Raw genomic sequence first — 115,343 nt, 5'->3', positions numbered from 1 at the left:
GAAGGCCTGGTCGGCGATCGTGGTCATCTTCGGCAACAGGAGTACCGTCGAGGCTTCGACGTCCCGGCCGACGGTGGCCCCGAGCATCCGGAGCCAGACGGGCGTGAAGAGGCTCGCGTAGAACGGGAACAGCACGGTACGAGCGGCATCCAGCAGGCGTTCGGTCGCCCAGACCTGCCATCCGATTCGGCTCCGCACGGGGTAGCTGCCGGGGCGGAGGCCGATGCCGAGCAGGCGCGCCGCTATCACGGTGAGGCCCGCGTAGACGATGCCGGCCGCGATCGTGGCGAGCGGGATGGCCGCCAGCAGGCGGAGGGCGGCGTCGCCGAGGCTCGGCAGGGGCGTGAAACCGGATCCGGTCGCCGTGCCCGCGGTGCTCGCGACCGACGTCGTGACCGACTCGAACAGGGGCGTCTGGGCCGAACCGCCGCTGGTGCTCCCGAGGCCGCCGAGGGCGCCGGGGTCAAGGCTCAGCCCGAGGAACCAGCCCGCGACGGCCGCCCCGGCGAGCACAGCCAGCACGGGCAGCAGCGAGAGCGCGACGGAACCCGCAGCGAACGCGACCAACCAGCGGGCGTTCCGGGGCGGCCTGCCGCTCGGCCAGTCGGGGTGGGCCTTGCCGCGTCGTTCGGCGGGGGATCCGGCCCAGAGCTGGCCCGCGGGCACCCGTCCCGACACGGCGGAACCCGGGGCGATCTCCGCTCGCCGGCCGATCCGCGTACCCGGCAGGAGGGTGCTCCGCGCACCGATGGCCGCATCCGCTCCGATCTGGATGCTGCCGAGCCGCAGGATGTCGCCATCGATCCAGTAGCCCGAGAGGTCCACCTCGGGTTCGACGGATGCCCGGGCGCCGATCTTCAGCATGCCGGTGATGGGCGGGAGGGTGTGCAGGTCGACGCCGGGGGCGATCTTCGCCCCGAGGGCCCGGGCGTAGGTGATGATCCAGGGTGCGCCCGCGAGGTTGGTCGCACCGACCAGCTGGGCGATCTGCTCGGCGAGCCAGAGGCGCACATGCACGGTCCCACCCCGCGGGTGATCGCCCGGTTCGACGCCGGCCAGCAACGTGCGGGCCGCGAGCACCGAGATCGCCATGCGCCCGAAGGGCGTGATCAGAACGATAAACCCCACGAGGATGTACCACCACGAGATGGTGGGCGCCCAGGTGAAGACGCCGAACAGCTGCAGCACGTTGTTCACGGCGAGCACGTAGGTGAGCCAGCGCAGACCGACGAGCACATAGAGCGGGATGCCGAGCAGGGTCTGGGCGAGCTGGGTGCCCGGCGGGGTCGGTCGCACGGGTGCGCGCTTCGCCGCGGTCACGGGGGAGCGGGCATCCAGTTCCGCGGCCAGGGCGCCGATCCGCGGGTGGTCGTAGATGTCGGCGACGGTGGTCTCCGGGAACCGGGTGCGGATGACCGACACGAGTTGCGCGGCAGACAGACTCCCGCCGCCGAACGCGAAGAAGTCGTCGTCGGGGCCGGTGACCGGGGCCCCGAGGATGGCGGTGAAGTGTTCGGCGATCCAGAGGGCCGTCTCGCTGAGGGTGGGGTCGGGGCCTGCACCCTTCTTGAGGCGCGTGGCGGTGCCGCTTCCCCCGCCGCTGCCGTTGCCGCCGCCGGCTCTGGATGCGGCGTCGCCACCGGCCCCGGCCCCGGCCCCGTTTCGGGCCCCTGAGCCCCGCGCACTGGGCAGCGGCCACGGGAGCGCCGCCTTGTCGACCTTGCCCGAGGTGCGGGTCGGCAGGCCGTCGACGACCGCGAGCAGGGGGATGAGGGCGGCCGGGAGCGATTCGCGAAGCGCCGCCGTCGCGGCGACCGTGTCGAACGGGGTGCTCGTGTCGCCGGCGACCAGGTATCCCACGAGCACCTGGTTGCCCGCGGCGGTGCGCCGTACCACGGCAGCCGCACCCGCGACCCCGGGCAGGGCCTGGATCGCCGCCTCGACCTCGCCCAGCTCGATCCGCCGACCGCCGAGCTTCACCTGGTCGTCGGCGCGGCCCTGGAACAGCAGCCCGGCACGGTCGAACACCACGAGGTCGCCGCTGCGGTAGGCGCGATCCCAGCGGAGGGTCGGCATCGGGGCGTACTTCTCGGCGTCCTTGGCCGGGTCGAGGTAGCGCGCCAGCCCGACCCCGCCGATGATGAGTTCGCCCGTCTCGCCCTCGGCGACCGGATGCCCGTCGCCGTCGACCACGGCCAGTAGCCAGCCGTCGAGCGCCAGTCCGATGCGCACGGGTCCGACTCCGTCGAGCAGGGATCCGCAGGCGACCACCGTGGCCTCGGTGGGTCCGTAGGTGTTCCAGACCTCGCGGCCGTCGACGGCGAGACGCGCGACGAGCTCGGGTGGGCAGGCCTCGCCGCCGAAGATGAGCAGCCGCACCAGCTCCAGCGACTCGAGGGGCCAGAGCGCCGCGAGCGTCGGCACGGTCGAGACGATGGTGATGCTGTGCGAGATCAGCCACGGGCCGAGGTCCACTCCCGAACGCACCAGCGAACGCGGGGCCGGAACGAGGCAGGCGCCGTGTCGCCACGCGAGCCACATCTCCTCGCAGGAGGCGTCGAAGGCGACGGAGAGGCCGGCTAGCACGCGGTCGCCGGGGCCGATCGGCTCGTCCTGAAGGAACATCCGCGCCTCGGCGTCGACGAACGCCGCAGCCGAACGGTGGCTCACGGCGACACCCTTGGGCGTGCCGGTCGAGCCGGAGGTGAAGATGATCCACGCGTCCAGGTCGGGTGTCGGGCCGCCGACCACGGGGAGGGTGCCGGTGGGGGAGCCTGCGGTCGGGATGCTCGCGGTGGACGGATGCCCGGGGCGGTCGGTCTCGTCGCCGGGCGCTCCTACGCCATCCGGATGCCCGCTCCGCACCAGCTCGCCGTCGGCACCGATCACGCCGACCACTCCGGCCTCGCCGAAGACGAGCGTCGCGCGCTCCTCGGGGTCGTCGGCGTCGACCGGAACGTAGGCCGCGCCGGCGACGAGCACCCCGAGGATCGAGATGTAGAGCGTGCGGGTGCCCGACGGGATGCGGATCCCCACCCGGTCGCCGCGGCGCACACCGGCCTCCGCGAGCCGGGCCGCGGTGCGGTTCACCTCACGCAGCAGCTCGCGGTAGCTCAGGGTGCCCGCCGCGTCAGCGAGGGCGGAGGCCTGCGGGTTCGCGGCGGCACTCTCCCGCAGGATGTCGACCAGCGTGCGCGGCTCGGGAGTCGGCCCGGCGCTGAGGATGCCGGCGCTCGCGCTGTTCGCGCTGCCTGTGTCTGCGCCAGCGATGCCCGCGCTGTTCGCGCTCGCCGTGACTGCACCGCTCACGCTCACGCTCGCCGTGCCGGTGCTCGCGTCGCCTGCGCCCGGCGTGCCCGCGCCCGGCGTGCCCGCGACCCCGCTCGCGATGTCTGACGGGGCAGGGGTGTTCGAAGCGGAGGTCATGCCGGGCATCCTCTGCTCTGTCGCTGTCTGGTCTGACGCACTCTGGCGATTCCCCGTGGGGGTCGGGTGGGGAGCCCAGTTTAGGGGCCGCGGGTTAACTGGAGGTGAACCGCCGCGGCACCCACCGGCCTGTCAGGTGCGGCGGGCCCGATCATGTAAAACTGTGGGATGCGCACTCCTGCCGTTCTGACCGCCGCCACCGCGGCCGCCCTCGCGCTGGTGCTTGCGCTCGCCGGATGCACGGGCACGGCCGGTCCGACCCCGAGTGCGAGCCCGGACTGTATGTTCACGGCCCCGGGAACCGCGTCCGACTCCGTCTCGGTGAGCGGCGACTTCGACAAGGCCCCGACGACGACGTTCATTCCCCCTGTCACCAGTGACATCACCGAGCGATCGGTCGTCATCAGCGGAACAGGCACGGTCGCGACATCCGGCTCCCAGGCGAGCGTCGACTTCACCCTCTACAACGCGAACACGGGTGCCCAACTGTTCAGCACCCTCGACGCGGGCGGCCAGCCGCTGCCGATCATCGTAGACGAGTCGCAGTTCCTCCCCGGCCTGGTGAAGGCCGTCGCCTGCGCGGCGGTCGGCTCGCGCGTTGTCGCGGTCGTGCCCCCGGGCGACGCCTACGGCTCCGAGGGCAATCCCGCGCTCGGCGTGGCCCCAGCCGACGTCCTCGTGTTCGTCGTCGACGTCACCGAGGTGGGGCCGGCGCCCGACCCGTCCGCGACGCCGACGCCGGCCGAGTAGCGCTCCGCAGGCACGGCCGACCCGCGCCCGCCCTCGGCGACCGGGCGATCCCCCTGCGCATCCGCAGCGCACCTGCGATGATGGCAGGCATGCGACGCGTCATCCTTCTCGGCTCCACCGGTTCTATCGGCATCCAGGCCCTCGACGTCATCCGGGCCAATCCGGAGCGGTTCGAGGTGGTCGGTCTCGCCGCCGGCACGAACACGGCGGCGATGGATGCCCAGGCCACCGAATTCGGCGTCAGTGACACCGCCCTCGGGGCCGACGAGGCCGAGCAGCTCGTTCGGAGCGTCGACGCAGACGTGGTGCTGAACGGAATCACTGGGTCTGTCGGGCTCGGTCCGACCCTCGCCGCGCTGGAGGAGGGCCGCACCCTGGCCCTGGCGAACAAGGAGAGCCTGATCGTCGGCGGCGAACTCGTGAAGGGTATCGCCCGGCCCGGCCAGCTGGTGCCCGTCGACTCCGAGCACTCGGCCATCGCTCAGGCGCTCCGCTCGGGCACGGCCGACGAGGTCGACCGGCTGGTGCTCACCGCGTCGGGTGGCCCGTTCCGCGGGCGGTCGCGGGCGTCGCTGGAGAATGTGACCCCGCGCGAGGCCCTCGCGCATCCGACCTGGGACATGGGCCTCGTCGTCACGACCAACTCGGCGACCCTCGTGAACAAGGGCCTCGAGGTGATCGAGGCGCACCTGCTGTTCGACGTTCCGTACTCGAAGATCGACGTGACCGTCCATCCGCAGTCCGTCATCCACTCGATGGTCGAGTTCATCGACGGGTCGACCCTCGCGCAGGCCTCACCGCCCGACATGCGCCTGCCCATCTCGCTCGGGCTCGACTGGCCGCACCGTGTCGCGGGGGTCGGCGCGCCGCTGGACTGGTCGACCGCCCACTCGTGGACGTTCGAGCCGCTCGACACCGACGCCTTCCCGGCGGTCGAGCTCGCGAAGCAGGTCGGGCGCGCGGGTGGCACGGCTCCTGCGGTGTTCAACGCGGCGAACGAGCAGGCCGTGGCCGCGTTCCACGCCGGACGGATCGGGTTCCTCCGGATCGTCGAGACGATCGAGCAGGTGCTGCAGCGGCACGAGCCCGCCGAGGGTGCCCTCACCCGAGAGGCACTCTTCGACGCAGAGCTCTGGGCCAGGCGCGAGGCGGACCGGCTGATCGCCAAGGGCTGAGCCCCGGGCATCCGGAGCTTGCGGGTCGTCTGACCCCCGGCATCCGGAGCCCGCGGGTCTATTCACAAGCGGCATTCAGCCCTCGCCCAGCGCCGCACCCACCCGGGCGGCTATCGTGTGCTGGTGGATACAGTGCTCCTCTATGTCGTCGGTGTGGTCATCGTCGCGCTCGGCCTCGCGATCTCGATCGCCCTGCACGAAGTCGGGCACCTCGTTCCCGCGAAGCTGTTCGGCGTCAAGGTCACCCAATACATGGTCGGTTTCGGCCTCACCGTATTCTCCCGCCTGCGCGGTGAGACGGAGTACGGCGTCAAGCTGATCCCGTTCGGCGGCTACATCTCGATGATCGGCATGTTTCCCCCGCAGAAGGAGGGCGGTAAGGCCCGTCGCGCGACGACCGGGTTCTTCCAGACGCTGATTCAGGATGCGCGGAAGGCCAGTGCCGAGACCGTCGGCGATGACGACGAACGCTCGTTCTACCGGCTGCCGGTCTACAAGCGGGTCATCATCATGATCTCCGGCCCCGCCATGAACCTCGTACTCGGAATCCTGTTCTTCGGCATCGTGCTCTGCGGTTTCGGCATCGCCGCGCCCTCCACCACCATCGGCAGCGTCAGCTCCTGCGTGCAGCCGGCCGGCAGCACGAGCACGACCTGTGCAGCAGATGACCCCGTCTCGCCCGGCAGCGCCGCGGGCATCCTGCCGGGTGACCGAATCGTGTCGGTCGACGGCACCACGATCGACACCTGGGACCAGGCCACCGCGATCATCCGCCAGTCGCCCGGAACCGCGCTCTCGATCGTGGTGTCGCGGAACGGATCCGACCAGACGCTCATCATGACGCCGCTGCTGACCGAACGCGCGGTGACCGAGGTCGTGAACGGACAGACGGTCGTCAAGACCGATGCGAGCGGGGCCACCGTCACCGAGGATGTCGGTTTCGTCGGCATCGGCTATGCCACTCAACTCCAGCCGCAGCCCGTCACCGCGGTTCTCCCGTTCGTCGGTGAGAACGTGGCCGGAGTCGCGAACACGATCATCAACCTGCCCGCCCGCATCGTCGGGGTAGCGAATGCCGCGTTCGGCGGCGGCACCCGTGACGTGAACGGGCCCATCAGCGTGGTCGGCGTCGGGCGCGTGGCCGGTGAGATCGCCACCATCGACATCCCGCTCGCGAGCAAGGTCGCGACACTCGTCGGGCTGCTCGGTTCGGTGAACATCGGCCTCTTCGTGATCAACCTCGTGCCTCTTCTGCCGCTGGATGGCGGGCACATCATCGGTGCGCTCTGGGAAGGTCTCCGCCGGCAGCTCGCGAAGCTGTTCAAGCGGCCCAATCCCGGGCCGGTCGACACGGCGAAACTGATGCCGCTGACCTTCGTGGTCGTGATCTTCTTCGGCGCGCTGTCGGCGCTGCTGGTGTACGCCGACATCGTGAACCCGGTCAACCTCTTTGGTTGAGGCGCGGCGGGTGGCGCTCGGGGTGCGGGCGGCCGACGGGGTGCGGGCGGCCGACGGGGTGCGCGTGGCGCGGCGGATGGCCAGCGGCGCCGCTCCACGTACTCCCACGGGAGTAGGCGGAACCCGCCTGCTGCAGGATGCCCGGGGCCCGCGCTCTCGCTACGATCAGTGTCATGCCTTACGCTGACCGCCCGCAACGCCGGCGGTTCACGGCGGCGGAGTGGAGAAGGCGACGCGATGTCCGCCGCAGCCGGAGCGAGCACCGCTGGCCGTTCTCTCCTCCACCCGAGCCCGACCGCCACGTCGGGGCCGGCCCCGCCTGGCAGCCCGGCTCGGCGCCGTGGGTGCGCAGCATCCGTCCCTCCGAGGCAGAGGTGCCGAGGCGCTGGGGCCCACCCCGGGCTGTGACGCTGTGGGTGCCGGTCGTGGTCTCCTTGCTGGTGCAGGGTGTGCCGGCTCTGATGGCGTTCGCCCGCGACGGACGCACCGGCCCCGGCCTCCTCGTCGTGCTGCTCGCCCTCGTCGGCCCGCTTGCCCTCATCGCTGCGCGGAGGTTCCCCGGCCCCGTTGTGGTGATCGCCACGGCAGCCGCGGCGGCCGACCTGCTGTTCACCCCGGGTTCCGGGGCGCCGTACCTCGCGTTGGCCTTCGCGATCGTGTCCGCGATGGTGCGGAGCGCCCGCACGTGGGCCCTCGCCTCCGTCGCCGCGGGCTGGCTCCTGACGCTCGCCGGGGCGATCCTGCTCGGCATCGACTGGCATCCGTTCCGCATCATCGCGACCTCGCTCGGCATCCTCATCGTGGTGCTGATCGGTGAGGCGATCCGCACCCGCACGCACCGGGTCGCCCAGTTCCAGGCGGCTGTGCGGCGTCGGCGTGAAGAGGCGGCCCAGGCCGAGCGGGAGCGCATCGCCCGGGAACTCCACGACGTGCTGGCCCATTCGCTCTCGCAGATCAATGTGCAGGCCGCGATGGGCCTCCACCTCATCGACGCGCATCCCGAAAAGGCCCGCGAGGCGCTCGGCAACATCAAGACGACCAGCAAGACGGCGCTCGACGAGGTGCGCGGGGTGCTCGGTTTCCTTCGCTCGGAGGGTGCTGCGGCCGGCGCGACGGTTCTGGATGACGCTCCCACCCTCTTCGACTACTCGACGATCCCGGGCGAGGCGGGGTACGCCGGGGGCGGGGCCGGGGCCGGGGAAGCGCCGCCGGTGCGGGAATCCCGCGCGCTGTTCCCCGGCGCGAGATCCGGAGCGCCGCTCGCCCCCCAGGCCGACCTGTCCCGTCTGCCCGCCCTTGTCTCGTCCATCTCCACCACCGACTTCCACGTGGAGCTCGACAACCGGCTGAGCGATACCCCGCCGCCGGGCGTGCAGCTCGCGCTGTTCCGCATCGCGCAGGAGAGCCTCACGAACGTGACCCGGCACGCCGGAGCGAGTGAGGCCCGCGTCGTGCTCGAACAGCAGGGCGACGACTACCTGCTCCGTGTCAGCGACAACGGGCGTTCAGCTGTGGCGGGCCGCCAGCCCTCTTCGCGGAAGGCCGGCGGCCGGGGCCTGCTCGGCATGAAAGAACGGGCCGAACTCCTGGGCGGCAATCTCGAGGCCGGCCCCCTGAGTTCAGGCGGGTTCGCTGTGGTGGCCCGGGTTCCCCGGGTGCCGCGCCGGTCAGGGTCGTGAGCGAGGCGGGCCGACCGGTCCCGCTGCGGCACGATGCGGCCGCCCCTGCTGCGCCCGGCGCAGGCCGGCCGGTCCCGCAGGGGAGCGACACGCCTGCCCCGGATCCGACCGGAGCGGGCCTCGGCCGGGCACACATCACGGTGGTAGTCGCCGATGACCAGAACCTGATCCGTGCGGGCTTCAGCGCCCTGCTCGCCAACGAGCCCGACATCGACGTGGTGGGCGAGGCGGGCACGGGTGCGGAGGCGGTGGAGGTCGTGCGCCGTCTCCGTCCCGATGTGGTGCTGATGGACATCCGGATGCCCGACGGCGACGGCCTCTGGGCTACAGAGCAGATCGTGGCCGACCCCTCTCTCGCTGGGGTGCACATCGTCATCGTCACGACCTTCGAGCTCGACGAGTATGTGGGACGGGCGATCCGGGCCGGGGCGAGCGGATTCCTCGTGAAGGACACCGAGCCCGTCGAACTCATCCGCGCGGTGCGCGTCGTCGCGGCCGGGGAGGCTCTGCTGTCGCCACGAGTGACGAAGCGACTGCTCGAACGGGTCGCGGCGGGGTTGGCCGACGGGTCGCGCGCGCCGGAGCTCGATGCCCTGACCGATCGGGAGCGGGAAGTACTGGCTCTCGTCGGCGCCGGGCTCACGAACGGCGAGATTGCGCTGCAGCTATTCCTCAGCCCGCTCACCGTCAAGACGCACGTGTCGCGCACCATGACGAAGCTCGCGGCCCGCGACCGGGCGCAGCTCGTGGTGGTCGCGTACGAGGCAGGCCTCGTGCGGCCCGGCTGGCGCTGAGCCGCCTACACTCGTGCCGGGCGCCTCGCCGCCCCCTCCACCGGCGCCCCGCCGCGCCCGCCCCGCACCGTAATTCAGGCATATGGCGGCGCCGAGGCGGTATCCGCGCCGGCAGCCCCTCCTGCCTGAATTGTGGTGGCTGGCTGGGTGGCTGGGTGGCTGGCTGGGCAGTGGCGGCGGTCGACGGGGGCAGGCGCGCGGCGGCGCACCTGTACCGGGGTACCACCCGCGGATGCCCCAGGTGCCAGGGATGCGACCGGGGGAGTACCACGATCACTCCCGGCGGCCGATGTGTAAAGGCGCGGCCGCGACGAGGGTGGACACAGGGCCCCACACGGGGCCGCCATCGAAAGGACACACCGTGCTCACCTCCGTTCTTCTCTCGTCGCCGATCGTCTCAGCCGCCCTCGCCGGCCCGGCCGGCACCTCACTCACACATTGGGGGCCGTGGGGCGGCCCCGGCCCCGGCGGCGGATTCGGCTGGCTTTTCCTGCTCATCCCGCTGTTCTGGATCGGGCTCTTCGTGCTGATCTTCACTCTCGCGGCCCGGCGCCGGCGGCGCTTCTGGGCGGCGAACGGCGGCGCGCCGGGCTGGGGCGCCGGTGGCGGCGGCCGGGGTGGACACGGCTGGGGACCGGGCTGGGCGGGTGCGGGAGCCGCGGGCACCACATCCGACGCCGAGAAGACGCTCGCCGAACGCTTCGCCCGCGGCGACATCGACGAGGTCGAGTACCGCGCCCGGCTCGAGGTGCTGCAGTCTGGCCGCCCGGCACCGTCGGCGGGCCCCGTCCCCCCGACGAAGTCCTGATCCGCCCGCCCCGCCCCTGCTGCCAACCGAAGGGACCCATTTCGCGCCAACCGCACGCACTAGCCGCGATTCGGGCCCCTCACCCGCCCCGCCCCGTCCCTGCTGGCAACCGAAGGGACCCGAATCGCGCCAACGGCACGCACTAGCCGCGATTCGGGTCCCTCACCCTCCCGGCGAGATCCTCACCCTCCCGGCGAGCTCGCCACCCACCCCCGAGACCGCACCCCCACCCGGCGATCTCGGCGGCAACAGCCGTTCTCGCGGCAGGGACGGGGCCGCCCGGCTGAACGCCAGCCGACCGTTCGGGGCGTGAGGAGCCTCCACCGGTGGCCGGGGGTAAGCTGAATGCGTGGCAGCAATCAACTTGGGAATGCCCAAAGTCGTCGAGACTCTGGCCCCCCGTCGCAAGTCCCGTCAAATCAAGGTCGGCAAGGTCCTCGTCGGAGGCGACGCCCCGGTGAGTGTGCAGTCGATGTGCACGACGCCGACGACGAACATCAACGCGACCCTCCAGCAGATCGCCGAACTCACGGCCAGCGGGTGCGACATCGTGCGCGTCGCCGTGCCGAGCCGTGACGACGCCGAGGCTCTTCCGATCATCGCGAAGAAGAGCCAGATCCCGGTGATCGCCGACATCCACTTCCAGCCGAACTACGTGTTCCAGGCGATCGATGCGGGGTGTGCGGCGGTTCGGGTGAACCCGGGCAACATCCGCAAGTTCGACGACCAGGTCGGCAAGATCGCGGCCGCTGCGAAGGCGGCCGGGGTGAGCATCCGCATCGGCGTCAACGCCGGATCGCTCGAGCCGAGCATCATGCAGAAGTACGGCAAGGCCACGCCGGAGGCCCTCGTCGAGAGCGCCGTCTGGGAGGCGAGCCTCTTCGAGGAGCACGACTTCCACGACTTCAAGATCTCGGTCAAGCACAACGATCCCGTCATCATGGTCAAGGCCTACCGGCTGCTTGCCGAGCGCGGAGACTGGCCTTTGCACCTCGGCGTGACCGAGGCAGGCCCCGAGTTCCAGGGCACGATCAAGTCGGCCACGGCATTCGGAATCCTTCTCGGGGAGGGCATCGGCGACACCATCCGCGTCTCCCTCTCTGCCCCGCCCGCGCAGGAGGTCAAAGTGGGCCTGCAGATCCTGCAGTCGCTGAACCTCCGCGAACGCAAGCTCGAGATCGTGTCCTGCCCCTCGTGCGGCCGCGCCCAGGTCGACGTGTACAAGCTCGCGAACGATGTCACCGACGGGCTCGAGGGGATGACCGTTCCGCTCCGCGTCGCTGTCATGGGCTGTGTCGTGAACGGTCCCGGCGAGGCTCGCGAGGCCGACCTCGGCGTCGCTTCGGGCAATGGCAAGGGACAGATCTTCGTGCGCGGAGAGGTCATCAAGACCGTTCCCGAGTCCGAGATCGTGGCTACGCTCATCCAGGAGGCCAACCGCCTCGCTGCCGAGATGCCGGCCGGCGAGACCGGTCCGCCGTTGGTCGTAACAGTCTGAGCGGCTCAGGCGCACCACCCGCTTCGGTGACACCGAACGGCCTCGGGGACGCTCCGAGCTACGAGCTGCGGATCCCGTCTCCGGCCGATGCCGAGGCGTGGTTCGAACTCTTCGACGATCCCGACATCATGCGATACATCGGGGACGGCCGGGTTCAGCCGCGCGAGTGGTACCAGGCCTTCGCGGCGCGTCAGCGGGTGCTCGAGGCGGAGACGGGCCTCTGCCTGTTCGCGCTGGTGCGGCGCGGGCCGAACCACGACATGGTGGCCGGTTTCGTGGGCCTTCAACCGTGGACTCAGCAGTGGGGTCCGACGGGACGGATCGAGATGGGCTGGCGTCTCGGCCTCGCGCACCAGGGAGCGGGGCTGGCAACTGCCGCCGCCCGGGAGTGCCTGGCGCGGGCGGCTGCCTCGGGCATCCACGACCCGATTGCGATGATCGATGTTCAGAACCGCGCCTCCGTCGCCGTCGCCCAGAAGCTCGGCATGGTGGTTCTCGACGAGGTGGATGCTCCCTCGGGTGCGCGCGTTGCCGTGTTCGGCTTCCGCTCGAGGGCCGAGGTGTGAGCACTACAGCCCCACGAACACGGTGATGACTGCCGACGACGGGTCGTTTAGTCTCGCTAATGACCTATGCTAATGAGGTGCCATCGACAAACTCCGCCTCCGTCGATCCTGTTTCGGCAGCCGACGATCTCGCCGCGCAGCTGCGCCCTGCCCTTCTGCGGGTCTCGCGGCGGCTCCGGGCCGAGAAGGCTGACAACGAGCTGAGCGATTCCCAGTCCGCGATCCTCGGCTACCTGTGGAAGAACGGGCCGAGCACGCCCGGCGCCCTCGCCGCCTTCGAGCGGGTCACGCCGCCATCCATGAACCGCACCATCAATGCCGTCGTCGGCGCCGGTTATGCCGAGCGGACTCCATCGGCCCACGACGGCCGCAAAGTCATGGTCTCCCTCACCGACCAGGGGGAGGCGCTGGTGAGGGAGACCCGTCGACGTCGCGATGCCTGGCTGACCCTGCGGCTTGCCGAGTTGTCTCCGGATGATCGTTCCGCTCTCGCGCGGGCGGCGACGGTGCTCAGAGAGCTCGCCGACAGTTGAGCGCGATGTTCCGGTCGCTCAGCGATTACAACTATCGCGTCTGGTTCGGCGGGGCCATTGTCTCGAACGTCGGAACCTGGATGCAGCGCACGGCACAGGACTGGATCGTGCTCACCCAGCTGACTCACAACGACGCCGTGGCGGTCGGAGTCGTGATGGCGCTGCAGCTGGGCCCGCAGCTGCTGCTCGTTCCGTGGACGGGGCTCGTCGCCGACCGGGTCGACCGCCGAAAGCTCCTGATGGCGACACAGGGGGTTATGGGCATCCTCGGTCTCGCGCTCGGGTTGATCGTGCTCTCGGGAGGCGCCCAACTCTGGCAGGTGTACGTGTTCGCCCTGCTGCTCGGCATCACCAGCGCGTTCGATGCGCCGGCCCGGCAGTCGTTCGTGTCGAATCTCGTCTCCGACAGCAACCTCTCGAACGCGGTCGCCCTCAACTCGGCGTCGTTCAACGCGGCCCGGATGATCGGCCCGGCCGTCGCCGGGGTGCTGATCGCGGTCGTCGGATCCGGCTGGGTGTTCCTGATCAACGCCGTCAGTTTCGCGGCTGTCCTCGTCTCGCTCACTCGCATGCGCAAGGAGAATCTCCGGGTTCCCAGACGTTCGAAGGCCGGGCCGGGCCAGCTGCTCGACGGATTCCGGTACGTGTCGAAACGGCCGGACATCGTCATCGTGTTGGTCGTTATCGCGATCATCGGGACCTTCGGGCTCAACTTCCAGATCTTCACCTCAACAATGACGACCGGCACCTTCCATCTGGATTCGACGGCCTTCGGGCTGCTGTCGTCTGTTCTGGCGGTGGGTTCGGTGGCCGGCGCGCTCCTCTCGGCGCGCCGGGAGAGACCGCGCCTTCGGCTCGTCTTCGCGTCATCCGCCCTGTTCGGGTCGAGCTGCCTGCTGGCGGCGGTATCGCCCACCTACCTCACCTTCGCGCTCTGCCTGGTGCTTCTCGGGTTCGCGGCCCAGACTCTGATGACGACGGCGAACGGCGCCGTGCAGATGACGACCGCGCCCGAATTCCGGGGGCGCGTGATGGCGCTCTACATGGCTATCTTCATGGGCGGCACGCCGATCGGAGCACCGATTGTCGGACTGGTCGCGAACACCCTCGGGCCGCGGTGGGCGATCGGCGTGGCGGCGGTCGCCGGGTTCGCCGCTGCGATCATCGGTCTGCTCTGGATGATCAGGCACCAGCATCTGCGACTCACGGTGCACGTGCACGGCTCACCCCACTTCATCGTGTCGCACGATGGGGACACCCGCTCCCTCGACGTGCTCGAGACGCCCGTCTCTCCCGACGATTACTCATTAGTGAGCAAAACTTGATAATGTCTCTTTCGGAGCAAGTACCGAACGAGAGGCCGATGCAGCGTGAATGCCGTCAACCAAACCCCCCACGAACGCCTGAAACAGGGCGCGCTCGGCGCCGTACTGGTGTGTGGCGCCCTCGTGGCCGGCCTGGTGCTGGTGGGTGCAGCCCTGCCAGCCCGCGCCTCCGTCGCGATGGCCGAGCCTGTGAACGACCTCTCGCAGGAGCACCTGGCCGCGATCGGCGAGGCTGGAACGGTCTACCTCAGCGGCACCTGGTCGGGTTTTGTGAACTTTCCGCTTCCCGACGGCACGACAGCCTGGTCCGATCAGATCGATGCGTCGTTCAGCTGCAGTGGCTTCGTCGCGAGCTCCGACGGCTACGTGGTGACGGCCGGCCACTGCGCCGACGTGGCCGAGGGCAAGACCGCGCTGGTCGACCAGTTCCTCTCGAATGAGGTAACGAACGGCGACATCACCGAGGCTGAAGCGCAGGCCTATATCGCAGCCGGGGCCGAGGGTGCCTGGCCGGTGGAGGGGCAGAAGACGGGGGAGGCGCCGGTGCTGGCCATGAAGGTCTACCCGGCCATCTCGATCTCCGCAGACAGCGCGTCGGGCTTCACGGCTGTGCTGCAGGACGACCGGCCGATCAGCCAGGGCGACGTCGCCCTCTTCAAGATCGACGCGCCTTCGCCGCTTCCCGTGCTCGTCGTCTCCGGCGAGCAACCCGCCACGGGCCAGAAGGTCGACGCGATCGGCTATCCCGGCAATGTGACCGATCTCGTGAGCGGCAATCCGCAGCCCACCTTCGCCCAGGGCCAGGTGAGCGGCCGGCAGCAGACCGATGGCGGGCCGTTCACCCAGATCGGCGTCACGATGAGCCCCGGCATGAGCGGCGGTCCCGTCATCAACGGATCGGGCGACGTCGTCGGAACGATCAGCTTCGGCCCCTCCGGTGACACCCAGCAGCTGAACTTCGCGGCGGCACCCGAGACGATCTCGGCACTCCTCGCCCGGAACGGCGTCAAGAACGAACTCGGCGATGCCGACTCGCACTTCCGCGCCGGCCTCACCGAGTACTTCGACGGCAAGTACCACGCCGCAGCCGACGACCTCGGCAAGGCGGTTGCCGCCAACCCGCAGAATGCCATCGCCCAGCAGTACCAGGCCAAGGCGACAGAGGCCTTCCCCCGCGAGAACACCACCGGCTGGATCCTCTGGGTCGTTATCGGGGGAGCAGTATTCCTGCTGCTCGTGATCGGCCTCGTGCTCCTCCTCGTCCTTCGCGGCCGGCGAAAGCGCCGTGCGGCGGCGCCCCGCCCCGAGGCTCCCTTCTCGACGTTGCCTGACGGCGGGACAGTGCCGGTGCCGCAAGCTGCTGCCCCTGCTCCTGCTCCTGCTCCTGCTCCTGCCCCCGCCGCACCCGCTGCTCCCGCCGCCCCCGCCTTGGTGGCGCCTGCCGCTGCCGCTCCGGTCGTCGGGGTAGCGGTCACCCCGCCGGCTCTGGAGCCGACACCGGTGGGCCCGGCGCCCGAACCCACGGCGCCCGAACCCACGGCGCCCGAACCCGCGGCGGTCGCCGCCGCGCCGGAACCGGCACCGGTCTCTTCGGCGCCCCACGACGCCGTCTTCGTGGCGCCGGTGGCCGCTGCGTCCATCACGGCCACATCGCCGTCACCCGCCGCACCGCCCGCACCCGACGTACCTCCGGCACCAGCAACCGCTGCCCGGGCTGCCCACTGCGGGTCGTGCGGCGCGGAGACCGCGGCCGGCCAGCGGTTCTGCACCGCCTGCGGGTAGCCCGTCCAGGCGCCGTAGCGCGCCGCAATAGACTGTTCCGGTGCCTACTCGCCTCACCAATTACTTTCTGAAGACCCTCCGTGAAGACCCCTCCGACGCGGAGGTGACCAGCCACCGGCTCCTCGTGCGGGCGGGGTACATCCGACGGCAGGCACCGGGTATCTTCGCCTGGCTCCCGCTCGGGCTCCGCGTCAAGGCGAAGATCGAGAAGGTGGTCCGCGAGGAGATGTCGAACGCCGGCGCGCACGAGGTGCACTTCCCGGCACTGCTGCCGAAGGAGCCCTACGAGGCGACCGGCCGCTATGTCGACTACGGCGACGGCATGTTCCGCCTCGAAGACCGCCGCGGAGTGGGCTACGTGCTCGCGCCGACCCACGAAGAAGTGTTCACCCTGCTGGTGAAAGACCTGTTCAGCAGTTACAAGGACCTTCCGCTGTCGATCTACCAGATCCAGGACAAGTACCGCGACGAGGCACGCCCGCGTGCGGGCCTGCTGCGGGGCCGCGAGTTCACCATGAAGGATGCCTACTCCTTCGACTACACCGATGCCGGGCTCGACGTGTCGTACCAGGCGCAGCGCGATGCCTACGAGCGCATCTTCACGCGACTGGGCCTCGAATACGTGATCGTCAAGGCTGATGCCGGCGCGATGGGCGGCTCGAAGAGCGAGGAGTTCCTGCACCCGACCCCCGTGGGCGAAGACACCTTCGTTCGCTCCGCGGGCGGCTACGCCGCCAACGTCGAAGCCTTCACCACCCTCGTGCCCGAGGCGCGGCCGGTCGAGGGCCTGGCCGCACCGACGGTGTTCGACTCACCGGACACCCCGACCATCCAGAGCCTCGTCGCCCTGGCGAATGCCGAGCAGCCCCGCACCGACGGTCGGGAGTGGACCGCGGCCGACACCCTGAAGAACGTCGTGCTCGCCATCACCCAGCTCGACGGCAGCCGCGAGATCGTCGTCGTGGGTATCCCCGGAGACCGCGATGCGGATCTGAAGCGCGCCGAGGTCGCCTTCCAACCTGCTGAGGTCGAGGCCGCGAACGAAGACGACTTCAGAAAGCACCCGGGTCTGGTGAAGGGCTACATCGGCCCGTGGGCTGCCGCCCGGCCCGGTGAGGACACCACGGGCACCGCGGTTCTCGGCGAGAAGTCGAGCACCGGCATCCGCTACCTGCTCGACCCCCGCATGGTCACCGGCACGCAGTGGATCACTGGCGCGAACGAGCACGATAGGCACGTCTTCGGCCTTGTCGCCGGGCGTGACTTCGTCGGCGACGGCTTCGTCGAGGTCGCAGACGTACGGGACGGTGACCCGGCTCCCGACGGCTCAGGCCCGATCGAGACGGCCCGCGGGATGGAGATCGGCCACGTCTTCCAGCTCGGCCGCAAGTACGCCGAGGCCCTCGGCCTCAAGGTGCTCGACGAGAACGGCAAGCTCGTCACGGTCACCATGGGCTCGTACGGGATCGGCGTGACGCGCATCCTCGCGATCATCGCCGAACTGAACAACGACGAGAAGGGCCTGATCTGGCCTCCGGCGGTGGCGCCCTTCGACGTCTACGTGGTCGCCACCGGTCGCGACGCGGCCGTCTATGAGGCCGCCGAGCGCATCGTCGCCGACATCGAGGCGTCCGGTCGAGAGGTTCTCTTCGACGACCGGCCCAAGGTCTCGCCCGGCGTGAAGTTCGGCGACGCCGAGTTGATCGGTGTGCCGACGATCGTCATCGTGGGCCGCGGCGTGGCCGACGGAACGGTCGAACTCTGGAACCGCGCCACCGGCGAACGCACCGAGGTCGGGCTCGACGGGGTCGTTCCGGCACTCTGATTTCAGGAGGCTTCCAGCGCACGGTCCAGCCGGGCGCTGGGAGGCCTCCCATAGCACTGCCGCCCGTCCGAAACGAGGCGGTAGCGCCGATGGGCGAACTCACACCAAGCTCAACCTAGACTTGACAGATGCGCAGTCATGGATTGGCTGCATCACCGTGTCATCGCACAGGCGCAACCGCATCAGGCGCAGAAGGACTCCATTGACTAATTTGAATGCCACTTTCCGGCATCAGAACTCAGCGCTGCTTGCGGTGAAGGCGCGTCTGGCGCCGCTCGTGGTGACATCGGAGGAGATCGACGTGCGGCTCGCCGAGGCTCTCACCCGCCTTCGTCTGCCCACGGGTCTGCTCGAGCGGGTCGCCGGCGTGATCTCCCGCCGCAACTGGGACGACAACGGCACCTTCGACGAGGCCGCAGCGGGAGCCGCCGCCGAAGCGCTCGAAGAGGCGAAGGTCGACCCGAAAGACGTCGGCCTGCTGATCAACACCTCTGTCACGCGCAAGCACCTCGAACCGAGCGTCGCGGTGGGCATCCACCACGCCCTGGGTCTGCCCTCCTCGGCGATGAACTTCGACATCACGAACGCGTGCCTCGGCTTCGTGAACGGTATGACGCTCGCCTCGCAGATGATCGACTCGGGCCAGATCAAGTACGCGGTGATCGTCGACGGCGAGGATTCGAACGAGATTCAGGCGAACACGATCAACCGCCTCTCGCAGCCGGGCATCTCCCGCAAGGACTTCGTGAACGAGTTCGCCTCCCTCACCCTCGGATCCGGTGCCGCCGCCGCAGTGCTGGGCCCGGCCGACGCCCACCCGGAGGGCCACCGCATCATGGGCGGCATCTCACGGGCCGGCACCGAGCACCACCTGCTCTGCGTCGGCGACAAAGACGGCATGTTCACCCATACCAAGGAGCTGCTCGCGGGCGGCATGGCGCTGGTCGTCGAGGCGTGGAAAGAGGCCAAGGGCTCCTGGGACTGGCAGAAGATGGACCGCTACATCCTGCACCAGGTGAGTGACGTGCACACCGATTCCATCGTGAAGGCGGCGAAGCTCGACCGCAGGAGGATCCCGCTCACCTACCCGGAACTCGGCAATGTCGGCCCCGCGTCGCTGCCGATGACGCTTGCTCTCGAATCGTCGAAGTTGGTCAAGGGCAACCGGGTTCTCTGCATGGGAGTCGGTTCGGGCATCAACACCGCCATGACCGAGATCGTCTGGTAGTGGGCCGCCAGCGCTGGCGTGAGCCGGCGTCGCTGCCCGGGGTGCACCCGACGGCCCGGTCGACCGGCTCGCGTGCCGACGACTTCCCGGGTCTGGATGCCCGCTGGTCCAGACTCCTCACGGCCCCTGACCACAGCGGAACTCCGCACACCTGGCATCTGCTCGACAACCTGTCACTCCTCACGGAGGGGGGCCTCGAGCCCACCGGCACCATCCTCTGCGTGCACGGCAACCCGACCTGGTCGTACCTCTGGCGGAGCGTCGTCGCTGCGGCGACGGACGCTGCGCTGGCCGGTGCCGCAGAGCCTTCGTCGGCAGCGATCTGGCGGGTCATCGCCGTCGACCAGCTCGAGATGGGATTCTCCGAGCGTTCCGGGCACGACCGCGGCCTGCCGGAGCGCATCGCCGATCTGGGCGCCCTCACTGACGCGCTCGGCCTCGCCGGCCCGGTCGTCACGCTCGGCCACGACTGGGGCGGCGTCGTCTCGCTCGGCTGGGCAGTCGATCATCCGGAGCTCCTCGCCGGGGTCATGATGCTCAACACGGCGGTGCACCAGCCCGAGCACGAACCGCTCCCGGCTGCGCTCCGGCTCGTACTCAAACGCTCGCTCCTCGTTGCCAGCACCGTTCGCACGACCGCCTTTCTCGACACGACCCTTGCCATCGCGCACCCGGCTCTCGCGCCTCAGGTGCGTCGTGCCTTCCGGGCGCCGTACCGCTCGGCCCGGCGGCGCGAGGGGATCGGCGCGTTCGTGGCGGACATTCCCGTCGACGCCTCACATCCGAGCTTCGCCGAACTCACGCGCGTCTCATCTGCGGTCGCCCGGCTCGACGTTCCCGCCCTGATGCTCTGGGGGCCCCGCGACCCCGTCTTCAGCGACCGTTACCTCGGCGACCTGATCGGGCGCCTGCCCCACGCCGACGTCACCCGGTTCGAGAACGCGGGGCACCTGGTTGGTGAGGATGTCGCGGTTGCCCCGATGATCCTCGCTTGGCTGGCCGCCCGATTCGAAAGCGCGGGTGGCGCCGGAACCGGGAGACAGGTGGGAGCAGACCGCCCTTCGGAGGTGACGCCCGCAGCAACCGCGGGCGTGCAGTCCGAGGCGGTTGCGGATTCCGTGATGGCGGATGCCGTGGTGGTCGAAGCTGCGGCCGAGTCGGAGTCCGCCCCGGCCCCGGAGTTCCGGCTGCTCTGGGCCACCCTCGACGAGCGCGCCGCTGACCCCGCGGCCGCCGTCGTCGAGATGGCCCCGCGTGGCGCACGGCGGGGGAGCGGCATCCGCACCGTCAGCTGGAGCCTGCTGAAACGGCGGGTGGATGAACTGGCCGCCGGGCTCTCAGCCGTCGGAGTGGAGCGTGGTGATCGGGTGTCGCTGCTCGTGCCTCCCGGCGCCGACCTCACAGCGGTGCTCTACGCGTGCCTCCGGATCGGCGCGATCGTCGTCGTCGCCGACGCAGGACTCGGCATCGCGGGCCTGAGCCGCGCAGTGCGCGGAGCCCGCCCCGACCACGTCATCGGCATCGAGACGGCCCTGGCCGCGGCCCGCGTGCTCGGCTGGCCCGGACAGCGCATCTCGGCCCGCACGCTCGCCGCACCGCTCGCCGCTGCCCTCGGGGTGAGCCACTCGCTCACGGGGGTCGCCCGGCTCGGTCGCGCCGCGATCGCGGACGGGGAAAGGCACCGAGCTGCCGGGCCCACCGCCCCCGACCCCGATGCCACCGCCGCCATCCTCTTCACCTCCGGCTCCACGGGACCGGCCAAGGGGGTCGTCTACACCCACAGACAGCTCGCAGCCCTCGTCACCCTGCTGCGCGATCGGTTCGGAATCGCCGCCGGAACAGGCCTCGTTGCAGGATTCGCGCCGTTCGCCCTGCTCGGCCCGGCGCTCGGCGCCACCTCGGTCACCCCCGACATGGACGTCACCGCACCCAAGACCCTCACCGCCCGCGCCATCGCGCAGGCCGCGGCGGCCGTCGACGCCACTGTCGTGTTCGCCTCGCCCGCGGCCCTGGTGAACGTGTGCGCAACAGCGACTGCAGCAGCGAAAGCGGATGCCCTGACCGTCGTCGAACGGAACGCCCTCGCCCGCGTCCAGACCCTGCTCTCCGCGGGCGCACCGCTGCCCATTCCGCTGCTCGAGGAGGTCGCGCTGCTGATGCCTGCCGCGAGCATCCACACTCCGTACGGCATGACCGAGGGCCTGCTGCTGACGGACATCACCCTCGACGAGATCGTCCGCGCAGCGGAGCAGGCGAAGTCGCAGCCCGGTCAGGCAGGCACCCGTCAGCCGGGCGGTGTCTGCGTCGGCATGCCCGTCGCCGGCGTGCATGTGCTGCTGAGCGCTCTGGATGAGCGGGGCGCTGCCACCGGCCCCCTCAGCGCCGAACCCGGGGTGACCGGCGAGATCGTCGTCTCGGCCCCCCACCTGAAGGACCACTACGACCAGCTCTGGCTCACCGATCGTGCGGCCACCTCGGGAACGCCGTCGGAAGCCGCCTGGCTGGCGGGCCCCGCATCCGACGCCGTGGCACCCACCGACCGCTGGCACCGCACCGGCGACGTGGGTCATTTCGACACGGAGGGAAGGCTCTGGATCGAGGGTCGCCTGCCGCACGTCATCACGACGCCGACGGGCATCCTGACACCGGTCGGCCCCGAGCAGGCGGTCGAGGCGCTGCCCGTGGTGCGCCGCGCTGCCTTCGTCGGCATCGGCCCGCGGGGCACCCAGCAGGTTGTCGCTGTGATCGAGACCACGACATCGAGCACCCGACGAGGCCGGGTCACGCTCGCTGAACCGTCCGTGGCGGAGGCGGTCAGGCGCGCATCCGGAGTCGACATCGCGGCCGTGCTGGTGGTCGGCGAACTGCCGACGGACATCCGCCACAACTCCAAGATCGACCGCCTCGGCCTCGGTTCCTGGGCCGCCGGAGTGCTGGGCGGCGGGCGGCGGTCGAAACCGTGAAGGTGCTGGTCACCGGAGCGAGCGGGATGCTCGGCAGGGCTGTGGCGCGCGGTGTACTCGCGGCGGGGCACGATGTGCGCACGTTCCAGCGCGGAGCATCGGGGGTCACCGGTGCGATGGATGCCCGGGGCAGCATCACCGACACCGGAGCCGTCGCTGCGGCCACCGATGGCGTCGATGCGGTCGTCCATCTCGCGGCGAAGGTCTCGTTCGCGGGGGCGCCGGAGGACTTTCGCGCGGTCAACGTCGAAGGCACCCGCTCGCTCCTCTCGGCAGCCCGGGACGCGGGGGCGACCCGGTTCGTGATGGTGTCCTCGCCGTCTGTGGCGCACGCCGGGCTCTCGATCGTCGGCGACGACGCACTGCCGGCCGATCCGCTTCGCGCGCGGGGGGAGTATGCGCGCACCAAGGCTGCAGCCGAGCTGCTGGCGCTGGATGCGGACCAGCCGGGTTTCGCCGTCGTCGCTGTTCGCCCGCACATCGTGTGGGGCCCGGGCGACACCCAGCTCATCGAACGGGTGGTCGACCGGGCCAGACGGCGGCGGCTGCCCCTGCTCGGCGGCGGACTGGCCCTGATCGACACGACCTACGTCGACAACGCAGCCTCCGCCCTCGTGGCCGCGCTCGAGCGCGCAGACCGGGTGCATGGCAGGGCGTTCGTAGTGTCGAACGGCGAGCCTCGCACGGTCGCCGAACTGCTCGCGGGAATCTGCGGGGCGGCCGGAGTCCCGGCGCCGGCCTGGAGCGTGCCGGCCGCAGTGGCCAGGGAGGTAGGGGGCCTGATCGAGCGTTTCTGGGCCGTGCGACCCGGACAGGATGAGCCGCCGATGACCCGGTTCCTCGCCGAGCAGCTGTCGACCTCGCACTGGTACGACCAGCGCCGCACACGCCAGGCGCTCGATTGGCTGCCCACGGTATCGCTCGACAAGGGGCTGCAACGGTTGGCCGAGTGGTACGCCACGGCGCCGGGGGATCGGCTATCCTAGAGAGCTGGACCGGGCCACCGCCCGTCTGAGACAGACGAAACTGAATACGTAAGAAAAGGAGGCCGGCCGTGGATATCGACCTCAGCGTGCTCAAGCTCATGGAACGCGAACGCGAAATTCCCTTCGACGAGCTTGTGCAGATCATCGAGCAGGCGATTCTGACCGCCTACCTGAAGCACACCGACCAGGCCGACCATGCGCCGGCCGGCGAAGCGCCGAAGGCCCGCGTGCACCTCGACAGGAAGACCGGCCACGTCAGCATCTTCGTGCCGGAGCTCGACGACGAGGGAATCGTCGTCGGCGAGAGCATCGACGAGCCGAGTGACTTCGGCCGCATTGCCGCCTTCGCGGCGAAGCAGGTCATCAACCAGCGCCTCCGCGACATCGCCGACGACGCCGTGCTCGGCGAGTTCAAGGGCCGGGAGGGCGACATCGTCGCCGGGGTCATCCAGCAGGGTCCGAACCCGCGGATGATCCACGTCGACCTCGGCACGGTCGAGGCGATCATGCCTCCCGAGGAGCAGGTCGCCGGCGAGACGTATACGCACGGCAACCGGATCCGCGTCTATGTCACCGCCGTCGGGCGGGGGCTGAAGGGCCCGCAGATCACCGTCTCGCGCACGCACCCCTCGCTTGTGCGCAAGCTCTTCGCACTCGAGGTCCCCGAGATCGCAAGTGGCGTCGTCGAGATCGTGTCGCTGGCCCGCGAGGCCGGCCACCGCACCAAGATCGCCGTTCGCGCGACGGAGCCCGGCATCAACGCCAAGGGTGCCTGCATCGGTGAGCTCGGCCAGCGTGTGCGCGCCGTGACGAACGAGCTCGGCAACGAGAAGATCGACATCGTCGACTATTCGGATGACCTGCCCACCTTCGTCGCCAACGCGCTGTCGCCAGCGAAGGTGACGAGCTCGTTCGTCATCGACGCGTCGCTCAAGGCCGTTCGTGCGCTCGTTCCCGACTACCAGCTGAGCCTGGCGATCGGCAAGGAGGGGCAGAACGCTCGCCTCGCGGCGAAGCTCACGGGTGCAAAAATTGACATCCAGCCCGATTCGATCCTCGAAGACGACTAGCCCGGGCATCCATTCGACAGCCCGAGCGGTGTCGATACCGTCCGGGCGAATCAGGGCGGTGCTAGAATGAAACCTGTAAGAACGTGCGTCGGTTGCCGAGCGCGTGCCGAGAAATCCTCCCTTCTCAGGGTCGTGGCCCAGAATTCCCAGCTTGTCGTCGATGACGGCGCTGTGTTGCCCGGGCGAGGCGCGTATCTCCACGCAACCATCCACTGTCTTCAGAATGCCGTGAAACGACGGGCCTTCGGCCGGGCGTTGCGTTCTGAGGGGCAGCTCGACATTTCCGAACTAGAGACAAGGCTGAACGCCACTGTGAACAACCCTGAGCGAGCTAATGATTAGCAACGCCAACTAATGAGCGGCTCGAAATGAGTTCCGCACGTAACTGAGGCCGTCCCTGTTCGGGGTCACGGCCCGAACAAGGAGAATTGTGGCAAAACCACGCGTACACGAGATCGCAAGCGAACTCGGCGTCGACAGCAAGGTCGCCATGGCGAAGCTCAAGGAAATGGGCCAATTCGTCAAGGGACCGTCATCCAGCATCGAACCACCGGTCGCCCGGCGCCTGAAAGAGGCGCTGCAGGCCGAGAGTGCCAAGGCGTCCGCCGGTGGCACCACCACCGCGACCAGCGGAGGACCGTCGACCACGTCGACGGCCACTGCTGTGCGCCCGGGCGGAGGCCGTCCCGGTCCCGCCGCGCCCAAGGCGCCGGCTCCTCCGGCTCCCGCTGCGCCGACGGCCGGCCCGTCGGCACCGTCCGCTCCCGTATCGACCGCACCCGCCTCGAGTGCCACGGCGCCGCGCACCCCGGCCAGCCCGGGTCGTTCCGGTGCAATGGTTCCGCCGACCAGCCAGTCGTCCCGCACGGCCATCCCGTCGCCCGCCCCTGCTCCGTCAGCGGAGGCTCCCGCCGCCACTCCGAGCGTCTCTGCGACCGAAGCCCCGTCGACCAGCGCGGCATCCGCTGACGCTCCCGCAGCGGGCAGCGCTTCCGGCGACGGCTCGGCTCCGCGCCCCGGCAGCAGCGCACGCCCCGGCGGACCGCGACCGGGCAACAACCCGTTCGCGTCGTCGCAGGGAATGCAGCGCCCCGGCGCCCCCCGGCCCGGCAACAACCCGTTCGCGAGCTCCCAGGGCATGGGTTCCGCCCCGGCCGCGGGTGCTCGTCCCGGCGCTCCCGGCGGTGGCAGCGCCACGCCCAACAACATCCCCCGTCCCGTCGCCCCGCGCCCCGGCGCGCCCCGCCCCGGCGCCCCGCGCCCCGGTGGAGCAGGCCAGGGCAACCGCCCCGGTGGCTTCGGTGCTCGCCCGGCCGGCGCCGGCGGCTTCCGTCCCGGCGGTGCCGGTGGTGCTCGTCCGGCCGGTGCCGGTGGGTTCCGTCCCGGTGGCGCTCCCGGTGGAGCGCCCGGCAACACCTTCGGCCCTCCCCGCCCCGCAGCGGGTGCCGGCGGCCGCGGCCGTGGCCCCGGTGGTGGCACCGCTGGTGCCTTCGGTCGTGGCGGCGGTCGTGCCAAGGCACGTAAGTCGAAGCGCACGAAGAGAGCAGAGTTCGAGCTCAGGGAAGCACCCTCGCTTGGCGGCGTGAGTGTTCCCCGTGGCGACGGATCGACCGTGGTGCGCCTGCGCCGTGGAGCATCCATCACCGACTTCGCCGACAAGATCGACGCGAGCCCGGGCAACCTGGTCACCGTGCTGTTCCACCTCGGTGAGATGGCGACGGCGACGGAGTCCCTCGACGAGGCCACCTTCGGTGTGCTCGGCGAAGAGCTCGGTTACAAGATCCAGATGGTCTCGCCCGAAGACGAGGACCGCGAGCTCCTGCTCGGCTTCGACATCGACCTCGACGAGGAACTCGCCGAAGAGACCGACGAAGAACTCGAGATTCGCCCGCCGGTCGTCACCGTCATGGGTCACGTCGACCACGGTAAGACGCGCCTGCTCGACGCGATCCGGAACGCCAACGTGGTGGCCGGTGAGGCGGGTGGCATCACCCAGCACATCGGTGCCTACCAGGTCGTCGCCGAGCACGAGGGCATCGAACGCGCCATCACCTTCATCGACACACCCGGTCACGAGGCGTTCACCGCCATGCGTGCCCGTGGTGCGCAGGTCACCGACATCGCGGTTCTCGTGGTGGCGGCAGACGACGGCATCATGCCCCAGACGATCGAGGCTCTGAACCACGCCCAGGCGGCCAACGTGCCGATCGTGGTCGCGGTGAACAAGATCGACGTTCCCGGAGCCAACCCGGCCAAGGTGCGCCAGCAGCTCACCGAGTTCGGCCTGGTCGCCGAGGAGTACGGCGGAGACGTCATGTTCGTGGATGTCTCGGCGCGCAACAACGTCAACATCGACAAGCTGCTCGACGCCGTTCTGCTCACCGCAGACGCTGGTCTCGACCTGCGGGCCAACCCGAACAAGGATGCCCGAGGGGTTGCCATCGAGGCCAAGCTCGACAAGGGTCGCGGCGCGGTTGCAACCGTGCTCATCCAGTCGGGAACGCTCGAGGTCGGAGACGCGATCGTCGCCGGTACCGCCTACGGCCGCGTGCGTGCCATGCACGACGAGAACGGTGTCGCGGTCCTCGCGGCAACGCCCTCCCGTCCCGTGCAGGTGCAGGGTCTGTCGTCGGTGCCCCGCGCCGGTGACACCTTCCTCGTCATCGAGGAGGACCGCACCGCCCGCCAGATCGCTGAAAAGCGCGAAGCCGTGGAGCGCAACGCCCTGCTGGCCCGTGCCCGCAAGCGCATCTCGCTCGAGGACTTCACCAAGGCTCTCGAAGAGGGCAAGGTCGAGTCGCTCAACCTCATCATCAAGGGTGACGTCTCCGGTGCTGTCGAAGCACTCGAGGAGTCGCTGCTCAAGATCGAGGTCGACGACAGCGTCCAGCTGCGGATCATCCACCGCGGTGTCGGTGCTGTCACGGCATCAGATGTCGACCTGGCGACGATCGACAACGCGATCATCATCGGGTTCAACGTGCGCCCCGACCCGAAGGCCCGCGAACGTGCGGCCCGCGAGGGTGTGGACGTGCGGTTCTACTCGGTCATCTACAACGCGCTCGAGGACATCGAGAACTCGCTCAAGGGCATGCTCAAGCCCGAGTTCGAAGAGGTGCAGTCGGGTGTGGCCGAGATCCGCGAGATCTTCCGTTCCTCCAAGTTCGGAAACATCGCGGGTGTCATCGTGCGCTCAGGCACCATCACGAGAAACGCCAAGGCGCGGGTCATCCGCGATGGCGTCGTGGTGGGCGACAGCCTCGCCATCGAATCGCTCCGCCGGTTCAAGGATGACGTCACCGAGGTGCGTACGGACTTCGAGGCCGGTATCGGTCTCGGCAAGTTCAACGACATCCAGATCGGCGACGAGATCGAGACGATCGAGATGAAAGAGAAGCCGCGCACCTAGCGGAGCGCAGTACCCCCGGCGGGGCATCCGGTTCCTTCAGGTTCCGGATGCCCCGCCCTCACTCTTTGACGAAAGGACGCGTCATGGTTGACGAAGCCAGAGCACGCAAATTGGCCGACCGCATCAAGGTCATCGTGGCCAAGAAGCTCGAACGCGGAATCAAAGACCCGCGGATGGGTTTCGTGACCATCACCGACGTCCGCGTCACGGGCGACCTGCAGCATGCCTCGATCTTCTATACGGTGTACGGCACCGATGAGGAGCGCGCCGACAGCGCGGCCGCGTTGAAGTCGGCGACCGGGATGCTCCGCACGGAGGTCGGCAAGAACATCACGTCGCGGCTCACGCCGTCGCTCGAGTTCATCGCCGACGGCATCCCCGAGAACGCCAAGCTCATCGACAGCCTGCTCACTGAGGCCCGCACCCGCGATGCCGAGGTGGAGACCCTGGCTCGCCAGGGCCAGTACGCCGGCGACGCCGACCCCTACGTCAAGCCCCGCGTCATCGCGGACGACGACGACTTCGACGACGCCCCGCCCGAGTAGCCGATCGGCTGGGGAGTTTCAGTCGGTATTCGCGCCCGGAAGCGACCAGAACTCCCCAGTCGATCGGCAGCTGGTGGGCGTCGGCCGTCGGCCGGTCAGGGGACGGGGACGGCGCGGGTGACGGCGGCGGGCGTCAGGAAGTGGCCGGTGCGCTCGACCTCGTGCACGAGGTCGACGAGGGCCGCGTTGACGGGTGCCGTGCGTCCGGCTGAGGTCGCCTCAGCCACGACGGCACCGTTCAGGTAGTCGATCTCCGTCGGCTGGCCGCGGCGGACGCTCTGCAGCGTCGAACCGGGGTTCGGCGTCGAACCCATGCGCGCCCTCATCCGGAGCGGCAGCCGTTCGGCGAGCCGCACCGGGGCGAGTGCGAAGGCCCGGAGCAACACCTGGCTGAGCCCCTGCACCCTGCCGTAGTGGGTGCCGCGCGCAAATCCGGTGCGCACCGCCTCCTGCATGCTGCGCGTGATGATGCGGCGGAGCTCCGGATGCTCGATGGTCTCCTGCACGCTGAGCCCCGTGATTGCGGGCATCGCGTTCACCTGGTTCACGATCAGCTTCGACCACTGGGCGCCGGTGAAGTTCGCGGTCGCCTCGGCCGGCATCACGGCCAAGAGAGTGGCCGTGGCCGCGAGCGCGGCGGGGGAGGGCTCGCCGTCACCCGAGCCGAGGTAGGTGACGCCCGTCGTCGTCACGGAGATCTCGCCAGCCGCGAGGTAGCTCGCCGCGTAGAGAGCGAGAGCGCCGGTCCACTCCGCATCCGGCAGCGCTGACCGGGCGGTGTCGAGCGCCTCGAGACCGTTCTGCACGATGACCACAGACCGGCCGCGCAGAAGGTCGGCGTTCGCGAGGATGGCCGACCGGGCATCCTGCGCCTTCGTGCAGACGAACGCCAGCTCGGGGGCCACCATGAGGCGTTCGTTCGCCTGCACCGGTGCGACGTGTGCGCCCCAGCCGCCGGTGAGCCGGATGCCCGACTCCCGGATGGCCGCGAGGTGCTCGCCGCGCGCTGTCAGTTCGACGCTGTGCCCGGCCCGGTCGAGGAGGGCGGCGATGGTGCCGCCGATGGCGCCACCTCCGACGACGGCGATCTGCATCCGGTGCGACCTTTCACATGAACGGGACGGCGGGCCTGGGGCTGGCGAGGGTTCCGCCGCGACAGGCACGGGGCTCAGGGCAGGGTGTACCCCGCTGGTGTCTCGACGAGCAGGCCGTCTTTCACCAAGCCTGCCACAGCGCGCTCGCGCTGCGTGTCGTCGGCCCAGAGCGCCGTTATCGTGGCCGGGGGTACTGCTCCGTCATGCGCGCGGAGGGTGCCGAGCACGAGCCCGCGCACCTGCCGGTCCGATCCCTCGTACTTCTTCTGCACGGCCTTGCGCTTGCCGTCATAGCCCGGATAGCCCGCGGTGCGCCAGAGGCAGGAGTGCGCGATCGGGCAGGCATCGCAGCGCGGTGACCGGGCAGTGCAGACGACGGCGCCCAGCTCCATGATCGCTCCGTTGAACGCCCGTGCGGCGACAGGGTCGTGGGGGAGGAGCGCCTCCATGGCGACCAGGTCGAGCCGCGCGTTCGGCGGTCCCGGCTCCGCGTGCCCGTCCACAGCGCGGGCGATGACCCGGCGGATGTTCGTGTCGACCACGGGATGCCTGTCCCCGAACGCGAAAGCGGCGACAGCCCGCGCGGTGTAGTCGCCGACTCCGGGCAGGGCGAGCAGGTCATCCACCGCCCGGGGAACGACGCCGCCGTGCCGCTCGACGATCGCGACGGCCGACGCGTGCAGCCAGAGCGCTCTTCTGGGGTAGCCGAGCGACTGCCAGGCCCGAACGGCTTCGCCCGCGGGTTCCGCCGCCAGCGCCGCAGGGGTGGGCCAGCGCGCCAGCCACTCCTCGAGCCTCGGGACGACGCGCACCACGGGTGTCTGCTGCAGCATGAATTCGCTCACCAACGTGCCCCAGGCACTGAAGCCGGGCCGCCGCCAGGGCAGATCGCGCGCATTCTCAGCGAACCACGCGTTGAGGGTCTCTGTGATCACGGTGGCCTGGGACATCCGCTTCAATCTACCGAACGTAGACTGCATCCATGTCCTTTCCTCCCTCCCCTCGCGAAGTGCTCTCGGACGCCCTGGCGGCGGAGATCGTGCACAATTACGCTCGCGGGCGACGCCTGGTCGCGGTCGACGGGGCCGGGGGAACGAAGCTGTTCGCCGACGCGCTCGGCGTGGCGCTCAGGGAGGCCGGTCACGCGGTCGCGCGGGCTTCCCTCGACGACTTCCTGCAGCCGCGGGCGGCCCGTGAGCAGCAGGGCGCGGATTCCGCCGCGGGCTACTACGGCGACCGGTACGACTACTCGACGTTCCTCCGCGTGCTGGTGCAGCCGTTCAAGCTCGGCGGCAGCGCCGGGTTCGTCGCGGCGAGCTTCGACGCCTCGCGGGATGTGCCGCTCGCACCGCGGTGGCTGACCGCCCCGGCCGACGCGATCCTGCTGGTCGACGGGCCCTTCCTGCAGCGCCCTGAGCTCCGCGGCATCTGGAACTTCGTGGTCTACCTGGAGCCCGACGCCTCGAAGCTCGACCCGCGGATCGACGGGGCAGACGAGCTCTACGTCGGAGCCGTGCAGCCCCGAACCGCCAGCGACGCCATCGTTTCGGCGTTCGACGAGAACGACCCGCGCAGAGTGTTCGCCGACCGCTGCTGACGGTGCTCCCGCGCGGCGCAGAGCTTGTACCCTTGGCAGAGTGAATCCCGGAAGCAACCGCAGCGGCATCCTCCTCGTCGACAAACCGCCGGGGAACACCAGCCACGACGTCGTGGCCCGCACCCGCCGACTCGCGGGAACCCGCAAGGTGGGGCACGCCGGCACCCTCGACCCGCTGGCGACCGGGCTGTTGGTGCTGGGCGTCAACAGCTCCACGCGGCTCCTGACCTACGTGGTCGGGCTCGACAAGGAGTATGAAGCGGTCATCCGGCTCGGTGCCTCGACGACGACCGACGATTCCGAAGGGGACGTTCTCGAGGTCGCACCTGCCGGATCCATCGGCGCTCTCACCGACCAGCGCATCGTCGACGGCCTCGCCGCGCTCACCGGCGAGGTGCTGCAGCGCCCGAGTTCGGTGAGCGCGATCAAGGTCGACGGCAAGCGGGCGTACGCCCGGGTGCGGGGCGGCGAAACGGTGGTTCTGGATGCCCGTGCCGTGACGATCTCGTCGATCGACGTGCTGGGCGGCGGGCCGGTGGCCGCGGCGGATGCGTCCGGCAGCGTCGCCGTCTTCTGGGATGTCAGTGTGCGGGTCGTCTGCTCGTCCGGAACCTACATCCGCGCCATTGCGCGAGACCTGGGCGACGCGCTGGGGGTCGGCGGGCACCTCACAGAGCTCCGGCGAACCCGGATCGGGCCGTTCGGGGTCGCGGAGGCTTACACCCTCGAGACGATCGACGCCGACCGCGATCTCCTGGCCCCCGCAGCGGTCGCTGCCCGGCTCTTTCCGACAGTCGCGTTCGACGAAGCGCAGGCGGCCGACCTCCGGAACGGCAAGCGGGTCGACCTCGATGATGCCGCGCGGAGTGAACCGGCTCCGCTTGCAGCGATCGACCCCGCCGGGCTGCTGATCGGTCTCTTCGAGATCCGCGGTGGCACCGCCCGGGTGCTCGTGAACTTCCCGACAGACGGGCCCGCAGCATGATCGAGTGGTTCTCCTACGCGCAGATCGCGGTCGCGGTGCTGGCCGGTGTGTTCTGCCTCGTGGTCGGATTCAGCGGCCGGATCCCGAACGACTACACGCTCGGGGCGACGGCCCTTATCGAAGTGCTGCTGGTCATCCAGTTCGTCGTTGCGCTCCTCGCACCGGCCTTTGGCAACGACGCCCGCGGGGATGTGCTGGAGTTCTACGTCTACGCCGTCTCTGCCCTGCTGCTGCCCGCGGCTGCGGTGTTCTGGGCGCTGATCGACCGAACGAAGTGGAGCACCGTCATCCTCGGCGTGGCCTGTCTCGCGATTGCGGTGATGGTGTTCCGCATGAACGAAATCTGGCTCGTTCAGAACGTCTAAACTTGATACCGACATGCCAACAGAATCCCTGCCTGTGCCCGTGACTTCACCGGCCCGACGCCCTCGAATCGCCGGTGTCGGCCGGGTGCTCGTCGTGATCTACGCCATCCTCGCGCTCGGTGCCTTCGGTCGATCGCTCGTGCAGATCATCCAGCAGTTCGACCAGGCACCGCTGGCCTACACGCTCTCTGCCGTGTCGGCCTTCGTGTACATCGTCGCCACCGTCGCCCTGGTCGCGCGGGGCGCCGTGTGGTACCGCGTCGCCTGGATTACGATCTCGTTCGAGATGGTGGGCGTACTGGTGGTGGGCACGCTGAGTGTTGTCGCACCCGAGCTGTTCGCCCATGCCTCGGTCTGGTCGTACTACGGGGTCGGCTACCTGTTCATCCCGTTGGTGCTCCCGGTGCTCGGCATGATCTGGCTGTCGAAGAACAGGCCGGTCAGGGGCGAGATCGTCGCGGACACAGATGGCTCACCAGCTGGCACGGCCTCTGGAACACCCCCCACCACGACCCCGGACAACGCCCAGTGAAGGTCTTCCGGTCGGTCGCCGAGATCCCGGCGGACTTCGGTCCCTCAGCCATCACGGTCGGCAAGTTCGACGGCGTACACGAGGGCCATCGCGCGGTCATCCGCGAGCTGCTCGGCGTCGCCGCTAACGAGAACCTCGTCGCCACGGCAGTGACGTTCGACCGTCACCCCTCGGCGTTCCTCGCACCCGAGCGGGCGCCGGTGTCCCTCGTCGGCAACGATCAGAAGCTCGACCTCCTCGCCGGAGCGGGGCTCGATGCCACCCTGATCCTGACCTTCGACGCCGCCCTCGCCTTCCTCACTCCGGTCGACTTCGTGGAGAGCATCCTCGTGAACGGCCTGCACGCGAAGGTCGTGCTCGTGGGGCGCGACTTCCGGTTCGGCGTCCGTGGCGAGGGTGACGTGGCGATGCTCACCGAACTGGGTCACCAGCACGATTTCACGGTGCGCATCATCGACGACGTCATGCCCTCCGGCGGGCGCCGGGTCTCCTCGACCTGGATCAGGGAACTGCTGGCCGTCGGAGACGTGAAGACGGCCGCCGCTCTGCTCGGCCATGCACCCGCGGTGCAGGGCGAGGTCGTGCACGGAGCGAAGCGCGGGCGTGAACTCGGCTTCCCGACTGCGAACCTGTCGCCGAGCTCCGAGGGACTCATCCCGGCCGACGGCGTGTACGCCGGCTGGCTCACCGACGGCGATGCGCGCTACCCGGCTGCGATCTCGGTCGGCAGCAATCCGACGTTCGACGGGGTGCCGCCGAAGCAGGTCGAGGCGTTCGTGCTCGATGAGACCATCGACCTCTACGGGCATGTCGTGCTGATCGCCTTCGCCGACCGCATCCGCGGAATGGTGAAGTTCACCGGCATCGGCCCGCTGATCGAGCAGATGAACGACGACGTCGAACAGGTCAGAGAGCGCCTGGCGTGACCGCTGCCGGGCCGACGCTCCCGCGGGCCGGGGGTGTGCTGGCGCTCGTCGGCATCGTGCTGGTCGCGGCGAACCTCCGCACCGCGGTGGCGGCGCTGTCGCCGATCTACGGGGACATCAGTGCGGACATCCCGCTCTCGAGCCTCGATGTCGGCATCATCGGTACCCTCCCGCCGCTCTGCTTTGCGCTGTTCGGGCTCCTGGCGCCCATCTTCCAGCGACGGTTGCGTGTCGAGTCGCTGATGGTGATCGCCCTCGCCGCCATGGTAGTCGGGGATGCGCTCCGGGCGCTCTCTGCTTCGTACCCGATGCTTGTGCTGGCCAGCGCGCTGACCTTCGCCGGTATGGGGATCGGCAATGTGCTGCTGCCGCCGCTGGTGAAGAAGTACTTCCCCGGGCGCATCGGTCCGTTGACGGCTGTCTACGCCACCGTGATGGCGCTGTTCGCTCTTCTCCCGCCCCTGGTCGCCGTCCAGGTGAGCGAGAATTCGGGCTGGCGGTTCTCGGTCGGAATGTGGGGCGTGCTCGCCGTGCTGGCGATTGTGCCATGGATCCGGTTGGTCGCTGCCGACCGCCGCAGCACGCCCGACCCGGTCACGGTTGAAGGTGTTCTGCCAGAGGCCGACAGCGCGCTGCTCGGGCGCGCCCGGCATGCTCCCCTCGCATGGTCGCTCGGCCTCATGTTCGGCGTCACAGCATTCAACACCTACGCGTGTTTTGCCTGGCTGCCGCAGATCCTCGGCGACATCGCGGGGCTCGACCAAGGCGATGCCGGCGCCCTGCTGTCGCTCTACACGGGTATGGGTATCCCGGCATCGCTTCTGATCCCGGTGATCGCCGTTCGCGTCAGGAACGTCGGCGGCATCATCGTCTTCGGCGTCTCAGCGTTCATCGTCGGGTACCTCGGCCTGCTGCTGCTGCCCACGACGGCGCTCTGGCTGTGGGTCGCCCTCATCGGAGTCGGCCCGCTCCTCTTCCCACTCGCACTGCTGCTGATCAACAAGCGAAGCCGCACCCAGCGCGGCGCCGTGGCTCTCAGCGGGTTCGTGCAGGGCCTCGGATACCTGATCGGCGCCCTTGGTCCGTTGCTGGTCGGTGTGCTCCACCAGATGACAGGCGAATGGACGGCACCGCTCATCCTGCTGCTGGCCAGCACGGCGTCCGTGCTGCTCGTCGTCCGGGTCGTCTCCCGCCCCCGGTTCATCGAAGACGACTGGCACAGATCGCCCCGCAGCGTCTGACGTCTACACTTGATGGTGCTTCCTCCGATCCCTTCTTCTCGTTCGACGAGGGGGTGTTCCTTTCGACGACAGGTGTGCTTGTGACGATTGACAGACTGGTGAGTCCGGCCTCCCGGGCTACCGAGGTGCTCGGGGGAGAGCTCACCGAGTCGAGCCTGAAGAGCTACCTGAACGGCATCTCCGGCGTCGACGCCGTCGGTCTCGAGTCGCGCGCGGCCGATCTCGGCAGCCGGTCGATCAAGACGACCTCCAAAGCGTGGGCGCTCGATCGCATCATCTCCCTGATCGACCTCACGACGCTCGAAGGCGCAGACACTCCCGGCAAGGTGCGCTCGCTCGTGGCCAAGGGTCTGACTCCGGATGCCGCAGATCCCGCCTGCCCGCGAGTGGCCGCCGTCTGCGTGTACGGCGACATGGTGCCGGCCGCCGTGGAGGCGCTCGGTGCCTCGCACGGGCTCGACGAGGCTCCGGGCGGAATCAACGTGGCCGCCGTCGCGACGGCTTTCCCGAGCGGGCGCGCCTCGCTGGCCGTCAAGCTCGCCGACACGGCAGACGCTGTCGCTGCCGGCGCAGACGAGATCGACATGGTCATCGATCGCGGTGCCTTCCTCTCCGGCCGCTACGGCCAGGTGTTCGACGAGATCGTCGCCGTGAAGGAGGCCTGCCGTCGGTCGGACGGAAGCTTCGCGCACCTCAAGGTGATCCTCGAGACCGGCGAACTGAACACCTACGACAACGTGCGCCGCGCATCCTGGCTCTCGATCCTCGCGGGCGGCGACTTCATCAAGACGTCCACCGGCAAGGTGGCTCCGGCCGCCACGCTTCCCGTCACCCTCCTCATGCTCGAAGTCGTGAGGGACTGGCACCGCCTCACCGGCGAGAAGATCGGTGTGAAGCCGGCCGGCGGCATCCGCACGTCCAAAGACGCGATCAAGTACCTGGTGGCCGTGGCCGAGACGGCGGGCGAGGAGTGGCTTCAGCCGCACCTGTTCCGCTTCGGGGCGTCGAGCCTTCTGAACGACGTGCTGATGCAGCGCCAGAAGCTCGCCTCGGGTCACTATTCCGGCGCCGACTACGTCACCATCGACTGAGGATCCACTACATGTCATTTCTGGAATATGCCCCCGCACCCGAGTCGACTGCCCTGCTGAGCCTGCAGTCCGAGTACGGCCTGTTCATCGACGGTTCGTTCCGGGCCGGTTCGAACCCGACGTTCTCGACCATCTCCCCGGCGACAGAGAAGCACATCGCCACCATCGCGTCGGCCTCCTCCGCCGATGTGGATGCCGCGGTTGCTGCCGCGCGCCGCGCCTACGACTCGACATGGTCGCGCCTCTCCGGCCGTGATCGCGGAAAGTACCTGTTCCGCATCGCACGGCTCGTGCAGGAACGCGCCCGAGAACTGGCCGTGGCCGAGAGCCTCGACAACGGCAAGCCCATCAAGGAGAGCCGCGACGTCGACGTTCCCCTCGTCGCCGCCTGGTTCTTCTACTACGCGGGATGGGCCGACAAGCTCGACCACGCCGGCCTCGGCGCCGACCCGCGAGCGCTGGGTGTCGCCGCCCAGGTGATCCCGTGGAACTTCCCGCTGCTGATGCTCGCGTGGAAGATCGCGCCGGCCCTCGCCGCAGGCAACACCGTCGTATTGAAGCCCGCCGAGACGACCCCGCTCACCGCACTGCTGTTCGCCGAGATCGTGCAGCAGGCCGGGCTTCCCGACGGCGTGGTGAACATCATCACGGGGGCCGGATCCACCGGTCGTGACCTGGTGAACCATCCAGACGTCAACAAGGTCGCCTTCACCGGCTCGACGTCCGTGGGTCGCGAGATCGCCCGATCGCTCGCCGGAACCTCGAAGAAGCTCACCCTCGAACTCGGCGGCAAGGGCGCGAACATCGTCTTCGACGACGCGCCCATCGACGAGGCTGTCGAAGGCATCGTGCGCGGCATCTTCTTCAACCAGGGACACGTCTGCTGTGCCGGATCGCGCCTGCTCGTGCAGGAGAACATCCACGACGAGGTCGTCGATCGTCTGAAGGCCCGCCTGTCGACGCTTCGTGTCGGCGACCCGCTCGACAAGAACACCGATGTGGGGGCGATCAACTCGGCCGAGCAGCTGGCGCGCATCCGCGAGCTGTCCGACATCGGCGAGGCGGAGGGTGCTTCGCGGTGGAGCCCGGCGTGCGACCTGCCCGCCGACGGTTTCTGGTTCGCGCCGACGATCTTCACCAACGTGTCGACCGCGTCGCGGATCGCGCGTGACGAGATCTTCGGGCCGGTGCTGTCGATCTTGTCGTTCCGCACGCCCGCCGAGGCGATCGCGAAGGCGAACAACACGCCCTACGGACTTTCGGCTGGCATCTGGAGCAGCAACGGTTCGCGAGTGCTGGCGGTTGCCGACAAGCTGCGTGCCGGTGTCGTCTGGGCGAACACCTTCAACCAGTTCGATCCGTCGTCGCCGTTCGGCGGTTACAAGGAGTCGGGCTACGGCCGCGAGGGCGGCAAGCAGGGCCTGGCGGCGTACCTCGCGCCTGCCGCTTCGTCGCGTGGGGCGGTTGAGCGGGCATCCGGTGCCGCTGAGATCGACAGCGGAAACGTCGAGTCGCTAGCTCTTCCCATCACGAACGAAGGATCAAGCAAATGAGCCACCTCGCCGTGCCGAAGACCTACAAGCTCTACATCGGCGGCAAGTTCCCGCGGAGCGAATCCGGGCGCGTGTACGAGATCGTGGACGCCTCGGGGGAGTTCCTCGCGAATGCCGCGCACGCATCCCGCAAGGATGCCCGTGATGCGGTGGTCGCCGCGCGCGCTGCCGTCTCCGGCTGGTCAAAGGCCACCGGCTACAACCGCGGACAGGTGCTCTACCGGATCGCCGAACTGCTCGAAGGCCGCCGGGCCCAGTTCGTCGATGAGATCGTGCGCTCCGAAGGCGTGTCGGCTGCGGCTGCGACGGCCCAGGTCGACGAAGCCATCGACCGCTGGATCTGGTACGCCGGATGGGCCGACAAGTACGTTCAGGTCGCGGGCAACGCTAATGCGGTCTCGGGCCCCTACTTCAACATCTCGGTGCCGGAACCGACCGGTGTCGTGGCGATCGTCGCCCCCCAGGATTCGTCACTGGTTGGGTTCATCAGCGCCGTAGCACCGGCCCTCGTCGCCGGAAACACCGTCGTCGTCATCGCGGCCGAACGGCTGCCGCTCTCCGCGATCAGCCTGGCTGAGGTGCTGGCAACGAGCGATGTTCCCGGCGGTGTAGTGAACATCCTGACCGGCTCACCCGCCGAGATTGCGCCGTGGCTCGCCTCGCACGCCGACGTGAACGCGCTGGACCTCGTCGGCGCTGGTGCGCTGGACTGGGTGCAACTGCAGATCGACGCAGCCGAGACCCTCAAGCGCGTGTTCCCGCCCGAGCAGGGTTCGGATGCGGCTGCGCCGTCGCTTGCCCGCATCGTCGGATTCACCGAGACGAAGACGGTGTGGCACACGAAGTCGTTGATCTGAGCGGTCAGCCGGGCAGTTCCAGAACGTAGATCGCCAGGTCGTGCCGCGCCCCGGCGACCGGGAACGACTTCGGGCGCACTCTCTCGAGTGTGAAGCCGAGCCGCTCTGCGACATGCCGGCTGCGATCGTTGCCGGTTGCCGCGTGGATCTCCGCCCGGGCGACGCCCTGCACTTCGAGCTCTTCGAGGATCGCCCGGCAGGCCCGGGTGACGACACCACGGCCTTCGAACGCTGCGTCGATCCAGTAGCCCAGTTCGGCAACGCTCTGCTGCCGGTCGATGCGGCACGTCACAGACCCGATGGGCCTGCCGTTGAATCGCAGAACCGTCGGGATGTGTCGGCCAGCCACTGCGTCGGCCATGAGCGCCTCGGTGTAGCGCACGAGACCCTCGCGGGTCTGCTCGCCCTGAGCCCACTGTTCCCATTCGCGCAGCCGTACCAGGTTGGCGAAGGTCAGCGCGAGCATCTCGTCGACGGTCGAAAGGTCACGCGGCACGAGATCGAATCCATCGCCGAGATCATGGGGCAGCATGCTCCAATCCTCTCGTGCGACAGGGCGGGAAATTCCTTTCTGAGAGTTTTGAATTTCGACCTGCCAGGCCCCTGATTTACTGAGGGAATGTCAGTGGTTGGTGTTTGACTTGGAGCATGAACCAGCCAGCCGCCTCCTTCGACATTGCTTCGGTGATGCACGGAATGGTGGATGCCCTCCAGGGGTTGGGCGTGCTGCCGCCGTCTGGTGGTGGGGCTGCCGCGCCCTGCGGGCTTGCCGACGAGGATGTGATGGCTGCTACCGCGGAGGTCGAGTCGTTGGGCCGGATCATTGATGGGTTGCGTGTGCGGATGGCTGGGGAGGTGGCGGCTTTGTCTGCTGTCGAGCACGGCGACGATGCGTTGGCTAAGGCTCAGGGGTTCCGGTCTGTGCAGTTGTTTCTGGAGACGGTGACGCAGGCGTCGAAGCGGACGGTTCAGGATCGCCTTCGGCTCGCAACCCGCACCCACATGACGATGTCTGTGGTCGGTCTGCCGAATCCGCCGCAGTTCCCCCGCGTCGCCGAGGCGTTGGCGCGGGGCGATATTGGGGTGGATGTTGCGGAGATGATCACCCGCCGCCTCACCGACGTGGCTTCCCGTGTCGGGTTCACCGAGGAGGTCGAGGAGGCTGAGGGTGGGCTGGTGTCGTATGCGCAGGATCGCGTCGCGGGGTTCGGGTACTCGGTGCGTGAGGTCGATGATCTCGCGATCCGGTACAAGGAGCACCTCGACCCCGACGGCGCAGAACCACGCGACGCAGAACTGCACGAACGCCGGTATTTGACGTTGACACCCCACTGTTCCGGGATGACCCGCATCACGGGGATGTTGTCCGCCCCGATGGCCGGGATCATCGGCGCCGCCCTCGAACCGTTCACAAGCCCGCGGATCGTCTCGTTCCAACCAGACCCGGCCACCACCGGCGAAGACGCCGCCGGTGAGCTGGGTGACGCTGTAACGGCAGAGACCCGGACTGCAGGGCAAAAGCGCGCCGACGGTCTTGTGCAACTGATCGAGCTGGGGGCGAAGGACCCAACGGTGCCCCGACTGAACGGTGCGGCACCGACTGTGAACCTGCACGCCACCCTCGACGACGTCACCTCCGGGCGTGGTGTGGGCTGGATCGACGGGCTCACCGAACCCGTCCCCTACACCACCGTCGAGACGCTGCTGTGCCATGCGGATGTCATCACGACCCTGTTCGGTGAGCACGGGCAGGTCCTCCAACACGGGAAGACCCGACGCCTGTTCACCGCAGCACAGAACCGGGCCCTGGCCGCCCGGGACGGCGGGTGTGTCTGGCCAGGCTGCAACGCACCCCCCTCCTGGTGCGAATCGCACCACGTCGACGGGTGGCGATCCCCAACCCACACCGGCGGGCTGACCGATCTCGACAACGGGGCCCTGCTCTGCCACTTCCACCACTCAAACGTGCACAAAGCACGCTGGAAACTGACCATCCGAAACGGCACCCCCCACGTCATCCCACCCCAATCCCTCGACTGGAACCAAACCCCCCGACCCTGCCAACAAAACAGGGCCAGACAGATGAAACCCGGCAACAAGCCAATGGGCCACTCATCAGGCGAGGGTCTGCAAAATGATCATCACAGCGACACCGGGTAGAACGATGCCCTCACCCGGCCACCTCAGCCAATTATCTGCATTCCGAGCCTCGCCTCGGCTGGCCGCACCACCGATCCAGCCACGCGCATCCAGAACCGAACAATCCGACGGCAAGCCCGCAGGGCGCGGCAGCAGTAGCTGCGGCAGCGTGCGCGCCGGCGCTCACGCACAGAATCGGCACACCGGTTCTCCCAACGCCCAGCCGAGCGGCGTACCCTGAACGGGTGACTACTGACAGAACCGCTCTCGTGACCGGCGCCACGGGGTACATCGGTGGTCGACTTGTGCCGCGGCTGCTCGAAGCAGGCTGGAAAGTGCGCGTTCTGGTGCGTTCACCTCAGAAGCTGGCTGACGTGCCGTGGGGCCCGAGGGTCGAGATCGTGCAGGGCGACCTCAGCGACCGTGAGTCGCTCGAGAACCAGGGTGTGTTCGACGGTGTCGATGTGCTCTACTACCTCGTGCACTCGATGGGCGGCAAGGGCAGCTTCGACGGTACCGAGCTCAGTTCGGCCCGCAACGTCGCAGAACTCGCCCTGAAAGCCGACGTCAAGCGAATTGTCTACCTGGGCGGGCTGCACCCGAAAGGCCAGAGACTGTCGCAGCATCTCCGTTCGCGTGCGGCGGTGGGCAGCATCCTGCTCCAGTCGGGCGTTCCGACGATCGCGTTGCAGGCCGGCGTCGTGATCGGATCCGGGTCGACGAGCTTCGAGATGATCCGTCACCTCACCGAGGTTCTTCCGTACATGCCGGCGCCGAAGTGGGTGCGCAACTTCATCCAGCCGATCGCAGTTCGGGACGTGCTGCACTACCTTCTGGGCGCCGCAGGGGTCTCCGACACCCTCAACCGCACATTCGACATCGGCGGGCCCGATGTCCTCCGCTACGGGCAGATGATGAACGGATACGCGGTGGAGGCGGGCCTCAACCAGCGTCCGATCGCGCCCCTGCCGGTGCTCACCCCGTGGCTCGCGTCACAGTGGGTGAACCTGGTCTCGCCGATTCCGCGCAATCTCGCTGTACCGATCATCGAGTCGCTGCAGTTCGAGTGCGTCGCCCAGGAACAGGACATCAAGGCCTACATTCCCGACCCGGAGGGTGGGCTCACCGGCTATCGCCGCGCTGTGCGACTCGCCCTCGGCAAGATGCGTGATGGGCAGGTGGAGACGAGCTGGCAGGACAGCGTCGTGCAGGGCGCGCCGAGCGACAACCTGCCGAGTGACCCGGACTGGGCGGGTCACACCGTCTACACCGACGTGCAGGTGCGGGAGACGGATGCCCGTCCGGGCGACCTCTGGCGTGTGATCGAGGGTATCGGCGGCGACAACGGCTGGTATTCGTTCCCGCTTGCGTGGGGGGTGCGGGGCTGGATGGACAAGCTCGTCGGGGGAGTCGGGCTCCGCCGCGGCCGCCGCAACCCCGATCACCTGCACACCGGTGACGCGCTCGATTTCTGGCGGGTCGAGCGGATCAGGCGGGGCAGCTTCCTCCGCCTGCGCGCCGAGATGAAGGTGCCGGGTCGGGCCTGGTTGGAGCTGACCGTCGCCCCGCGCGCGGGCGGTGGTTCGCGTTACACCCAGCGTGCGGTGTTCTTCCCCCGAGGGCTCGGCGGCAGGTTGTACTGGTACTCGATCCTGCCGTTCCACGGGTTCATCTTCCCAGGGATGGCGAATCACATCACCGAGACAGCGGTGAGGGAGGCCGAGCGGAGGAACGAGCATCCGGGGCCGACGAAGAAGGTTTCCACGAAAAAGGCCGATCTGGCCGACGCCGCGGGTGCGGGCGTGACCGATTCTGTCGATTCCGCTGATTCCGCCGATTCCGCCGACAGGGCCGACTCAGCTGACACACTATGACGAACGGGCAACGGAGGCGGACATGATCGAAAATCCCTCGATCGTCTTTCTGGGCGATAGTCTCACGGCGGGCGCAGACTGGCAGAAGTACTTCGGCGACTACACCGTGCACAACATGGGTGTTCCGGGCGACACGACCGACGGCGTCAAGGAGAGACTGGCCGAGGTCGTCGCGGTGAATCCCGGCACCGTCGTGTTGCTGATCGGAGCGAACGACCTGGCGAAGAGGCGTTCCGTCGAGCATGTGGTGCAGAACATCGAGACGATCCTGGTCATGCTCCGGAACGAGTTGCCCGACGCTGAAATCCTGCTGCAGTCGGTGATGCCGCGAGGCCACGAATATGCGGCCCAGATCCGCGACATCAACCGGCACATCTGGCAGTTCGCCTCATCGGTGCGCACCCACTATCTCGACCTCTGGCCAGCTCTGGCGCTCGATGACGGGGAGCTGAACCCCGCCTACACGACAGACCGGCTGCATCTGAACTCCGACGGCTACGAGGCGTGGCTCTCCGAGCTCGAACCGGCTCTCGAACGGGTGCACGGGCTCCCGCCGAAGAGCCGACCGATCCGGCTGCCGGAGCTCCGCCGCGGTTTCTGACAGAGCTGACGCCCGGCGGTTCACCCGAGAGCGTTGTGCGGCACCACTCCGCCGGGCCGCGCCCCGACGATCCCGATTGCACGTGTAGCCGCAGCGACACCGGACGTGCCGGCCCGCTCGAGCTGCCCGCGCAACGTCTCGCCGCGTGCCGCGAGCGGCCGGTCCGACGCAGTGAGACCGTCGAACAGCCCAGCAAGGAATCCCGCGTCGAAGGCATCGCCGGCACCCGTGGTGTCCCGCGGTTCTGCGGGCACGCACGAGATCGGGATGCGCAGGGCGTCGACTCCGGTTCCGGCCCCGACCAGCGCGCCTCTGCGCCCGAGTGTCAGGGCGACGAAGGGAAAGTGTTCGGCCAGGGCATCCACGATCCCCGCAGCATCCGTCCGACCGGTGAGCTCGCGCCCCTCGTCGAGGTTCGGGAACAGGATGTCGACACCCTCCACCGCCCGTAGGAAACCCGTCACGCCGTGGTCGACGATGAAGCCCGATGATCCCGGGTCGACCGAGACGGTGACCCCCTGCGCTTTCGCGCGCCGCACCAGGTCGGTGAAGCCGTCGACCGGCTGGCCGCTGAACAACGTGTAGCCCGTGAAGTGCAGATGGGTTGCTGCGGCGAGCATCCTGTCAGTCACGTCAGAGGGCGACGTGTCGACGTTCGCGCCTTTCTCCGTGAGCATGGTGCGGGTGTCGTTCGCCTCGACGATCACCACGATGGTGCCGGTCGGCAGCACGAGTTCGCCCGCGAGGTGAGGCGTCACCCCGGAATCCCGCAGCAGGTTCTCGTGGCGAACGGTGTCGGAGACATTGGTGCGACCGACGAAGTCCACGAGGGTGCCGAGCGAGCCGAGCCAGGCGGCGGTGTTCGCGGCAGAACCGCCCGCCCGGCGCTCGATGCTGGCGAGGGTGTCGGTGTCGGTGCGGATGCCCGAGGTGGGACGCACGATGATGTCGTCGAACACGTCGCCGACGATCACGACCCGCACGTGCGGATTCACATCACTCACGCGCGAGGGCGCTCCACGCACCCGCGATCTCGCCGGCGAGCCGCACGTTGTTGCGCGCGATGTCGAGGTTGACCTCGAGGCTCCGGCCACCGGATGCTCCCACGATGTATGACAGCAGGAACGGTGTCACGGCCTTGCCCCTGATGCCCTGCGCATCGGCTTCGGCCAGCGCTTCAAGCAGGACCCGGTCGTGCTCCTCCGGCTCCCATTGCAGATCGCTCGGCAAGGGATTCGCCACGATGATGCCCTGGCCGTGGCCGAGTGCGTCCTGGCTCCGCATGACCCGGGCGATCTCCGCGGGCGACTCGACAGACCAGTCGATCTGCTCGCCGGACTCGGTGAGCCAGAAGCTCGGGAAGTTCGTGGTGCGATAGCCGACGACCGGCACGCTGAGGGTCTCGAGCCGTTCGAGGGTGCCCGCGATGTCGAGCACGCTCTTGACGCCCGCCGCGACCACGGTGACGCCGGCGAGGGCGAGCGAGCTGAGGTCGGCCGACTCGTCGAAGGTCGCGTTGGCGCCCCGGTGCACACCGCCGAGCCCGCCGGTGGCGAAGACGCGCACTCCGGCCTTCCCCGCGAGGTACGCGGTAGCGGCAACCGTCGTCGCCCCGCTGATGCCCTTGGCAGCAAGGATCGGCAGATCGCGCACGCTCGCCTTGACCATGTCCTCGTTGGCGATGCGGGCCACGCCGTCGGCATCGAGCCCGATGCGGGGGATGCCGTCGAGCACCGCGATGGTCGCCGGAGTGACGCCGGTGTCGCGCAGGATCTGCTCGAACTCCTTCGCGGCCTCGAGGTTGCGGGGGCGGGGGAGCCCGTGCGAGATGATCGTCGATTCGAGGGCGACGACGGGGCGACCGTGCTGCAGGGCATCCGCAACGGCGTCGGAGACGAGGAAGGGCTGGGGCATCCGTGGATCTTTCTGTTCGCTCGAAGTTCTAGGCTGGGGGCTATGCCTACCAGTGATTCTGCCATCCTCGAAGAAGCCGAACGTCTGGAGCAGCTCCGCTCCCGCGAGCGTGCCCTGCAGTTCGAGTCGTTCGACCACGACGACGCGTTCTCTGTGGGCTCGCACCTGCGTGACAGGGCGCTCGAGGGTGACCTCCCGATCGCGATCTCTGTTGTCTTCGGCGACCAGCGCGTCTTCCACGCGGGGCTGCCCGGGGCGTCGAGCGACAACGACGACTGGCTGGAGCGCAAGTTCCGCGTGGTGCGTCGCTACGGTGAGTCGTCGCTGGTCGTCGGCACCCTGTTCCGCTCGCGCGGCACCACGTTCGAGCTGTCTTCGAGGCTCGACCCCGCACTCTTCGCCGCCCACGGCGGGGCCGTGCCGATCTTCGTGCGCGGCTCGCTGATAGGCGCAGTGGGAGTCTCCGGGCTGGCCCAGAAGGACGACCACGAACTGGTGCTCGGCGCGTTGGAATGGCTGCAGGGCGAGCAGTGACGAAGAAAGAACGTGACGACCAGCTGCGCGAGCAGCGGCTTCGCAACGAGCAGCTGCGGAGTCAGCCGGCGCGCCCCGCTCCGCAGGTCAGGGGCAAAAATGTGCAGTCGCGCTATCCGACGTTCACGCGCACGGCGCTCGCTCCGGGGCTGCTCGCCGCGGTCATCCTGCTCGCCGCCGTCGCGGTGATCGACTCGGGCTGGTTCACTCTCTTCCGCTACGCGATCGCGATCCTCGCCCTGATCGTCTGCGTGTTCGCGTACCAGGCGAAGCAGTGGTGGTGGATCGCCGGGCTGGTGCCGATCGCGGTGGTGTGGAACCCGATCCTGCCGCTCGATTTCATCCCACCGGTCTGGTATGCGCTGCACCTGGCTGCCGCGGTCGTCTTCGTCGCGGCGGGACTCCTGATCAAGATCCCGGTGTCGAAGGACAGATAGTGGCCGCGCAGCGGCCCAAGGACTACTAGCGGAGATTTCCTCGTGTCGGAGCGCCGGTAGCAGAATCGGCCCCGGTGATGCAGTAGAATGGTGTCAGCGCCGGGAAACCCGCAGTTGTTTCTGAAAACACAGCTGGTCGTGGTCGAAGATCCGGTGCAGGTTCGCGGTTTCGAAAGCTCCAGCTGGGTCTGGATGTCGGCGCCGCCCCACTCCACAGGAGGAGCATGTCACGATCAGGCGTTCGCCGGTCCACCCGAACGGTCGACAACACCGGCCTCATCCCGATCCTCGCCCGCAAGGTGCGCGAGGTCGAGGCTGCCGCACAAAGGGGCAAGGTCGTTCCCTCGAACCGCACCAAGTTCCTCGTGGTCGCCCTCCTCATGCGCGAGGAACGCGCCCGTATCAAGGGCGACTCCGAGTTGAGCGACGGCGAACGGGCCGAGCAGCTGAAGCGACTCGACGGCATCGCGGGCATCCTCGCCCAGACGGCCGCCCGTGACACCTCGCTGATCACCCTGCTCGAGAGCGACGTTGCTGTCTCGCCGGTGGCCCAGCGCATGCGCCGTGAATACCTGATGGATGCCGGTATCGAGGTCGAGGCCGAAGAAGAGGTTCCGGCCCCGCCGCCCGCCTCGCCCTTCGCCACCGCCTTCACCTTCTCGCCCGGCGCCGCCGAGAAGCAGGTCATGCCGCAGTCCGTCAAAGCACGCCAGCTCGCCAACCCGTTCCTCGCCCCCGACTTCAGTGCGGCCACGGCCAACCGGCCTGTCTCGCGCGGGCGCCTCTCGAGCTGGGAGCTCCTGAGCCCGCTCTACCGAGCGTTTGAGTACGGCTCCGGCGGCACCGTCGCCAGCATGGACCTCCCCGAAGCGCCGAAGATCGACCGCATCTCGCCTCCCGGCCACGAACTGATGCACCACCAGGCGCGTTTCATCGCCGCCGTCGCCGCCGGTCACCGTTCGTTCCTGCTCGCCGATGAGCCCGGTCTCGGCAAGACGGCGCAGTCGCTGCTGGCAGCCTCGGTCTCCGACTCCTACCCGCTGCTCGCCGTCGTGCCGAGTGTCGTGAAGATGAACTGGGCCCGTGAGGTCGAGATCTGGACACCACACAGGCGCGCCACGGTCATCCAGGGCGACGGGGCCAACCTCGACGCCTTCGCCGACGTCGTCATCGTGAACTACGACGTGCTCGACCGGCACCTCGCCTGGCTCGGCACTCTCGGGTTCAAGGGCATGGTCGTCGACGAGGCGCACTTCATCAAGAACATGCAGTCGCAGCGCTCGAAGAACGTGCTCGCCCTCGCTGAGCGCATCCGCAAGTTCGCTCCCGGTGGCGACCCGCTGATGATGGCGCTCACCGGAACCCCGCTCATCAACGACGTCGACGACTTCCGTGCCATCTGGCAGCTCCTCGGCTGGATCGACGGCGACAAACCCACGCCCGAACTCATGGGCAAGCTCGAGGAGACCGGGCTTACCCCCGCAGACTTCGGCTTCTTCGCAGAGGCCCGCTCGGCCGTCATCGACATGGGCATCGTCCGCCGCAAGAAGGTGGATGTCGCGGCCGACCTCCCGGCGAAACGCGTCGTCGACCTCCCGGTCGAACTCGACGACGACCTCGGGCGGTCCATCCGCCAGGCCGAAGCCGAACTCGGCAAACGTCTCGTCACGAAGTACCGCCGGGCAGCCGCCGGTGCGATGGGCAGTGGGTACGACACCTCCGACGGCCCGAACCAGGAGTTGATGCGTCTCGTCGCGAAGGCCGAGCTCGAGGAGTCGAAGTCGTCCTCGACCGGCGAGAACGTCTTCACGATGGTGCGGAAGATCGGCCAGGCCAAGGCCGGCCTCGCCGCCGACTACGCCGCCCAGCTCGCGCGTTCCGTCGGCAAGGTGGTCTTCTTCGCCAAGCACATCGACGTGATGGACCAGGCCGAGGAGGCGTTGGCGAAGGCAGGCCTCCGCACGATCTCGATCCGGGGCGACCAGACCGCGTCGTTCCGGCAGTCCCAGATCGACGCGTTCAACAACGATGCGTCCGTGTCGGTCGCCGTCTGTTCGCTCACCGCCGCCGGTGTCGGGTTGAACCTACAGGCAGCGTCGAACGTGGTGCTCGCCGAACTGTCGTGGACGGCCGCCGAGCAGACTCAGGCCATCGACCGCGTGCACCGCATCGGCCAGGCCGAGCCGGTGACGGCGTGGCGCATCATCGCGGCCCAGACGATCGACTCCAAGATCGCCGAACTCATCGACAGCAAACAGGGCCTCGCGGCCCGGGCGCTCGACGGCTCGGATGTCGAGATCTCGTCGGGCGACAGCGTGCAACTCGAAGCTCTGGTCAGCCTGCTCGAGGCGGCCCTCTCATGATCGGCAGCACCTCCGCCGGCATTTCGACGGGCAGTGCGGCGACCCACAACGTCGCCCTGGAGAACAGCCTCGAGCCCGAGGCGCCCGAAGAACTCTTCAATCGGGCATCCGGTCACCTCGGCGCACCGCGCTCCTGGCCGAAGAGCCACGGCCGGCCCGATGTCATCGTTCGAAAGGGCATGCTCGCCCTGGTCAACACGACGCTGACCCCGCACGAGGCGATGGTCGAAGACCTCCTGTTCGTGCGGAGCGCCCTGCTCGGTGCGGGCATCGAGTTCTTTCTCATCCGCGGCAACGACGAACGTCCCGTGGTGGTCGTCGACGCGGCCGCCCGTCGCAAGCTCGAGCGCGCCCTCGCGCTCGCCTGCCAGAACGAACCGATGTACTCCAAGACCGTCACGGGCAAGAAGCGTCCGCCGATGCTGGTGAGCACCGGAACGCTGTCGGAGAGCCGCAAGGCCCGCATCTTCCGCCTGTACCGGCCGCGCGTCGAACCCGTCGGCGGTCTCACCTACGGGTCGTCGATCGGCATCGAGTTGCAGTTCTGGAGCTTCGACGACGAGAACATCATCTGCCCCGTCGAGAACTCTCTGACGAGACGCATCCTGCCCCGCACCGAGGCGATCCCCTCGACGGTGGAGCTCTACGGCGAGACGTGGCGAACGCTCCGCGGCATGTTCGACGTGCAGGCGACCGACGTGGTCTTCGACATCGACATGGTCTTCTCCTGGGTCGACGGCAACGACATCGAGTACCAGCGTCGCAGGCGCGCACAGGGCACCGGTTACATCGCGGGCGACGGCGACGATTCGGATGCCCGGTTCCGCCAGATCGACGAGCTGAAGTACGCCCTCCGCTCGGTGTACCTCTTCGCGCCCTGGGTTCGGCGTATCTTCATCGCCACGGACTCTCCGAAGCCCGCGTGGCTCGCCGAGCATCCACGGGTCACCTTTGTGCCGAGCGAGGAGTTCTTCGAGGACACCAGTGTGCTGCCGACCCACAACTCGCAGGCCGTCGAGAGCCAGCTGCACCGCATCCCGGGCATCAGCGAATACTTCCTGTACTCGAACGACGACATGTTCTTCGGCCGCCCCGTGCAGCCGAGCATGTTCTTCTCGCCCGGTGGCGTCACGAAGTTCATCGAAGCCCAGACCCGCATCGGCCTCGGCGAGAACGACCTCGGCCGAAGCGGCTTCGAGAACGCCGCGCGGGTCAACCGCCGGCTGCTCTGGGAGAAGTTCGGGCGGATCATCACCCGTCACCTCGAGCACGCTGCCGCGCCGCTTCGGAAGAGCGTCATGCAGGAGCTCGAGAACGAATTCCCCGAGGACTTCCGCCGCACGGCGGCCAGTCGCTTCCGGTCGAGCACCGACATCTCGGTGACCAACTCGTTCTACCACTACTACGCCCTGATGACCGGGCAGGCGGTGGTGCAGGAGGCGGCGCGAGTGTCATACGTCGACACCACGATGCGTTCCGGGCTCGGGCTCCTGCCGGACATCCTCCGGAAGCGCTCATTCGACTTCTTCTGCCTGAACGACGGCAGCTACCCCGAAGTGGATGCCGCGGAGCGCACCCTCGTGGTGCAGGAGTTCCTCGAGCAGTACTTCCCGTTCCCGGCCCCCTGGGAGTCGGAGCGCGCTGTCGCCCGGGAGCTTGCGAGCTAGCTGAGCCGCGCGGCCGCCAGTGCCGGCACGACGAGGGGCTCCTCGGGCGTGACCGGTGCGGCGGCGGGCGGGGCGAAGGCGACGCTGGCCTTGTCGAGGATGGCCGCCGTCTCTGAGGCGCTGGTGTACGACACCCGTGCGTAGTGCCCGATCGGCACGACCGAGTGCAGCACGGTGTTCTCGTAGACGTGGATCAGGTTGAAGGCCTGGGCGCCGTCGCGGGCGAGGGTGCCGCCGATGGGTACGTTCAGGTCCTGGGTGTAGCAGGTGGCCGACGCGACACTGACCGGGATGCCCGCGAACATCGCGGTGCTGGAGTAGTGAAGGTGGCCGGCGATGATCGAGCGCACGTCGCTGCCCTGCAAGACCTCGGCGAGTGACGCCTGGTCGCGGAGCTCCACCATCACGGCGAGGTCGAGCACACTAGGCACGGGCGGGTGGTGCATGGCGAGGATCGTGCCGTGCGGCGCGGGGCTCGAGAGCTCTTCGGCGAGCCAGTCCAGTTGGTCGGGGGTGACCTCACCGTAGTGCGAGCCGGGAACGGTCGAGTCGAGGGTGATGATGCGGAGGCCGTTGATGTCGTGCACCCGGTCGATCGGCTTCATCGATGGCTGCTGGTCGAGGAGACCGGCGCGGAACGCTGCACGGTTGTCGTGGTTGCCCATCACCCAGATCACGACTGCACCCAGCTTCGCGGCGGCCGGCTCGACGATCGCCCGGAGCTTCTCGTAGGCCTTCGGGTCGCCCTTGTCGGCGAGGTCGCCGGTGAAGATGATGGCCTCGGGGCGGGCACCCGACTCGAGCAGCTCCCCGAGGATCCTCGTGAGATGGCCTTCGCTGTCGACCTTGCCGTACAGCAGGTCGTCACCGCCGACGAAGTGCGTGTCGCTGAAATGGAGTACGAAGTGGTCCGGACGCGGGTACTGCGCGAGGGTGGTCATTGTGACGTGAGCCGTTTCGTGTTGACTTCCCGCTGTGGTGGGCGCACGACGGGTGGTGCGAGACAAAGCCAACCAGACATATCTGGACGCGAGGTTAACGCCACGCGGATTATGCAGAAACAAGAGGTTCGATGATTTTGTGCCTGAAGAAGTATGTCATTCTGAGGTCGGCGTGGCGACCTTTTCCCCCAGTCAGCGCGCCCGGAGAGGTGAATTCCCATGAAATTCTCACAGGTCATCAGAGGTGCGGTCACCCGTAGACCCTCCACAGACGGCTCCGAAACGCACGATGTGGTCACCGATCCGGTCGATGTGGATGGTGGCGGCGGTGTCATCGACAACGCGATCTACTCCCACGGCATGCGCGTTCTCTCTCCCGCCACACCCCAGCAGACGATCGAGGCTCTGGCGAGCATCCCGGACGCCCTCGCCTGGATAGGACTCTTCAGGCCGAACGCCGCGGCCCTGGCCGACCTGCAGACCGAGTTCGACCTGCACCCGCTCGCGATCGAGGATGCGGTCGGGGCCCACCAGCGGCCGAAACTCGAACGCTACGGCGACGTTCTGTTCGTCGTACTGCGGGCGGCCTTCTATGTGGATGAACGGGAGGAGGTCGAATTCGGCGAGCTCCACCTGTTCGTCGGGCCGAACTTCGTGGTCTCGGTGCGGCACAGCGCCAAGCCCGATCTGTCGGTGGTCCGCCGGCGGATGGAGGGCGACCCGAGGCTGCTCGCACTCGGGCCCATCGCCGCGCTCTACGGCATCATGGACGCGGTCGTCGACCAGTACGCCCCCGTCGTCGCCGGGCTCGAGACGGACATCGACGAGATCGAGGCGCAGGTGTTCGAGGGGGACCCGTCGGTGTCCAGACGTATCTATGAGCTCTCTCAGGAAGTGCTCGACTTCCAGCGCGCGACCCTGCCGCTCACCGCAATGCTGCAGACCCTCCGGGAGACCTACGGCAAGGGGGAGGGCAACCTCGAACTGAAGCGGGCGTTCCGGGATGTCGCCGACCACGTCGCCGTGGTGAATGAGCGGGTGGATGGATTCCGGCAGACGCTCAGGGAGATCCTGACAGTGAACGCGACCCTCGTCGCGCAGCGCCAGAACGAGGACATGAAGAAACTCGCAGAGACAAGTAACCACCAGAACGACGAGGTCAAGAAGATCTCCGCCTGGGCGGCCATCTTCTTCGCACCGACCGTGGTGACGGGCATCTACGGCATGAATTTCGACTACATGCCCGAACTGCACTTCGCATGGAGCTATCCGGCGGCTCTCGGGCTGATGGTGGGGCTCAGCGTGGGACTCTACGCCTCGTTCAAGAAGCGCGGCTGGCTCTGAGCGTTCGGCTGGCTCTGAGCGTTCGGCTGGCTCTGAGCGTTCGGATGGCTCTGAGTGTTCGGCTGGCTCTGAGTGTTCGGCTGGCTCTGAGCGCAAGGGGCCGACGAGATCGTGGGTGCGGCGTAGCCTGAGGAGATGACGTCACTGTGGCTCGCCTCCCGCACGGAAACCGGAGCGGACTCCCGCACGGCTGAGAGTGCGACAGACCCGTTCGAACCGGATGCCCGCTACGACGAGGTCGTGGTGGGGGCGGGGTTGACGGGTCTCGTCACCGCGCTGCTGTTCGCGAGAGCGGGCAAGCGGGTCGCCGTACTGGAGTCGCGCTCGATCGGTGCGGTCGCGACCGGCCGTTCGACGGCCAAACTGTCGCTGCTGCAGGGAAGTCAACTGCAGAAGATCAAGGCGCACACGTACCAGTCGATCGTGCAGGCGTATGTCGACGCCAACCGCGCAGGCCAGGAGTGGATGCTCGAGTACGCCTCATCGCGGGGTGTTGCCGTGCAGCGGCGCGACGCGGTCAGCTATGCGGGAACTGCCGAGGGGGTCGAGACGGTCGGGCGGGAGTTCCGGCTCGCCCGAGCTGCCGGGCTCGACGTGCGGCTCGTCGACCGCACCGACCTGCCCTTTGAGACGTTCGGCGCCGTCGTGCTGCCGGACCAGGCGCAGTTCGACCCGCTCGACGTTCTCGCCGCCCTGGCCGCGGATGTGCGGTCGCTCGGCGGCGTCATCGTCGAGAACACCCGCGTGACGGGGGTGCGGGCATCCGATCCGGCTGAGGTGCGCACCTCACGTGGAACGGTCTTCGGTGCGCACGTGCACCTCACCACGGGGGTGCCGATCCTCGACCGCGGTCTGTACTTCGCGAAGCTGAGGGCGCTGCGGTCGTACGCGGGTTCGTACGAGGTGCCGATGGGTGGTGGCGAGCTGCCCCAGAGCATGTACCTGTCGGTGGATGCGCCGAGCCGGTCGATCCGCACCGCGCCTGGGCGGCCGACGGGCGACGGCAGTAAGGGTCCCGCGACGCTGATCGTCGGCGGGAACGGGCATCCGGTCGGCCGCGCCGGCGACACCCAGCGACTGGTCGACGACCTGCACGATTGGACCGCGCGGCACTTCCCGGGTGCCGTTCCCACGCACTCGTGGAGCGCCCAGGACTACGAGACGCCGCACCGGGTTCCGTTTGTGGGGTATCTGCCGCGGGGCCGGGGGCGCATCTACTTCGCGAGCGGCTATGACAAGTGGGGGATGACCAACGCCGTGCAGGCCGCGCTCACGCTGGTCAGCGACCTTTCGAGCGACTCGCCGTCATGGGCGAAGACACTGCACCACCGGGCCACGCTGCCGGCCGCGATGGCTTCGGGGCTCGGGGCGAACGTTGCCACGGGCTGGTGGGCGCTGAAGGGGTGGGCGGGTGTGCTCACCGGTCCGTCGACGGATGCCCTTCCGATCCCCGCGGAGGGGGAGGGGCTGATCGGGCGGTCAGGCATCCATCCGACGGGAACGTCGACCGTCGGGGGTCGCACCTGCCAGGTCTCGGCCGTCTGTCCGCATCTCGGCGGGGTGCTCACCTGGAACTCCGCGGAGACCTCGTGGGACTGCCCACTCCACGGTTCCCGCTTCGCGCCCGACGGCATCCTCCTCGAGGGTCCCACCGTGCACGACCTGCGGGTCTGACCCGCCCCGGCCCCCTGCCTCAGCCCGCCCATCCGCCCAGCCCTGGCGCGAATCGCCACTCGCCCTTGCCCGCCCGCGGGCGCTATTCAGGCCACATGCGCCGCCGACGACTATCTGGACGTGGCGGGCCTCGCTGCCTGAATTGCGTACGCGCGGCGGGGAGCGCTGGCGGCTAGCCGCGGGGACGGTTCGCCAGGCGTGCGACGGCCGTGGTGGGGATGGAGACCCAGGTGGGGCGGTTCCGCACCTCGTAGATCGCCTCGTAGAGAGCCTTGTCTATCTCGAAGGCGTCGAGGAGAGCACGATTCGCGCGGAGGTCCAGCCCTGCGCGGGCGATGTACGCGTCGAGGAAGGCGGCCCGGGCATCCAGCGCCCACTGCGTCGCCGACTCACCGGGGTGGGTCTGCGCGTAGGAGCCGGCGACGTAGTCGAACGAGCGGAGCATGCCCGCGATGTCACGGAGCACCAGGTCGGGCTGGCTCCGCTCGACCATGGGCCGGAGCGGCTCGCCCTCGAAGTCGACCAGCACCCAGCCGCCGTTCGGCGTGTGGAGCACCTGGCCGAGGTGGTAGTCCCCGTGGATGCGCTGCAGGTTCGGCCACGGGCTGGCCTCGGCGGCCTCGAAGACCCGCTCGATGGCGTCGTTGTGCTCGGCGAGCGACGGCACCTCGCGCACCGCGCCGCCGTGGCGACGACGCATGCTCGTCATGACACCGGCGACGAGGTCGTCGGAGGGGGCGACGGTCGGCAGCACGGAGGCGAGCGTCTCGTGCACCTCTGCAGTGGCCTCGCCGAGCGCGGCGGCTTCGGTGACGAACGAGCGCCCGGCCTCGACCGCGTCGAGGGCCACGCGCCAGGCGTCCTCGACGCCCGGCAGGAACTCCTGCGCGAAGGCGAGATGCCCCGAGGTGCGCCCGTCGGGCATCCGCGAGTCGTGCCACTGGCCGACGACGCTGCCGATCGAGGCGGGCACCCGGGTGGAACCGGCCTTCGCAAGTGCGGACTGCAGCACCACGTCGGGGTTGTTGCCGTGGTGGAGCACCCGGAACACCTTGCAGATGACAGGCCGGTGTTCGTCGCCCTCCGCCGTCGTCACGGTCATGATGATCGACGAGTTCGACTGCTCACCGCTCAGCACCTTGGCATGGGTGACCGTGAGGGGATGCCCGGAGACCTGGGCCCGCCCGGTCGCCGTTGCGCCGCCGGTGCCGTCGCTCGCCTGGTCTCGGGCGATCAGGTCGAGGAGAGCGCCCGAATAGGCGAGGTCGTGGGTGCCGTCGTAGACGAACTGGGTGTGCGAGCCCTCGTCGCCCACGGTCACGGCATTGACCGGAACGTCACTGTCCGGGCTGTCGGAGCCCGGCTCCGCGCTCACAGCGACGATCAGGGAGGCCTCGAGGTCGGGAGCGCGCTCGCTCCGGACGGTGAGGGGCACCTGGTAGAGGCGTGCCTGCTGGCCGCCCTCGTCGAGCACGAGGAACGTCGTGACCCGCACCTCCGCGTCGCCGTGCGGCAGGTCGAAGCTGCCGATCAGCCGGAGCGCGGGGGTGGTGGTCTTGCCACCGAACCAGCGCTGCCGGGGCATCCACTTGGTCAGGGAATCGATGAGGGCATTGTCGAACGGCGCCGAATCGGGGCCTTGGAGGTCACCAGGTGCTGTGTCGGTCATGATTCGCTTTCGTCGTGGCCAGCATGTTGCTCAGCCTATGCTTCCGTACTCGGGATCGCCTGAACAGGGGTTGCGCCCGCGGGGGCCAGCGCGCCGAGCATACTGAGCGCGCCCAACAGATCAAGCACCCAGGCGTACTCGTAGGCGGTCTCCTTCCAGCGCTCGTAGCGCCCGCTCACCCCGCCGTGCCCGGCCGTGAGCTCGATCTTCAGGAGCGGATCCGCTCCCGCCTCCCGGAGCCTCGCGACCCACTTCGCGGGTTCCACGTACAGCACCCGCGTGTCGTTCAGGCTGGTCACCGCCAGGATCTTCGGGTACCGGATGCCGTCCCGCACATTCTCGTAGGGCGAGTACGACTTGATGTAGGCGTAGACCTCCGCATCGTGGAGGGGATCGCCCCACTCGTCCCACTCGATCACGGTGAGCGGCAGCGACGGATCGAGGATCGAGGTGAGAGCGTCGACGAACGGCACCTGCGCGAGGATGCCCGCGAAGAGTTCTGGCGCGTCGTTGGCGATCGCGCCCATCAGCAGCCCACCGGCGCTGCCACCCTGCGCGACCAGCTGGGCGGGCGTCGTATTGCCGGTGTCGACGAGATGGTGCGCGGCGGCGATGAAGTCGCTGAAGGTGTTGCGCTTCGCGAGCTTCTTGCCCTGCTCGTACCACCAGCGTCCGCGTTCGCCGCCGCCACGCACGTGGGCGATCGCGAACACCACACCGCGGTCCAGAAGCGACAGCCGGGCGACCGAGAACGACGGGTCGATGCTCGCCTCGTACGATCCGTAGCCGTAGAGCACGAGGGGAGCGGCGGTGCCGGTGTGCACGAGGTCCCGGCGCTGCACGAGCGAGATCGGGATGAGCGTGCCGTCGTCGGCCTGTGCCCACTCCCGGCGCTGGGTGTAGGCGCTGCTGTCGTAGCCGCCGAGAACCGGTTGCTGCTTGAGTTGGCGGAGTTCACCGGTGGCGAGCACGTAGTCGTAGACAGTGGAGGGGGTCACGAACGAGGTGAAGCCGACGCGGAGGGTCGGCTGGGTCCACTCCGGGTTACCGCCGGTGCCGACGGAGAAGAGAGGCTCGGTGAAGGGGAGTTCCTCGAGCGGGCCGTAGCCGGGGAGCAGGGCTGTGCCGCTGCCTGCTGCGCCTGCGGCGCCGGTGGCTGCATCGTCAGCGGCATCAGTGGCTGAGCTGGTGGCAGCACCCAGCCGGATGACCGCCACCCGGGTCAGCGCGTCGCGCCGGTACTCCACACTGAGGTGGGTCTCGAAGGCATCGACGCTCTCGAGTCGCACGTCGTCGCTCGAGGCGAGCACGGTTCGCCAGCGGGACTCGTCGAGCGGAGCATCCGGAGCCACCTCCAGCAGTTCGAAGTTCTCACCGTTCGCATTGTGGGTGACGAGGAGGCGGTCGCCCGCACCCGGGATGATGGCGTGCTCGACCGAGTACTCCACGCCCTCCACCCGCGGCCAGACGAGCACGAATTCGCCCTCAGGGTCGGCTGTGTCGAGCAGGTGGGTCTCGCTGGTGATGCTCGAACCGAGGTCGAGCTGCAGGTACTTCTCGCTGCGGGTGAGGCCGATGCCGAGCCAGTAGCGTTCGTCGGGTTCTGTGAAGACGACGACATCGGCCTCGTCGCTGCCGACCCGGTGACGCCAGATGGTGTCGGGGCGCCACGCCTCGTCAACGGTCGGGTAGAAGACGAAGCGCCCGTCGGGGGTGAAAGTGGCTCCGGGCGCGGTGTTCTTGACGACGTCGGGCAGGTTCTCGCCGGTGTCGAGGTCGCGGATGCGGAGCGTGTACCGCTCGTCGCCTACCGTGTCCACGGCGTAGGCGAGCAGCCGGCCATCCGCGCTCGTGTCGAAGCTCCCGAGGGAGTAGAAGTCGGTGCCCTCCGCCTCGACGTTGTCGTCGAGCACGACCACCTCACCAGGCACGGCCACACCGGGCTCGAGGCGGGGCGGTGTCCAGTCGTCGGCACCGGCGATGGGCGCGCGGGCGTGGATACCGTACTGGCTGCCCTCGACCGTTCGGGTGTAGTACCACCAGGTGCCGCTCCGCACGGGCACAGACAGATCCGTCTCGAGGGTTCGCGCCTTGATCTCGTCGAAGACGGCCTGTCGGACGGGTTCGAGGTGCACGGTCTGCTGCTCGGCCCAGGCGTTCTCAGCGGTGAGGTGGGCGAGGACCCTCTCGTCGTGCTTCTCGCGCAGCCACTCGTAGTGGTCGATCACCGTGTCGCCGTGGTGGGTGCGTTGGGTGGGGACCTTCGGGGCGACCGGGGGATGCTGCAGTGACATGCATCCACCGTAGTTGAGTTAGCGTGTATGGCGGAGTCGAAGGCAAGAGGGTCGGGGCAGCAGGCATGAATCAGCAGGGCGCGAATCACCAGGGCATGAATCATCAGGTGCACGTCGAGATCGAGCGGAAGTACGACGTCGACGACCAGACCGTCGTACCGGACCTGACCGGGGTCGCCCAGGTCGCCAGGGTCTCCGACCCCGAGACGGTGACGTTGCACGCGGTCTACTACGACACCGCGGAGCTGCATCTCGCGGCCCAGCGGATCGTGCTCCGGCGCCGCGAAGGCGGCTCCGACGAGGGCTGGCACATCAAGCTGCCGGGCGACGAGGGCCGGCTGGAGCTGCACTGGCCGCTCGGCGACGACGGGCCGATCCCCGAGGCCGTGCTCGACCTCGTGTTGGTGCATGTGCGCGATCATCCTCTCGCTCCTGTCGCCCGGCTGACGACGACCCGCACGACGACCTGCCTCTACGACGACGATGACGTCGCGCTCGCCGAGATCGCCGACGACCTGGTGTCGGCCGGGGATGTCGCGACCGCCCAGCTCCGGATCTGGCGCGAGTGGGAGGTCGAACTCACCGACGACGCTCCCGGCTCGCCCCGGAAGCGCGCTGCGCTGCTCGACGCCATCGAGGAGAAGCTGGAGACCGCGGGAGCCCGGCCGTCTGCGAGCGTATCGAAGCTCGCCCACGCGCTCGGCCGCGAGCGGCTGGGGGAGCGGGAGCCCCGGCGACCGCTCAGCGGCAAGAGCTCGGCGGGTGATGTGCTCCGCGCGGCGGTCGCCCTACAGACGGAGCGGCTGAAGGAGGCCGATCCTCTCGTTCGCCAGGACGAAGCGGGTGCGGTGCACACGATGCGATCATCCGTGCGGCGGCTGCGGAGCATCCTCGCCACCTACCGGTCGGTGATGGACTCCGACGAGGCGAAGCGGCTCGAGCGGGAGCTCGCCGAACTCGGAACCGTGCTCGGCGACACCCGCGACCCGCAGGTCATGCACGACAGGGCGCGGAATCTCGTGCGTTCGCAGTCGAACAAGCGCATGCACGAAGCGGTGCTCGCGCGCCTCGTCTCCGACAAGGAGGCGGAATACCGGCGCTCGCTCGGCTACCTGCAGCGCATCCTGTCGAGCGCACGGTACTTCCGGCTGCTCGATTCGCTCGAAGCGTTCGCCGCCGGCACGGGCGACGCCGCCCGGCTCGGCAAGAGATCAGCCGGGCGCGCGACGAAGGTGCTCGGCCGGCCGATCGCAGCGGACTTCCGGCGGGTGAAGAGACGGATGAAAGCGGTCGCGAAGGCGGGCAACCCCGACGAGTGGAATGCCTGGGTGCACGTGGTGCGGAAGGCCGCCCGGCGGCTGCGGTTCGGCATCGAGGCCGTGACCTCGGGCGATACCGCGTTCGTCGGAACGGCGGTGTTCGGCGAGAAGGTCGCGCGCCTCGCCTCCGCGGCGGAGCGGGTACAGGATGCGCTGGGGGAGTACCGCGACAGCGTGGCCCTCCAGCGGCTGCTGTACGCCACTGCCGAAGCCGCCGCAGAGGCCGGCGAGAACACCTTCGGGTACGGCCGTCTGCACGCCCTCGAGCAGCAGCGGGCCGACCGCGCGATCGAGGACTACGCCCGCGCGCAGGGCGGCTTCCGCTCCGCGAAGAAGTGGCTGCCCGGGGCCTGAACTGCAGCTCCCCACGGCTGCTGCCGCGCGGCGTGCCCTCGCACTAGGCTGGGCTCACGTTCTGCAGCCTTCCGCGGCGCACCCTGGCCGCCCAGCGAGTGGGGTCACGATGAGCATTCCGAGGATTCTGCCGCGTCGGCGGGCCCGCACTCTCGACGACCAGGTCGAGCTGCACAGGGTGCCGGTGGTTCGCGGTGTCGAGGGTCAGGCCGCCTGGAACGCCCGCATGGAGTGGCCGCTCACCGCGGTGTCGCTTGTTTTCCTCGTCGCTTATTCGTGGGATGTGATCGGCAACCTCCGCGGCCAGGCGAATTTCATCGCCGAGATCGTCATGTGGGCGGTCTGGGGCGTCTTCGTCGTGAACTACGTCGCGAACCTCTACCTCGCCCCGCGCCGCTGGCGGTGGTTCTTCACGCACATCCTCGAGTTTCTCATCGTCGTGCTGCCGCTGCTCCGCCCGCTCCGGCTCCTGCGGCTGGTCATGCTGTTCTCCGTGTTGCAGCGCACAGCGGGCACAGCGTTCCGCGGACGCGTGGCCACGTATGTGATCGGGTCCGCCGGCCTGCTCGTGCTCATCGCGGCCCTCGGCATCCTGGACTCCGAGCAGAACGTGCCGGGAGCATCCATCGTCTCGTTCGGAGACGCGCTCTGGTGGGCCTTCGTCACCATCACAACGGTCGGTTACGGCGACTACACGCCGGTCACCGTCGAGGGGCGGATGATCGCGGTCGGCCTGATGATCGCCGGTATCGCCCTGCTCGGTGTGGTGACCGCGACCCTCGCCAGCTGGTTGGTCGACCGTGTGCGAAGCAGCGAGGTGCAGGTACAGCGGGCGAACGTCGACCATGTCGACGCGCTGTCGCGGCAGATCGACGAGCTGCGGGCCGAGATGGCGCACTCGCGCGAGGTGTTCACCGCGGAGTTGCGGGCGCTCCGGGAGGAGAGGGTTGACGAGGACACTCCGAAGGGCTAGCTCACGTGCAGAGGTCAGCTCACGTGCACCGATCAGCTCACGTGCAGAGGTCAGCTCACGTGCACCGCAGGACGGAGCTTCACGTTCTTCTCCGCCTCGCGGAGCACCTCGCGGGTGACCGGAGCGACCTCGCCGCCACCGGTGATCAGGAAGCGGAGCATGTTCGACACCGGGCTGCCCTCTGTCCACTCGAAGTAGATCTCGGGCACCACCCCCGTCTCGTCGCGGATCGTCAGCAGTACCACCGCGATCGTGTTCGGCACGTTGCCGCTTCGCACCTCGAGCACCCGGTAGCCGTGCTTGGTCACGCCGCGAACGACCAGATCCTCCTCGAAGTTCGACGAGTCCGCCGGGTACACCTCGATGAAGATGATCTTGGCGGTGTTCGGGATGTGGCTGTCGTGCCGCTCCTCCTTGTTCTTGATGCGGTACTCGAGCGCGCTGCCGTCGTCGGGCTCGTTCGCAATGAGGTGGATCACCTTCCGCTCGGCATCGGCCCGGAGGAACTCCAGCGCGGTCTCGTCGAGCGTCACCGAGGTGGCCCGCAGCTGGAACGAGCGCTGCACGCGGGAGACCAGCGACACGACGAGGATCGCCAGGATGAACAGCGCCGCGATCCGCACGCCGTCGGGCCGCTCGAACACGTTCGCGATGGTCGTGTAGACGAAGACCAGCGCGACGATGCCGAACCCGACCGTGCGCTTCTTCTGCCGCTGGCGGCGCGCCGACAGGGTGACCGCGACCGAGGCGGAGGTGATCAGCACGAGCACTCCTGTCGCATAGGCCCCGCCCTGGGCATCCACGCTGGCCTTGAAGGCGAGGGTGATGATGAAGGCGATGCCCGTGAAAACGAGCACGAGCGGCCTGACCGCGCGCACCCACTGCGGCGCCATGCCGTAGCGCGGCAGGTAGCGGGGCACGAGGTTCAACAGGCCCGCCATGGCCGAAGCGCCGGCGAACCACAGGATGGCGATGGTCGAGATGTCGTAGACCGTTCCGAAGGCACTGCCGAGGTACTCGTGGGCCAGATAGGCCAGGGCGCGGCCGTTGGCCTGCCCGCCCGCCTGGAACTCGGCCTGCGGGATGAGCAGCGTCGTCACGAAGCTCGACGTGATGAGGAAGGTGCTCATGATGACGGCGGCCGTCGTGAGGAGGCGCCAGGTGCCCCGGATGCGCCCGGTCGGCTGCTCGGGAGTGTCGCCCGGGCTGCCGGTGATCTGCGGCATCACGGCCACGCCGGTCTCGAAGCCGGAAAGGCCGAGCGCGAGCTTCGGGAAGACGATCAGCGCGATCCCGACCATGATGAGCGGGTTGCCGTGCTGGGCGTTCAGCGCCTCCCACCAGTTGGTGATCACGACGGTGTTCTCGAACACGTGGATGATCGACACGAGCACCACCACGAAGTTCAGCACGAGGTACACCGCGACGAGCACCGTGGCGATACCGATGGCCTCCTTGAAGCCGCGGATGAACACGGCCCCGAGCAGCGCCACCAGCACGAGCGTGATGATGACCTCGTTGCCGTGGAACCACGACGGCGCGAACGGGTTCTCGATGGCGTGCGCCGAGGCGTCGGCGGCCGACAGGGTGATCGTGATCATGAAGTCGGTGGCGGCGAACCCCAGCAGCACCAGCACGAAGAGCTTGCCACCCCACCACGGCAGCAGTCGCTCGAGCATCGCGATCGAGCCCTCTCCCTTGAAGCTCTCGCGGGCGACCCGGCGGTACACCGGCAGGGCGCCGAACAGCGTCAGCAGCAGCAGCACGATCGTGGCGAACGGCGAGAGCAACCCGGCCGCGAGGGCGGCGATCGCGGGCTGGTAGCCGAGGGTCGAGAAGTAGTCGACGCCGGTCAGGCACATCACCCGCCACCAGGAGTGCGTCTTCTCGACCTTCACGCCGTAGGAGCCCTGGTAGCGCCCCGACTGGTCGACGAGCCCCTGGAGCAGCCACTGGCGGAGGCGGCTCTGCGGTTCGACCTCCGGATCGGGTATCACGTGGTGCCGGGCGTTCGCCTCGTCGGTGTCGGGTGCGGGCATGGCCATCCTCGGTGCGGTTGAGGTGCGGGTGCGGTTGAGGTGCGGGGATCAGTGCAGGTTCCACGCCGGTACGACGTCGAATCCGTCGATAACGATACCCCGCTCGAGGAACGCGACGAGGTCGTCGAGCGCACGGCTGGAGCTCCGCACGGCGCGCGGGTACTCTGTCCAGTCGAGGCGCTGGGGCGGGTAGGCGATGGAGCGCACTGCCACGCCCGACTCGCGGAGCAGCTCGACGAGGTTCTGGGAGGGGTCGCTGCGGCTCGCTGCCCGGTCGCCGTACTGCTGCACGAGGGTGGCGGGGAGCTCAGAGAGCCGGGCTACGAGGGAGGTGCGAAGAGCGTCCTCCGTAGCGGGAGGCCCGGTGAGCAGCGCGAAGTCGGGAGAGATGAGCGCCTGCCTCTGGATGCGCGGGCCGCCGGGCACATCGGGATCCGAAGCGTCGCGGGTATCCCTGGCCCGCATCGCGGTGCGGGCCGCCAGGGCACCGCCCGTGCCCACGCCGAGGAGTGCGATCTTCGGGTCGCCGGCTGCGCCTGCGTCGCCTGCGCCCGCCCCGACTGCACGGAGAAGCGCCTCGAACGCCGCCTCCCTGTCGTCGAGCACCGCAACGGGGATCTGCACCGTCACCACCACCACGGGCAATCGGATGGCGAGCGACGCGGCCAGCCAGTTGCCGCTTCGGCGCCCACGCGCGGCGACCGCGTCGGCGTCGGGGAAGAACACCACGAGGGGCGCGGCTGCACCGGCACCGGCACCGGCGGCGGCTGCACCGGCACCGGTGGCACCGCCCACGCGCTCGTGTCGCTTCAGGCGCACAGCGTCGAAGGGGGCGGTCAGGGTCTCTTCGCGAACCTCGACGCCGCGCACGCGCCTGCCGGCGTAGAACCTGCGGGCGAACGGCACGTGACCGATCGCCCAGGCGGCGCTGTGAGCACCCCCGGGCGCACCGCCCTGCCCCGCCTCAGAACTCATCAGAACCCATCGGATCTCACGATACCTGTCAGGACCTGTTGCGGGTCACCGTCGACGTGTCGAGCGCGAGCTCCTCGGCGTCGAGCCCGCGCAACACGCTCCGCATGACTTCCTCGTCGAGTTCGCCGGCGTTCCGCTGCCGCAACACGACCGACCTCCGGTAGTCGATGAGCTCCCGGCGGAGCGACGTGAGCTGGGGCCCGCTGAGCCGGGGCTTCTCGGCCTCGGCCGTGTCGAGGCCGGGGGCATCGATGTCCTGCTGGTCGAGTTCGTTCTCGTCGAGCAGAACGGTCGCCTGGCGCTCGTACTGCTCCTTCAGGATCTCGATCGATCCGTCGAGCTGGTCGAGACCGTACTTTTTGCCCCACTTCTCGCGGTGCTGGTCGATGTAGTCGTTCGTCTCCCGCACGCTGAGTTCGAAGATCCGCACCTCCTCGACGCCGTCGCGTTCCTCCTGCCCGCTGTCGATCACGTTCAGCCGCCGGATGATCCACGGCAGGCTCAGCCCCTGCAGCAGCAGTGTGCCGACGGTCACGACGAAGGCCACCAGAGTGATGGTCTCGCGGCCGGCGAACTCGCCCGAGGCGGCCATGGTGGGCACGGCCGCAGCGGAGGCCAGAGTGACGACCCCCCGCATCCCGGTCCACGAGACGACCATGAGTTCGCGCTTGCTGAACTGCGGTTGGGTGTGCTCGCTGCGGTGCTCACGACGGCGCTGCACGATGCCGAGCCTCTGGATGCCCTGCATCCGCTCGACCAGGCGCCTGCCGAGGTGTCGCTGCCCCTTGGTGCGGTAGTAGGTGGCGAACACGTAGGCCGGGCGAATGAGCAGCACGACCACGAACACGGCGGCGGCGAGGGCTGCCGACCGGGTGAGCCCGAGGGAGCTGTCCGACACCGCGCGCACGACGTCGGCGACCTGCAGTCCGATCAGGGCGAACACGAAGCCCTCCAGCAGCAGGTCGATCGAGGCCCACACCGGGCGCTCCTGCAACCGGGTCTCGTAGCCGGTCTTGGGGGAGTTGTAGCCCACGTAGAGTCCGGCGGCAACAACCGCGAGCACGCCCGAACCGCCGAGGGCCTCACCCGCGGCATAGGCTCCGAACGGTACGAGCAGCCCGAGGGTCGTGCCGACGAGCGAGTCGGGCACCCGGGTGCGCACGAACTGCACCAGCACACCGATCACCAGCCCGACAGCCAGCCCCACGACGATGGCCAGCACGAACATCCAGAGCACGCCACCGACGCTCAGCGTGGATCCGCCGATGATCGCGACGAACACCTTGAAGAGGGTCAGCGAGGCGGCGTCGTTGATCAGGCTCTCACCCGAGAGCACGGTCATCACCCGGCGGGGCAGCCCCAGCCGGCGACCGATCGACGACGCAGAGACAGCATCGGGCGGTGCCACGATCGCCCCGAGGAGCAGGGCGCCGGGCAGTGTCAACGCGGGCACCAGCCACCACGCGACGAGCCCGACGACGAGCGCCGTCAGCACGACCAGCCCGATCCCGAGCCGCCGGATCTGGCGGAGGCTCTGCGAGAAGTTCTGGAACGAGACATCCAGAGCCGCCGAGTAGAGCAGGGGCGGCAGGATGACGCTCAGCACGATCTCGGGATCGATCTCGACGCTCGGAACACCGGGGATGAAAGAGACACCGAGCGCCACGGCGACGACCAGGAGCGGTGCCGGCCAGCCGCGCCAGCGCGCCAGAGCACTGACGGCGAGAGAACCCGCCAGGATGAGCAGGAGTTCAGCGGGATCCATAGTGCTTCACCCTAGGCATCTGCGGTCGTTCCGCGGTATCGGTTGACAGTATGGTATCGGTTGACAGCACGGTATCGGTTGACAGTACGGTTTCGGCTGCGGTGAACGTTCAGCGGACAGCGACCCGCTCGGCCTCCGCCGTCTGCACGAACGGGATGCTCGCGGTGTCGGTCGGCACTTCGTGCTTGGGCAGCAGGAAGGCCAGCACCGTTCCGATCAGGGCGATGACAGCCGCGATGATGAAGCAGAGCTGGAACGATGCAGCCGTCGGGATGGCGTGGCCGTTCACGACCACGGCATTCGAGGCGAGGATCAGGCCGAGCACCGCAGCCGCCACAGTGGAGCCGAGGGTGCGCATGACCGAGTTCAGACCGATCGCCGCGGCCGTCTCGTTCGCCGGCACGGCACGCATGATGAGCGTCGGCATGGCGGCGTAGGCGAACCCGACGCCGAGACCGGTGATCGTGGCGATGAGGACGGCGTGCCAGACCTCCGCCATCAGTCCAACGGCCAGCGCGTACGCGAGGACGATGAAGATGCCCCCGACCACCAGGCTCGTGCGCGGCCCTCATGCGGCGCTGAGGCGAGCGGCGACGGGCGAGAGGAAGAACATCACAAGACCGCTGGGGGTCAGGCAGAGGCTCGCCACGAGCAGGGTCTGGCCGAGCCCCACACCGGTGTCGGTGGGCGACTCGAGCAGCTGCGGCAGGACCGCGGCGCTGGCGAAGAAGGCGAATCCGACGGTGATCGAGGCGAGGTTCGTCAGCAGCACGGTGCGGCGCGCCGCGATCCTCAGATCGACCAGCGGGTTGTCGGTGCGGAGTTCGTACACGCCGAACACGAGCAGAACGAGAACACCGCCCGCGAGCATCCCGATCGTGGCGAGGCTGCCCCAGCCCCATTCGCCGCCCTTCGAGACGGCCAGCAGGATGCCTACCAGGCCGATCGCGAACAGCACTGCACCGATGAAGTCGAACGAGCCGCCCGAGCGGAGGGTGCTCACCGGCACGATGGTCCAGACCAGCACGAGGGCGATGAGCGCGAGCAGCCCGGAGAGCCAGAACAGGACGTGCCAGTCGAGGTTCTGGGCGATCAGGGCCGAGATCGGCAGGCCGACGGCGCCGCCGATGCCGAGAGTCGCGCTCACCAGGGCGACCGCGCCGCCGAGGCGCTTCGGGTGAAGGACGTCGCGGAGGATGCTGACGCCGAGCGCGATCACACCAAGGCCGGTGCCCTGCAGAACCCGACCGACGATCATCAGCAGCACGTCGCTCGAGAGGGCGGAGACCACGGAACCGACCAGCAGCAGAGCCAGGAGCGCGATGACGACGCGGCGCTTGCCGAACATGTCGCCGAGCCGGCCGCTGATGGGAATGGAGACGGCCGCTGCGAGGAGCGTCGCCGTCAGTACCCAGGTGGCGTTCGACGGGCTCGTGTTCAGCAGGATCGGCAGCTGGGGCACGATCGGCGTCACGAGGGTCTGCATGAAGGCGGCGATGAGGCCCGTGAAGGCGAGCGTGGCGATGATGCCGCGTTCGCTCGGTGGCTTCGTGAGACGTCGTTTCTCACGTTCGGTCAGGATGCCCGGAGGGCTTGTCTGGGCAGAGGTCACTGGTAGCTGAACGCTGGGAACAAGCTGGGTATTCCCAGCTGGTTAGTGTTGGTACATGAATCATCTCTCTCCGCGCAGCCAGCCGATCCGCACCGCCCTATTGGGATTCGGTCTCTCCGGGCGGGTGTTCCACGCGCCCTTCCTCGAGGCAGACGACGCCTTCGCGCTCAGTGTCATCGTCACCGGGGATGAGGCCCGGCAGGCCGAGGCTCGGCGGCTGCATCCGGATGCCCGCATCCTCTCCAGCACGGCAGAGCTGTTCGAGGCGCCGGGCGACATCGACCTCGTCGTGATCGGCACGCCGCCGGCCAGCCACCACGGCCTGGCACTGGCGGCCATCGAAGCAGGGATCGCTGTGCTCGTCGACAAGCCGTTCGTCGTGAACACGGCAGAGGGGGAGGAACTCATCGCCCGCGCCGCAGAGCGCGGCGTGCCCCTGACCGTGTTCCAGAACCGGCGTTTCGACGCCGACTACCTGACGGTGGCGAAACTGATCGGCGACGGACGCCTCGCCGGGGTGAGCCGTTTCGAGTCGCGCTTCGAGTGGTTCAAGCCCGAAGGTGCCCGGTCGTGGAAGGCCGAGGCGACGGTTCTCGAGGGCGGCGGCATCCTGTTCGACCTCGGCACCCACCTCATCGACCAGGCGCTGCACCAGTTCGGCCCGGCGGTCGTCGCTCACGCCGAGCTGGCGACCCGCCACCCGCGCTCGAGCGCTCCCGACGACGCGTTCCTGGTGCTCCAGCACGATTCGGGCGTGACCAGCCACCTGTGGATGAACTCTCTGGCCGCCCAGAAGGGCAACCGGTTCCACGTCCTGACACCGCAGACCGCGTACACGAAATGGGGGCTCGACGGGCAGGAAGCTGCGCTGAAGGGGGGTGCACTCCCGACGGACGCGGGGTTCGGCGTCGAACCGCCCTCCACCTGGGGAGTGCTCGGTGTCGACGGCGACCCCGGTCCCGCTGCTGTCGAACCCGAACGGGGCGACTATTCCGGCTTCTACCGGCTGCTCGGTGAGGCGCTGGTATCAGGCGGGCCGCTGCCGGTGGATCCGAGCGACGCGCTCCGGGTGATCAGTCTGATCGAGCAGGTGCACCGTGAGACGGCATCCGCTGCATCCACCGCTTTCACGGCCGGCTCGTCAGGCGAGGTGGCCAGCGTCTAGGGTTTCTGCATGACAGATCTTCCCGTGTCCGACCTCTCGTTCTCGGCAACACTGTCCGTGATCGCCGTGACCGGGGCCACCGGCCGTATCGGCGGGGGTGTCGCGCAGCGTCTCGACGCCGTCGGTCGGGCGTTCCGGATGATCGTGCGCGACGCCAGCCGGGCACCCGCGTTCGACTCCCTCGACGTCACCGTCGGGGTGGCGGAGTACGGCGATCCGCACGCTGCGCGGCAGGCGCTCGAGGGCGTCGATGTGCTGTTCATGGTGTCGGCAGCGGAATCCACCGACCGGGTCGCCGAGCACGTGCAGTTCGTGCAGTCGGCGATCGAGGCGGGCGTCGAGCACATCGTCTACACCTCTTTTGTCGGCGCCGGTCCCGATGCCGGTTTCACGCTCGCGCGCGACCACGGCGAGACGGAGGAGGTGATCCGGCAGAGCGGTCTCGACTACACGTTCCTCCGCGACAACTTCTACCTCGACCTGCTGCCGCAGTGGGCCGACGAGAACGGGGTCATCCGTGGGCCGGCGGGCGAGGGTCGCATCGCTGCGGTCGCCCGCGACGACGTGGCGGATGTCGCGGCGAAGGTCCTTCTCGATCCGGCCGCGCATCGCGGGGCGGTCTACGCCCTCACCGGCGGCGAGACACTGAGCTTCGCGGAGGTCGCCAGCCGTGCCTCGGCCGCCACCGGGCGCGCGCTGAGCTTCGTCGACGAGACCGTCGAGGAGGCCTATGCCTCACGGGCGCATTTCGGCGCCCCGGCGTTCATGGTCGACGCCTGGGTGAGCACCTACACGGGCGTCCGCGACGGCGAGCTCGCCGCGATCTCGGGCGACGTCGAACGGCTGACCGGCCGGGCTCCTCGCACGCTCGAAGACGTGCTGGCGGGGCGCTGAGCGATGACGGACGGAACGGCCCTCGCGGGCTTCCTCGCGGCACCGGATGACGCGCCGCGCACCGATGTGCAGACGGGCCTGGGTGTGATCCGCGGTTCGGTGGAGGGCGGCATACGGTACTTCCGCGGAGTCCGCTACGCACGGGCGGAGCGGTTCGGTGCACCGCAACCCGAGGGGGCCTGGGAGGGCGTGCGCGACGCTCTCGTCGACGGACCGATGTGTCCGCAACCGCCGTTCGGGATGGTGATGCTCGCCCTGCCCAAGCGCGTACCGCCGATGAGCGAGGACTGCCTGTTCCTGAACATCACCGCGCCCGAAGCGCCTCGAGGCGGCGCCGCCGAACCGCTGCCGGTGATGGTCTGGATCCACGGCGGGGCCTATGTCAACGGCTCCGGCGCCGGGGAGATCTACGAACCGACCCGGCTGGTGCGGAACGGCAACGTGATCGTCGTGGGCATCAACTACCGGCTCGGCGTGTTCGGCTTCCTGCCGATCGAGGGGGTTGCCCCGGCCAACCTCGGCGTGCAGGACCAGCTCGCCGCTCTCGCCTGGGTGCACGAGAACATCGCGGCCTTCGGCGGAGACCCGGATCGCGTCACGCTGTTCGGCCAGTCCGCGGGAGCGGACTCCATCGTCGAGCTGCTCGCGATCCCCGAGGCCGACGGGTTCTACAGCCGCGTCATCCTGCAGAGTGCTCCGCTCGGCCTGAACAAGGGGCGGGAGGCGATCGCGGCCCAGCTCGGCGCCGCCGTCGTGCGGGAGCTGGGGCACACGTCGCCGGTCGACGCCACCACGGAGCAGCTGCTGTCGGCACAGTTCGAGGCACCCCGGGGCCTCACCGGCGACCGCCTCACGATCGGAATGCCGTTCGCCCCGACGCCCGGCGTCTGGCCGGTCGCACCCGTGGCCGAACGGCAGGAGCGGCTGGCACGCCGGGCCGCGGCCGTCGACGTGCTGGTCGGCTACACCCGAGACGACTTCACCCCGTTCTTCGACAGCGTGCCGGCGCTCCGGGCGGTTCGGGCATCCGCTGCCCTCCGGCCGGCCACGGCGCCGCTTGCCGGAGGGTTGACCCGGCGCGTGTTCGGTGCTCCGGCACTGGCGCTCGCGCGGCTGCTCGCCGAGAACGGCGGGCGAGTGTTCACCTACCGGTTCGACTGGCGACCTCGGGGAACGCCGTGGGGTGCGTGCCACTGCATCGACCTGCCGTTCATCTGGGCCGACGAGGACTTCTGGCGCGGCTCGCCGATGCTCGGCGGCGTGCTCTGGAGCGACCTCGAGGAGTTCGCCGTGCGCATCCAGCAGCAGTGGGCGCGGTTCGCACACGGCGGCACTCCGGATGCGGCGTGGCCGCCGTTCGAGGCGAAACGGATGATCGGGCGGAGGTTCACGTTCTCCCCGCGGTACGCCTGAGTGCTCCAGCGGCGCAGCACCCTGATCATCCAGAGGCCCCGGCAGAGCGAACCGTTCTACGATGAGGAGATGAGCACCGGTGCTTCCCCCTCAGAGATCGTCAGCAGCCTGCGATCGTCGTTCGACGCAGGCATCACCAAGCCGTACGCCTGGCGCCTGAAGGCGCTGAAGGCGATGAGGTCCCTGCTGATCGAGCGAACGGCCGAGATCGAGGCGGCGCTGGTGGCGGATCTCCGCAAGAACCCGGCCGAGGCCCAGCTCACCGAGATCGGGTTCGTGATCGCCGAACTCGACTACACGATCGCCAGCCTCCGCCGCTGGCTTCGGCCGAAGCGCGTGCGCACACCGCTCCTGATCGCTCCGGCGTCGGCATTCACCGTCAAGGAGCCCCTCGGGGTCGTTCTCGTCATCGCGCCGTGGAACTATCCCGTGCAGTTGCTGCTGGTGCCGATCATCGGGGCCCTGGCAGCGGGCAACGCGGTCGTGGCGAAGCCGAGCGAGCTCGCGCCCGCGACATCCGCCGTGTTCGCCCGGCTCTTCGCGCGCTACCTCGACAACCGTGCCGTCGCCGTGGTGGAGGGCGGCGTGCCCGAGACGACGGAGCTGCTCGCCGAGCGGTTCGACCACATCTTCTACACCGGCAACGCGCGGGTCGGCCGCATCGTGCTGGAGGCTGCCGCGAAGAACCTCACGCCCGTCACACTCGAGCTCGGCGGCAAGAGCCCGGCCTACATCGACGACACCGTCGACCTCGAAGCCGTGGCTCACCGGCTCGCCTGGGGCAAGTTCATGAACGCCGGGCAGACCTGTGTCGCACCGGACTACGTGCTCACCACCGCCGCCATCGCCCGTCGCCTGGAGCCGCTGCTCGTGAAGGTGATCGAGGAGTTCTACGGCCCCGACCCGGCGACCAGCGACAGCTACGGGCGCATCGTGAACGACGCGCAGTTCGAGCGCCTCACCGGGCTCCTCGACGGCATGCCGAGCGGAGAGCGGATCGTTGCGGGCGGCGAGTCGGATGCCCGCACCCGCTACATCGCCCCGACCGTGATCTCGGGCGTCGGCCGGGACTCCCCGGTGATGGCCGCCGAGATCTTCGGGCCCCTGCTGCCGATCGTCACCGCCGACTCCCTCGCCGACGCGATCGCCTTCATCAACGCCGGGGAGAAGCCGCTGGCGCTCTATGCCTTCACGAACTCGAAGCGGGCGCGCAGAGCCCTGCTCACCCGAACGTCGTCGGGAGCCGTGTCGTTCAACGTGCCCGCGGCCCACCTGCTCGTGGCCGACCTGCCGTTCGGCGGGGTCGGGCAGAGCGGCATGGGGTCGTACCACGGGGAGAGGAGCGTCGCGGTGTTCAGTCACGAGAAGGCCGTGCTGAGCAAGATTCTGAAACCCGACACCTTCAATCTGGTGTATCCGCCCTTTACGCAGAAGAAAGATGCGTTCATCCGTGGATTCCTCAGAAGACTGACCTAGCCGGAGCGCTCCCGGGTAGTGTCGTCGGGGTGTCAGACATCACTGCCCACGAGGCCACCACGCATCCTGATCCCGCCACCCGCACGGATCCCGCCACCCGCACCGAGACCGCCACCCGCACCGAGACCGATTCGCTCGGGTCGGTCGAGATCCCCTTCGAGGCCTACTGGGGCATCCACACTGCCCGGGCGCTGGAGAACTTCCCCATCTCGAGGCGGCCCATCTCGGTCTACTCCGACCTCGTCGACGCCCTGGTGATCGTCAAGCAGGCCGCGGCACGAGCCAATGCCGAGCTCGGCGTGCTCGACCCCGAGAAGGCGCGCTTCATCGACGAAGCGTGCAAGCTCGTGCGGGCGGGTTCGTTCCACGACCAGTTCGTGGTGGGAGTCATCCAGGGCGGTGCCGGCACGTCGACGAACATGAACGCGAACGAGGTGCTTGCCAACATCGCGCTGGAGCTGATGGGCGAGGCGAAGGGCCGTTACGATCTGCTCCACCCGCTCGACGATGTGAACCGCAGCCAGAGCACCAACGACGTCTACCCGACCGCGGTGAAGCTGGCGGTCGGTTTCGGGCTGAACGACCTGATCGCCGAGCACGAGCTGCTGCGCGCCAGTTTCGCGAAGAAGGGGCTCGAGTTCAATGACGTTCTGAAGATCGGCCGCACCCAGCTGCAGGATGCCGTGCCGATGACCCTCGGCCAGGAGTTCCACGGCTTCGCCACGACCCTCGGCGAGGACAACGCCCGCATGACCGAGACGGTTCCCCTGCTCTGGGAGATCAACCTCGGGGCGACCGCCATCGGCACCGGTATCACCGCCGATCCGCGGTATGCCGAGCGCGCCAGGTGGCATCTCCGCGAGCTGACCGGATTCGAGTACGTGACGGCTCCCGACCTCATCGAGGCGACGAGCGACGCCGGTGTCTTCATGACCGTGTCGGGCATCCTGAAGCGCTCCGCCATCAAGCTGTCGAAGATCTGCAACGACCTCCGGCTGCTCTCCAGCGGCCCGCAGGCCGGTTTCGGTGAGATCAACCTGCCGGCACGCCAGGCCGGGTCGAGCATCATGCCGGGCAAGGTGAACCCCGTCATCCCGGAGGTCGTCAACCAGATCGCGTTCTCGGTCGCCGGGGCCGATCTCACGGTGACCATGGCGGCCGAGGGCGGCCAGTTGCAGCTGAACGCCTTTGAACCCGTCATCGCGCACTCGCTGCTGCAGAGCGTCGCCTGGATGACGCAGGGCTGCCACACGCTCCGCGTCAACTGCGTCGACGGCATCACGGCGAATGTCGACCGGCTCGACCGGCTCGTCTCCACGTCGGTGGGTGTGGTGACGGCGCTCACCCCGTACATCGGCTACTCGGCGTCGTCTGCCCTGGCCAAGACGGCCCTGCTGACTGGCCGGAACATCGCCGACCTCGTGGTGGAGGCCGACCTGATGACCCGCGAGCGTGTCACCAAACTGCTCTCGCCCGCGCGGCTCTCGGGCCTCGAGACGATCACCAGCTCCATCCCGGTGATCGCTGCCGACGTTGAGGCCGTGATGAACCCGGGCGAGCCCGACCTCGACTGACCCCCGCACTCGCCGCCCCCCACCCATCTCCCTCCCCTCCCTCCCTCCCTCCCTCCCCTCCCTCCCTCCCTCCCCTCCCTCCCTCCCCGCACTCCCACCCGCCTCCCGTCGAAACACCGAAAACTGTCGGTATCCGGCACCCATTGCGACAGATTTCGGGGGATCGATGGGTGGGAAGGTGGGAGGGGGAGGGTGGGAAGGAGGCGGTGGGCTGTCAGATCTCGTAGTCGGGGTCGGCCAGCTCCATTGCGCGGGCACGGATGGCGCGGCCCTCGCTGATGTCGTGGTGCATGCGCTTCGCGAGGATGGCATTCCGCTGCTCGTCGCGGGGGATCACCGGGATGACCTGCTCGGCCTCGACTCCCTTCAGGAGCTCGCGGGCACGGGTGAGTTCGGCATCCACCTCCGCACCGACCACCAGCACGAGGTTGGAGAGGAACAGCCAGACCAGGGTGAGGATCGCCCCGCCGAGGAGTCCGTAGAACCTGTCGGATGAGGCAAAGTGCGCTACGTAGATCGAATAGGCGGCGGTGGTCAGCGCCCACGCGGCGATCGAGAAGCCGGCGCCCAGGGAGAGCCAGCGCACCCGGCGGCGCCTGATGTTCGGGGTGCCGTAGTAGAGCACGATGACGGTGAACACGGCGAAGGCCGCGAGCAACGGCCACTTCAGCACGTTCCAGACATCGGCGGCGAGCGGTGGCCAATGCAGGGAGTTCACGATCGTGCGCGCCACATCCGGGGTGACGATGACCGTGATGGCGATCACGAAGAGCATCACAATCAGGGCGAGCGACTCGACCAGCATCAGGATGCGAAGCTTGAAGAACCGGCGGCCCTCCTCGATCTCGTAGACGCCGTTCACCATGCGCCCGAAGGCCGTGGCGTAACTGGCGACCGTCCAGATCGTGAGGGCGATGCCGGCCACGAGCGGGACGATTGGATCCGGTGTTCGGGTGAACTGCTCGAGGGCGAGCCGGGTGGTCTGCAGGGTGGCCTCGGGCACGAACGAATCGATGACGCTCAGGATGACCTTCACCACGTCACCCTCGGGGTCGAGGAGGCTGACGATCGACACGATGGCCAGCACGGAGGGGAAGAGCGCGAGCGCTGAGTAGAAGGTGAGGGCGGCGCCCGAATCGATTCCGCGGTGCAGGATGAACCCGTGGTACGTGCGGCGGGCGGCGTACAGCAGCGCATGCCGGTCGAGCTCACGGTACTCGGCGTGGCTGCTCCGTTCGCGGAGCCCGGGCTTGGTGAGGCCGGCGAGGGGGTTCAGCACATCGTCGTCGGCGGTCACGCGCGGGGGGGCCCGTTGTGATCGGAACTGCTGTTCTCCGTCCTGCCGCGCGACCTCACTCTGAGCGGCAGAGCCACCCAGAGTGAGGCAAGCACGACGAGGGCCGCACTGCCGACCACCAGTGCAGCCGTGTCGCCGACCACCACATCGAAGACGAAGGTGATCGTTCCTGTGAGCACGAGTGCGACCACCGCAAGTGTGACAATGGCCAGACCATTGCCGGTGTCGACGATCTGACGCTTGTCGCCGAGCCGGAAGAGCGCCCGGTGCACGCTCACCGGCGCGAGCGCGAGGGCGGTGGCCAGGGCCGCGCCGATGACGAGACAGAGATAGAGGGTTCTCTGGAAGGGCGTGAGCGCCGGGAACTGTGCTTGGAAGGGGAGGGTGAGCAGGAATCCGGTGAGGATCTGCGTTCCGGTCTGGACGACCCGGAGCTCCTGCAGCAATTCGGTCCAGTTGCGCTCGAGCTTGCTCGTCTCCGACTCGGGTTCGTGCACGGGTTCGCTCATCCTGCGATTTTACTGTTCGACGACTCGTGCGGCCTGCCGCCGCCCAGTATGCTCGAATATCACTTGATCTGAGGAATCATCATGACGATTGCGTCTGTCGGAGGCACGCCTCCTGCCGTTTCACGGAGCCCTGCCGAGGCGCCGCCCACCCCGGTCTGGTCGGCACCGACCCCGAAGAAGCCGGTGAGCACCGGTTTCGTGCTGGGAGTGATCGTGCTGTGTGTGCTCAGCTTCGTGTTCCTGTTGGTGCTCGGCTACGTGATAATCTCGATCGGGCCCGTCGCGGCTCTCATCTGCGGAATCATTGCGCTCATTCCCCTCACCGTGGTGCTGCTCGTCGTGCGGCTCATCGACCGGTGGGAGCCCGAGCCGCGCGGCGCCCTCTGGTTCGCCTTCCTCTGGGGATCTGCGGCATCCGTCGCCCTCGCCCTGTTGGTCGACGCCGGCGTGCAGATCCTCGTCTATGTGGCCAGCGACGGGCAGGCGGTGCCGAGCGACGTCTTCGGCGCAGTGGTGCAGGCGCCGATTGTCGAGGAGAGCGCGAAGGGACTCGGTGTGCTGCTCATCTTCCTCGTGCTGCGGCGCACGTTCGACGGCCCCGTCGACGGCCTGGTCTACGCCGCGACCGTCGCAGGCGGTTTCGCGTTCACCGAGAACATCCTCTACTTCGGGTCGTCACTGATCGAGGGCGGGGGAGTCTCGCTCGGGGTCACATTCGCGCTCCGCGGCATCATGGGACCGTTCGCCCACGTCATGTTCACCTCCTGCACGGGGATCGCACTCGGTTTCGCCTCCCGCCGCCGCGGGTTCTGGCCGGTCGCTGGTCTGTTCCTCGTGGGTCTGTTCTGCGCGATGCTGCTGCACGCCCTCTGGAACGGCAGCACGGTCGTCGCCGACGGCATCGAAGGATTCCTCTTCGCGTACGCGGTCATCCAGGTGCCCCTCTTCGTGTTGGCGATCGTGGGAGTGGTGCTGCTCCGGCGCGCGGAGGCGAGGCTCACCCGCGCACGGCTCACCGAATACCAGGAGGTGGGCTGGTTCGTGCCGGCCGAGGTCGACATGCTCTCGACCGGCATCGGGCGCCGTTCCGCCACCGCCTGGGCGCGCCGGCAGCCTGTTCCGAAGACGAAGCAGATGCGCCGGTTCATCCACGATTCGACGGCCCTTGCCTTCACCCGGCAGCGCCTCATCACGGGCCGCAACCGGATCGGCGTCGAGCAGCAGGAGTCCGACCTGCTGGCCGCCGTCGTGGCCGACCGCGCCGCGCCTCTGGCTGGCTGAGCGCTGCTGGCTGGCTGAGCGCTGCTGGCTGGCTGAGCGCTGCTGGGCCGCCCGGCCGTCGTGGCGGGGCTAGAATTGTGTGCCGGATTTTTGAGGGGTGCACACGTGGTTTCTTCCGAACTTGATCGAGAGCGCGACTACGTTGCGACCCTCTATGCGCGCCTCGACGAGCTGCGGACGGATGCCCAGCGGCAGCTCGAGCGGGTGCACCGACAGGACGTGGGGGGCAACCACCAGAGCCGCTCAGAGCGCGATGCCTTCGCGAGGGTGTTCGAAGACCGCATCGTGCAGCTCAATGAGGTCGATGAACGCCTGGCCTTCGGTCGCCTCGAGGTGGCGGAGCCTGACGGCGGGGATGGCGCGGACGGCGCCGCTGAGACAGAAGACGACGGGCGCTTCCGCTACATCGGCCGCATCGGCCTGCGGGATGAGAACCTGAAGCCGATCCTGCTCGACTGGCGCGTGCCGCAGGCGGGCCCCTTCTACCAGGCCACAGCGGCCACGCCGATGGGCATCCGGTCCCGCCGTCACCTGCTCAGCCGGGGCCGCAAGATCGTGAAGATCGAGGATGAGATCTTCGACGGCGCCTCCATCACCGACGACGAGGCGAGCGCGCTGCAGGGGGAGGGTGCGCTGATGGCGTCGCTTTCGGCCGAGCGCACCGGCCGCATGCACGATATCGTGGCGACGATCCAGGCCGAGCAGGATCGCATCATCCGATCGGAGCTGCCCGGCGTGCTCGTCGTGCAGGGCGGGCCTGGCACTGGCAAGACCGCCGTGGCGCTGCACCGGGCGGCGTACCTTCTTTATTCGTTCCGTGACCGCCTGCGGTCATCCGGTGTGCTCGTGGTCGGTCCGTCGCGCGCGTTCCTGCAGTACATCGAGGCCGTGCTGCCGAGCCTCGGCGAGACCGGAGTCGTGCTCGCAAGCGTGGGCCAGCTCTTCCCGGGCGTCGACGCGACGGTCGAAGATGCGCCCGAGGTCGCGAGGGTCAAGGGGGCCACCGAGATGGCGTCGTTGATCGAGCGCGCCATCCGCTCCCGCCAGCAGGTGCCCGCCGAGGCGCAGGTGCTCGACGTGAACGGCGAGTCGCTCACGCTCGAGCCGCACGTGATCGCCACGGCCATCACCCGGGCGCACGAGAGCCGGAAGCCCTACAACGAGGCGCGGGTCACCTTCGTCAAGACGGCTCTGAACGAGATGACCCGATCCCTCGCCGCGCAACTGCGATCGCACGGCAACACCGTCGACGAGGACGACTACGGGATGCTCCGCGAAGACCTCCGCTCGGCGTACGACGTGCGTGTGGCGCTGAACACGGCGTGGATCCCGCTCACCCCCCAGAAGCTCCTGCAGGATCTCTACGCGCGCCCGCAATGGCTCGCAAGCCTCACCCCGAACTGGACCCCCGAGAAGCGCGCGCTCCTTGCCCGCGACCGCGACGCCCCGTTCACGGTCTCCGATGTGCCGCTGCTCGACGAGGCGGCGGAGCATCTGGGCGAACACAGCGACCGGAATGCCGCCGTCGACCGCGAGGCCAAGAAGCAGCGCAAGCGCGATGTCGAGAACGCCGAGAACGCCATCCGGAACATGGATGTCGAGGGGCTCGTGCATGCCGAAGACCTGGCCGACACCTTCGCCGAGCAGGCGTCGCGGGCGACCACCGCCGAGCGGGCTGCGGCCGACCGCACCTGGACCTACGGTCACATCGTGGTCGACGAGGCGCAGGAGCTCTCGCCGATGCAGTGGCGTCTCCTCCGGCGCCGAGGGCCGCTCCGCTCCTTCACGATCGTCGGCGACATCGCCCAGGCCAGTGCGGCATCGAGCGCGCGGAGCTGGAGCGAGGCCGTCGCGCCGCTCGTCGGCCGGGCGAAGCAGGGCGAGGGCTGGCGGCTCGAGGAGTTGACGGTCAACTATCGGACCCCCACCCAGATCGCCGAGGCCGCCCAGGAGATGGCCGAGCGGCGCGGGCTCCCGGTGACCCGCTCGACATCGGTGCGGGAGAGCGAGTGGCCGATCACGACGGTGCACTCGACACTCGAGGCGGTGCTGGCCGACCGACGGATCGCGTCGCTCGGAACGACCGGTGTCATCGTGCTGTCCGACCTGCTGCAGAGCACGTTCGACACGCTCAGCGCGGCCCTCCCGGGCGAGGTCGGTCTCGGGGCGTCCGGACTCACCCGCCAGGTCGCGGTGATGACCCCGCAGGAGGCGAAGGGGCTCGAGTTCGACTCGGTGGTGATCGTGGATCCCGAACGCATCCTCACTGACATCCCGCGCGGCGCGTCGGCGCTCTACGTGGCGATGACCCGGCCGACGCAGCGACTGACCTTCGTGGTCGAAGCTGACGTGGTTTGATAGAGCTATGACAGATCTCAACACCAAGCCAGAACTCGACGCCCCCGAAGGCCCCGCCCCCGAGGGTCTCGAAATCCTCGACATCGTCGAAGGCGACGGCCCCGAAGCCACCGCCGGTTCGACCGTCGACGTGCACTACCTGGGCGTCGACTACGAATCCGGCGACGAGTTCGACTCGTCGTGGAGCCGTGGTACCTCGATCAACTTCCCGCTCCGCCAGCTGATCGCCGGATGGCAGCAGGGCATCCCCGGCATGAAGGTCGGCGGTCGCCGCAAGCTCACCGTTCCGCCGGCGCTGGCCTACGGTGCTGCGGGCGGCGGGCACGCGCTCTCCGGGCGGACCCTCATCTTCGTCATCGACCTCAAGGGTGTCAGCTAGGCACCCTTCACACCCTCAGCGGAGGCTCGCCGCCATCGGGCAGTCGAAAGGATCCCGGGGCGGCGAGCCCCACTTCGTTCAGGTAGCGCACCACGATGCCGTACGACTCGGTGAGCGACGTCTCCGTGTAGAGGATGTCGTTGGTCTCGCAGCAGTCCCGCACGATCAGGGGGTCGGGGGCTCAGGGGGTCGGCGGCTCAGGGGGTCGGCGCCAGCGCGTCGTAGTGGCGGAACCGCTTGTTGCCCCGCACGATCGCCAGCACCAGCACGACGATGAACACGCCGCCCATCAGCGGGGGGACCCAGAGGAAGGCGAACGCCGACAGGATGCCGATGTAGGCGTCGCCGAGGCGTGGTCCGCCGGTCACGACCACCATGAAGACGCCCTGGATGCGCCCGCGCATCCCGTCGGGCACGGCCGCCTGGAGGATCGTGTTGCGGAAGATCGAGCTCACGTTGTCGGCCGCTCCCGATCCGGCGAGCATCACGGCGGCGATGATGAGCGCCGGGATGTTCGAATCGGTGATCGACTCGGTGATGCCGTGCAGGCCCGAGCCCGACGACACCAGCAGCACCAGCCCGAACCCGGCGATGAACAGTCCGTACACCGTGATGGCGCTGCCGACCGCGCGGCCCTGCCAGCGAACGTGCCCGAGGCGACCGGAGAGGATGCTGCTGAAGAGCGCCCCGATCGCCGCGGCGGCGGTGAGAATACCCACGGTGATCGCCCCGCCGCCGAGCAGCACGGCGCCCACCGCCGGGAACAGCACGCGGGGCTGGCCGAAGGTCATGGCGATGATGTCGAGGATGAACGTCATGCGTACGTTCGGCGCGCTCTTCAGGAAGCGCATGCCGTCGACGAGCGACGCGAACCCGGGCCGCTTCAGGGCGCCCTCCGGCACGATCTTCGGCAGCGAGACGATGCCCGAGAAGGCGGCCACGAACAGCACGACATCGACGGTGTAGGTCCACTGGAATCCGACCGTCGCCACCAGCACGCCGGCCAGGGCGGGGCCGATGGTGATCTGGGCGCCGACGCTGATGCCGTTCAGCGCCGATGCAGCCGGCAGCAGTTCCTTCGGCAGGAGGCGTGGCACGATCGACTGGCGGGTGGAGCCGATCACGACGGCGGCGACCGCGATGACCGTCGCGAGCAGGTAGAACGGCCAGACCACATCGACCCGCAACCACGCGAGGGACGCCAGCACGGCGGTCGAAGCCCAGGCGACGACACCCGCGACCAGCGCGACCAGTCGACGGTCGAACGAATCGGCGAGGATGCCGCCGTAGAGCCCGAAGACGATCATCGGCAGCAGCGCGATAATGCCCACCAGCGACACGGCGAACGTCGAATGGGTGAGGTCGTAGATGTGCAGGCCCACCGCGACGATGGTCATCTGGCCGCCGATCCCCGAGATGGCGGCGCCTCCCCAGAGACGAGCGAAGGCGGGGCTCCGCTTCAGAGGGGTGAGGTCGACGAACCGGCTGCGGGTGGGTGGCGAGGGCGTCGGCGAGGCTACCGGTGAGGGCGAGGCTGCGGGTTTCCCCGGGGCCTCGCTCACAGGTCGAGGCGCTTCTGCACCGGGCCCGGGACGAGATCCAGGAACTCAGAGTGTGTGCGGATGTAGCCGGCGATGAACGGGCAGAGCGGAACGACGGGCGCTCCGGATGCGCGTGCCGCTGTGAGCGCGCCGTTCGCCAGGGCGCCGCCGATGCCGTGCCCCTCGAACCCGGGCTGCACCTCGGTATGGGTGAACGTCAGCTGCCCGGCCTGCAGCTGGTAGTACGCGATGCCGGCGATCTGTCCCCGGAACCACGCTTCGTAGCGCTGTGCGCCGGGGTTGTCACGCACGTCCACGGTCTCTCCGGTGGGCTGCGTGTCTCCCGTGGGCTGGGTCATGACTTCCCCAGGTCGGGGTGGTGGATCGCCGCGACATCCGGATGCGCGCGGAGCCTCGACTTCAGGGCGTTCTCGCCGTAGGTGTTGTAGATCGGGTTCTGGGGGTCGAGCGTCACCCCCGCGGCATCCCGCGCCAGTTCGGGCGGGAGCGTGAGAGCAGGCACCTTCGCATCCAGCGCGGGGCTGTAGAAGAACGGGATCGAGATGCGGTCGTCGCCGATGCGGGGTGAGATGACCCGGTGCACGGTGGCCTTCAGGTAGCCGTCGGTCGCGACTTCGAGCAACTCGCCGATGTTGACGACGAACGTTCCGGGCAGCGGGGGAGCGTCGATCCATTCGCCGTCCTTCTCCACCTGAAGGCCCCCCTTGCCGTCTTCGACGAAGAGCAGGGTGAGCACGCCGGAATCCTTGTGCGCCCCCACTCCCTGCTTGGGTTCGGGGTCGCTCTTGCCGGGGTAGCGCACGATCTTGATCAGGGGGAAGGGCTTCTCGGCGAAGGCCTCGTCGAAGACATCGGCGGGGGATCCGAGCGAGACCGCCCACGCGCGCATCAGGGTGAGGGCCACCTCGGAGAGGGCCTCGCGCCACTCGCTCATCACCTCGCGGAGCTCGGGCAGGGCGGCCGGCCACTGGTTCGGGCCCTCCAGGCGCCAGTAGTCGGCGACACCGTCGCCGCGGTCCACGGGCTCGCGTTCTGCGCCGATGTCGATCTGCTCGCGCCAATCCACCTTTCCCTGTGTCAGTTCGCCGCCGACGCGGGTGTAGCCGCGGAACTGCGCGCTCTGCAGGTTCTCGATCGCCAGCTTGTCAGCCTCGGGAAGCGCGAAGAACGCCCGGGCGGCGCCGATCACCCTGTCGATGAGGGGCTGCGGCACCCCGTGGCCAGTGAGGTAGAAGAAGCCGAATTCGTGGGTCGCCTGACGGAGTTCGGAGCGGAATGCCTCGGCTTCGGCGTCGCCCCGGTCGAGCCGGGAGAGATCCAGAACGGGCAGGCGGAGGTCGCTGCCAGCCGCGAGGGACGTGGTGATTGCCATGAATCAACGATAACGTCGGGGGACCGACCCCCATCCCCGCGGAGACAAATATGACGCTTCGAGAGCAATCGTGACGCTCGCTGATGACGTGGCACCCGGCCTGACCGGGATCGAGCAGCTGAAGGCCCTCATCGACGCCGGTACGCAGCCCAACATCGGCCGCACGATGAACTTCGACCTGGTCGAGGTCGGCGAGGGCACGGCCGTCTTCACGGGCACCCCGACCGCCGATGTCTACAATCCGATCGGTTCCGTGCACGGCGGATACGCGGCCGCGCTGCTCGACTCGGCGTGCGGCTGCGCCGTGCACTCCCTGCTGAGAGCCGACCAGGCGTACACCACGCTCGAATTGAAGGTGTCGTACCTCCGCGGCATGACGGTCGACACGGGTGAGGTGCGCGCAACAGGCCGGGTGATCAAGATGGGTGGCCGGGCCGCATTCACCGAGGCGACGCTGACGGATGCCCAGGGGCGCCTGCTCGCGACGGCGACGTCGACGCTGCTGGTCATCCAGCGCTGAAGGGCGGCGCTGACGGGCGGCGGACCGGATGCCGGGCTACTGCTTCGACGCGTTCCAGTCGTCGGCGCGCTCGACGTAGCCGCTGAGGATCTCGATGAAGTCGGCGTCGGGAACGTGGTTCGGGTCGACGTCGTACTTGTCGAGCTCGCGCTGCAGACGCTCGATCTCCGAGTCGATCTCGAGAACGGCCAGGGCGTTCGACTGCGCGTTGTCGAGGTTGATCAGCATGTCGAGGGACTTCTCGATATCGCTGCGTCCGCCGAATTCGTAGTTGCTCATGGCCCGAGTTTAGGGCGTCGGAGATCGTAGGCTGGTGACGATGAGTGACAGCGACCCGGCGCCCGGCGATTACGAGCTCCCCTACGACAGCGATGTCGAGGTCGACGACATCGAGACCGGGTCGCTCGAAGCTGTGGCGAGCTCGCGTCCGGTTCACCTCCGCCCGATCTTCCTTCTGATCGTCGGTGTGGGCGGTGCCGCCGGAACACTCGCGCGCTACACGCTGCAACAGATGGTCGAACCGGTGGGCGGTGTGCCGGTCATCACGGTGATGATCAACGCGGTCGGCGCCTTCCTGCTCGGACTGCTGCTCGAGAATCTTGTTCGCCGGGGCGAGGACCGGGGCCGCCGCCGGGTGCTCCGCCTGTTGCTCGGAACCGGTGCTCTCGGTGGCTTCACCACCTACAGCGCACTCTCCGTCGACACCCTCACGCTCCTCCACGAAGGCAGCGTCGGCCTCGCCCTGCTGTACGCCGTCGGCACCCTCGTGGCCGGCGCGGTGGCGAGCATCCTCGGAATCGCTGTCGGCGTCCGGGCGAACCGGCGGGCGGATCGCCGCGTCACAGGGTCCGGCAGTGCACGGGAAGACCGCTGATGGCGGCTCTTCTCCTCACGCTCCTGGTGGCTGTCTTCGGTGGCCTCGGGGCGATCGGTCGCTTCGTCGCCGATGGGGTGATCCGTGCGCGCCTCGGCTCGCGATACCCCTACGGTACGACCTTCATCAACCTCAGTGGAGCGCTGCTGCTCGGCTTCGTGACGTCGTTGGCACTCGGCCAGGTTCTGTCGAACGACTGGCGTCTGATGCTCGGAACGGGGCTGCTCGGCGGTTACACGACGTTCAGCACAGCGAGTTTCGAGACAGTCCGGCTTCTGCAGGCCGGTCGGTACGGGGCAGCCCTCTCCAACGGAGTCGGGATGCTCGTGGTCTCCGTTCTGCTGGCCGCTGCCGGATTCTGGCTCGGAACCCTCATCGCCGGTTCATAGGATCCTCCAGCACCACACGCTGCCGCGGCGGCAATGTTTGTCGCCACAACCGGTGATGACGCCCCGCAGGCGCTCGGTGCCGCGGGAACGCTCTGCCGGAGGAACAGGAGCCGCCATGCTCGGGGGTCGTCTGAGCGCGATGTGCGTTCTCATCTCGCGGGGGAGTGCGAGGTGCGGCATAGCATCGCGTAATCTCGGTGCCGCGCAGGCCGGCGGAACGCGTGGCTCTGCAGCAGCCGCGTCGCTGCACATCGACTGGACGCTCTGCGACGGGCGAGGTCTCTGCGCGGAGCTGCTGCCGGAGTCGCTGGCGCCTGACGAGTGGGGCTATCCTGTGGCGCGGACGCCGGTGGCCTCAGAGCGGTCGGACGTACCCGCGCCGCGCGCATCCCTCGCCGCAGCCCGGGATGCGTCGCCCTCTTCCCGCGCCAGGCCCTCAGGCTCGGGTAGGAGAACCGGGCTCGCTGCCCGGGCGTATCGGTGCTAAACTCGCAAGGTTGCCGTCGAACGGCCGCGGATCAAGAGAGCCCACACCTTCTGTGATGGGCGCCGCGCAATGAGAGAAAAGGGGTCATCTATGCCACTTACGCCAGATGCCAAGAAAGCCATCATCGACGAGTACGCCACCCACCCAGGTGACACCGGTTCTCCCGAGGTGCAGGTCGCTATGCTGACCACTCGCATCCTCGATCTCACGGAGCACCTCAAGTTTCATAAGCACGACCACCACTCACGTCGTGGCCTGTTGCTGCTGGTCGGTCAGCGTCGCCGACTCCTCGGCTACCTGCAGAGCGTCGACATCGAGCGTTACCGCTCGCTGATCGCGCGTCTGGGCCTTCGCCGATAGATTGCGTCTGATTCAGACCGGTTCTTGGCGGATGGGCCGTTCTTCCTGCGGGAGGAGCGGCCCATTTCCATACCTCCTATGAAACGTAGACGACTTCCCCTCTGGCGTTGGGATCCCTTCCTCGCGGCTCTCGTTCTCACGCTCTCGCTCGTGGCGGCGCTTTTCCAGCGGCTCGATCTCCCCGTCGTCAGCCCCCTCGCCTTGACCGTCCTCCTTCTCGCTGCGGTGGCCGCAGCTGTGCTGTTGGTGCTCCCGGTGTTCGTGCGGTCGCTCCGTCGCGACGGCGAAGGATCGTTCGTGCTCACCGACCAGCTGAGGCTGGTTCCTCTGCCAGCAACGCAGACGTTCCCCGTGGTCGACGGTCACCGTCACAAGGCCAGCGTCGAGGCGACCGTCGCCCGTGCCGGCACCGAGGTCACCGCGGTTCTGGTTCCGGGCGCGACGGCCTGGCTCGGGCGCGACATCCGGGTGTCCGTCGACGCCCTCGCCGGCGGCAAGGTGTACCGGGTCGGCTACCTGCCGAAGGAGATCGACCAGAAGATCGACGCTGCTCTCCGACCCCTGGCGGCCCGCGGGGTGTACCGAACCGTGGCGCTCACGATCCGCGAGGTTCCCGTCGCCCTCCGCGTCTCACCGTTCAGCACCCGCGACATGCCTCTCGAGCCCCGCAGAAAGAACTACCGGCTCGACGTGCGGCTCGGCCCTGCCCTCAGTACCGTGCCCGAGTCGGACGAGAGCATCGATGTCTCCGAGGCCCCCGAAGGCTAGATCTGCCTGCGCGGCGTCCCGTCCTCGGTTCAGGAGACGAGCATCAATTCAGGCTATTTGCGGGGCCATGGACCACTGGTGCCTGACGCCGCATGTGTCCTGAATTGTGCACGGGGGAGGCGGGCTCGTCCGGCCGGAGCAATTGCTCCGGGCGCCGCGCGGCCCGCAGGTCGCGCGGCGCCGCGACGGCGCGGCCGGACCGCGGCCCGGCGGTGGCGAGGCAGGCCCACGGCCGAGTCAGGCCGGGCCCTGCGAAACGTCGAATCGGCGGCCTCAGCGTGATCCCCGGAGCAGAGGGCGACGGATGTGGCGAGAGCCGCCCGTTCTGTGAGTGCTCTCCTCTGCCGGCCGGCCCGACCCGGCCAGCCAGCCAGCCGGCTCGGCCAGCCAGCCAGCCGGCCCGGCTCAGCCAGCCGGCCCGGCTCAGCCAGCCGGCGCGCCCGGCGCCGCAAGGCAGCGCGCCCGACCCCGCAAGCCCGCGCGCGTCAGCGCGCCTGCGACCTGGCGAAGTACTCGCCGCTGCTCGTCAGCCCTGCGCGCACTCCGGAGTCGCCGAGCTGCAGGTCGAGTGCGACCCAGGTGCTGAGGCCGCTCGGATCGGGCTGGCGACCCAGGTAACGGTTGTACATCGCTGCCACCCGCTTGCTGATGGTCTCGGTCGAGTCCCAGAACTGCGCCGTGACCCACGCCCGGCCCTGCTGGCGAGTGAGGCCTGCCCAGAAGGCGTACTCCGATGCCCCGCCATCGCGCTCGAGCAGGGTGTTGTACAGCGCCTTGGCGAAACTCGTGTCGGTGCCGCCGTGCCGCTGGTAGTACTCGTCTGAGGCATAGAACGACGTCTCGATGTCATCGGTCGTGATGACCCCGGCCTGCATCGCCCGCAGCCAGTTCTGTCGGCCGCTCACTTCTGCCGTGCGGCCGAGGATGTCATGATAGGCGGCGTCGATCCGCTTCAGGCGGTACTCGTCGCTGTCGACGAAGCTGGCGGCGATAGTGGACCGGGGGGAGCCCGTGGCGAGGAAACCCTCCCAGAAATTGATGTTCGCCGCGCTCGGGAACCGATCGAGGTAGTCCTGGTAGAGCGCGGAGATGTAGTTGGCGTCGAGGGACGGCCCGCCGGTGGGGGTCTGGCCGTTCGAGACGAACAGGTGCAGCTGGGAGTAGTCGCCGTTGAACAGGTCCTGGTCGCCGGGGAAGGTGCCGGTGCTGGCGTACTGCCAGATCGAGTAGTCCGACCAGCCGGCGGGCAGGGTGCCGGCACCGTCAGAGATGTTCTCGGGCCAGCGCGCGATGAACAGCGGATTCGCACCGAACGATGACGAGTTGCCGGTGCAGAGCTTCCACCAGTTCGTCGTGGTGTAGATCGCGGGCCGCACGCCCGTGCGCGCGAGCACCGTGTTCGAGAACTCCCGGATCCACGCCACCATGACAGCCGGGCTCAGCCCGTAGCAGCTGTTCGTGTGGTCGGTCCCGGTATAGGGGTCGTACTCGATGTCGAGCAGCGGCGGCAGCGTGCGCCCGTCTGGGCTCCACCGGCCGCCGTGGTCGACGAACCAGTTGGCCTGTACGGCACCGGTCGACTCGAAGGGGTTCGCGAAGTGATAGGCACCGCGCACCATGCCGACGTCGGTCGCTCCCGACCACTGGCCCGCGAAGTGACTCGATGCGTAGTCGTCGCTCTCCGTGGTCTTGATGTAGACGAATCGTGCGCCGTTCGACCACGCGGTGCCCCAGTCGACGCTCTCCTGCCAGCCGCTCACATCCATTCCGAGCACGTGCGTGCCCGTTGCCGACGCCGCCGTCCGTGCCTCCGTCGCGACCTGCGGCCCGAGCGACGGGCTGCCCGGCTCCTCCGCGACGAGCGTCGCGCCCATCACATGGTCGTGCGCAGCATTCTGCTGCTCGAGCGTCGGGCCCGCATCCTGGCCCGACTGCGCTGCGGCCGTCGGGGCTGCCGAGAGAAGACCGGCTGCGAGCAGGAGCGCAGTCAGGGCGGCACAGGCGGAGGTTCGGATTTTCATGATGAAATCTCACTATATAGGTCATCGACATTGATTTCGACAGTCCATCACGAATGACCCCCATTCGGGGAAGGTTGGTCGCGCGGGCGCGCCGCTAGGCGCATTCGGGCCCCGGGAGTAGACTGGAAGCGCTACAAACGGAGCAGACAGGTACGCAACTGGTCACCGGTGGTGGTATCCCGAGGGTGGAGCCGACCGCTCGGTGTATTTCTACTGTTGGCCAGTCGTCAATCGCTCCTGAGGCATGCCGAGGCATGCCCTGCTCCGAGGAGGATCGTCGTCCATACGGGATGACGACGTTCAGAGCGCCGGTATGGCGCGGAACGCAGTGCACTACTAATGAGTCAAAGGAGAGAACCCCCATATGGAGGGTCCAGAAATTAAATTCGCCGAAGCCGTGCTCGACAACGGTTCGTTCGGCACCCGCACGATCCGTTTCGAAACGGGTCGTCTCGCGCAGCAGGCACAGGGTGCCGTTGCTGCGTACCTCGACGAGGAAACCATGCTGCTGAGCGCCACGAGCGTCTCGAAGCACCCGAAGGACAACTTCGACTTCTTCCCGCTCACCATCGACGTCGAAGAGCGTTCGTACGCCGCCGGCAAGATCCCCGGCTCGTTCTTCCGTCGTGAGGGCCGCCCCTCGACCGAGGCCATCCTGGTCTGCCGCCTCATCGACCGGCCCCTTCGCCCGTCGTTCGTCACTGGTCTCCGCAACGAGGTGCAGGTCGTCATCACCGTGCTGTCGATCGCCCCGGGCGAGTTCTACGACGCACTGGCCATCAACGCGGCATCCGCGTCGAGCCAGATCTCGGGCGTTCCGTTCTCGGGCCCGATCGGTGCGGTGCGCCTCGCGCTCATCGGCACGCAGTGGGTCGCCTTCCCGACCTACGCCCAGCTCGCCGACGCCGTCTTCGACATCGTCGTGGCCGGCCGTGTCGTGACCGACAAGAACGGCAACGAAGACGTCGCGATCATGATGGTCGAGGCCGAAGCCACCGAGCACGCGTGGGGCCTCATCCAGGCCGGTGCCACGAAGCCCGATGAGGCTGTCGTCAGCCAGGGCCTCGAGGCGTCGAAGCCCTTCATCAAGCAACTTGTCGCAGCCCAGGCCGCCATGGCCTCGCAGAGCGCCAAGGCCATCGTCGAGTACCCGGTGTTCCTGCCGTACTCGAAGGAGTCCTACGACACCGTTGCGGGCCTCGCCTACGACGAACTCGTGAAGATCTACCAGATCGCCGACAAGATCGAGCGCCAGGATGCGGATGACGCACTCAAGGCCCGCGTCAAGTCGACCCTCTCCGAGCAGGTCGAAGCGGGCTCGGTTGCGACAACCGTTCTCGCCGAGTTCTCGGCAGCCTACAAGGCTGTCACGAAGGTGGTCGTCCGCGGCCGTATCCTCCGCGACGGCATCCGCATCGACGGCCGTGGCCTCAGCGACATCCGTCCGCTGGACGCCGAGGTCGAGGTCATCCCCCGCGTGCACGGTTCGGCGATCTTCCAGCGCGGCGAGACCCAGATCCTGGGTGTCACCACGCTGAACATGTTGAAGATGGAGCAGCAGATCGACTCGCTGAGCCCCGTCACCAAGAAGCGCTACATGCACCACTACAACTTCCCGCCCTACTCGACCGGTGAGACCGGCCGCGTGGGCACCCCGAAGCGTCGCGAGATCGGGCACGGCTACCTCGCCGAGCGCGCCCTCGTGCCGGTGCTGCCGTCGCGTGAAGAGTTCCCCTACGCCATCCGCCAGGTCTCCGAGGCTCTCGGTTCCAACGGTTCGACGTCGATGGGTTCCGTCTGCGCCTCCACTCTGTCGCTGCTGAACGCCGGTGTGCCGCTTCGCGCACCCGTCGCCGGTATCGCCATGGGTCTCGTCTCCGACGAGGTCGACGGCGAGACGCGCTATGCGGCTCTCACCGACATCCTCGGCGCCGAAGACGCGCTCGGCGACATGGACTTCAAGGTCGCCGGCACAGCTGAGTTCATCACGGCCATCCAGCTCGACACGAAGCTCGACGGCATTCCCACGTCGGTGCTCGACGGCGCGCTCGGCCAGGCCAAGGCCGCCCGCACCGCGATCCTCGAGGTGCTGAACGCTGCGATCTCGACGCCCGACGAGATGGCCCCGACCGCGCCCCGTGTGATCTCGGTGCAGATCCCGGTCGACAAGATCGGTGAGCTGATCGGCCCGAAGGGCAAGACGATCAACCAGATCCAGGACGATACCGGAGCCGACATCTCGATCGAGGATGACGGCACCGTCTACATCGGCGCGGTCGACGGCCCGTCGGCTGAGGCGGCACGCGCGGCGGTCAACGCCATCGCGAACCCCCTCAACCCCGAGGTCGGCGAGCGGTTCCTCGGAACCGTCGTGAAGATCGCAACGTTCGGTGCGTTCGTCTCGCTGATGCCCGGCAAGGACGGCCTGCTGCACATCAGCGAGGTCCGCAAGCTCGCCGGTGGCAAGCGTGTCGAGAACGTCGAAGACGTGCTCGGCGTCGGCCAGAAGATCCAGGTCGAGATCACCAAGATCGACGACCGCGGAAAGCTGTCGCTCGCCCCGGTGATCGACGAGGCCGCGCTCGAGGACAACCTCGTGGCCGTCGCCGCCGACACAGAGGGTTCCGCCGCCCACAGCGAGGGCCCCTCGGCTCCCGCCGAAGGCTAGCCACACCCGTTCCACCCGGCCGGCTCACGTCGCCCGCCCGCTGTTCTCGCAGCCGGTACCGGATGCCCGTCAGAACCTGCTCACGCCGAGCGGTCCTGGCGGGCATCCGTCGTTCCTGAGGTATCCTCGAATCATGGAGAGCAGCAATTATCGTCGCGAAGAGGAACGCAGCCTCCTCGACGAGTGGCGGCACGACGCCGATTCGACGCAGCCGATTGATCGGTTGCGAGCCGAGGCTGCGATTCTCGCCTGTTACCGAGAGTTGGCGATCGCTCCGCCGCGCTACATTGTCTGGGCTGCCTCGCCTCTCGCTTCGGCGCGAGCACTCGCGCTGGTCCAGGATGTCGTCGCTGCAGCCGTCCGGTTGAGGCTGGCGAGCGATCGGTTCGACTCGGTCGACTCTCTCGACCCGTGTCTCGTTCGTCGGTTTGAGCACCTTTCCCCCGGACTGGCCGAGGACGTGATCGGCCAGCTGCTGACACAAGGGGTCGACCAGGCGACCCCGCTTCCGCTCGAACGACGGTGGCAGGTGCACTCCGGACTGTGGGAGCAGCTGCTGGGGCCGGCGCACGAGACGGGCTCGGGAGGGATCGCCGCGCTGGTCGGCTGGGCGTTTCTCGCAGATGCCCGGAGTTCCAACCAGTGTGTTGTCGAACAGCTCGACGCTGACGTCGACGGGGCCGAGACGCGCTACGAACCGTACGAGAGAGATTTTCTGGTCGACTCCCACATCGCCCAAGCACTGGAGCTTCTCACCGGGGCCGACCTGTCCCGCTGGCGCCCTTTCGTCGAACTCGGTCGGCACTCGTTCTGGAGCTGGCTGCGCCGGGGATACGTCGTGATGAGCGACAGGCCGACCGTGCTGAACCTCGACGAGCAGGGGCGCCCGCACTGTCTGACCGGTGCTGCGATTGCGTGGGCCGACGGCTGGCAGGTGCATGCCGTGCACGGATCCCGGACGGATCCCGCATGAGCGCGCAGGCGAACGACCCCGAGGCGCTTCTCCATCGCTGGCGTGCTGCAGCCGACTCCACCGCGCCGATCGATGCAATACGGATGCGAGCAGCGGTCGCCCGGTGCTACGCGTCGCTGGGTGTCTCGCTGCCGGTGCACGTCGTTCTGGCGCCGTCCCCTCTTGCAGCGGTTCGCACGCTCCGGGACGTGCCCGAAGAGGTCGATCGGCAGATCGTCGAAGCGCTGGCGAGCACGGTGGCCACTCTTCCCAGCGGGGCACCGTCGCCCCTGCCCTCTGAGCCCCAGATCCCCGATCATCAGCAGCTCTGGCGGCGCCTCTTCGAGTCGGCGCGGCGAACCGTCGGGGTTGCCGACGCCGAAGAGGTCGCGTGGGCATTCATGGGGGCAGATCGGGATTCGCACTACCAGTGCGTCATCCGCCAACTCGAGCACGACACCGATGCTGCGGATGCCTGGTTCAACGACTTCGAAGCGAACACTCTCCTCGGCTACTCCTGTCTAGCCGAGGGGCTCGACTCGCTGGGTGCGGACATGGGCGAGTGGAACCCTTTTCGCGAACTCGGCTGGCACTCGTACTGGGCGTGGCTCCGCCGCGGCCTCGTCGTGATCAGCGAGCGTCCCACGGCATTGGAGCTCGATGAGGAGGGACGCCCACACTGCCTCACCGGTCCGGCGATGCGATGGATGGACGGCTGGGCGATCTGGGCCGAACACGGTTCCTGGCAGGCCCCGCCCGCTCGACCGCGGTGACGCCCGCGACTCGCAGGCCGTGAAACGCATACCACGCGGGAACGGGCGGGGCGAGCATCCGCAGACCTCTTGCCGCGAAGGCCCGCACGGGCGGATGATCGCAACAGAGAGAAGGCACACCATGACTCGCACTGCGCTGTCCACCAAGTCTGTCCAGTTCGCCGAGTTCGGGGGAGTGGAGGTGCTCGAGTTCGTCGATGTGCGGATGCCGGAGCCCGGTCCCGGCGAGGTGCTCGTCGAAGTGCTCGCCGCGGGCATCAACCACATCGAGGCCTACATTCGCCAGGGGCAGTTCGCCGACCGGATCGAAACGTCGAACCACCAGACCCAGGGCAGCGACTTCGCCGGGATCGTCATCGCCGTGGGCAACGGGGTGACCCAGTTCAAGCGCAACGCGGAGGTGCTCGGACACGCCCGGATGTCGTCGCACGCCTACCACATCGTCGTGAAGGCGACGAGCCTCGTCGCGAAGCCGAAGCAGCTTCCGTGGGAGGTCGCCGGGTCGCTCTTCCTCGCCGGTCTCGCCGCCCACGATCTCGTCGACCAGGTGCGTGTCGGCCAAGGCGACACCGTCGTGGTCTCGGCGGCGGCCGGGGGAGTGGGCAGCATCGAGATCCAGCTCGCGAAGCTCCGGGGCGCGACCGTCATCGGCACCTGCGGCGAACGGAACTTCGACTACCTGCGCCAGCTCGGCATCAAGCCGGTCGTCTATGGCGACGGGATGATCGAGCGCATCGAGAAGCTGGCACCCGACGGCGTCGACGCCTACATCGACAACTTCGGCCAGAACGGGGCGGCCCTCGCCGAAGAGCTCGGTGTTGACGCGAAACGCTTCAGCTCCTCTGAGCACCGCCGCGATCTGGAACTCGAGACGATCTGCCCCGACGAGGCGACCGAGAAGCACAACACCGATGTGCTCACGAAACTCGCCCAGCTCGCCGCCGACAGGCAGGTGTCGGTGCTGATCTCGGGCTACTACCCCTTCGGTTTCGTCCGTGAGGCATTTGACGACCTCGAGAAGCGCCACGCCCGGGGAAAGATCGTGCTGGGAATGAAGCCGGCTCACAGCCTGAGCGTCATGAAGGCCCGTGACGTCTCGGATGCCCGCGACTGACGTCCGTACGTGACGACCCGCGCTCGGCCACCCGGCGCTCGTCTGCGGCACATCCTCCCGATCTTCAGGGGTGGCATAGACTAGTGTTGTCTCCGATGAACGGTGCTGTTGCTCTTCCCCTCGACCTGCCCGAGTTGTCCCTCACCGCTTCCGGTGACGCCCTTGTGAGGCGTTCCGTGCTGCCGAGCGGCATCCGGATCCTGAGCGAACGTGTTCCCGGTGCCCGGAGCGCCACGATCGGCTTCTGGGTGGCAGTCGGATCCCGCGACGAGCTCGGCGCCGTCGTGGCCGTCCCGTCGCGCTTCGGCTCGACCCACTTCCTCGAGCACCTGCTCTTCAAGGGCACCCCGTCGCGAACGGCGCTCGACATCGCCGTCTCGTTCGACCAGGTCGGCGGTGAGCACAACGCCCTCACCGGCAAGGAGTACACCTGCTACTACGCGAAGGTTCAGGATCGGGACCTCCCAATGGCCGTCGACGTGCTCGCCGACATGTTCACGTCATCGGTGCTCGACGCCACCGAGTTCGAGAACGAGCGCGGGGTCATCCTCGAAGAGCTCGCGATGGCGGATGACGACCCCAACGAGGTCGTGGGGGAGCGCCTGTTCGAAGCCGTGCTGGGCGATCATCCGCTCGGCCGGCCGATCGGCGGAACGGGCGACACCATCCGTGCGGTCACCCGTGACGCCGTGTGGGAGCACTACCTCGCGAATTACCGTCCGAACGACCTGGTCGTGACGGTTGCGGGCGCGGTCGACCACGATGAGCTCGTCGCCCGCGTGCAGCGGGCCGTCGCCGCTGGCGGCTGGGATCTCGCCGGCTCCGCGCGCCCTGTCGAGCGACGCACCGGCGACTCTGTCGTGCTCACCCGCGGCTCGGCGCTCTCGATCACCACCCGGCCCAACGAGCAGGCTGTCGTCATGCTCGGCTACCCGGGCCTGGTGGCGACGGATGACCGGCGCTCGACCCTGAGCGTGCTGAACGCCGTCTTCGGCGGCGGCATGTCGTCTCGGCTCTTCCAGGAGGTGCGGGAGAGACGCGGCCTCGCCTACTCGGTCTATTCCTACGCTGCCGGCTACTCGGACGCAGGGCTGTTCGGCATGTACGCCGGATGCTCGCCGAAGAACGCGGCCCAGGTGAGCGAACTGCTGCTCGAGGAGTTCGGAAAGCTCGCAGCCGGCGGCATCACGGCCGATGAACTGGCCCGCGCCAAGGGCCAGCTCTCGGGCTCGGCGGCCCTCTCGCTCGAAGACAGCGACACGCGCATGTCACGCCTCGGCCGCTCGGAGATCACGACGGGTGAGTTCGCCGACCTCGACGAGGGCCTCCGGCGGCTCCAAGCGGTGACGGTGGATGACGTGCAGCAGCTCGCGGTCGAGCTCCGTTCGCGGCCATTGTCGGTCGCCGCGGTCGGTGCTCTCGAGGCGAGCGCATTCGATGGGGTGGTGCAACCATGACAATGGGCCATGTGCTGTATCTGGTGCGGCACGGCGAGCAGGTCGATGCCGAGTACGGCGTCGCCGACGGTCCGCTCTCGCCACGCGGTGAGCGACAGGCGCGCCTGCTGGCCGACCGCCTCGGCGGGGTGCCCTTTCGGAACGTCTGGCACTCGCCCCTGCAGCGGGCGGAGGAGACGGCCGCCATCATGGCACGGCAGCTTCCGGCGCTCGACCCGAAACCCACGCCCCTGCTGTTCGACTGTGTGCCCACCGAGTACTCACCCGAGATGCCGAAGGCCTTCGAACCGTTCTTCAACTCGGTGACCGAGGAGGAGGTCGACGCAGGACGGGCGCAGATGTCCGACGCTGTCGCCGAGTTCCTCACGCCGTCGCGGGAGACCACGCACGACCTACTCATCACGCACAACTTCGTCATCGGCTGGTTCGTGCGTGAGGCGCTGAGCGCGCCGGGTTGGCGCTGGGTCGGGGTCAACCAGGCGAACTGCGGGCTCACGATCATCCGGTACCGGAGCGGGCGGATGCCCGAGCTGGTCACCCACAACGACCTCGGCCACCTGCCCGTGGAACTTCGCACGGGGCTCGCCGACCAGCAGCCGTACTAGCGGCGGCCGCGGGACTGGGTGTACCGGAGTTGCAGCATTCGACGCGCTCGCGGGTCGACGTCGCGGCCGAGTTCCAGCAATGACCGGTATCCATAGTCGCCTTTATAGGGCTCGGCTGTCGCACGGAGGATTGCGGATTCCGCCGGTGGTAGGCGGTAACCCGGTCCGCTCACGAACAGAAAGAGCCAACGAGCGTAACGCTCCGGCTGTGAGTGGAAGAGGTCGAGCAGCACCGGCATCAACACCAGCCCGGTCAGGGGATATCCGAGGAGCGCGAAGACGGTCGGCTTGGTGGCGTGGAGCGAGTGCGAATCGACCAGTCCGCCACCCCACTGCCCGAGCGGCAGCGACGCGTCGTCGTCGGTGTCGAACAGGCAGGACAGCGCCCATATGCCGAAGCGGGCCAACGCGGTCGGGTCCGCGACAAGCGCGTCGGTGAAAATGCGACACAGAGTTTTCCTGGCCGGTGTGTCGGCTCTGTAGGCAGTGACGTAGGACCGCCACAGGTCGGCTGTCGTGCCGCTCGGTACAGGGGCGTCATCGAGATCGAGCATATTCGAGAATATCTCGATTCGACATTGGACTGCAAACGGAGTGGATGTCAGGCCAGGTCTTTGCGGTACCAGTTCGTCGCGTTCGGGTTGTCGTTGTAGGCCGGGATGTTCTCGTAGTCGCGCCGCGCGTAGAGCTTCGCCGCGCCGAGGAGGCTCGCGTTCGTGTCGAGCAGGACGGCTGCCGCGCCAAGGCTCTTCGCCCGGTCTTCGAGGTGCTGCATCAGGATGCCCGCCCAGCCCTGTCCGCGCGCTGCAGGTTCCAGCCACACATGTTTGACTTCGAACGTGGCATCGTCGAGGCGCCGGATACCGCCGCAGCCGAGCGGCACGTCACCCTCGCCCCGCAGCACCACGAAGACGCCGTGCGGGGGCAGGAACTTTGTCGGGTCGGGGAACGTCACCCGGTACGTGCCGAGTTCGGGTGGGAAGCCGTCGCCACGGGAGGCGAAGTAGTGCTCGAGCAGCAGCTGGGCATCCGGATCGGTGACCGGGGTTTCGACGAGGTGCACAGGGAAAGTCTACGCGCGCTTGGTAGATTGGCTGCATGAGTACCAAGGTGGCCATCGTCGGCGCGTCGGGCAAAATGGGGCGTCTGGCACACGAGCTGCTGACGCGCGAATCCGGCGCGGCACCCGAGTTCGAGATCGTCGCCGAGCTGGGCTCGAAGGATGCGCTCGACGGGATGATCGGGGCCGACGTCGTGCTCGATGTCACGGTGCCTGCCGCGAGCCAGGCTGTTGTCGATTTCGCCGTCTCGCACGGCATCAACGTTCTGGTCGGCACCTCTGGCTGGTCGGGCGACCGCATCCTCGCCCTCGAGCACCGTGTCGCGGCCATGCCGGGCACGGGAGTCGTCATCGTGCCGAACTTCTCCCTCGGGTCGGTTCTCGCCACAGCCTTCGCGGCCATGGCCGCGCAGTTCTTCGATTCCATCGAGATCGTCGAGGCGCACGGCGCGACCAAGGTGGACTCGCCGTCGGGCACTGCCGTGCGCACCGCCGAACTCATCGCCGCGTCACGAAGCGGCATCGGCCCGGTCTCCGCTCCACACACCGACCAGCGGGCGAGAGGCCAGCAGGTGGCGAGCGTCCCCGTGCACAGCCTGCGGATGCAGGGTGTCGTCGCAAAGCAGTCCGTGATCTTCGGCGGCGTGGGGGAGGTGCTGACCCTCAGCCACGAGACCCTGTCGTCGACATCGTACGAGGCGGGCATCCTGCTCGGCCTCCGCGCGGCGACCACGGCGACCGGGGTGGTCGTCGGGCTTGACCGGCTGCTCGACCTCAACCGTCTCCTGCGCGCCGCAGCCGCTCCCGAAGACGGCTGGGTGCCGGAGCCTGAGCGCGTCTCCGGCCAGGCAGCACGGGCGACCACCGCATGAAGGGTCGGATCGCGGCACTCCTGATGTCGCTCCTTCTGGTGATGTACCTCGCGCTGGTGTTCCAGCACGCCCTGCTGTTCATCGGCACCGGCCAGCCGGCTGGCATCGGAATCGGTGTGGCCCTGCTGGTTCTGCCCGTGGTGGGCGCCTGGGCGCTCTACCGCGAGCTGCTGTTCGGATTCCGCACCCAGAAGCTCGTCGGCATCCTGCGGACCAACGACGACCTGCCGGTGGATGATCTCCCGAAGCGCCCGAGCGGACGTCCGTACCGCGCCGACGCCGACGCGGAGTTCGAGCTCTACCGTGCGGAGGTCGAATCCGCGCCTGAGAGCTGGAAGGCATGGTTCCGGCTGGGTCTCGCCTACGACGCGAGCGGTGACCGCAAACGGGCGCGGAAGGCACTCCGGCAGGCGATTGCGTTCTATCAGGTGCAGCCGAACGCCGCGTAGGCGCGGCCGCTCGGCTCAGCCTGCCAACGCCTTCGCCACCGTCTCACCGAGGTCGGTGTCGGTGAAGGCGAAACCATCGGAGACGATCAGGTCCGACGACTCGTTCTGGTCGCTGAGGATGAGCTCCCTGCCGGCGTCGGCCAGTATGCCCTTGATCGCCCACGCCGGAGCAGGCAGCCAGTACGGCCGATGCACCTGCTCGGCGATCGTCCGCATCACCTCTGCTGCGGTCGCCGGCTGCGGCGCGGCGAGATTCACCGGCCCACTGAGCGTGGAGTCGAGAAGGTGGCGAATGCCAGCGGCTTCGTCGTGGAGGCTGATCCATGGCCAGTGCTGCGTTCCGGAGCCGAGCGGCCCCGCACCGCCGAGCCGGGCGATGAGCTTGAGAGTGTTCGTCAGCCCGCCGGCTCCCAGCACCACGCCCGTGCGGAAGTTCACCACGCGCGTGACCGGTGAGGCGGCCTGGGAGGCACGCTCCCACGCATCGACGACCTTCGGGAGGAAACCCGATCCGATCGGGCTCTGCTCGGTCAGCACCTCACCGGGACGGTCGCCGTAGAACCCCACAGCAGATCCGCTGAGGAACACCGTCGGCGGCTTCTCGGCCCGAGTGATCGCGGTCGCGAGCGTCGAGGTGGCGTTGACTCGGGATTCGAGGATGACGCGCTTGTACGCCAGCGTCCACGGGAGACGGGAGATGGATGCTCCCGAGAGGTTGATCACCGCGTCGGCGTGTTCGACGGCCTCGGGGTTCAGCCAGCCCGCATCCGGGTCCCACATGCGTTCGTCGGCGTTTCGCGTGGGGTGCCGCACGAGCCGCACCACCTCGTGCCCGCTCTGACGGAGCTGCCTGGTGAGCTCGGTGCCGATGAACCCCGACCCACCGGAGATGAGGATGTCCATGCGTGACGGCCTTCCGGTTCGGTCTCTACAGACTACATTCAGAAAGGCCCAGCACACTGGGCGTCGGCGCCCCCACCGGGGCCACGGGGGCTGGAAACACAGATCGAGGTTGCGGCATGGGTTCTTTCGGGAGCACAAGCATCGTCGACGGACCCGTGGTGTGGGTGGTCTACGCGGTCGCTCTCCTGCTGGCAGTGGTGCTGGTGGTGGCGCGGCCGAATGCGACCTGGATCCGCGGTCGCTGGGTCACCGTCTGCCTGATCGTGATGGTCGTGGGCGCGGTGGCGGGGGCCCTGTTCACCTGGTTCACGGATGACGTGCTGAACCTTTTCGGCGTGTCGTTCTCCTTCGTCACCCGCGCCTGGATCGCGGCTGCGGTGGCCGGTTTCGGCCTCGGGCTCTGTTCCGTGGTGGCCGGTCGTCTCCGCCGAAAACTGCTGGGCGCCGTGGGCGCGGTCGTGTTCCTCGCCGCGGGCGCGATGAGTGTCAACATCGACATTGGAACGTATCCCACGATCCAGTCCCTGGCCGGCGTGAGCCCCTACGACGCGTCGACCCTTCCGGTGCTGGGGGAGGCTGTCGTCTTCGCCGGCCCGCTGTACACCAGCTGGCAGCCGCCCGCCGATCTCCCGGCCACCGGCTCGACCTCCAGCGTGCGGATCCCCGGCACCGTCTCGGGTTTCGACGCCCGTGACGGCCTCGTCTACCTGCCACCCGCTGCACTCGTGGCCCATCCGCCGGCACTCCCTGTTGTCATCGCCCTCTCCGGCCAGCCGGGCGCCCCGGCCGATCCACTGGTCTCCGGTCACCTCGCGGAGTCGCTCGACGCGTTCGCGAAGGCGCACAACGGTCTCGCCCCCATCGTCGTGAGCCCCGACCAGCTCGGCGCCCCCGAGAACAATCCGATGTGCGTCGACGGTGCCCTCGGAAACGCGGCCACCTACCTGACCGTCGACGTGGTGGCATGGATCACCGCACACCTGCCCGCGAGCGCCGGACCAGAGATGTGGGCGATCGCCGGCTTCTCCGAAGGGGGAACCTGCGCGGTCCAGCTGGGAGCCGAGCATCCGGAACTCTTCGGGGGTCTCCTCGACATCTCCGGCGAACTGGTACCGACCAACGGGAGCACGCCGCAGGCGACCATCGACTCCGGGTTCGCCGGGAGCGTGTCAGCCTACACAGCCGCCCAGCCGCTGACGATCCTGAAGGAACACACACCGTACACCGGGAGTTTCGCGGTGTTCGCCGTCGGCGAGAACGACCCGGAGTTCCTCGCCACCCAGCTCACCGTCGCCGCGGCGGCCCAGGCGGCCGGGATGACCACCACTTCCTTCCTGGCACCGGGAAGCGGCCACGACTACACGACAGCCACCTATTCCTTCGCCCGCGGCGTCGGCCTGCTGGCGTCGCACTGGGGGCTCGCCCCGTGACGCTTCGGCCATGGCTCGCCTCGGTCGCACGCTGGGCTTCGTCGATCCCGTTCACCTGGGTTATCGCGGGGGTCGCGATCGTGGTGGGCATCCTGCAGATGGTGTTCCGGGCCTCTCTCGGGCGGCTCTTCGAGAGCCTCCTCTCCCTGAGTTTCGACCAGGTCGTCAGCCAGCACCACTGGTTTGCCGGGATCACGAGCGTGCTCTTCGCCGCTCGGGCCCTGCACATCGTCGTGCTGGTGCCGATCATCCTGATCGTGCTCGGTGCGGCCGAACGACTGCTCGGCACCTGGCGCACGGTCATGGTGTACCTGACCGTGGCCGTTGTGGCGAGCGCCCTCGGGCTGGCCCTGCAGGGCCTCGGCATCTGGCTGCAGGTGATCGCGGCCGAACAGGTGCGCTCGATGGCCACGATCGATCCGCTGATCCCGGTGGTGGGCGCGATCCTGGCTGCCAGCGCCTTCGCCGGCCCGCTGCTCCGGCGGCGCATCCGGGTTCTCGGCTTCGCAGCGCTTCTGATGTTCGTGCTCTATTCGGGCTTGCCCTCCGACCTCTACCGTCTTCTCGCGGCCGTGGTCGGTCTGCTGTTCGGCACGCTCCTGCGGCGACGACGGGATGGCCCGGCGGCGCGCCGCGTCACCCGCAGCAGCCATCGGGAGCTCCGTTCGCTCCTTGCGTCCCTCGTGGCGATCACCGCCGTCGGCCCCCTCATCACCATCGTCTCGCCGAACGGTTTCGGGCCGTTGCAGCCCCTTGGCCTGCTGTTCCGGGACACCCTGTCGAACCAGGCCGACATCGCATCTGCCTGCGTGTCCGGGCAGTACAGCGAGCTCTGTTCCGACGCGGTCGCAGCGGCGCGGCTGGACGGGGTCGGCCCTGTGCTCGTCACCCTCCTCCCGCTCGTCGTGCTCCTGGTCTCGGCGCTCGGGATCGTGCGCGGCCGGAGAGTCGCGCTCTGGCTCGCCGTCGCCGTCAACCTCTTCTTCGCCGTGCTCGGCGTCACCTACTACGGCGTGTTCCCCGCGATCGGTGCGAACACGTTCTTCGACCTCTCGAACGGGCAGTTCGACCAGCACAGCATCTCTGTCGTGATCTCCATCGTGCTGCCCCTTCTCATCGCCGGGCTGCTTGTGTCGAGTCTGCGCATCTTTCCGAGCGAATTCTCGGCGGGGGCGACACCCCGCTTCTTCCTGGTCGTGACGGCCGCCCTCGGAGTGGTCGCTGCCGTGTACCTCTCCCTGTCCTGGCTGCTCAGGACCGATTTCAGACCGGGCGTCTCGCTCGGCGATCTCGCCGTCGACCTGCCCGAGCGGTTCATGCCGGTCGGATTCCTCACCCTCGAACGCGCGGACGTGTTCCCGTCGAGCGACGCGACGCGCCTCCTCTACGAATGGGTCGGGCCCGTCTTCTGGATCATCGTCGTCGTCGCGGCACTGCTGTCGATCAGCCGGTTGAAGCTCGGTTCTGAGGCGAACGCGAGTGCGCGCATCCGTTCGCTCCTGCACTCCGGGGCGAAAGGTTCCCTGTCGTGGATGGCCACCTGGAGCGGGCACCACTACTGGTTCGGCGGCCCCGAGCAGGGTGCGCCGGCGGTGGCCTACCGGGTGATCAACGGCATCGCCATCGCGACCGGTGAGCCGCTCTGTGCCCCGGATGACCGGGCCGGCGCCCTCGCGGACTTCGCCCGGTTCGCGACCGACCACGGCTGGACCCCGGTGTTCTACGCGGTGTCGGGCGAGCTTGCACCCGAATTCCGGCAGATGCATTGGTCGCTCATGCAGATCGCCGAGGAAGCGGTCGTCGAGGTGTCGTCGTTCAGCCTCGAGGGAAAGAAGATGCAGGGCATCCGTACCGCCATCAACAAGGCCGTGAAGCTCGACATCACGGCCGAATGGACATCGTTCGCCAAGCTCAGTGCCTCCCAGGTCGCCCAGGTGCGGGACATCTCCGAACTCTGGGTGGCCGAGAAGGACCTGCCTGAGATGGGGTTCACCCTCGGTGGCCTCGACGAGTTGACCGATCCGGATGTGCGCCTGATGCTGGCCGTCGACACCGACGGTGCCGTGCTCGGCGTGACGAGCTGGCTGCCGAGCTACCGTGCCGGCACGGTGTGCGGGTGGACGCTCGACTTCATGCGGCGCCGGCCCGACTCCGTGAACGGGGTGATGGAGTTCCTGATCGCCGAGACCATCCTCGGGGCGCAGGCGGGCGGCCTCGACTTCGTCAGTCTCTCTGCGGCGCCGCTCGCACAGGGTGCTCCGGATGACGCGGCGAACCCGGCCCGTCAGGAGAACGCGACCCAGGCCCTGTTGACGGTTCTCGGCCGCGCCCTCGAGCCGGTCTACGGATTCCAGTCGCTGCTGTCGTTCAAACAGAAGTTCAAGCCGGCTCGGGTGCCCCTGTATCTCGCTTACGCCGACCCGCTCACACTGCCCGTCGTCGGTGTGAGTCTGGCAAGGGCCTATGTGCCGACCTTCTCGGCCAGGCACGCGCTCGGCTTCCTCACCCGCAGTTCATAGTGCTAGCCTCAGAGGGTGTCTTTCGGTCTCCTGCTTCTTAGCTGCCGCGACGGGTCTTAACCAGGCCCTCCCCGTCGCGGAGTCCGGCGTGTGTGTTTCGCCCCCGGCCAGACCCCTCGAAGACTGCAGGAGAGACCCATGAAGAACACCCAGAACGCATCGGCGATGCCGATCCACAAGTACCGCCCGTACAACGAGACATTCGCCGTCGAGCTGCCCGACCGCACGTGGCCGACCAAGACGATCACCGAGGCACCGCGCTGGTGCGCTGTCGATCTCCGGGACGGCAACCAGGCCCTCATCGATCCGATGAACCCCGAGCGCAAGCGCATCATGTTCGACCTGCTCGTGCGCATGGGCTACAAGGAGATCGAGATCGGTTTCCCGAGCGCCAGCCAGACCGACTTCGACTTCGTGCGGAGCCTGATCGACGAGAACGCCATCCCCGACGACGTCACGATCCAGGTGCTGACCCAGGCGCGCGAGAGCCTCATCTCCCGCACGTTCGAGTCGCTGAAGGGTGCGAAGCAGGCGATCGTGCACCTCTACAACTCCACGAGCATCCTGCAGCGTGACGTCGTGTTCCGAAGCGACCGCCAGGGCATCGTCGACCTGGCCCTCGAGGGCGCTCGCCTCTGCAAACAGTACGAGGCGACCATCCCCGACACGACGATCTACTACGAGTACAGCCCCGAGAGCTACACAGGCACGGAGCTCGACTTCGCTCTCGAGATCACGAACCAGGTCATCGAGGTGTTCGAGCCGACCGAGGAACGAAAGGTCATCGTCAACCTGCCGGCCACCGTCGAGATGTCGACCCCGAACGTCTACGCCGATTCGATCGAGTGGATGTCGCGGCGCCTCGTGCACCGTTCGAATGTCATTCTCTCGCTGCACCCGCACAACGATCGCGGCACCGCCGTCGCCGCCGCGGAACTCGGCTACCTGGCCGGCGCCGACCGAATCGAGGGCTGTCTCTTCGGCAATGGGGAACGCACCGGCAACGTCGACCTCGTCGCCCTCGGCATCAACATGTTCACCCAGGGCATCGACCCGCAGATCGACTTCAGCGACCTCGACGGAGTGCGCCGCACGGTGGAGTACTGCAACCAGCTGAAGGTGGCCGAGCGCCATCCGTGGGCCGGCGACCTCGTCTACACCGCGTTCAGCGGCTCCCACCAGGATGCGATCAAGAAGGGCTTCGAGGCCATGGAGGCCGACGCCGCCGCGCAGGGCGTCGATGTCGACTCGCTGCTCTGGGCGGTGCCCTACCTGCCGGTCGACCCGAAGGATCTCGGCCGTTCGTACGAAGCGGTGATCCGGGTCAACTCGCAGTCGGGCAAGGGCGGCGTCGCCTACCTGCTGAAGAACGACCACAAGCTCGACCTGCCGCGGCGCCTCCAGATCGAGTTCAGCGGTGTCGTGCAGGCCAAGACGGATGCCGACGGCGGAGAGGTCACGAGCGACCAGATCTGGGACATCTTCCAGGACGAGTACCTGCCCGCACCCTCATCCCGCGTCGAAGACAAGTGGGGCCGTTTCGAGCTCACGCGCACGAGCACGTCGAGCGACCTGAGCGGGCAGACCTCGCTCTCGGTCGACCTGCGGGTCGGCGAGGAGGTTCGCGGAGTCGTCGGTTCCGGCAACGGCCCGATCGCCGCCTTCCTCGACGTTCTCGCGCAGGAAGGCGTGGAGGTGCGGGTATTCGACTACGTCGAGCACGCTCTCAGCGCCGGCGGTGACGCCCTTGCAGCGGCCTACGTCGAGTGCCAGGTCGAGGGCATCACGTTCTGGGGTGTCGGGATCGACGCCGACATCTCCACGGCGTCGCTGAAGGCGGTCGTCAGTGCGGTGAACCGGGCGATCCGGGTCACCGGGCGCGACCGGCAGCTGGCCTCGGCGTAACACGACCTTGAGGGGCACCTCCCACCATTGTCAGCCGTGGGGCCGATAATTGGGGGGTGCCCCTCTACCGTGATGAAGTCGTCGTGCTCCGCACCCACAAGCTGGGTGAAGCCGACCGCATCGTCACGATGCTCTCGCGCCAGCACGGCAAGATCCGCGCCGTGGCGAAGGGGGTGCGACGCACCGCGTCGAAGTTCGGTGCCCGCCTCGAACCGTTCATGGTCGCCGACGTGCAGTTCTTCGAGGGCCGCACGCTCGACACGATCACCCAGGCGGTGACGATCGCCTCCTACGGTGCCGAGATCGCCTCCGACTACGGTAGCTACACTGCCGCCAGCGCGATGGTCGAGACGGCCGACAAACTCACCGACGCCGACGCGACCCAGCAGCAGTACCTCCTGCTCGTGGGCGCCCTCCGATCGCTCTCGCGGGGCGAGCACGGTTCGAGCCTCACCCTCGACTCGTACCTGCTCCGCGCTCTCTCGATGGCCGGTTGGGCGCCGAGCTTCTTCGACTGCGCCGTCTCGGGAGCTCCCGGCCCGCACTCGGCGTTCGTGGTGCAGCTCGGCGGCGTCGTCAGCGACGAACTCGCACCCCCCGGCACGCCCCGGCTCGATGCTTCGACGCTGGGGCTGCTGAGCGCGCTGCTCTCCGGTGACTGGACGCTCGCCGACGCCGCCGCCGACCGGGTGAAGTCCCAGGCCAGCGGCATCGTGGCGGCCTATGCCCAGTGGCACCTCGAACGGGGGCTGCGCTCCCTCCAGCACGTGGACCGCTCGAACGAACCGGTGAAGACGCTCCGGGATGCGCAGCTAGCCCGCCACGCGGCATCCCCAACCTTCATCCCCCTACCGAAAGCCCCGATCGCATGAGCCGCGTAGGCAAGACCTCACCACTGGCCGCGGATTTCAAGCCGCTCGACTACACCGGGCTGTATCCGCCGGAGATCCCGGTGGCGCAGGTGCCGAAGCACGTTGCGATCGTCATGGACGGCAACGGTCGCTGGGCCAACGCCCGCGGCCTCACCCGGGTCGAAGGGCACAAAGCCGGCGAGGCGGCGCTGCTCGATATTGTCGCGGGCGCCATCCAGATCGGTGTGAAGCACCTCAGCGTGTATGCGTTCTCGACCGAGAACTGGAAGCGCTCACCCGACGAGGTGCGGTTTCTGATGGGCTTCAACCGGGAGGTCCTGCACCGTCGCCGGGACCAACTCAACGAGTGGGGGGTGCGGGTGCGCTGGGCGGGTCGCCGCCCCCGGCTCTGGGCCTCCGTGATCAACGAGCTGCAGTTCGCCGAGCGGCTCACCGCAGCCAACTCGACGCTGACGCTCACCATGTGCGTGAACTACGGCGGGCGAAACGAGCTCACGGATGCGGTGCAGCAGATTGCCGCGGAGGTCGCTGCCGGGCGGCTGAAGCCGTCGGGCATCTCCGAGAAGCTCATCCAGAAGCACCTGTATGTGCCCGACCTGCCAGACGTCGACCTGTTCGTGCGGAGCTCGGGCGAGCAGCGCACGAGCAACTTCATGCTGTGGCAGTCGGCGTACGCGGAGATGGTGTTCCTCGACCGGCTCTGGCCGGACTTCACCCGCGCAGACCTGTGGCAGGCGATCGAGCACTACACCGGCCGCGCCCGCCGTTTCGGCGGCGCCGTCGACACGCCCGCCGGCCTCTGACCCGCCGCTCCCGCCGACGGCCCCGTCCCCGCCACCGCACCCGATCGAGACACCGAAAACTGTCGCTATCCGGCAGCGAGAGCGACAGTTTTCGTGGGTTCGACGGGCGGCGCCTCAGGCGCGGGGCTTCAGGGGGTCGGTGATGTCGGCGACCGTGGCGCCGAGGGCGGCCAGCAGGGCGTCGGCGTCGGTGAAGAGGGAATGGCCGTGCTCACCGGCGCCCAGCGCGATGCGCTTGCCGGTCATCCGTTCGTCGGCGAACACCGGCAGGGCCGTCGTGCTGCCGAGGGGCGTGATGGTGCCCCGCTCGTAGCCCGTGGCCTCGAGTGCTGCCTCGGGGGATGGCAACGAGAGCTTGTTGACCCCCACGAGCGTGCGGAGCTTCGACCAGCTGATCTGCCTGTCGCCGGGAACCAGCGCGAACAGGTAGTCGCCGTCGTGCCGCTTCACCACGAGCGACTTCACGATGTCTGCGGGGTCGAGCCCGAGCAGTGCGGCGGCTTCGTCGAGACTGCCGGCGGCGGGCCGCTCCACGATCTCGATGGCGAGGCCGTGCCGGCGGGCATCCTGTACCACCCGCTGGCGCCCGACCGGCGGATGAAGCTCTTCAGGCGGGGTCGTCACATCGTTCATGTCTTCATCCAACCGCGCATCGGGGAATAGCCTTCCCGCCTGGCCCGTTGGATTCCACATGAGCGACACTGGTACATCCGCCCCCATCAAGATCGACGTGTGGAGCGACATCGCCTGCCCGTGGTGCTACATCGGCAAGCGAAAGCTCGAGAGCGGCATCGCTTCGTATCGTGCAGCGGCTGGGGTCGGGGCATCCGACATCGAGGTCGAGTACCACTCCTTCGAGCTGTCACCCGACACGCCCGTCGACTTCGAGGGCAGCGAGACCGAGTTTCTCGCCTCGCACAAGGGCATAGCCCCCGCGCAGGCTGCCGAGATGTTGGAGCGGGTGACCGGCATCGCCACCGACGTGGGGCTGCACTACGACTACGACGCACTCCAGCACACCAACACGGTCAAGGCCCACCAGCTCATCCACTACGCGAAGGCGCGCGGCCTGCAGCTCGAGGCGAAGGAACGCCTGCTGAAGGCGTATTTCGAAGAGGGACGGCATGTGGGGCGCGACGAGGATCTGGCCGACCTGGCCGCCGAGATTGGGCTCGACCGGGAGGATGTCCTCCGCTCCCTCCGTGAGAACGAGCATCTCGCCGGGGTGAAGGCCGACCAGGCGCAGGCCGTCGCCTACGGCATCCAGGGCGTGCCGTTCTTCGTGTTCGACGAGCAGTACGGAGTCTCCGGTGCGCAGGATGCGGCGACGTTCAGCGAATTGCTGGCGCAGCTGACCGAGGAGCGGAAGGCGGTGGCATCGTGACGGGGGAGGGCGTTCCGGCTGGTGCCGTGAAGATCCTCTCTCCGGTGACGTCACTTCTCGGCGGTGTCCCTCCCGAGGGGATGGTCTGCGGCATCGACGGTGTGTGTACGCCGACGGATGCGGACAGCTCCTCCACAGGAGAGCAGAACTGACACTTCTCCACAGTCGCACCGCAGACGGCGTCGTCGCTTCGAAACTCTGGGAGAATTGACGAGATGTCTGCACCAACAACCACTACCGCCCCCGGGCGGAAACTCACCATCGGCCCGATCGCCCTCGACGTGCCGGTTGTTCTCGCGCCCATGGCCGGGATCACGAACACCGCGTACCGCAGGCTCTGCCGTGAATACGGTGCCGGGCTGTACGTCAGCGAGATGATCACGTCGCGCGCCCTCGTCGAACGCACCCCCGAGTCGATGCGGCTGATCACGCACCACCCCTCCGAGACCACCCGGTCGATCCAGCTCTACGGTGTCGACCCGAAGGTGATGCGGGAGGCCGTCACGATGCTGGTCGCCGAAGACCGCGCCGACCACATCGACATGAACTTCGGATGCCCCGTTCCCAAGGTCACGCGGCGAGGCGGTGGCTCGGCGCTGCCGTGGAAGAGCGATCTCTTCCGTTCGATCGTCGAAGCCGCGGTCGACGCTGCCGGAGACATCCCGGTGACGGTGAAGATGCGCAAGGGCATCGACGACACCCACCTCACCTACCTCGAAGCCGCACGTGCCGCAGAGGGTGCCGGTGTGGCATCCATCGCCCTTCACGCCCGCACGGCCGCCGACTTCTATTCGGGCCAGGCCGACTGGTCGGCCATCGCGAAGCTCAAGCAGACCATCACGAGTGTGCCGGTGCTCGGCAACGGCGACATCTGGTCGGCCGACGACGCGCTCCGCATGGTCGACGAGACCGGCTGCGACGGCGTGGTCGTCGGTCGTGGCTGCCTCGGCCGGCCGTGGCTCTTCGGCGACCTCGCGGCGGCCTTCCGCGCGCGAAACGGCGAGATCTCCGAGGCGGAGGCCCTCGCGGCCCGCGCCCATCCGCCGCTCGGCCAGGTCGCTGCGGCGCTCCGCCGGCACACGGTGCTGCTCACCGAGTTCTACGACAGCGAGGAGCACGCCTGCCGCGACATCCGTAAGCATGTCGCCTGGTACTTCAAGGGGTACCCGGTCGGGCACGAGATCAGAACGTCGCTCGCAATGGTCACCTCGCTCGCCGAGATGGACGACCTGCTGGCGATGCTCGACCCTGCTCTGCCGTACCCGGGTGTCGACGCCGAAGGGCCGCGGGGTCGAGCCGGCCGGCCGAAGAAGCCGACCCTGCCTGACGGTTGGCTGGCTTCCCGCACGCTCGACAGCCCGGGCCTTCGGCAACTCGCCGGCGCAGAGCTGGAGCACAGCGGTGGCTGACGCCCACGCGATGTCGGTCGAACCCCCGAGCGGGTACGACATCGTCGACACCGAGCGCCCCCTGCCCGAAGAGCACTACAGCCGCCGGAGCGACTTCGCCCGGGATCGCGCGCGCCTGTTGCACTCAGGGGCTCTCCGTCGTCTCGCAGCGAAGACGCAGGTGCTGAGCCCGGCGGCTGACCTCGACTTCGCGCGCAACCGGCTGACGCACTCCCTCGAGGTGGCGCAGGTGGGGCGGGAGCTCGCCTCGAGCCTCGGGCTCGACCCCGACGTGGTCGACACCGCGTGCCTGGCCCACGATCTCGGTCACCCTCCGTTCGGCCACAACGGGGAGCGTGCGCTCTCCGAGTGGGCAGCCGCCATCGGCGGGTTCGAAGGCAATGCGCAGAGCCTGCGCATTCTGACGAGGCTCGAGCCGAAGGTCTTCGGGCCGGGCGGCGAGACCTTCGGGTTGAACCTGACTCGCGCGAGCCTCGATGCGAGCTGCAAGTACCCGTGGTCGGCCGACGAAGCGGTGACCGACGCGAGCGGGCGGCAGAAGTTCGGCGTCTACAGCGACGACGTGCCCGTCTTCACCTGGCTGAGGCAGGGCGCGCCAGCCGGGGTGCTCTGCGTCGAGGCCCAGGTCATGGATCTCTCCGACGACATCGCCTACTCGGTGCACGACTTCGAGGACGCGGTGCTGAACGGCTACGTCGACGTGCCGGCTCTCGGCAGCCGGGTCGACCACGATGCCCTCGTCACGAGCATGCACTCCTGGGTGGGCGGGTCGTTCAGCCACGCCGAACTCATCGCCGCCTTCGACCGGCTCGACTCCCTCGACGTCTGGATGGACGATTGGAACGGCAGCCGCGTCGCCCAGGCCCAGCTCAAGAACCTGACAAGCCAGCTGATCGGGCGGTTCGCGGGTTCCGCCACACAGGCCACGCGCGAGGCGTATCCCGCGGCGAGCCTCATCCGCTATAACGCGAACGTGGTGGTTCCCCGGTCCGTGGCCGCGGAGATCGCGGTTCTGAAAGGCATCGTGGCGGCCTTCGTGATGTCGAGCACCAAGCGGAAGCCCATCTACCGGGCACAACGTGCGCTGCTCGTCGACCTGGCGGAGACCCTGATGGCGTCGGGGGAGCAGCACCTCGAGCCGCCGTTCGCCGCAGACTGGGCCGCTGCCGGGTCCGACGCCGAGCGCAAACGTGTCGTCGTCGACCAGGTCGCGAGCCTCACCGACCAGTCCGCTCTCACCTGGCACACCCGGCTCACCGCCGCCACCCCGATCTCGCAGAAGGCGTGACGCCATGGCCGGGCTGATCAGGCGCGCCGACATCGACGAGGTGCGATCGCGCATCAACATCGCCGACGTGGTCGGCGAATTCGTCACGCTGAAGAGCGCGGGCGTGGGGTCGATGAAAGGTCTCTGCCCCTTCCACGACGAGCGTTCACCGAGTTTCCACGTTCGGCCGCAGGTCGGCTATTACAAGTGCTTCGGCTGCGGTGAGGGCGGCGACGTCTTCACCTTCCTGCAGAAGATCGACCACGTCACCTTCAGCGAGGCCGTCGAGCGCCTCGCTGCCGGCATCGGATTCGAGCTGCACTACGAAGACGGCGGCTCGGCCAGCGACCACACCAACCGGGCGCGACTGCTTGCGGCGAATGAGGCGGCCAGGGAGTGGTTCACCGAACAGCTCGTCACCGAGGGCGCCGACATCGGCCGGCGGTTCCTCGGGGAACGCGGGTTCGACGCTGCCGCTGCCGAGCGCTTCGGAGTCGGATACGCCCCTCAGGGCTGGGACAACCTCGGCAAACACCTCCGGTCCCGCGGCTACACCGCCGAGGAGCTCTCCCTCGCCGGGCTCACCAGCTCGGGCGACCGTGGGTCATACGATCGCTTCCGCGGCCGGCTGGTGTGGCCGATCCGCGACCAGACCGGCCAGACCGTCGGGTTCGGCGCCCGGCGGCTGTACGACGACGACAAGGGCCCCAAATACCTCAACACCCCCGAGACGCCGGTGTATCACAAGTCACAGGTGCTCTACGGTCTGGATCTGGCCAAGCGCGACATCTCCCGCGCGCGGCAGGTCGTGGTGGTCGAAGGCTACACCGACGTCATGGCCTGCCATCTCGCCGGTGTGACCACCGCGGTGGCGACCTGCGGAACGGCCTTCGGTGTCGAACACATCAAGATCATCCGGCGCATCCTGGGCGACGACACCGTCGGGCTCGGCGAAGTTGTCTTCACCTTCGACCCCGATGCCGCGGGGCAGAAGGCCGCACTCCGCGCCTTCAGCGAGGAGCAGCGTTTCGAGGCGCAGACCTACGTGGCGGTGGCGCCCGACGGGCTCGACCCCTGCGACCTCCGCCTGGGGCGCGGAGACGACGCGGTGAGAAGGCTCATCACCTCGAAGAAGCCCATGTTCGAATTCGCGATCAGGCAGAAGCTGTCGAACTACGACCTCAACACGGTCGAGGGCCGGGCGGCCGGCCTCCGGGATGCGGCACCGATCGTCTCCGACATCCGCGACCCCGCGCTCCGACCGGGCTACACGCGGGAGCTCGCCGGGATGCTCGGAGTCGACCTCGCCGAAGTCAAGAATGCCGTGGAGAGCGCGCGGCGCCGCGAGGCGGGGGCGCAGGGCGGCCAACCGCAACAGGGACGCCGGCCTGAACAGAAGCAACAGCAACCCCAGCAGCAGCGATCCCAGCCTCAGCGATTCCAGCCGCAGGCGTCGCAGCAGCCCCAGCAGCAATCCCCTCAGGTGCCCGGCCAGCAGGAGCTCGGCCAGCGGCCCCAGCAGGAGTCGCCTCCCGTGCAGCAGGTGTCGCTCACCCAGCTTCCCAGCACGACGGCTGTGCGACTCGAACGCGATGCCCTGATGGCGATGCTGCAGTACCCGAAGGTCGTGGGCCGTGAGCTGCTGGCCCGGGCATCCGTCGTCGGCTTCAGCGACCAGTCGCTTGCGGCCGTGCGGAGTGCGATCGCGGCATCCATCGACGACTACGAACGACCCGACTGGGTTGCCACCATCGTGGCCAGCGTCGGGGCGCCCTACGTCACCCTCGTCGAGCAGCTCGCTGTCGCCCCGGTCCCTGAGCGGCCGGAGCGTGAACTCGACGTCTATCTCCGGCGGGTCACCTCCTCACTCATCGAACGACACCTCGTGCGGCGAAAGGAAGAGGTGCTCGGGCGGTTGCAGCGCACCGAGCAGTCCGTCGACCCCGATGCGTACCGCTCGCTGCAGCGCGAACTCATGCAACTCGAGGCGGAGCGGCGCGCCATCCACGCAGACTGACCCTCCCGTCAGGCCGAGCGGTTAAGCTCGCAGTCATGAGTGAGCCCGTTCTGCTCGCGTCCGATGTGACGATCGAGTACCCCGCCCACAGCGTCAGCGCTGTCCACACAGCCGTTCGCGGAGTGAGCCTTCGCATCGAGCCCGGCGAGATCATCGGGCTGGTCGGGTCGAGCGGGTCAGGCAAGTCCACCTTCGGCCTCGTCGCGTCGGGGCTGGCCGGCGCCAAGTCGCGTGCCGTCAACCCTCGGGTGACCGGCGGGGAGTTCCGGGTTCTCGGATTCGACCTCCGCAAAGGCGTCCGCGGTCGCAAGTTCAACCGGCTGACCTTCGGCGTCGGCTATCTTCCGCAGAGCTCGGGCAACGACTTCGCGCCCAATCTGACCGTCGCCGAGCTCGTCGCCGAGCCGATCTTCTCCCGAGACAAGCGGTTCGACGAGAAGTCCGCCAGCCTCAAGGTCGCCACGCTTCTGGATGCCCTGCTGCTGCCGAACGGAACAGCCCGCAAGCTCCCGCACGAACTGTCGAACGGCCAACGCCAGCGTGTTGCCATCGCTCGTTCGCTCATCCTCGATCCCGTGTTCCTCGTCGCAGACGAGCCCACGGCGGGTGTGGATGTCTCGATCCGGGGTCCCATCATCGATGTGATCGTCGCCATGCAGCGGGAACGCGGCGCGACGGCGCTGATCGTGAGCCATGACCTCGAGGTGCTGCGGCGATCGGTGGATCGGATCGTCGTGCTGCACGAAGGCGTGGTCGTCGGCGTCGGTACCATGGACGAGGTGCTCTCCGATCCGAGGCATCCCTACGTCGCCAGCCTGGCGAAGACAATGGGTACGACGGAACGCTAGCGCCCGCCGATCCGCCCGAAAGGCTTCCATGAGCACCTCCCGTTACGACCAGCCTGACGTCGCGGGGCCGAACGCCGGCCAGCATCGTGCTGTGCTCTCCGTCGACGTCGTGCCCGTGAGCACCGAGCTCCGACCCACCCCGGGCCCCATCGCGTTCCTCCCGAAGCCCGGTGCGCTCTTCGTCGACGCCGTGACCGCCGCCGGGGGAGAGGTGAGCGACCTCTCCGAGCACACCCGCGGCATCGTCTGGCTCACCTCCCGTTCGCCGAGCGATCTCGGGGCGGCCCTCGACGCGAACCCCCAGGTGCAGTGGGTGCAGCTTCCGTGGGCTGGGATCGATGCGTTCGCCGATGTTCTGAAGAGTCACAACCGGCCGCACCTGCTGTGGACGAGCGCCAAGGGCGCGTATGCCCAGCCTGTCGCCGAGCACGCGCTGATGCTCGCGCTGGCCCTCTTGCGTCGCATTCCCGAGCGGGTGCGCGCCACGTCCTGGGGCGAGTCCACGGGGGACTCCCTGTACGGCCGCCACGTCGTCATCATCGGCGCCGGTGGTATCGCCGTCGAGCTACTGCGCCTCCTCGCGCCGTTCGACGTCGCCACCACGATTGTGCGCCGGAGCGCCGATCCACTGCCCGGTGCCGACCGCACCGTGGCATCGGATGACCTCGATGAGGTGCTCGCCGAAGCCGACGTCGTCTTCGTGGCCGCCGCCATGACATCAGGCACCCGGCACCTGATCGGACAGCGACAGCTCACCCTGATGAAGAAGACCGCGTATCTCGTCAACATCGCCCGCGGCGGCCTCATCGACACGGATGCACTGGTCGATGCCCTCGAATCCGGCGAGATAGCCGGCGCGGGTGTCGACGTCACCGACCCTGAGCCGCTGCCGGACGGCCACCCGCTCTGGTCGGCCCCGAACGTTATCATCACGCCGCACAGCGCGGACACCCCCGAGATGACCGCTCCGCTCCTGGCGGCGCGGCTGAAACAGAATGTGGCGGCGTTCCTCGGCGACGGCAGATTCGCCGGGGTGGTGGATCCGGAGGCCGGCTACTAGGTCGTCTTGCTGCGGCCCCCCAGGGTCACCAGCACGGCTTGAACTCAGTACTCCCGGAACGCGGACGCCTGTGCACGTTGTGTGGCCGTCGCCTGAGCGTTCAACCCTGCGCACCAGCTCGGATAGATCCGGAACCCGCGCTTGCCCGGTTGCCTCCCGGAGGTGATGCCGAGTTCGGCGAGATGCGCGCCGGTGAACCGGAACACGCCACGGCGACCATGTTGCTCCACGAAGACAAGCAGGCCTGCGGCGAGGTCATCATCCGTGAACGGCTGCGTCGTCCCGTCTGCGTCCCGCCTCCAGAAGGCCACGAATGCACCCGGCTTGGTCGGCGTGTTCCTCGCCGTCCGGATGTGCCACGCCTCGTCGCCGATCTGCGCAACGCCCGATTGATAGTCGCTGTTCTGCGGCTCGGGTTCTACTGCGACGGTGACCCCCACCTCAGCCGAATAGGCCTCGAACGCTTCGAATTGCACCCGGCCACGCTATCCCACCCGTCGACGCTGTCCAACCCGTCACGTCACCAGCCGGATGCCCGCTGCCACCAGCGCCGCCACGGCAACGACGACGATGAAGGGCACCTTCAGGGCGTAGAGGCCGGCGGCTGCGAGGATGGCCGGCACACGGGCATCCAGAACCAACGACTGACCCTGGCCGAGCGTCTGCACGGCTATCAGACCCGCGAGGAGCGCAACGGTGAGCAGATTGGCCACGCGGGCTGGCGTCGGTCGTGTGAGGAGCGCCGGCGGGATCACATAGCCGGTGAGCTTGAGAGCGAAACACGCGATCGACGCGAGAATGAGGATCTGCCAGAGCGTCACGCGAGCGGGGCTCCTTCTGTGTCACTAGTGGTGCGTGTGCCCAGCCAGTCGGTCAGCCCGAAGACGACCGCGACGATCGCCGCGATGATCACCGGGAGCCCCGGAGCGACGACCGGCGTGAGCAGTGCCGCGGCGACGGCGGCGACCACGGCGACGGCCTGGGCCTGGAGGTGCTTCAGGCGGGGCCAGAGCAGGCCGAGGAATGCGGCAGCTGCGGCGGCGTCGAGCCCGTAGGCACTGACATCGCCGATCAGGTTGCCGATGAGGGCGCCGACGAGGGTGGTGAGGTTCCAGCCGACGAAGACGAGGAGCCCCGTCAGCCAGAATCCGACGCGTTGGGCGGCCGGCGTCGACTGAGCGGTCGAAACGGCCACAGACTCATCGATCGTCAGGTGGGCGGCCGCAATTCGTTTCATCCAGCCTGATCCGACCACGGGCGACATGCGCAACGCATAGATGACGTTGCGCGATCCGAGCAGGGCGGCGCTGGCGATGGCCGAGGGTCCGGCAGCAACACCTCCCGACGCGATGACGCCGACGAGAGCGAACTGCGAGCCGCCCGTGAACATCACGAGACTCATGAAACAGGTCTGCCAGACGTCGAGGCCGGCGGCGGTGGCCAGCGCTCCGAAGGAGATGCCGTAGGCGGCTGTGGCGAGACCGACGGCGAGGCTGGCGCGTGCGGCGCCGTTCGTCTCGGGGGTCAGAGTCATTGGTTCATTGTGGCCGAAAACTCTCAGGAACTCTTTTTGCGTCGGCTACAGTTTGGCGCGGCTTTGCTGAGGGAATGTCAGTGGTTGGTGTTTGACTTGGAGCATGAACCAGCCAGCCTCGACCTTTGACATCGCTTCGGTGATGGAGTGGGTTTTGGATGCCCGGCAGCGGTTCGACGCCTTGTTGGCGGGCG

At 68.4% G+C, this 115,343-nt stretch carries 99 protein-coding genes and 2 pseudogenes (1 of these 101 running past the window's edge); 72 read left to right on the top strand and 29 right to left on the bottom strand.

Going from position 1 to position 115,343, the window contains the following annotated elements:
* Window positions 1-3,426: the 5' portion of a Pls/PosA family non-ribosomal peptide synthetase gene (locus B7R22_RS09675; RefSeq protein WP_116411533.1), read on the bottom strand. The gene continues 1,032 nt to the left of window position 1, outside the view; 3,426 of the gene's 4,458 nt are visible here — the first part of the coding sequence; it begins with the start codon at window positions 3,424-3,426; its stop codon lies beyond the left edge, outside the window.
* 168 nt (window positions 3,427-3,594) lie between these two features.
* Between B7R22_RS09675 and B7R22_RS09670 the strand changes: the two genes are divergently transcribed.
* The 19 genes from B7R22_RS09670 (at window position 3,595) to rbfA (ending at window position 27,820) form a co-directional block, all read left to right on the top strand.
* On the top strand, window positions 3,595-4,176 hold the full coding sequence (locus B7R22_RS09670) for an FKBP-type peptidyl-prolyl cis-trans isomerase (RefSeq protein ID WP_116411532.1): 582 nt from the start codon (window positions 3,595-3,597) through the stop codon (window positions 4,174-4,176).
* Window positions 4,177-4,265: 89 nt separating this feature from the next.
* Window positions 4,266-5,351, top strand: a complete 1,086-nt coding sequence (gene dxr, locus B7R22_RS09665; protein WP_116411531.1) for a 1-deoxy-D-xylulose-5-phosphate reductoisomerase — start codon at window positions 4,266-4,268, stop codon at window positions 5,349-5,351.
* A 123-nt stretch (window positions 5,352-5,474) separates the two neighbouring features.
* On the top strand, window positions 5,475-6,809 hold the full coding sequence (locus tag B7R22_RS09660; RefSeq protein WP_172582291.1) for a M50 family metallopeptidase: 1,335 nt from the start codon (window positions 5,475-5,477) through the stop codon (window positions 6,807-6,809).
* A 173-nt stretch (window positions 6,810-6,982) separates the two neighbouring features.
* Window positions 6,983-8,488 carry a sensor histidine kinase gene (locus tag B7R22_RS09655; RefSeq protein WP_172582290.1) on the top strand — a complete coding sequence of 502 codons (1,506 nt, stop codon included), beginning with the start codon at window positions 6,983-6,985 and terminating at the stop codon, window positions 8,486-8,488.
* A 134-nt stretch (window positions 8,489-8,622) separates the two neighbouring features.
* The gene (locus B7R22_RS09650; protein ID WP_116411586.1) at window positions 8,623-9,282 is read left to right on the top strand and encodes a response regulator; all 660 of its coding nucleotides are present in this window, start codon (window positions 8,623-8,625) and stop codon (window positions 9,280-9,282) included.
* Between the two features lie 361 nt (window positions 9,283-9,643).
* Complete coding sequence (locus B7R22_RS09645; RefSeq protein WP_216363432.1) at window positions 9,644-10,090, top strand: SHOCT domain-containing protein; 447 nt, start codon at window positions 9,644-9,646, stop codon at window positions 10,088-10,090.
* A gap of 349 nt (window positions 10,091-10,439) precedes the next feature.
* Entirely contained in the window at window positions 10,440-11,588 is a 1,149-nt protein-coding gene (ispG, locus tag B7R22_RS09640; RefSeq protein WP_172582289.1) for a flavodoxin-dependent (E)-4-hydroxy-3-methylbut-2-enyl-diphosphate synthase, read from the top strand.
* Window positions 11,589-11,614: 26 nt separating this feature from the next.
* Complete coding sequence (locus B7R22_RS09635; protein ID WP_216363431.1) at window positions 11,615-12,154, top strand: GNAT family N-acetyltransferase; 540 nt, start codon at window positions 11,615-11,617, stop codon at window positions 12,152-12,154.
* A gap of 77 nt (window positions 12,155-12,231) precedes the next feature.
* A complete protein-coding gene (locus tag B7R22_RS09630) occupies window positions 12,232-12,687 on the top strand; it encodes a MarR family winged helix-turn-helix transcriptional regulator (RefSeq protein WP_253258990.1) in 456 nt (151 codons plus the stop codon).
* Window positions 12,688-12,692: 5 nt separating this feature from the next.
* Window positions 12,693-14,012 carry an MFS transporter gene (locus B7R22_RS09625; protein ID WP_116411528.1) on the top strand — a complete coding sequence of 440 codons (1,320 nt, stop codon included), beginning with the start codon at window positions 12,693-12,695 and terminating at the stop codon, window positions 14,010-14,012.
* A gap of 45 nt (window positions 14,013-14,057) precedes the next feature.
* Window positions 14,058-15,794 (top strand): trypsin-like peptidase domain-containing protein, encoded by a 1,737-nt coding sequence (locus tag B7R22_RS09620; RefSeq protein WP_116411527.1) that lies wholly within the window; start codon window positions 14,058-14,060, stop codon window positions 15,792-15,794.
* Between the two features lie 40 nt (window positions 15,795-15,834).
* Entirely contained in the window at window positions 15,835-17,619 is a 1,785-nt protein-coding gene (locus B7R22_RS09615; RefSeq protein WP_116411526.1) for a proline--tRNA ligase, read from the top strand.
* A 202-nt stretch (window positions 17,620-17,821) separates the two neighbouring features.
* Window positions 17,822-18,847, top strand: coding sequence for a 3-oxoacyl-ACP synthase III (locus B7R22_RS09610; protein ID WP_116411525.1), 1,026 nt, complete (start codon window positions 17,822-17,824; stop codon window positions 18,845-18,847).
* Window positions 18,847-21,810, top strand: a complete 2,964-nt coding sequence (locus B7R22_RS09605) for an alpha/beta fold hydrolase (RefSeq protein ID WP_253258989.1) — start codon at window positions 18,847-18,849, stop codon at window positions 21,808-21,810. The genes B7R22_RS09610 and B7R22_RS09605 overlap by 1 nt, the downstream gene beginning before the upstream one ends.
* On the top strand, window positions 21,807-22,796 hold the full coding sequence (locus tag B7R22_RS09600) for an NAD-dependent epimerase/dehydratase family protein (RefSeq protein WP_116411524.1): 990 nt from the start codon (window positions 21,807-21,809) through the stop codon (window positions 22,794-22,796). Before B7R22_RS09605 ends, B7R22_RS09600 begins: the two co-directional genes overlap by 4 nt.
* A gap of 68 nt (window positions 22,797-22,864) precedes the next feature.
* Window positions 22,865-23,866 (top strand): transcription termination factor NusA, encoded by a 1,002-nt coding sequence (gene nusA, locus B7R22_RS09595; protein WP_116283347.1) that lies wholly within the window; start codon window positions 22,865-22,867, stop codon window positions 23,864-23,866.
* 66 nt (window positions 23,867-23,932) lie between these two features.
* On the top strand, window positions 23,933-24,208 hold the full coding sequence (locus tag B7R22_RS09590; protein ID WP_116411523.1) for a YlxR family protein: 276 nt from the start codon (window positions 23,933-23,935) through the stop codon (window positions 24,206-24,208).
* A gap of 88 nt (window positions 24,209-24,296) precedes the next feature.
* Window positions 24,297-27,275, top strand: coding sequence for a translation initiation factor IF-2 (gene infB, locus B7R22_RS09585; protein WP_116411522.1), 2,979 nt, complete (start codon window positions 24,297-24,299; stop codon window positions 27,273-27,275).
* Between the two features lie 83 nt (window positions 27,276-27,358).
* Window positions 27,359-27,820 (top strand): 30S ribosome-binding factor RbfA, encoded by a 462-nt coding sequence (gene rbfA / locus B7R22_RS09580; protein ID WP_116411521.1) that lies wholly within the window; start codon window positions 27,359-27,361, stop codon window positions 27,818-27,820.
* A gap of 95 nt (window positions 27,821-27,915) precedes the next feature.
* On the opposite strand, the gene B7R22_RS09575 is transcribed toward rbfA, so the two are convergent.
* Together B7R22_RS09575 and B7R22_RS09570 are read right to left on the bottom strand one after the other, a co-directional pair.
* Window positions 27,916-28,914: a ketopantoate reductase family protein gene (locus B7R22_RS09575; RefSeq protein ID WP_116411520.1), complete on the bottom strand. Its 999-nt coding sequence runs from the start codon at window positions 28,912-28,914 to the stop codon at window positions 27,916-27,918.
* A 74-nt stretch (window positions 28,915-28,988) separates the two neighbouring features.
* Entirely contained in the window at window positions 28,989-29,864 is an 876-nt protein-coding gene (locus tag B7R22_RS09570; RefSeq protein ID WP_116411519.1) for an A/G-specific adenine glycosylase, read from the bottom strand.
* A gap of 32 nt (window positions 29,865-29,896) precedes the next feature.
* Between B7R22_RS09570 and B7R22_RS09565 the strand changes: the two genes are divergently transcribed.
* The 9 genes from B7R22_RS09565 (at window position 29,897) to B7R22_RS09525 (ending at window position 38,061) form a co-directional block, all read left to right on the top strand.
* Complete coding sequence (locus B7R22_RS09565) at window positions 29,897-30,511, top strand: hypothetical protein (RefSeq protein ID WP_147305344.1); 615 nt, start codon at window positions 29,897-29,899, stop codon at window positions 30,509-30,511.
* Between the two features lie 40 nt (window positions 30,512-30,551).
* The gene (gene truB, locus B7R22_RS09560; protein ID WP_116411517.1) at window positions 30,552-31,496 is read left to right on the top strand and encodes a tRNA pseudouridine(55) synthase TruB; all 945 of its coding nucleotides are present in this window, start codon (window positions 30,552-30,554) and stop codon (window positions 31,494-31,496) included.
* Window positions 31,493-31,861 carry a hypothetical protein gene (locus B7R22_RS09555; RefSeq protein WP_116411516.1) on the top strand — a complete coding sequence of 123 codons (369 nt, stop codon included), beginning with the start codon at window positions 31,493-31,495 and terminating at the stop codon, window positions 31,859-31,861. Before truB ends, B7R22_RS09555 begins: the two co-directional genes overlap by 4 nt.
* A 13-nt stretch (window positions 31,862-31,874) precedes the next feature.
* Window positions 31,875-32,393, top strand: a complete 519-nt coding sequence (locus B7R22_RS09550) for a hypothetical protein (protein WP_253258988.1) — start codon at window positions 31,875-31,877, stop codon at window positions 32,391-32,393.
* Window positions 32,390-33,319, top strand: a complete 930-nt coding sequence (locus tag B7R22_RS09545; protein ID WP_116411515.1) for a bifunctional riboflavin kinase/FAD synthetase — start codon at window positions 32,390-32,392, stop codon at window positions 33,317-33,319. Before B7R22_RS09550 ends, B7R22_RS09545 begins: the two co-directional genes overlap by 4 nt.
* Window positions 33,316-34,560 carry an MFS transporter gene (locus B7R22_RS09540; protein ID WP_116411514.1) on the top strand — a complete coding sequence of 415 codons (1,245 nt, stop codon included), beginning with the start codon at window positions 33,316-33,318 and terminating at the stop codon, window positions 34,558-34,560. Before B7R22_RS09545 ends, B7R22_RS09540 begins: the two co-directional genes overlap by 4 nt.
* 80 nt (window positions 34,561-34,640) lie before the next feature.
* The gene (deoC, locus tag B7R22_RS09535; RefSeq protein ID WP_116411582.1) at window positions 34,641-35,651 is read left to right on the top strand and encodes a deoxyribose-phosphate aldolase; all 1,011 of its coding nucleotides are present in this window, start codon (window positions 34,641-34,643) and stop codon (window positions 35,649-35,651) included.
* An 11-nt stretch (window positions 35,652-35,662) separates the two neighbouring features.
* The gene (locus B7R22_RS09530) at window positions 35,663-37,204 is read left to right on the top strand and encodes an aldehyde dehydrogenase family protein (protein WP_116411513.1); all 1,542 of its coding nucleotides are present in this window, start codon (window positions 35,663-35,665) and stop codon (window positions 37,202-37,204) included.
* Window positions 37,201-38,061, top strand: coding sequence for an aldehyde dehydrogenase family protein (locus B7R22_RS09525; RefSeq protein ID WP_116411512.1), 861 nt, complete (start codon window positions 37,201-37,203; stop codon window positions 38,059-38,061). Before B7R22_RS09530 ends, B7R22_RS09525 begins: the two co-directional genes overlap by 4 nt.
* A gap of 4 nt (window positions 38,062-38,065) precedes the next feature.
* Here B7R22_RS09525 and B7R22_RS09520 read toward each other — a convergent pair whose 3' ends face one another.
* Window positions 38,066-38,593 carry a GNAT family N-acetyltransferase gene (locus tag B7R22_RS09520; RefSeq protein WP_116411511.1) on the bottom strand — a complete coding sequence of 176 codons (528 nt, stop codon included), beginning with the start codon at window positions 38,591-38,593 and terminating at the stop codon, window positions 38,066-38,068.
* Between the two features lie 116 nt (window positions 38,594-38,709).
* On the opposite strand from B7R22_RS09520, the gene B7R22_RS09515 reads away from it, so the two are divergent.
* From B7R22_RS09515 to B7R22_RS09505, 3 genes are all read left to right on the top strand, one after another.
* Window positions 38,710-40,221 (top strand): HNH endonuclease signature motif containing protein, encoded by a 1,512-nt coding sequence (locus B7R22_RS09515; RefSeq protein ID WP_116411510.1) that lies wholly within the window; start codon window positions 38,710-38,712, stop codon window positions 40,219-40,221.
* Window positions 40,222-40,445: 224 nt separating this feature from the next.
* Complete coding sequence (locus B7R22_RS09510) at window positions 40,446-42,074, top strand: SDR family oxidoreductase (RefSeq protein WP_253258987.1); 1,629 nt, start codon at window positions 40,446-40,448, stop codon at window positions 42,072-42,074.
* A gap of 22 nt (window positions 42,075-42,096) precedes the next feature.
* Window positions 42,097-42,675, top strand: coding sequence for an SGNH/GDSL hydrolase family protein (locus tag B7R22_RS09505; RefSeq protein ID WP_116411508.1), 579 nt, complete (start codon window positions 42,097-42,099; stop codon window positions 42,673-42,675).
* Between the two features lie 20 nt (window positions 42,676-42,695).
* On the opposite strand, the gene B7R22_RS09500 is transcribed toward B7R22_RS09505, so the two are convergent.
* Entirely contained in the window at window positions 42,696-43,679 is a 984-nt protein-coding gene (locus B7R22_RS09500) for a carbohydrate kinase family protein (RefSeq protein WP_172582288.1), read from the bottom strand.
* A complete protein-coding gene (locus B7R22_RS09495) occupies window positions 43,672-44,589 on the bottom strand; it encodes a pseudouridine-5'-phosphate glycosidase (protein ID WP_116411506.1) in 918 nt (305 codons plus the stop codon). Before B7R22_RS09495 ends, B7R22_RS09500 begins: the two co-directional genes overlap by 8 nt.
* Before the next feature lie 42 nt (window positions 44,590-44,631).
* Between B7R22_RS09495 and B7R22_RS09490 the strand changes: the two genes are divergently transcribed.
* The 4 genes from B7R22_RS09490 to B7R22_RS09475 all read left to right on the top strand — a co-directional run bounded on the left by B7R22_RS09490 (window position 44,632) and on the right by B7R22_RS09475 (window position 49,590).
* Window positions 44,632-45,123 (top strand): heme-degrading domain-containing protein, encoded by a 492-nt coding sequence (locus B7R22_RS09490; protein ID WP_116411505.1) that lies wholly within the window; start codon window positions 44,632-44,634, stop codon window positions 45,121-45,123.
* Window positions 45,120-45,560 carry a DUF6804 family protein gene (locus B7R22_RS09485; protein WP_253258986.1) on the top strand — a complete coding sequence of 147 codons (441 nt, stop codon included), beginning with the start codon at window positions 45,120-45,122 and terminating at the stop codon, window positions 45,558-45,560. Before B7R22_RS09490 ends, B7R22_RS09485 begins: the two co-directional genes overlap by 4 nt.
* A 224-nt stretch (window positions 45,561-45,784) precedes the next feature.
* On the top strand, window positions 45,785-47,923 hold the full coding sequence (locus B7R22_RS09480) for a DEAD/DEAH box helicase (RefSeq protein WP_116411504.1): 2,139 nt from the start codon (window positions 45,785-45,787) through the stop codon (window positions 47,921-47,923).
* Window positions 47,920-49,590, top strand: coding sequence for a stealth family protein (locus tag B7R22_RS09475; RefSeq protein WP_116411503.1), 1,671 nt, complete (start codon window positions 47,920-47,922; stop codon window positions 49,588-49,590). The genes B7R22_RS09480 and B7R22_RS09475 overlap by 4 nt, the downstream gene beginning before the upstream one ends.
* Here the strand turns inward: B7R22_RS09475 and B7R22_RS09470 are convergent.
* The gene (locus B7R22_RS09470) at window positions 49,587-50,531 is read right to left on the bottom strand and encodes a phosphodiesterase (RefSeq protein ID WP_116411502.1); all 945 of its coding nucleotides are present in this window, start codon (window positions 50,529-50,531) and stop codon (window positions 49,587-49,589) included. The two genes, B7R22_RS09475 and B7R22_RS09470, sit on opposite strands and share 4 nt — an antisense overlap.
* Before the next feature lie 360 nt (window positions 50,532-50,891).
* On the opposite strand from B7R22_RS09470, the gene B7R22_RS09465 reads away from it, so the two are divergent.
* Window positions 50,892-51,875 carry a magnesium and cobalt transport protein CorA gene (locus B7R22_RS09465; protein WP_253258995.1) on the top strand — a complete coding sequence of 328 codons (984 nt, stop codon included), beginning with the start codon at window positions 50,892-50,894 and terminating at the stop codon, window positions 51,873-51,875.
* A 135-nt stretch (window positions 51,876-52,010) separates the two neighbouring features.
* On the top strand, window positions 52,011-53,549 hold the full coding sequence (locus B7R22_RS09460; protein WP_116411500.1) for an FAD-dependent oxidoreductase: 1,539 nt from the start codon (window positions 52,011-52,013) through the stop codon (window positions 53,547-53,549).
* A gap of 172 nt (window positions 53,550-53,721) precedes the next feature.
* Here B7R22_RS09460 and B7R22_RS09455 read toward each other — a convergent pair whose 3' ends face one another.
* Together B7R22_RS09455 and B7R22_RS09450 are read right to left on the bottom strand one after the other, a co-directional pair.
* Window positions 53,722-55,218, bottom strand: a complete 1,497-nt coding sequence (locus B7R22_RS09455) for a maltokinase N-terminal cap-like domain-containing protein (protein ID WP_253258985.1) — start codon at window positions 55,216-55,218, stop codon at window positions 53,722-53,724.
* A gap of 35 nt (window positions 55,219-55,253) precedes the next feature.
* Window positions 55,254-57,512, bottom strand: a complete 2,259-nt coding sequence (locus tag B7R22_RS09450) for a S9 family peptidase (RefSeq protein ID WP_116411499.1) — start codon at window positions 57,510-57,512, stop codon at window positions 55,254-55,256.
* A 65-nt stretch (window positions 57,513-57,577) separates the two neighbouring features.
* Here B7R22_RS09450 and B7R22_RS09445 point away from each other — a divergent pair, with 65 nt between their 5' ends.
* Together B7R22_RS09445 and B7R22_RS09440 are read left to right on the top strand one after the other, a co-directional pair.
* A complete protein-coding gene (locus B7R22_RS09445) occupies window positions 57,578-59,185 on the top strand; it encodes a CYTH and CHAD domain-containing protein (protein ID WP_116411498.1) in 1,608 nt (535 codons plus the stop codon).
* Window positions 59,186-59,294: 109 nt separating this feature from the next.
* Window positions 59,295-60,158, top strand: coding sequence for a potassium channel family protein (locus B7R22_RS09440; RefSeq protein WP_253258984.1), 864 nt, complete (start codon window positions 59,295-59,297; stop codon window positions 60,156-60,158).
* A gap of 50 nt (window positions 60,159-60,208) precedes the next feature.
* Here the strand turns inward: B7R22_RS09440 and B7R22_RS09435 are convergent, their stop codons facing one another.
* The 5 genes and pseudogenes from B7R22_RS09435 to B7R22_RS19795 all read right to left on the bottom strand — a co-directional run bounded on the left by B7R22_RS09435 (window position 60,209) and on the right by B7R22_RS19795 (window position 66,549).
* Window positions 60,209-62,197: an amino acid transporter gene (locus B7R22_RS09435; protein ID WP_253258983.1), complete on the bottom strand. Its 1,989-nt coding sequence runs from the start codon at window positions 62,195-62,197 to the stop codon at window positions 60,209-60,211.
* A gap of 48 nt (window positions 62,198-62,245) precedes the next feature.
* On the bottom strand, window positions 62,246-63,172 hold the full coding sequence (locus tag B7R22_RS09430) for an alpha/beta hydrolase (RefSeq protein WP_116411497.1): 927 nt from the start codon (window positions 63,170-63,172) through the stop codon (window positions 62,246-62,248).
* Between the two features lie 28 nt (window positions 63,173-63,200).
* The gene (locus B7R22_RS09425) at window positions 63,201-64,937 is read right to left on the bottom strand and encodes a cation:proton antiporter (protein ID WP_116411496.1); all 1,737 of its coding nucleotides are present in this window, start codon (window positions 64,935-64,937) and stop codon (window positions 63,201-63,203) included.
* A gap of 109 nt (window positions 64,938-65,046) precedes the next feature.
* Window positions 65,047-65,493, bottom strand: a pseudogene (locus B7R22_RS19800) (MFS transporter); the annotation flags it as partial.
* Window positions 65,494-65,505: 12 nt separating this feature from the next.
* Window positions 65,506-66,549 (bottom strand): MFS transporter, encoded by a 1,044-nt coding sequence (locus B7R22_RS19795; RefSeq protein ID WP_253258981.1) that lies wholly within the window; start codon window positions 66,547-66,549, stop codon window positions 65,506-65,508.
* A 55-nt stretch (window positions 66,550-66,604) separates the two neighbouring features.
* Between B7R22_RS19795 and B7R22_RS09415 the strand changes: the two genes are divergently transcribed.
* The 5 genes from B7R22_RS09415 (at window position 66,605) to B7R22_RS09395 (ending at window position 73,071) form a co-directional block, all read left to right on the top strand.
* Window positions 66,605-67,714, top strand: a complete 1,110-nt coding sequence (locus tag B7R22_RS09415; RefSeq protein WP_116411495.1) for a Gfo/Idh/MocA family protein — start codon at window positions 66,605-66,607, stop codon at window positions 67,712-67,714.
* 9 nt (window positions 67,715-67,723) lie between these two features.
* Window positions 67,724-68,608, top strand: coding sequence for an SDR family oxidoreductase (locus B7R22_RS09410; RefSeq protein WP_116411494.1), 885 nt, complete (start codon window positions 67,724-67,726; stop codon window positions 68,606-68,608).
* A 3-nt stretch (window positions 68,609-68,611) separates the two neighbouring features.
* Window positions 68,612-70,021 carry a carboxylesterase/lipase family protein gene (locus B7R22_RS09405; protein ID WP_116411493.1) on the top strand — a complete coding sequence of 470 codons (1,410 nt, stop codon included), beginning with the start codon at window positions 68,612-68,614 and terminating at the stop codon, window positions 70,019-70,021.
* A gap of 21 nt (window positions 70,022-70,042) precedes the next feature.
* Window positions 70,043-71,497 (top strand): aldehyde dehydrogenase family protein, encoded by a 1,455-nt coding sequence (locus B7R22_RS09400; RefSeq protein WP_437184144.1) that lies wholly within the window; start codon window positions 70,043-70,045, stop codon window positions 71,495-71,497.
* 149 nt (window positions 71,498-71,646) lie between these two features.
* Window positions 71,647-73,071, top strand: coding sequence for an aspartate ammonia-lyase (locus B7R22_RS09395; protein WP_253258994.1), 1,425 nt, complete (start codon window positions 71,647-71,649; stop codon window positions 73,069-73,071).
* 214 nt (window positions 73,072-73,285) lie between these two features.
* Here the strand turns inward: B7R22_RS09395 and B7R22_RS09390 are convergent, their stop codons facing one another.
* Both B7R22_RS09390 and B7R22_RS09385 read right to left on the bottom strand, forming a co-directional pair.
* Entirely contained in the window at window positions 73,286-74,368 is a 1,083-nt protein-coding gene (locus B7R22_RS09390; RefSeq protein ID WP_172582287.1) for a YihY/virulence factor BrkB family protein, read from the bottom strand.
* Entirely contained in the window at window positions 74,365-74,877 is a 513-nt protein-coding gene (locus B7R22_RS09385; protein WP_116411491.1) for a DUF6328 family protein, read from the bottom strand. Before B7R22_RS09385 ends, B7R22_RS09390 begins: the two co-directional genes overlap by 4 nt.
* An 81-nt stretch (window positions 74,878-74,958) precedes the next feature.
* Between B7R22_RS09385 and B7R22_RS09380 the strand changes: the two genes are divergently transcribed.
* The 3 genes from B7R22_RS09380 to B7R22_RS09370 all read left to right on the top strand — a co-directional run bounded on the left by B7R22_RS09380 (window position 74,959) and on the right by B7R22_RS09370 (window position 78,895).
* Entirely contained in the window at window positions 74,959-76,158 is a 1,200-nt protein-coding gene (locus tag B7R22_RS09380) for a PrsW family intramembrane metalloprotease (protein WP_253258980.1), read from the top strand.
* A gap of 105 nt (window positions 76,159-76,263) precedes the next feature.
* A complete protein-coding gene (locus tag B7R22_RS09375) occupies window positions 76,264-78,516 on the top strand; it encodes a HelD family protein (protein WP_116411490.1) in 2,253 nt (750 codons plus the stop codon).
* Window positions 78,517-78,523: 7 nt separating this feature from the next.
* Window positions 78,524-78,895 carry an FKBP-type peptidyl-prolyl cis-trans isomerase gene (locus B7R22_RS09370; protein WP_116411489.1) on the top strand — a complete coding sequence of 124 codons (372 nt, stop codon included), beginning with the start codon at window positions 78,524-78,526 and terminating at the stop codon, window positions 78,893-78,895.
* Window positions 78,896-78,910: 15 nt separating this feature from the next.
* Here the strand turns inward: B7R22_RS09370 and B7R22_RS09365 are convergent.
* From B7R22_RS09365 to B7R22_RS09350, 4 genes and pseudogenes are all read right to left on the bottom strand, one after another.
* A pseudogene (locus B7R22_RS09365) lies at window positions 78,911-79,061 on the bottom strand (acyl-CoA desaturase); the annotation flags it as partial.
* 31 nt (window positions 79,062-79,092) lie between these two features.
* Window positions 79,093-80,457: an MFS transporter gene (locus B7R22_RS09360; protein ID WP_116411488.1), complete on the bottom strand. Its 1,365-nt coding sequence runs from the start codon at window positions 80,455-80,457 to the stop codon at window positions 79,093-79,095.
* Window positions 80,454-80,795, bottom strand: coding sequence for a GNAT family N-acetyltransferase (locus B7R22_RS09355; protein WP_116411487.1), 342 nt, complete (start codon window positions 80,793-80,795; stop codon window positions 80,454-80,456). Before B7R22_RS09355 ends, B7R22_RS09360 begins: the two co-directional genes overlap by 4 nt.
* Entirely contained in the window at window positions 80,792-81,829 is a 1,038-nt protein-coding gene (locus tag B7R22_RS09350; RefSeq protein WP_116411486.1) for an isopenicillin N synthase family dioxygenase, read from the bottom strand. The genes B7R22_RS09355 and B7R22_RS09350 overlap by 4 nt, the downstream gene beginning before the upstream one ends.
* A gap of 70 nt (window positions 81,830-81,899) precedes the next feature.
* On the opposite strand from B7R22_RS09350, the gene B7R22_RS09345 reads away from it, so the two are divergent.
* Window positions 81,900-82,349 (top strand): PaaI family thioesterase, encoded by a 450-nt coding sequence (locus B7R22_RS09345; protein ID WP_253258979.1) that lies wholly within the window; start codon window positions 81,900-81,902, stop codon window positions 82,347-82,349.
* Window positions 82,350-82,385: 36 nt separating this feature from the next.
* Here B7R22_RS09345 and B7R22_RS09340 read toward each other — a convergent pair whose 3' ends face one another.
* Entirely contained in the window at window positions 82,386-82,628 is a 243-nt protein-coding gene (locus B7R22_RS09340) for a hypothetical protein (protein WP_116411485.1), read from the bottom strand.
* Window positions 82,629-82,668: 40 nt separating this feature from the next.
* Between B7R22_RS09340 and B7R22_RS09335 the strand changes: the two genes are divergently transcribed.
* From B7R22_RS09335 to B7R22_RS09315, 4 genes are all read left to right on the top strand, one after another.
* Window positions 82,669-83,223 (top strand): fluoride efflux transporter FluC, encoded by a 555-nt coding sequence (locus tag B7R22_RS09335; RefSeq protein WP_116411573.1) that lies wholly within the window; start codon window positions 82,669-82,671, stop codon window positions 83,221-83,223.
* On the top strand, window positions 83,223-83,612 hold the full coding sequence (crcB, locus tag B7R22_RS09330; protein ID WP_116411484.1) for a fluoride efflux transporter CrcB: 390 nt from the start codon (window positions 83,223-83,225) through the stop codon (window positions 83,610-83,612). Before B7R22_RS09335 ends, crcB begins: the two co-directional genes overlap by 1 nt.
* Window positions 83,613-84,189: 577 nt before the next feature.
* Window positions 84,190-84,459, top strand: coding sequence for a 30S ribosomal protein S15 (gene rpsO / locus B7R22_RS09320; protein WP_104243121.1), 270 nt, complete (start codon window positions 84,190-84,192; stop codon window positions 84,457-84,459).
* Between the two features lie 78 nt (window positions 84,460-84,537).
* Entirely contained in the window at window positions 84,538-85,227 is a 690-nt protein-coding gene (locus B7R22_RS09315) for a hypothetical protein (RefSeq protein ID WP_116411483.1), read from the top strand.
* A 485-nt stretch (window positions 85,228-85,712) separates the two neighbouring features.
* Here the strand turns inward: B7R22_RS09315 and B7R22_RS09305 are convergent, their stop codons facing one another.
* Window positions 85,713-87,248: a GH25 family lysozyme gene (locus B7R22_RS09305; protein ID WP_116411481.1), complete on the bottom strand. Its 1,536-nt coding sequence runs from the start codon at window positions 87,246-87,248 to the stop codon at window positions 85,713-85,715.
* Between the two features lie 364 nt (window positions 87,249-87,612).
* Here B7R22_RS09305 and B7R22_RS09300 point away from each other — a divergent pair, with 364 nt between their 5' ends.
* The 6 genes from B7R22_RS09300 to B7R22_RS09275 all read left to right on the top strand — a co-directional run bounded on the left by B7R22_RS09300 (window position 87,613) and on the right by B7R22_RS09275 (window position 94,817).
* On the top strand, window positions 87,613-89,916 hold the full coding sequence (locus B7R22_RS09300; RefSeq protein WP_116411480.1) for a polyribonucleotide nucleotidyltransferase: 2,304 nt from the start codon (window positions 87,613-87,615) through the stop codon (window positions 89,914-89,916).
* Window positions 89,917-90,049: 133 nt separating this feature from the next.
* Complete coding sequence (locus tag B7R22_RS09295; protein ID WP_116411479.1) at window positions 90,050-90,889, top strand: DUF6745 domain-containing protein; 840 nt, start codon at window positions 90,050-90,052, stop codon at window positions 90,887-90,889.
* Window positions 90,886-91,641 carry a DUF6745 domain-containing protein gene (locus B7R22_RS09290; RefSeq protein ID WP_116411478.1) on the top strand — a complete coding sequence of 252 codons (756 nt, stop codon included), beginning with the start codon at window positions 90,886-90,888 and terminating at the stop codon, window positions 91,639-91,641. Before B7R22_RS09295 ends, B7R22_RS09290 begins: the two co-directional genes overlap by 4 nt.
* A gap of 121 nt (window positions 91,642-91,762) precedes the next feature.
* Window positions 91,763-92,755, top strand: a complete 993-nt coding sequence (locus tag B7R22_RS09285; RefSeq protein WP_116411477.1) for an NADP-dependent oxidoreductase — start codon at window positions 91,763-91,765, stop codon at window positions 92,753-92,755.
* Window positions 92,756-92,850: 95 nt separating this feature from the next.
* Window positions 92,851-94,212 carry a M16 family metallopeptidase gene (locus B7R22_RS09280; protein ID WP_116411476.1) on the top strand — a complete coding sequence of 454 codons (1,362 nt, stop codon included), beginning with the start codon at window positions 92,851-92,853 and terminating at the stop codon, window positions 94,210-94,212.
* Between the two features lie 2 nt (window positions 94,213-94,214).
* On the top strand, window positions 94,215-94,817 hold the full coding sequence (locus tag B7R22_RS09275; protein ID WP_116411475.1) for a histidine phosphatase family protein: 603 nt from the start codon (window positions 94,215-94,217) through the stop codon (window positions 94,815-94,817).
* Here B7R22_RS09275 and B7R22_RS09270 read toward each other — a convergent pair.
* Window positions 94,814-95,371, bottom strand: coding sequence for a hypothetical protein (locus B7R22_RS09270; RefSeq protein ID WP_116411474.1), 558 nt, complete (start codon window positions 95,369-95,371; stop codon window positions 94,814-94,816). The two genes, B7R22_RS09275 and B7R22_RS09270, sit on opposite strands and share 4 nt — an antisense overlap.
* Before the next feature lie 47 nt (window positions 95,372-95,418).
* Window positions 95,419-95,880, bottom strand: a complete 462-nt coding sequence (locus B7R22_RS09265) for a GNAT family N-acetyltransferase (RefSeq protein ID WP_116411473.1) — start codon at window positions 95,878-95,880, stop codon at window positions 95,419-95,421.
* Between the two features lie 35 nt (window positions 95,881-95,915).
* Between B7R22_RS09265 and dapB the strand changes: the two genes are divergently transcribed.
* The gene (dapB, locus tag B7R22_RS09260; RefSeq protein WP_116411472.1) at window positions 95,916-96,749 is read left to right on the top strand and encodes a 4-hydroxy-tetrahydrodipicolinate reductase; all 834 of its coding nucleotides are present in this window, start codon (window positions 95,916-95,918) and stop codon (window positions 96,747-96,749) included.
* Window positions 96,746-97,198, top strand: coding sequence for a hypothetical protein (locus B7R22_RS09255; RefSeq protein ID WP_172582286.1), 453 nt, complete (start codon window positions 96,746-96,748; stop codon window positions 97,196-97,198). Before dapB ends, B7R22_RS09255 begins: the two co-directional genes overlap by 4 nt.
* 15 nt (window positions 97,199-97,213) lie before the next feature.
* Here B7R22_RS09255 and B7R22_RS09250 read toward each other — a convergent pair whose 3' ends face one another.
* Window positions 97,214-98,101 (bottom strand): TIGR01777 family oxidoreductase, encoded by an 888-nt coding sequence (locus B7R22_RS09250; protein WP_116411471.1) that lies wholly within the window; start codon window positions 98,099-98,101, stop codon window positions 97,214-97,216.
* 116 nt (window positions 98,102-98,217) lie between these two features.
* Between B7R22_RS09250 and B7R22_RS09245 the strand changes: the two genes are divergently transcribed.
* The 5 genes from B7R22_RS09245 (at window position 98,218) to B7R22_RS09225 (ending at window position 105,630) form a co-directional block, all read left to right on the top strand.
* Complete coding sequence (locus B7R22_RS09245) at window positions 98,218-99,531, top strand: alpha/beta hydrolase (RefSeq protein WP_116411470.1); 1,314 nt, start codon at window positions 98,218-98,220, stop codon at window positions 99,529-99,531.
* Complete coding sequence (locus B7R22_RS09240; protein ID WP_116411469.1) at window positions 99,528-102,050, top strand: phosphatidylglycerol lysyltransferase domain-containing protein; 2,523 nt, start codon at window positions 99,528-99,530, stop codon at window positions 102,048-102,050. The genes B7R22_RS09245 and B7R22_RS09240 overlap by 4 nt, the downstream gene beginning before the upstream one ends.
* 138 nt (window positions 102,051-102,188) lie before the next feature.
* The gene (gene leuA, locus B7R22_RS09235) at window positions 102,189-103,955 is read left to right on the top strand and encodes a 2-isopropylmalate synthase (protein ID WP_116411468.1); all 1,767 of its coding nucleotides are present in this window, start codon (window positions 102,189-102,191) and stop codon (window positions 103,953-103,955) included.
* Window positions 103,956-104,011: 56 nt separating this feature from the next.
* On the top strand, window positions 104,012-104,827 hold the full coding sequence (recO, locus tag B7R22_RS09230) for a DNA repair protein RecO (protein ID WP_116411467.1): 816 nt from the start codon (window positions 104,012-104,014) through the stop codon (window positions 104,825-104,827).
* Complete coding sequence (locus B7R22_RS09225; protein WP_116411466.1) at window positions 104,824-105,630, top strand: isoprenyl transferase; 807 nt, start codon at window positions 104,824-104,826, stop codon at window positions 105,628-105,630. The genes recO and B7R22_RS09225 overlap by 4 nt, the downstream gene beginning before the upstream one ends.
* A 114-nt stretch (window positions 105,631-105,744) precedes the next feature.
* Here B7R22_RS09225 and B7R22_RS09220 read toward each other — a convergent pair whose 3' ends face one another.
* A complete protein-coding gene (locus B7R22_RS09220; RefSeq protein ID WP_116411465.1) occupies window positions 105,745-106,263 on the bottom strand; it encodes an aminoacyl-tRNA deacylase in 519 nt (172 codons plus the stop codon).
* Window positions 106,264-106,321: 58 nt separating this feature from the next.
* Here B7R22_RS09220 and B7R22_RS09215 point away from each other — a divergent pair, with 58 nt between their 5' ends.
* The 7 genes from B7R22_RS09215 (at window position 106,322) to B7R22_RS09190 (ending at window position 113,615) form a co-directional block, all read left to right on the top strand.
* The gene (locus B7R22_RS09215) at window positions 106,322-107,014 is read left to right on the top strand and encodes a DsbA family oxidoreductase (RefSeq protein ID WP_116411464.1); all 693 of its coding nucleotides are present in this window, start codon (window positions 106,322-106,324) and stop codon (window positions 107,012-107,014) included.
* A gap of 26 nt (window positions 107,015-107,040) precedes the next feature.
* Window positions 107,041-107,166, top strand: a complete 126-nt coding sequence (locus tag B7R22_RS20080; RefSeq protein ID WP_301182607.1) for a hypothetical protein — start codon at window positions 107,041-107,043, stop codon at window positions 107,164-107,166.
* Window positions 107,167-107,229: 63 nt separating this feature from the next.
* Window positions 107,230-108,423 (top strand): tRNA dihydrouridine synthase DusB, encoded by a 1,194-nt coding sequence (gene dusB / locus B7R22_RS09210; RefSeq protein ID WP_116411463.1) that lies wholly within the window; start codon window positions 107,230-107,232, stop codon window positions 108,421-108,423.
* Window positions 108,424-108,433: 10 nt separating this feature from the next.
* Window positions 108,434-109,711 carry a deoxyguanosinetriphosphate triphosphohydrolase gene (locus tag B7R22_RS09205; RefSeq protein WP_116411571.1) on the top strand — a complete coding sequence of 426 codons (1,278 nt, stop codon included), beginning with the start codon at window positions 108,434-108,436 and terminating at the stop codon, window positions 109,709-109,711.
* A gap of 4 nt (window positions 109,712-109,715) precedes the next feature.
* Window positions 109,716-111,707, top strand: a complete 1,992-nt coding sequence (dnaG, locus tag B7R22_RS09200) for a DNA primase (protein ID WP_116411462.1) — start codon at window positions 109,716-109,718, stop codon at window positions 111,705-111,707.
* Window positions 111,708-111,742: 35 nt separating this feature from the next.
* Complete coding sequence (locus B7R22_RS09195; protein ID WP_116283283.1) at window positions 111,743-112,555, top strand: ATP-binding cassette domain-containing protein; 813 nt, start codon at window positions 111,743-111,745, stop codon at window positions 112,553-112,555.
* A 28-nt stretch (window positions 112,556-112,583) separates the two neighbouring features.
* Complete coding sequence (locus B7R22_RS09190) at window positions 112,584-113,615, top strand: D-isomer specific 2-hydroxyacid dehydrogenase family protein (RefSeq protein WP_116411461.1); 1,032 nt, start codon at window positions 112,584-112,586, stop codon at window positions 113,613-113,615.
* 44 nt (window positions 113,616-113,659) lie between these two features.
* Here B7R22_RS09190 and B7R22_RS09185 read toward each other — a convergent pair whose 3' ends face one another.
* Genes B7R22_RS09185 through B7R22_RS09175 form a run of 3 tightly spaced genes read right to left on the bottom strand, consistent with a single transcriptional unit; the run spans window position 113,660 to window position 115,149 of the window.
* Complete coding sequence (locus tag B7R22_RS09185; RefSeq protein ID WP_116411460.1) at window positions 113,660-114,091, bottom strand: MepB family protein; 432 nt, start codon at window positions 114,089-114,091, stop codon at window positions 113,660-113,662.
* Between the two features lie 39 nt (window positions 114,092-114,130).
* On the bottom strand, window positions 114,131-114,436 hold the full coding sequence (locus B7R22_RS09180) for an AzlD domain-containing protein (protein WP_116283281.1): 306 nt from the start codon (window positions 114,434-114,436) through the stop codon (window positions 114,131-114,133).
* Window positions 114,433-115,149, bottom strand: a complete 717-nt coding sequence (locus B7R22_RS09175; RefSeq protein ID WP_116411459.1) for an AzlC family ABC transporter permease — start codon at window positions 115,147-115,149, stop codon at window positions 114,433-114,435. Before B7R22_RS09175 ends, B7R22_RS09180 begins: the two co-directional genes overlap by 4 nt.
* Between the last annotated feature and the right edge of the window lie 194 nt (window positions 115,150-115,343).

Origin of the sequence: Subtercola boreus (assembly GCF_003399635.1) — a bacterium.
GTDB classification, from domain to species: Bacteria; Actinomycetota; Actinomycetes; order Actinomycetales; family Microbacteriaceae; genus Subtercola; species Subtercola boreus_B.
This window is presented reverse-complemented; position numbering and strand designations above follow the sequence as displayed.

What these genes read in the sequence shown, in the direction of transcription:
- B7R22_RS09575 (WP_116411520.1), bottom strand. Translation starts at nt 28,914, where the DNA reads ATGCAGATCGCCGTCGTCGGAGGTGGCGCCATCGGCGGCACCATCGCC.
- B7R22_RS09270 (WP_116411474.1), bottom strand. Translation starts at nt 95,371, where the DNA reads ATGCTCGATCTCGATGACGCCCCTGTACCGAGCGGCACGACAGCCGAC.
- B7R22_RS09590 (WP_116411523.1), top strand. Translation starts at nt 23,933, where the DNA reads ATGAAACCTGTAAGAACGTGCGTCGGTTGCCGAGCGCGTGCCGAGAAA.
- leuA (WP_116411468.1), top strand. Translation starts at nt 102,189, where the DNA reads ATGAAGAACACCCAGAACGCATCGGCGATGCCGATCCACAAGTACCGC.
- B7R22_RS09315 (WP_116411483.1), top strand. Translation starts at nt 84,538, where the DNA reads ATGAAACGTAGACGACTTCCCCTCTGGCGTTGGGATCCCTTCCTCGCG.
- dxr (WP_116411531.1), top strand. Translation starts at nt 4,266, where the DNA reads ATGCGACGCGTCATCCTTCTCGGCTCCACCGGTTCTATCGGCATCCAG.
- B7R22_RS09455 (WP_253258985.1), bottom strand. Translation starts at nt 55,218, where the DNA reads ATGACCGACACAGCACCTGGTGACCTCCAAGGCCCCGATTCGGCGCCG.
- B7R22_RS09670 (WP_116411532.1), top strand. Translation starts at nt 3,595, where the DNA reads ATGCGCACTCCTGCCGTTCTGACCGCCGCCACCGCGGCCGCCCTCGCG.
- B7R22_RS09275 (WP_116411475.1), top strand. Translation starts at nt 94,215, where the DNA reads ATGGGCCATGTGCTGTATCTGGTGCGGCACGGCGAGCAGGTCGATGCC.
- B7R22_RS09380 (WP_253258980.1), top strand. Translation starts at nt 74,959, where the DNA reads ATGACGATTGCGTCTGTCGGAGGCACGCCTCCTGCCGTTTCACGGAGC.
- B7R22_RS09350 (WP_116411486.1), bottom strand. Translation starts at nt 81,829, where the DNA reads ATGGCAATCACCACGTCCCTCGCGGCTGGCAGCGACCTCCGCCTGCCC.
- B7R22_RS09255 (WP_172582286.1), top strand. Translation starts at nt 96,746, where the DNA reads ATGAAGGGTCGGATCGCGGCACTCCTGATGTCGCTCCTTCTGGTGATG.
- rbfA (WP_116411521.1), top strand. Translation starts at nt 27,359, where the DNA reads ATGGTTGACGAAGCCAGAGCACGCAAATTGGCCGACCGCATCAAGGTC.
- B7R22_RS09450 (WP_116411499.1), bottom strand. Translation starts at nt 57,512, where the DNA reads ATGTCACTGCAGCATCCCCCGGTCGCCCCGAAGGTCCCCACCCAACGC.
- rpsO (WP_104243121.1), top strand. Translation starts at nt 84,190, where the DNA reads ATGCCACTTACGCCAGATGCCAAGAAAGCCATCATCGACGAGTACGCC.
- B7R22_RS09340 (WP_116411485.1), bottom strand. Translation starts at nt 82,628, where the DNA reads ATGAGCAACTACGAATTCGGCGGACGCAGCGATATCGAGAAGTCCCTC.
- B7R22_RS09190 (WP_116411461.1), top strand. Translation starts at nt 112,584, where the DNA reads ATGAGCACCTCCCGTTACGACCAGCCTGACGTCGCGGGGCCGAACGCC.
- B7R22_RS09245 (WP_116411470.1), top strand. Translation starts at nt 98,218, where the DNA reads ATGGGTTCTTTCGGGAGCACAAGCATCGTCGACGGACCCGTGGTGTGG.
- B7R22_RS09475 (WP_116411503.1), top strand. Translation starts at nt 47,920, where the DNA reads ATGATCGGCAGCACCTCCGCCGGCATTTCGACGGGCAGTGCGGCGACC.
- dusB (WP_116411463.1), top strand. Translation starts at nt 107,230, where the DNA reads ATGTCTGCACCAACAACCACTACCGCCCCCGGGCGGAAACTCACCATC.
- B7R22_RS09285 (WP_116411477.1), top strand. Translation starts at nt 91,763, where the DNA reads ATGACTCGCACTGCGCTGTCCACCAAGTCTGTCCAGTTCGCCGAGTTC.
- B7R22_RS09440 (WP_253258984.1), top strand. Translation starts at nt 59,295, where the DNA reads ATGAGCATTCCGAGGATTCTGCCGCGTCGGCGGGCCCGCACTCTCGAC.
- B7R22_RS09385 (WP_116411491.1), bottom strand. Translation starts at nt 74,877, where the DNA reads ATGAGCGAACCCGTGCACGAACCCGAGTCGGAGACGAGCAAGCTCGAG.
- B7R22_RS09250 (WP_116411471.1), bottom strand. Translation starts at nt 98,101, where the DNA reads ATGGACATCCTCATCTCCGGTGGGTCGGGGTTCATCGGCACCGAGCTC.
- dnaG (WP_116411462.1), top strand. Translation starts at nt 109,716, where the DNA reads ATGGCCGGGCTGATCAGGCGCGCCGACATCGACGAGGTGCGATCGCGC.
- B7R22_RS09430 (WP_116411497.1), bottom strand. Translation starts at nt 63,172, where the DNA reads ATGAGTTCTGAGGCGGGGCAGGGCGGTGCGCCCGGGGGTGCTCACAGC.
- B7R22_RS09565 (WP_147305344.1), top strand. Translation starts at nt 29,897, where the DNA reads ATGTCCTTTCCTCCCTCCCCTCGCGAAGTGCTCTCGGACGCCCTGGCG.
- dapB (WP_116411472.1), top strand. Translation starts at nt 95,916, where the DNA reads ATGAGTACCAAGGTGGCCATCGTCGGCGCGTCGGGCAAAATGGGGCGT.
- B7R22_RS09550 (WP_253258988.1), top strand. Translation starts at nt 31,875, where the DNA reads ATGCCAACAGAATCCCTGCCTGTGCCCGTGACTTCACCGGCCCGACGC.
- B7R22_RS09490 (WP_116411505.1), top strand. Translation starts at nt 44,632, where the DNA reads ATGCCTACCAGTGATTCTGCCATCCTCGAAGAAGCCGAACGTCTGGAG.
- B7R22_RS09655 (WP_172582290.1), top strand. Translation starts at nt 6,983, where the DNA reads ATGCCTTACGCTGACCGCCCGCAACGCCGGCGGTTCACGGCGGCGGAG.
- B7R22_RS09290 (WP_116411478.1), top strand. Translation starts at nt 90,886, where the DNA reads ATGAGCGCGCAGGCGAACGACCCCGAGGCGCTTCTCCATCGCTGGCGT.
- B7R22_RS09465 (WP_253258995.1), top strand. Translation starts at nt 50,892, where the DNA reads ATGCGCGTTCTCTCTCCCGCCACACCCCAGCAGACGATCGAGGCTCTG.
- B7R22_RS09205 (WP_116411571.1), top strand. Translation starts at nt 108,434, where the DNA reads ATGTCGGTCGAACCCCCGAGCGGGTACGACATCGTCGACACCGAGCGC.
- B7R22_RS09175 (WP_116411459.1), bottom strand. Translation starts at nt 115,149, where the DNA reads ATGACTCTGACCCCCGAGACGAACGGCGCCGCACGCGCCAGCCTCGCC.
- B7R22_RS09410 (WP_116411494.1), top strand. Translation starts at nt 67,724, where the DNA reads ATGACAGATCTTCCCGTGTCCGACCTCTCGTTCTCGGCAACACTGTCC.
- B7R22_RS09425 (WP_116411496.1), bottom strand. Translation starts at nt 64,937, where the DNA reads ATGGATCCCGCTGAACTCCTGCTCATCCTGGCGGGTTCTCTCGCCGTC.
- crcB (WP_116411484.1), top strand. Translation starts at nt 83,223, where the DNA reads ATGGCGGCTCTTCTCCTCACGCTCCTGGTGGCTGTCTTCGGTGGCCTC.
- B7R22_RS09405 (WP_116411493.1), top strand. Translation starts at nt 68,612, where the DNA reads ATGACGGACGGAACGGCCCTCGCGGGCTTCCTCGCGGCACCGGATGAC.
- B7R22_RS09495 (WP_116411506.1), bottom strand. Translation starts at nt 44,589, where the DNA reads ATGCCCCAGCCCTTCCTCGTCTCCGACGCCGTTGCGGATGCCCTGCAG.
- B7R22_RS09525 (WP_116411512.1), top strand. Translation starts at nt 37,201, where the DNA reads ATGAGCCACCTCGCCGTGCCGAAGACCTACAAGCTCTACATCGGCGGC.
- B7R22_RS09480 (WP_116411504.1), top strand. Translation starts at nt 45,785, where the DNA reads ATGTCACGATCAGGCGTTCGCCGGTCCACCCGAACGGTCGACAACACC.
- B7R22_RS09625 (WP_116411528.1), top strand. Translation starts at nt 12,693, where the DNA reads ATGTTCCGGTCGCTCAGCGATTACAACTATCGCGTCTGGTTCGGCGGG.
- B7R22_RS09435 (WP_253258983.1), bottom strand. Translation starts at nt 62,197, where the DNA reads ATGCCCGCACCCGACACCGACGAGGCGAACGCCCGGCACCACGTGATA.
- B7R22_RS09215 (WP_116411464.1), top strand. Translation starts at nt 106,322, where the DNA reads ATGAGCGACACTGGTACATCCGCCCCCATCAAGATCGACGTGTGGAGC.
- B7R22_RS09355 (WP_116411487.1), bottom strand. Translation starts at nt 80,795, where the DNA reads ATGACCCAGCCCACGGGAGACACGCAGCCCACCGGAGAGACCGTGGAC.
- B7R22_RS09445 (WP_116411498.1), top strand. Translation starts at nt 57,578, where the DNA reads ATGAATCAGCAGGGCGCGAATCACCAGGGCATGAATCATCAGGTGCAC.
- B7R22_RS09195 (WP_116283283.1), top strand. Translation starts at nt 111,743, where the DNA reads ATGAGTGAGCCCGTTCTGCTCGCGTCCGATGTGACGATCGAGTACCCC.
- B7R22_RS09505 (WP_116411508.1), top strand. Translation starts at nt 42,097, where the DNA reads ATGATCGAAAATCCCTCGATCGTCTTTCTGGGCGATAGTCTCACGGCG.
- B7R22_RS09300 (WP_116411480.1), top strand. Translation starts at nt 87,613, where the DNA reads ATGGAGGGTCCAGAAATTAAATTCGCCGAAGCCGTGCTCGACAACGGT.
- B7R22_RS09305 (WP_116411481.1), bottom strand. Translation starts at nt 87,248, where the DNA reads ATGAAAATCCGAACCTCCGCCTGTGCCGCCCTGACTGCGCTCCTGCTC.
- B7R22_RS09295 (WP_116411479.1), top strand. Translation starts at nt 90,050, where the DNA reads ATGGAGAGCAGCAATTATCGTCGCGAAGAGGAACGCAGCCTCCTCGAC.
- B7R22_RS09225 (WP_116411466.1), top strand. Translation starts at nt 104,824, where the DNA reads ATGAGCCGCGTAGGCAAGACCTCACCACTGGCCGCGGATTTCAAGCCG.
- B7R22_RS09460 (WP_116411500.1), top strand. Translation starts at nt 52,011, where the DNA reads ATGACGTCACTGTGGCTCGCCTCCCGCACGGAAACCGGAGCGGACTCC.
- B7R22_RS09470 (WP_116411502.1), bottom strand. Translation starts at nt 50,531, where the DNA reads ATGACCACCCTCGCGCAGTACCCGCGTCCGGACCACTTCGTACTCCAT.
- B7R22_RS09415 (WP_116411495.1), top strand. Translation starts at nt 66,605, where the DNA reads ATGAATCATCTCTCTCCGCGCAGCCAGCCGATCCGCACCGCCCTATTG.
- B7R22_RS09335 (WP_116411573.1), top strand. Translation starts at nt 82,669, where the DNA reads ATGAGTGACAGCGACCCGGCGCCCGGCGATTACGAGCTCCCCTACGAC.
- B7R22_RS09530 (WP_116411513.1), top strand. Translation starts at nt 35,663, where the DNA reads ATGTCATTTCTGGAATATGCCCCCGCACCCGAGTCGACTGCCCTGCTG.
- B7R22_RS09515 (WP_116411510.1), top strand. Translation starts at nt 38,710, where the DNA reads ATGAACCAGCCAGCCGCCTCCTTCGACATTGCTTCGGTGATGCACGGA.
- B7R22_RS09220 (WP_116411465.1), bottom strand. Translation starts at nt 106,263, where the DNA reads ATGAACGATGTGACGACCCCGCCTGAAGAGCTTCATCCGCCGGTCGGG.
- B7R22_RS09520 (WP_116411511.1), bottom strand. Translation starts at nt 38,593, where the DNA reads ATGCTGCCCCATGATCTCGGCGATGGATTCGATCTCGTGCCGCGTGAC.
- B7R22_RS09570 (WP_116411519.1), bottom strand. Translation starts at nt 29,864, where the DNA reads ATGTCCCAGGCCACCGTGATCACAGAGACCCTCAACGCGTGGTTCGCT.
- B7R22_RS09555 (WP_116411516.1), top strand. Translation starts at nt 31,493, where the DNA reads ATGATCGAGTGGTTCTCCTACGCGCAGATCGCGGTCGCGGTGCTGGCC.
- B7R22_RS09370 (WP_116411489.1), top strand. Translation starts at nt 78,524, where the DNA reads ATGACAGATCTCAACACCAAGCCAGAACTCGACGCCCCCGAAGGCCCC.
- B7R22_RS09280 (WP_116411476.1), top strand. Translation starts at nt 92,851, where the DNA reads ATGAACGGTGCTGTTGCTCTTCCCCTCGACCTGCCCGAGTTGTCCCTC.